Below are 88,869 nucleotides of genomic sequence, written 5' to 3'. Positions count from 1 at the left end.
GGCGGCCATAGCGACAGGGAAACACCCGGCTCCATCCCGAACCCGGAAGTTAAGCCTGCCAGCGCCGATGGTACTGCAACCGAGAGGCTGTGGGAGAGTAGGACGCCGCCGGACATACTTTGACCAACGGGCTATCAGTTATCTGATAGCCCGTTGGTGCTTTTTCGGTGTTTCCGAGCGGTCGCGGTAGAGCCGCTCTCCGTCCACAGGTGGACAGAGCGGGTCGCTCGTCCACAGGCGACACCACGTGCCTGCCTCCATCGTCGGCGTCCGGCCGTTTCGTGTCCGGCGAAGGAGGTGCCGGATGAGCACGAAGAGCAAGGATGGCAAGGTGGAGCCGCCCAACGAGGTGCGGTTGGTCGGCGCGGTGTCGGGGGAGCCCGAGGTGCGGGTGCTTCCCAGCGGGGACGAGCTGTGCGTCTTCCGGGTCGTGGTGCCGCGGGTGCCGGTGCGGGCGCGGACCGACGGTCGTCGAGGGCCGAGCGTCGACGTCGTCGACTGCTGCGCCTGGGACGCGCGCACCAGGAGGTCGGTGGCCACGTGGCGGCCCGGCGACGAGGTGTCCGTGCGCGGAGCGTTGCGACGCAGGTTCTTCCAGGCGGGCGGGGCGACGGCGTCCCGGGTCGAGGTGGAGGTCAGCTCGGCGCGTCTGCTTCGTCGCGCAGCGACCGGATGAGCACCCCGAGGCTGGGCTTGGGCTGGAAGGAGGTGGCCTTCTCGGGCAGGAGCCGATCGTCCTCGGCGATGCGCTGCACCAGCTCGACCGCCGGCGCCGGCATGAGCACGGCGATCGCGGTGCCGGGCTGGGCGTGCCCGAGCGCTTCGTCGACCGTGTGGTGGTACCCGGTGCTGGAGGGCCCGTGGGGCAGCGCCGGCACGAGCTGTCGGTGGAGGACCTCGACCGCTGCCTGGTCGGCCGGCACGTCGAGCTGCACGCTCACCCAGTCGCGCCCGTCGGTGGCGGCGAGGGTGCTCGGCCCCAGCGCAGAGACCGCGTCGGCCTGCGACCGTGGGGCGCAGACCATGCCCAGGCTCTCCGCTGCGTTGCGGAGGTCGTCGAGCGAGGTGCCGACGAGGCTGCGGTGGATGGGGCCGAGGAAGAGCGGCGTCGTGGTCTGGTCGACCAGCATCGCCAGGCCGAAGTCGCACGGCCCGCCCGGGTCGCGGCGCTGCAGCCGGAGGTAGGCGGCGTAGCGGTGGTGTCCGTCGGCGATGAGTGCCCGCGCGTCGCGCAGCTCGGCTGCGATGTCGGCCAGGGCGCCCTCGTCGCGGATCGCCCAGATCCGGTGCTGCTGCTCGGAGCGGTCGGTGAACTCGTGATCGGGGCGGCGGCGCACCACGTCCGCGACCAGCTCGCCCAGACGGCGGGTGCCGTTGTGGACGAGGAGGATCGGGGCCGGGTTGAGGCCCATCTCGGCCATCCGGTCCGCGAGGTCGTCGGCCTGGGCGGGATGGATGCCCTCGTGCGGCAGCACGGCTCTGTCCTGGGCTCGGGTCGCCCGGAGCGACACGTCGAGAGCGCCGACGAGGCCGCGGATGGTGATGCCGGCGGTCGTGTACTCGTGGAGGTAGAGGGCGGGCGCGTCGTCGCGCCGGACGAGTCCACGGCTCTGCCACCGGAGGAGCCGGGCGGCGACGCCGCGGTAGGGGCGGGCGAAGGCCCGCCCGGTCGAGGGGTCACCCACGCGGTGGGGCGCCAGCATGAGCCCGCAGAAGGGGAGGAGCCTGAGCGGGCCGGCGACGTACGGCGGCGTCACCACCTGTCCTGCGTCCATCAGGGCATCGTACGGAGCACCGGGTCGTGGACCTGAGAGGCTGGGCCGGTGTTGAGCGCATCCACCGACCCGCTGACCTCGTGCTACGACCTCGCGATGCTCGACCTCGACGGGGTGGTGTACATCGGCGGCGACGCCGTGCCAGGGGCAGCCGACCACCTCCGGGCGACCCGAGCGGCGGGGCTACGCGTCGCCTTCATCACCAACAACGCCGCGCGTCCGCCGGAGGAGGTCGCCGCCCACCTGGTCGACCTGGGCGTGGAGGCGCACACGGGCGACGTGGTGACCTCGGCACAGGCGGCCGCCCAGGTGCTCCTGGAGCGTCATGGTCGCGGTGCGCGGGTGGTCCGGCTCGGTGGGCCCGGGCTCGAGGCGGCACTGTCTGCAGCGGGCCTGGAGCCGGTCGGGCCGGACGACGAGGCGGTCGCGGTGGTGACCGGCTACGGGCCGGAGGTGCTCTGGCGCGACATCATGCGGGTCGCCGTACGGGTGCGGGACGGACTGCCGTGGGTCGCCAGCAACGCCGACGCGACCATCCCCACGCAGTTCGGGGCGGCTCCCGGGCACGGGGTGCTGGTCGAGACCATCGCACGGTTCGCGGACGTCACACCGGTGATCGCCGGCAAGCCCGAGCGCCCGCTCCTCGACGAGACGGTCCGGCGGGTCGGCGGGCGGCGCCCGCTGATGGTCGGCGACCGGCTCGACACCGACATCGAGGGAGCGCGCAACGCGGGGGTCGACTCGCTGCTCGTCATGACCGGCGTCACCGGGCTCCCCGAGCTCGCGGCGGCGGCCCCCGAGCAGCGGCCGTCGTACGTCTCGGCGGACCTCGGCGGTCTCCTCGCCAGCCACGCCGTGCCGACCCGGGAGGGTGCCGACCACGCGTTGGGCGGGTGGCGGGCACGGGTGGCCGAGGGGGCGTTGCAGGTCGAGGGCGACGGAGCGGCCGACGACTGGTGGCGGGTGGTGGCACAGGTCTGCTGGGCGCACCTCGACGAGGAGGGGACGGCGGTCGACGTCGACGGGGTAGGCGTCCCCGAAGTGCAGCGGTCGGGGCGGTAGCCTCGGGGCATGAGCGAGGAACCCGTGGTCGCGGCCGTGTCGGGCGAGGTCCCGGCACCGACCGGCATCGCCTCCATCGACAGCGTGCTCGATCTCGTCGCCGGCCTCGGGTCGCGGCCGCTCGACGAGCACGCCGAGGTCTTCGAGACCGCTCACGCCACCTTGCGTCGGGCGCTCGACGAGCCTGCCGACGACCCGTCGGCCTGACGGTGCCGCCGCGCCGACTGCGGCTCGACGCGGAGCTGGTCCGTCGCGGGCTGGCGTCCTCGCGTGAGCGGGCCGCGCAGCTGATCGCGGACGGCAGGGTGAAGGTGTCGGGCGCCGTCGCCACCAAAGCCGCCACCGGCGTCACGACCGACGTCGCGATCGTCGTGCTGGAGGGCGAGCACGGGCCCGACTACGTCTCCCGCGGGGCGCACAAGCTCCAGGGGGCGCTGGCCGCGTTCGGTCCGCTCGGGCTGGAGGTCGCCGGGCGGCGCTGCCTGGACGCGGGCGCCTCGACCGGAGGGTTCACCGACGTGCTGCTGCGCGCGGGCGCGGCCCAGGTCGTCGCGGTCGACGTCGGCTACGGCCAGCTCGACTGGTCGTTGCAGCAGGACCCCCGCGTCGTCGTGCACGACCGGCAGAACGTGCGGGCCCTGACCACCGAGGTCATCGGCGATCCGGTCGACCTCGTGGTCGGCGACCTCTCCTTCATCTCGCTCGCGCTCGTGCTCGACGCCCTCCTCGGCGTCACGCGTGACGACGGCGACCTGGCCCTGATGGTGAAGCCGCAGTTCGAGGTCGGCAAGGACCGTGTGGGCAAGGGCGGAGTGGTGCGCGACCCCGAGCTCCGTGCGGAGGCCGTGCTCGCTGTCGCCGGTGCGGCGGAGGAGCGGGGCTGGGGCGTCCACGGCGTCACTGTCAGCCCGCTGCCGGGACCCTCGGGCAACGTGGAGTTCTTCCTGTGGCTGCGCCGCGGGACCTCGGTCGTCGGCGCCGACGAGATCGCGGCCGTCGTGCGCCGCGGCACCGGTGCTGAGCCGAAGTGACGGCGGCATAGGACACACTGAACCCCGTGACCACCCACGACGCCGACCGCCGCCGGGTGCTGGTGCTCGCCCACACGCGCCGGGGCGACGCCCGGGACGTCGCACGGGCGTTCGTGAAGGAGCTGAGCGCGCACGGCATCGTCGTACGGCTGCTCCGGTCGGAGGCGGCCGACCTCGGCGTCGACGCCGAGGCCTACGACCCGGCCGTCGAGCTGACCGACTCCGAGACCGATGCGAGTCGTGGGTGCGAGCTGACCGTCGTCCTCGGCGGCGACGGCAGCATCCTGCGGGCGGCCGAGGTCACGCACAAGCGCCTCACGCCCGTGCTCGGCGTCAACCTCGGTCACGTCGGCTTCCTCGCCGAGGCCGAGCACGAGGACGTCGCGGCCACCATCGAGGCGATCGTGGCCCAGCGCTACACCACCGAGGACCGGCTCACCCTCGACGTGCGGGCCTTCCACGACGGCAAGCTGGTCTACTCGACCTTCGCCGTCAACGAGGCCAGCGTCGAGAAGGCTGCTCGCGAGCGCATGCTCGAGGTGGTCGTCGAGATCGACGACCGCCCGTTGTCGCGCTGGGGCTGTGACGGGGTCGTCTGTGCGACTCCGACCGGCTCAACGGCCTACAACTTCAGTGCCGGCGGCCCGATCGTGTGGCCGCAGGTCGAGGCGCTCTGCATCGTCCCGCTCAGCGCGCACGCGCTCTTCGCGCGCCCGATGGTCGTCGCCCCCTCCTCGGTGATCGCGATCGAGGTGCTGGCCGGCAACCAGGGCGCCGGTGTGCTGTGGTGCGACGGCCGGCGCAGCGTCGACCTGCCGCCGGGCGCACGCATCGAGGTGAGCCGCGGGCTGCGCCCGGTGCGCCTCGTGCGACTGCACCAGGCGCCGTTCACCGACCGCCTGGTCGCGAAGTTCGGGCTCTCGGTCGAGGGCTGGCGCGGCGGCGCGGAGAAGCGGATGCGTGAGCGCGAGGCCCGCGACGGGGTCGCTGTCGGTCTCGACGAGGACAGGGAAGAGCGTTGATCGAAGAGCTTCGGATCAGCTCGCTCGGCGTCATCGACGCCTCCACGCTCGAGCTGGGGCCAGGCTTCACCGCAGTCACAGGTGAGACCGGGGCGGGCAAGACGATGGTCGTGACCGCGCTGAGCCTGCTGCTCGGCGGCCGTGCCGACAGCGGGGCGGTGCGGGTCGGCGCCAAGCAGGCGAGGGTCGAGGGCGTCATCCGCGCCGACCGGGTCGCCGGCCTCGCCGCCGCGGTCGAGGAGGCCGGCGGAGAGGTCGAGGACGACCTGGTCGTGCTGGCCCGCAACGTCAGCGCGGAGGGCCGTTCCCGCGCGTACGTCGGCGGTGCCGGCGTGCCCGTCGCGACCTTGACCCGCGTGGCCGAGCCGTTGGTCGCGGTGCACGGACAGTCCGACCAGCACCGGCTGCTGAAGGCCGCGACGCAGCGCTCGGCGCTCGACGTCTACGGCGGCGAGGCGGTGGCTGGGCCGCTGGCGCGCTACACGGCCCTGCACGAGCGGCTCGTCGCCACCGAGCGAGCGCTCGCCGAGGTCGTCGCGACGGCGCGCGAGCGGGCTCGCGAAGCCGACCTGCTGCGCTTCGGTGTCGAGGAGGTCGAGGCGGTCGCGCCGCAACCCGGTGAGGACCGCGAGCTGGCCGGGGAGGAGGCCCGACTCGGTCACGCCGACACCCTCCGCACGGCCGCCGAGCAGGCCCGCGAGGCCCTGTCGAGCGACCAGGGCGCCCCCGACGCGCTGACCGTCGTCGCGGCCGCGCGCGGACTCCTCGAGGGCGTCCGGGAGCACGACGCGGCGGCGGGAGAGCTCGCCGACCGCGTCGCCGAGGTGACCTACCTGCTGTCCGACCTCGCGGCCGACGTGGCCTCCTACGCCGCGGGCATCGACACCGACCCGGCGCGACTCGCGGGCGTCTCCGAGCGCCGTGCCGCGCTCGTCGCCCTCACCAGGAAGTACGGCGACAGCATCGACGAGGTGCTCGCCTGGGCCGCGCGAGCGTCGGAGCGCCTGCTCGAGCTCGACGGCACCGACGAGACGATCGGGCGACTCTCCACCGAGCGCACCGCGCTGCGCGCCGAGCTCGCCGAGGTGGGCGCCGCGCTGACCTCCGCGCGCCGCGCGGCCGCCGTACGACTCGGGACGGCGGTCAGCGACGAGCTCACGCTCCTGGCGATGCCGGACGCGGTGGTCACCGTCGACGTACGCACCAAGTCGGTCGATCCGCCCGTGGACGCCGACCACCCTCCGGCCGACGCACTCCTGGTCGACGGTGCCTGGCTGCGCATGCACGGGCAGGGCCTCGACGAGGTCGAGCTGCTGCTCGCCGCCAACACCGGCTCCGAGCCCCGACCGCTCCACAAGGGCGCCTCGGGAGGCGAGCTCTCCCGGGTGATGCTCGCGGTGGAGGTCTGCCTCGCCGACACCCATCCGGTGCCGACGTTCGTCTTCGACGAGGTCGACGCCGGGGTCGGGGGAGCGGCCGCCGTGGAGATCGGTCGCCGTCTCGCGGCACTCGCCGAGCACGCCCAGGTGCTCGTCGTGACCCACCTGCCCCAGGTGGCCGCGTTCGCCGACCGCCACGTCGTGGTGCGCAAGTCCTCCGACGGCTCGGTGACCAGCTCCGGACTCACCACCCTCGACGACGCCGGCCGTGAGCAGGAGCTCTCGCGCATGCTCGCCGGGCTCGCCGGATCCGACTCGGCACTCGCCCACGCGCGCGAGTTGCTCGAGATGGCGCGGACTGACTAGCGGGACTGATAGGCTCGAATCCCGTGAAGATGGCGCCACCGAGTGGGACGACGAAGCACCTGTTCGTGACCGGAGGCGTCGCCTCCTCGCTCGGGAAGGGACTCACGGCCTCGAGCCTCGGTCGGCTGCTGCGCAGCCGTGGTCTGCGCGTCACCATGCAGAAGCTCGACCCCTACCTCAACGTCGACCCCGGGACGATGAACCCCTTCCAGCACGGAGAGGTGTTCGTCACCAACGACGGCGCGGAGACCGACCTCGACATCGGGCACTACGAGCGGTTCCTCGACACCGACCTGAGCCAGATCGCCAACGTGACGACGGGGCAGGTCTACTCCCAGGTGATCGCCAAGGAGCGCAAGGGGGAGTACCTCGGCGACACCGTCCAGGTGATCCCGCACATCACCAACGAGATCAAGGACCGGATCCTCGCGATGGGGCGCGGCGAGGAGGCCGTCGACATCGTCATCACCGAGATCGGCGGCACGGTCGGCGACATCGAGTCGCTGCCGTTCCTCGAGGCGGCCCGGCAGGTGCGTCACGACATCGGGCGTGACAACTGCTTCTTCCTGCACGTCTCGCTGGTGCCCTACATCGGCCCGTCGGGCGAGCTGAAGACCAAGCCCACCCAGCACTCCGTGGCGGCGCTGCGCCAGGTCGGCATCCAGCCCGACGCCGTGGTGTGCCGCGCCGACCGCGAGCTGCCCGACTCCATCAAGCGCAAGATCTCGCTGATGTGCGACGTGGACCAGGAGGCCGTCGTCACGGCCGCCGACGCGCCGTCGATCTACGACATCCCGAAGGTGCTGCACAGCGAGGGGCTTGACGCCTACGTCGTACGACGTCTCAACCTGCCGTTCCGCGACGTCGACTGGACGGTCTGGGACGACCTGCTCCGCCGGGTGCACCACCCGAAGGAGGAGGTCTCGGTCGCGCTGGTCGGCAAGTACGTCGACCTCCACGACGCCTACCTCTCGGTCGCCGAGGCGCTGCGGGCCGGCGGCTTCGCCCACGAGACGAAGATCGACCTGCGCTGGATCCCCTCCGACGAGTGCGAGACGCCGTCCGGGGCGGCGAAGCACCTGCACGACGTCGACGCGATCTGCGTCCCGGGCGGCTTCGGGGTGCGCGGCCTCGAGGGCAAGCTCGGCGCGCTGACCTACGCCCGCACCCACGGCATCCCCACCCTCGGCCTGTGCCTCGGCCTGCAGTGCATGGTCATCGAGTACAGCCGCAACGTGCTCGGCCTGGAGAAGGCCGGCTCGACGGAGTTCGAGCCGGACACGCCCGAGCCGGTGATCGCCACGATGGAGGAGCAGAAGAACATCGTGGACGGCGCGGGCGACCTCGGGGGCACGATGCGCCTCGGTCTCTACCCCGCCCGGCTCAGCGAGGGCTCGATCGTGGCCGAGGTGTACGACGCCGCGGAGATCCAGGAGCGCCACCGGCACCGCTACGAGGTCAACAACGCCTACCGCGACCAGCTGGAGGAGGCGGGCCTGGTGTTCAGCGGTCGCAACCCGGAGCTCGACCTCGTCGAGTTCGTGGAGCTGCCGCGCGAGGTGCACCCCTACTACGTCGCGACCCAGGCGCACCCCGAGCTCCGGTCGCGACCGACCCGGCCGCACCCGCTCTTCGCCGGGTTGATCGGCGCGGCCCTCGAGCGGCAGCGCGAGCTGCGGATCCCGATCGAAGAATGACCGAACCGCTCGCGGACTCCCCGGGCTCGTGGCCCGTCGTCTCCAGCGACGACCTCCACCACGACGACTGGGTCGTCGGCCTGCGCCGCGACCACATCCGCCCGCCGGGTGACGACGACGCCGAGCCGTTCGGCCGGCTGGTGGTGGAGCACCCCGGTGCGGCGCTGGTGCTGGCGCTGGAGGAACGCGACGGCGTGGAGCACGTCTGCCTGATCCGGCAGTACCGCCACGCCGGCGCCGGCACCTTCGTCGAGCTCCCGGCCGGCATCTGCGACGTGCCGGGGGAGGACCCGGTCGAGACCGCCAAGCGCGAGCTGCGCGAGGAGGTCGCGCTCGAGGCCGGCGAGTGGGAGCACCTGTTGACGTCGTACCCCTCGGTCGGGATCAGCAGCGAGGTCCACCACCTCTACCTCGCGCGCGACCTCAGACCCATCGACCCCGACTACGTCGCCGAGCACGAGGAAGCCCACATCGAGATCGTCTGGGCGCCGTTCGACGACCTGGTCGCCGCCGTCCTCGACGGGCGGGTGCAGGAGGGGCCGGTCGCGCTCGCCGCTCTCGCTTACGTCGTTACCCGGGGGTATCGATTAGGGTCGCGAGCGTGAAGATCGGCGTACCGAAGGAAGTCAAGAACCACGAGTACCGGGTGGCCATCACCCCGATCGGCGTGCACGAGCTGGTCGCCCACGGGCACGACGTGGTCGTGCAGGAGGGCGCGGGTCTGGGCTCGCAGATCCCCGACGAGGAGTACGTCGGCGCCGGTGCCACGATCGTCTCCACTCCCGAGGAGGCGTGGGGCACCGATGGTGGTGTCGACATGGTGCTCAAGGTCAAGGAGCCCGTGGCCGAGGAGTACGACCGGATGCGTGAGGGGCTGACCCTCTTCACCTACCTGCACCTGGCCGCGGACAAGCCGCTGACCGAGGAGCTGATCAAGCGCAACGTCACCGGCATCGCCTACGAGACGGTGCAGCTGCCCTCGGGCGGGCTGCCGCTGCTCTACCCGATGTCGGAGGTCGCCGGGTGCCTGGCGCCGCAGGTCGGGGCCTACTCGCTCATGAAGGCCCAGGGCGGCCGCGGCGTCCTGATGGGCGGCGTCGGCGGCGTGGCCAACGCCAAGGTCGTCATCATCGGCGCGGGCGTCTCGGGACAGAACGCGGCCAACATCGCGCTCGGCATGGGCGCCGACGTGACCCTGCTCGACACCGACCTGGACAAGCTGCGGATGTCGTTCTGGCGCTACAACAACCGGGTGCACGGGCTCGCCTCCTCCAAGCTGGCCATCGAGCAGCAGGTGATGGAGGCCGACCTGGTCATCGGCGCGGTGCTGATCCCCGGCGCGGCGGCGCCCAAGCTGGTCACCAACGACCTGGTCTCGCGGATGAAGCCGGGCTCGGTGCTCGTCGACATCGCGATCGACCAGGGCGGTTGCTTCGAGGACAGCCACGCCACCACGCACGCCGACCCGACCTACGAGGTCCACAACTCGATCTTCTACTGCGTGGCCAACATGCCGGGCGCGGTGCCCAACACCAGCACGTACGCCCTGACCAACGCCACCATGCCCTACGCGGTCGCCCTGGCCGACAAGGGCTGGCAGCAGGCCTGCCGCGACGACGCCTCGCTCGCCCTCGGGCTCAACACCCACGCGGGCCGGCTCACCAACGGTCCCGTGGGCGAGGCCGTCGGCATCGAGGCCGTGGCACTCTCCGAGGCGCTGGCCTGACCAGCGCGCCGCCGAGCCCCTCCGGTGCGCCCGTGACGACCGGGCAGGTCGACCGGGCGATCCGGACCTACCTCGACCACCTCGGCATCGAGAAGGGGCTGGCGGCCAACACGCTGTCGTCCTACCGGCGCGACCTTCGTCGCTACCGCGAGTTCCTCGGGCAGCGCGGGATCGACGACCTGGGCAACATCGCCGAGGCGACCGTCACCGACTTCCTCGTCCGGCTCCGGGAGGGCGACGACGCGCACCCACCGTTGAGCGCCGCGTCCGCGGCGCGCACCGTGGTCGCCGTCCGCGGGTTCCACAAGTTCGCCGTGGCAGACGGCCTGGCCGGTGCCGATCCCGCGGCCGCGGTGAAGCCGCCCAGCCCGGCGAAGCGGTTGCCCAAGGCGCTGCCGCTCAGCGACGTCGAGGCGATCCTCGAGGCGGCGGGCGCGCCCGGCACCCCGTTGGCGCTCCGCGACCGTGCCCTGCTGGAGGTCCTCTACGGCACCGGTGCCCGGATCAGCGAGGCGGTCGGCCTCGACGTCGACGACGTCGACACCGAGGAGGGCGCCGACGCGACCGTGCTGTTGCGCGGCAAGGGCAGCAAGGAGCGGATCGTGCCGATCGGCTCCTACGCGCTGGAGGCCGTCTCGGCCTACCTCGTGCGGGGTCGGCCGGTGCTCGCCGCCGACGGCGCCGGCACGCCCGCCCTCTTCCTCAACGCGCGCGGCGGCCGGCTGTCGCGGCAGTCCGCGTGGGCGGTGCTGGTGAAGGCTGCCGAGCGCGCGGGCGTCACCAAGGACGTCTCGCCGCACACGCTGCGTCACTCGTTCGCGACCCACCTGCTCGACGGCGGCGCGGACGTGCGTGTCGTGCAGGAGCTGCTGGGGCACGCCTCCGTCACGACGACCCAGGTCTACACGCTGGTCACCGTCGACAACCTCCGCGAGGTCTTCGCGACCGCGCACCCCCGGGCGCGCGATGCCTGAGCCGTCGGAGATCGCCTACGACCGGCTGATGGCGCTGGTCGCCGACCGCGGGCTCGAGCTCTACCCGCACCAGGAGGAGGCGGTCCTGGAGCTGCTGGCGGGCAACAACGTCATCCTGGCGACGCCCACGGGGTCCGGGAAGTCGCTGGTGGCCCTCGCTGCGCACATGGCGGCCCTCGCCGACGACCGGGTGAGCTTCTACACCGCGCCGATCAAGGCCCTGGTCAGCGAGAAGTTCTTCGAGCTGTGCGCCGTCTTCGGCGCCGACGACGTCGGCATGCTCACCGGCGACGTCGCCGTCAACGCCGATGCGCCGATCATCTGCTGCACCGCGGAGGTGCTGGCCAACATCGCGCTGCGCGAGGGCGAGCGGGCCGACGTCGGCCTGGTGGTGATGGACGAGTTCCACTTCTACGGCGAGCCCGGGCGCGGCTGGGCCTGGCAGGTGCCGCTGATCGAGCTGCCCCAGGCACAGCACCTGCTGATGTCGGCCACGCTCGGCGACGTCACCGACCTCGCTGCGGACATCACCCGGCGCAACGGCCGCGAGACCGCGGTGGTCGACGACGCCGTACGGCCGGTGCCGTTGTCGTTCCGCTGGTCGCTCGACCCGGTGGAGGAGACCCTCGAGGAGCTCGTCACGACGGGTCAGGGTCCGGTGTACGTCGTGCACTTCACCCAGGCCGCCGCGGTCGAGCACGCGACCGGTCTGCTCAACAAGACGATCCACGACGCCACCAAGGAGGCCCGGGCGGAGATCGCCGCGCGGCTCGAGGACGTCCGGTTCGCGGCCGGCTTCGGGAAGACGCTCTCCAAGCTGCTGCGCCGCGGCATCGGCGTGCACCACGCCGGGATGCTGCCCCGCTACCGGCGGCTGGTCGAGCAGCTCGCCCAGGCGGGCCTGCTGACGGTGATCTGCGGCACCGACACGCTCGGGGTCGGTATCAACGTGCCCATCCGCACGGTGCTGTTCACCGGCCTCGCCAAGTACGACGGCCAGCGGCAGCGCGTGCTGAAGTCGCGCGAGTTCCTGCAGATCGCGGGCCGAGCAGGGCGGGCGGGCTTCGACACGGCGGGATACGTGGTCGTCCAGGCGCCCGAGCACGTCATCGACAACGAGAAGGCCAAGGCCAAGGCCGCGGCGAAGAACGCCGCGATGAGCGAGGAGAAGCGCGCCAAGCGGGGGTCGAAGGCGCAGCTGAAGAAGCCGCCGCCGGGCACGGTCGTGTGGACCGAGCAGACCTTCGACAAGCTCGTCGAGGGCCGGCCGGAGCCGTTGCGGTCCCAGATGAAGGTCGACAACGCGATGCTCGTCAACGTGGTGTCCCGCGAGGAGGACGCCTTCGCGGTCATGCGCCGGTTGATGATGGACAACCACGAGGACCGGCGCAGCCAGCTGCGCCTCGCGAAGAGGGCGGTGCGCCTGACGCGGAGCCTGGTCGCCTCCGAGGTACTCACCCGGCTCGACGAGCCGGACCAGCACGGGCGGCGCTACGTGCTGACCGAGGCGCTCCCCGCGGACTTCGCGCTCAACCAGCCGCTGTCGCACTTCGCGCTGGCGGTGCTCGACGTGCTCGACCCGGACTCCGACTCCTTCACCCTCGACGTGGTGTCCGTGGTGGAGGCGGTCCTCGAGGCGCCGCGTCCGTTGCTGATGGCCCAGCAGCACGCCGCGCGCGGCGAGGCGATCGCGGCGCTGAAGGCGGAGGGGGTCGACTACGACGAGCGGATGGTGCTCATCGAGGGCGTCACCTGGCCGCAGCCGCTGGCTGACCTGCTCGAGCCGCTCTACGAGACCTACCGCGAGCGACACCCCTGGCTCTCGCCCGACGCGCTCGCCCCCAAGTCGGTGGTGCGTGAGATGTGGGAGCAGGGGATGGGGTTCACCGACCTCGTCGGGCGCTACCAGGTCGCGCGCTCCGAGGGACTGGTGCTGCGCTACCTCACCGACGCCTACCGAGCGGTGCGCCAGACGGTGCCCGCTGCGTTGCGGACCGAGGAGCTCGACCTGCTGGTGGACTGGCTCGGCGAGACGATCCGCCAGGTCGACTCGTCCCTGCTCGACGAATGGGAGGCGCTCACCGATCCGGACCACGCGTCGCGCGAGGTGAAGGACCACGCCCCGCCGCCCCCTCCCCGGCCGCTGTCCCAGCAGGGGCGGGTCTTCGAGGTGATGGTGCGCAACGCGATGTGGCGCCGCGTCGACCTCGTGGCCAGGGACGACCTCGACGCCCTGGCGGCGCTCGAGGACGGAGTGCCCGGTGCGGACTTCTCGCGAGCCGACTGGGACGCGGCCATCGAGGACTACTACGCCGAGCACGACCGGGTGCTCACCGACGGTGACGCCCGCGGCCCCGACCTGCTCTCGGCGGAGCGCGGCGCCTCCTCGTGGCGGGTCACCCAGACCCTCCACGACCCGGCCGGCCACCACGACTGGGTGATCGAGGCCGAGGTCGACCTCGCCGCTTCGGACGACGCGGGGGAGGCCGTCGTACGCACCCTCGCGATGCGACGGCTCTAGGTCTGGGGACCGTCGCTGGAGCGACTACCTCGACCAGCGATCATCCGTGCGGAGTGTCTGCGCAATGTCGCCGTGTCGACAATGTTGACTGGAGCCACGATCAGTTCAGGGCGGTGGGGAAGCTGCCCGTGACGGCTTCGAGGTGACATTCCATGATGGGTGGGTTCTCCAGTGGTTCGAGTGCTCCGGACATGCCGCCTCGGGCGAGGATTCCTGAGAGGAGCCCCGACGTGGATCCCGTGTCCGACCTGCTTCCCTTCGCCCGGCCCGAGATGACGCCGGCCGACGCCGAGGTGCTCGCCGGCGCCCCGGCGCCCGAGGCCGAGGCGGTCCCCGAGGCCGAGCTGGTCCCCGAGGCGGACGACCGTCCGCTCGGTCCGACCGGACGGCCGATGCCGGTCCTGCCCGACCCCCGGCCGGTGACCGAGCACGGTCCGGCGCGGGTGATCTCGATGTGCAACCAGAAGGGCGGCGTCGGCAAGACGACGACCACGATCAACCTGGGCGCCGCCCTCGCGGAGTTCGGGCGCAAGGTGCTCCTGGTCGACTTCGACCCGCAGGGCTCGCTGTCCGTCGGCCTCGGGCTCAACCCGCACGAGATGGACCACACGGTCTACAACCTCCTGATGGACCGCCAGACGCGGCTCGACGAGGTCGTCGTGCCGTCCGGCGTGCCCGGGATGGACCTGCTGCCCTCCAACATCGACCTGTCGGCCGCCGAGGTGCAGCTGGTGCACGAGGTCGCTCGCGAGCAGACCCTGCAGCGCGTGCTCGCGCCCGCGATCGAGCAGTACGACGTCATCCTCATCGACTGCCAGCCCTCGCTCGGCCTCCTGACGGTCAACGCGCTCACGGCCTCCGACGGGGTGATCGTGCCCCTGGAGTGCGAGTACTTCGCGCTGCGGGGTGTCGCGCTGCTCAAGAACACCATCGACAAGGTGCAGGAGCGACTCAACCCCAAGCTCGAGATCGACGGCGTGCTCGGCACCATGTTCGACGGCCGCACCCTGCACGGGCGCGAGGTGCTCGAGCGGCTCGTGCAGGCCTGGGAGGACAAGGTCTTCCACACCGTCATCCGGCGCACCGTGAAGTTCAGCGACTCGACCGTGGCCGGTGAGCCCATCACGTCGTACGCCTCGGGCTCCTCGGGCGCCGAGGCCTACCGCCAGCTCGCGAAGGAGGTGGCGCTCCGGTGCCTCGACGCGTGAGCCTGCCGACCGCCGACGACCTCTTCCGCCCCACCGCAGACCCCGACGAGCCGGTCGACGCACCTGCTCCGAAGCGGGCGTCGGTGCGTGCGGTGCCCGACGCGCCCGCCGAGCAGGCCGAGACCCCGGGGGAGAAGCGACCCTCGGGCCGGATCCGGCACGACGAGAAGATGACGGTCTACGTCACCTCCGAGGAGCTCATGGAGATCGAGCAGGTGCGCCTGCACCTGCGCGGCAAGCACGCGCTCGCGGTCGACCGCGGACGGCTCGTGCGCGAGGCGCTCGGCCTCGTGCTGGCCGACTTCGAGGCTCACGGGGAGGACTCCGCGCTGGTCAGGCGACTGCGTGAGCAATGATGCATCGGTGACGGCAGACACCGAGACGGGCGACCCGCGCGCCTTCGCGGTGCGCCTCGACAACTTCGAGGGTCCGTTCGACCTGTTGCTGAGCCTGATCTCCAAGCACAAGCTCGACGTCACCGAGATCGCGTTGTCGCAGGTCACCGACGAGTTCATCGCGCACGTCAAGCACCTCGGCGACGCCGACCTCGAGGAGACGACGTCCTTCCTCCTCGTCGCGGCGACCCTGCTCGACCTCAAGGCCGCGCGGCTGCTGCCGCAGGGCGACGTGGAGGACGAGGAGGACCTCGCGCTGCTCGAGGCGCGCGACCTGCTCTTCGCCCGACTGCTGCAGTACAAGGCCTACAAGCAGATCGCCGGCGTCCTCGAGACCCGCCTCGCCGAGGAGGCGCGGCGCTACCCGCGGGCCGTCGGCCTCGAGGAACGGTTCGCCAACCTGCTGCCCGAGGTGCTGATCGGCATCGGGTTGGAGCAGTTCGCCGGCCTGGCCGCGAAGGCGCTCGAACCGAAGCCGGAGCTGCAGCTGACCCTGCACCACATCCACGCTCCGGCCGTCAGCGTCCGCGAGCAGGCCGCAGTGGTGATGGAGCGGCTCCGCCGGTCCGGCACGATGACCTTCCGGGCGTTGTGCGGCGACTCGCCCGACACCCTGACCACGGTCGCCCGCTTCCTCTCCCTGCTCGAGCTCTTCCGCGAGGGAGCGGTCGCGTTCGAGCAGGTGACCGCGCTCGGCGAGCTCACGGTCCGCTGGACCGGCGAGGACGACGCCGACGTCGACGACCTGATCACCGACGAGTTCGACGGCGCACCGCCGGCCGAGGACCCCGAGAAGGAGAAGCCCGATGACCAGTGACGAGGTCCTCGCCGTACCCGTCGCCGAGCTGCGTCCCGCCCTCGAGGCGGTGCTGATGGTCGCCGACGAACCGCTCGACCAGCGCGCCCTCGCCTCTGCCGTGGGCTATCCGGAGGGCGAGGTGGCCGACGCGCTCGCTGCGCTCGCCGGGGAGTACGACGACCAGGGCCGCGGCTTCGAGCTGCGCAACGTCGCGGGCGGCTGGCGGTTCTACACGCGCGAGGAGTACGCCCAGGTCGTGGAGTCCTTCGTCCTCGACGGGCAGCAGGCCCGGTTGACCCAGGCCGCGCTCGAGACGCTCGCGGTGGTCGCCTACCAGCAGCCGGTGTCGCGGGCGCGGGTCTCGGCGATCCGTGGTGTCAACGTCGATGGCGTGATGCGCACGCTGGTCAACCGCGGCCTGGTCGAGGAGGCCGGCCAGGACGGCGAGCACGGCGCGACGCTCTACCGCACGACGTCGTACTTCCTCGAGCGGATCGGGGTCGTCTCCCTCGACGAGCTGCCGGAGCTGGCGCCCTACCTTCCCGACCTCGAGGACATGGAGGACGAGCTCGCGTCCCGGGCGGAGACGCCCGAGGTCGAGCCGGCGCCCGAGGTCGAGCCGGCGCCCGACGCCCAGCCGGCGCCTGAAGGCGACGCGTGACCCGCGAGATCGAGACCGACGACGGGGGCCTCGTCCGGCTGCAGAAGCTGCTGGCCCAGTCCGGCGTCGCCTCGCGCCGCAAGTGCGAGGAGCTGATGCTCGACGGTGAGGTCGAGGTCGACGGCGAGGTCGTCACCCGGCTCGGCACGAAGGTCGACCCTCGCGTGGCCGTCATCAAGGTGTCCGGCCAGCGGCTGCCCCCGATCAGCGACCACGTCTATCTCGTGCTCAACAAGCCGACGGGCGTGGTGTCGACGATGGCCGACCCCGAGGGACGGCGCACGATCACCGACGTGGTGGCCGAGCGGCTCGCGGCCGACCCGGCGCTGCGGCTCTTCCACGTGGGCCGGCTCGACACCGACACCTCGGGTCTCCTGCTGCTGACCAACGACGGCGACTTCGCGCACCGGATGGCCCACCCGTCCTACGAGGTCGAGAAGACCTACGTCGCCGAGGTGGCCGGTCGCATCGCGCGGGGCACGATCGCCGACCTGCTCGCCGGCGTCACGCTGGACGACGGCCCCGTGGAGGTGCGCCGAGCGCGGATCGTCGACGCGGCGGCGGGCAAGTCGATCGTGGAGCTGGTGATCCACGAGGGCCGCAACCGCATCGTGCGGCGGCTGCTCGACCACGTCGGTCATCCCGTGCGCAAGCTGACCCGGGTCAGGTTCGGCCCGGTCGAGCTGGGGTCGCTCAGGGCGGGCGAGACCCGTGAGCTGACCAACGACGAGCTCGGTCAGCTGCTGGAGTCCGTCGGCCTCTAGCGGGATCCCGGTCAGGCCTGGACGTCGCCGCGCCAGGCGCCGCTCTCGTGCCCGCGCGACTCGATGAAGGTCTTGAACCGCTCGAGGTCGCCCTTCACGCGGTGCTCGTCGAGGTTCACGGCGGAGCCGACCTTCTCCACGATGCCGCTGGGCTCCCAGTCGATCTGCACCATCACCCGGGACTTGTCCTCGTCGAGCTTGTGGAAGGTCACGACGCCCGCGTGCTTCGCCTCGCCGCTGGTGCTGGCCCAGGCCACCCGCTCGTCGGGGTGCTGCTCGGTGATCTCGGCGTCGAACTCGCGCTCCACACCGGCGATGTCGGTCACCCAGTGCAGCCGGGTGTCGTCGAGCTGCGTGATCGACTCCACCCCGGACATGAACTCGGGGAACGACTCGAACTGGGTCCACTGGTTGTAGGCCGTGCTCACGGGGACGTCGACGTCGATGGACTGCTGGATCTGGGTCATTCTTCCGCCTCTCATCATCGGGTTGCCCCTCGGAGGTACCCGATCGGCCGCACCGGCAGACGGACGTACAGTCCAGTCATGACCGCACCAGGCCAGGACCTCCAGGTGCCACCGGCCCCGGGGCTGCCGTCGGGGGCGACGATCCCGGCGGCGGAGCTGGTCGAGCGGTTCTCGCGGTCCTCGGGTCCGGGCGGGCAGTCGGTCAACACCAGCGACACGCGGGTCGAGCTGCTCTTCGCGCCGGGGACGTCCGCCGCGTTCACCGAGCCCCAGCGGGCGCGACTGGTCCGCAACCTGAGCGCGGAGCTGACGCAGGGTCAGGTCTCGGTCGTGGCGTCCGAGCATCGTTCGCAGCTGCGCAACCGGGTCGCGGCACGCGAGCGCCTGGTCGCCCTGCTGCGGGAGGCCGTCGCCCCGCCACCTCCACCACGCCGGCCGACGAAGCCGAGTCGCGCCTCGCAGCGCCGGCGGGTGGAGGCCAAGAAGCAGCTGGGCCGCACCAAGGCGCTGCGTGGGCGCGTCCGGGACGAGTGATCCCTCCCGATAGCCTGCCGGGGTGAATGCGGACCTGGGACCGGTGGAGGTCGTCGGCGCCGGACTGATCGGCACGTCGATCGCCCTGGCCTGTCGCCGGGCAGGTCTCGACGTGCTCCTGAACGACACCTCGCCCGAGCACCTGCGGACGGCGTCGGGCCTCGGCGCCGGGCGGGCGAAGGAGGACGGCGACGTCCCCGCGCTGGTCGTGGTCGCCGTGCCTCCCGACCACCTGGGTCGCGCGATCGCCGCTGCGCTCGACGCGGCGGGCGAGGGCACCGTGGTCACCGACGTCGGGAGCGTGAAGGCGGCTCCGCTCGCCACGCTGGCCGGGCACCCGGCACTGGCGCGCTACGTCGGCAGCCACCCCATGGCGGGCAGCGAGCGCTCGGGACCGCTCACCGCGTCGGCGGACCTCTTCTCGGGCCGGCCCTGGGCCATCACGCCCCACCCCGGCTCCGCCGCCGACGCCGTCCAGACCGTCGCCCGCCTGGTCCAGGTGTGCGGGGCGGTCGCCGTGCGCCTCTCGCCCTCCGAGCACGACCTCGCGGTCGCCCGCACGTCCCACGTGCCGCACCTGGTGTCCTCGCTGGTCGCCGGGACCCTTGCGGGCGCGGCGCCGGAGCACCTCGCGCTGACCGGCCAGGGCGTCCGCGACGTCACCCGGGTGGCCGGCGGGGACCCCACGCTCTACAGCCAGATCATCGGCGGCAACAGCGAGGCCGTGGCGGGCCTGCTGCGCGAGGTCCGCGACCGCCTCGACCTCGCCCTCGAGGCGGTCGCCGACGGGGATCGTGCGAGCCTGGAGTCGCTGCTCGCCCACGGGGTCGCCGGCACCCGCGCCATCCCGGGCAAGCACGGCGGTCCGGTGCAGACGCTCGCGGCGGTCCACGTCGCCGTACCCGACCATCCGGGCGAGCTCGCCCGGCTGTTCGCCGACGTCGGGTCGAGCGGCGTCAACATCGAGGACGTGCGCATCGACCACGACCCGGGCCGCCCCGTCGGTCTCGTGGAGCTCGACGTCGCCGAGGGCCGCGCCGAGGAGCTGCTGGTCGCGCTCGAATCCAAGGGTTGGGTGACTCACCGGTAGCATGGTCGCCCGTGGATGCAGGTGATCGGAGCGCTGCGCTGGGCTCGCTCGTGGTAGCCGTCGACGGGACGTCGGGCTCGGGCAAGTCGAGCACCTGTCGCGCTGTCGCCGACCGGCTCGGCCTGCGCTACCTCGACACCGGCGCGATGTACCGGGCCGTGGCCTGGTGGATGCTGCAGCACGACGTCGACGTGCACGATCCGGAGGCCGTCGCGGCCCGGGCCGATGCGCCCCGGCTGGTGTCCGGCACCGACCCGCTGGCCCCGACGATCACCCTCGACGACGTCGACGTCTCGACCGAGATCCGCAGCGACGCGGTCAACGCTGCGGTCTCGCCGGTGAGCGCGGTGCCGGCCGTGCGGAGCCGCTTGGTCGACCTGCAGCGCTCGATCATCGACGGCGGCGGCATCGTGGTCGAGGGCCGCGACATCGGTTCGGTCGTCTGGCCGGATGCCGGCCTCAAGGTCTACCTGACCGCCGACCCCGCCGCCCGCGCCGCGCGCCGCGCGGCCGAGGCGGGCTCGAGCGACGTGACGGCGACCCGGGAGTCGCTGCTCAACCGCGATCGCATCGACTCCTCGCGCGCCGTGGCGCCACTGACCATGCCCGACGGCGCGGTCCACGTCGACTCCACCGACCTGACCCTCGACGAGGTCGTCGACCTGGTCGTCGGCCTCGCGACGGCACCGGCGGACGCATGAACCGCGCCGCTCACGGGGAGCGGCCGCGCAGCGACGTCGTCCGGCACCCGCACCGCTGGCTGCTCCACGGCGGCCGCCCGCTGTCGCGGTGGATCATCCGGCGGCGGTACGACGTCCGGGTGCTCCACCCCGAACGGTTCCCCCGCACCGGGCCGGCGGTGGTGGCCGCCAACCACGTCGGCGTGATCGACGGTCCGCTGATGGCGATCTTCGCGCCGCGACCCGTGCACGCGCTGACGAAGATCGAGATGTTCGAGGGCCGGCTGGGGGGCTTCCTCCGCCAGACGGGTCAGATCCCGCTCGACCGCTACCGCACCGACACGCGCGCGATCCGGCTGAGCCTGCGGGTCCTGCGTGACGGCGGGGCCGTCGGCGTCTTCCCGGAGGGCACCCGCGGCAGCGGTGAGCTCGACCGGTTCCAGCACGGCGCCGCCTACCTCGCGCTGGTGACGGGTGCCCCGGTGGTGCCGTTGACGTTCCTCGGCACCCGCGAGCCGGGCGGCGGGATGAACTCGCTGCCCGCGCGGAAGACCCGGATCGACATCGTTGTTGGAGAACCGGTGCCGGTTGCCGCCGTACCGTGGCCGCGACAGCGTGCCCTGGTCGCCGCGACGGCCGATGACTTGCGCCAGCGGATGCTGGCCGGCCTGAAGGAGGCGCTGGCCGAGAACGGCCGTAGCCTGCCGGGCCCGATCATGAAGGAAGAGCTGTGAGTGAAGAAGTGGTGCCGGTCCTGGCCGTCGTCGGCCGGCCCAACGTCGGGAAGTCCACGCTGGTCAACCGGATCCTGGGCCGCCGCGAGGCGGTCGTGGAGGACATCCCCGGTGTGACCCGCGACCGGGTGTCCTACGACGCCGAGTGGAACGGCCGTGCGTTCACGGTGGTCGACACCGGCGGCTGGGACCCCGACGCGCGCGGGCTCGCCGAACGGATCGCCGCCCAGGCCGAGATCGCCGTCTCCCTGGCGGACGCGACGCTCTTCGTGGTCGACGCGACCGTCGGCATCACCGATGCCGACGAGGAGGTCGTGAAGATCCTCCGCAAGTCGGGCAAGCCCGTCGTGCTGGCCGCCAACAAGGTCGACGACGAGCGCGCCGAGGCCGAGGCGTACGCGCTGTGGAACCTGGGGCTCGGGGAGCCCTACGTGGTCTCCGCGCTGCACGGTCGCGGCTCGGGCGACCTGCTCGACGCCGTGCTCGCGGTGCTGCCGGAGCCGCCGCCGGTCACCGAGAAGGAGCTGGGCGGCCCGCGTCGCGTCGCGATCGTCGGCCGGCCCAACGTCGGCAAGTCGTCGCTGCTCAACAAGCTGGCGGGGGAGGAGCGCGTGGTCGTGGACAACGTCGCCGGCACCACCGTCGACCCGGTCGACGAGCTCGTCGAGCTGGGCGGACGGCAGTGGCGCTTCGTCGACACCGCGGGCATCCGGAAGCGGGTCAAGGAGGCCTCGGGCCACGAGTACTACGCCTGGCTCCGCACCTCTACCGCGATCGAGCGCGCTGAGGTGTGCGTGCTCGTCCTGGACGGCCAGGAGTCGATCGCCGAGCAGGACGTGCGGATCCTGCAGGCGGTGCGCGAGTCGGGCCGTGCCCTCGTGATCGCGTTCAACAAGTGGGACCTGGTCGACGAGGAGCGTCGCTACTACCTCGACCGCGAGATCGAGCGCGACCTCGTGCAGGTGCAGTGGGCGCCGCGCATCAACATCACCGCGCGCACGGGGTGGCACATCGACCGGTTGGTGCCGGCCATCGACAAGGCGCTCGAGGGCTGGGAGACGCGGGTCTCGACCGGCGCGCTCAACGCGTTCCTGGGGCGGCTCGTGGCTGAGCACCCGCACCCGGTGCGCAGCGGCAAGCAGCCGAAGGTGCTGTTCGGCACCCAGGCCACCACGTCCCCGCCGACCTTCGTGCTCTTCACCTCCGGCAAGCTCGACGCGGGCTACGAGCGCTACATCGAGCGGAGGCTGCGCGAGGAGTTCGGCTTCGTGGGCACGCCGATCCAGCTGCAGGTGCGGCCGCGGGAGAAGCGCAAGCGTTGAGACGCTCTTGATTTGTTCGAACAGATGTTCGAACATGGGTGAGTGAGTGCGCAACCGCTTGAGGTCGTCCGGCCGTCCCCGTCAGGGGCGCCGGACGACGTCGTGGCAGCGCTGCAGCGGAGGATCGAGTCCCTCCAGGGCGGTCCGACCCGGCTGACGGTGCCGGTGCACCCCTCGCTCGAGGGGCTGGTGCAGCTGCGCACGGGCACGAGCTACGCCGTCGACTCCGCCACCCTCGCCCTCGGTCTCGCCTCCGGTGCGTCGCGTGCAGGGGAGTGGGTCGGGTTCGCCGGCTGGGGCGACTTCGGGGCCGAGGCCGCCGCGCAGTGGGGCATCGACCTGCGCCGGACCGTCCTGGTGCCCGAGCCGGGCGAGCTCTGGCTCGAGGTGGTCGCCGCGCTCGTCGACGTGCTCAAGGTCGTCGTGCTCAAGCCCAACGGGAGGGTCGACGCGAAGTCGGCGTCGGTGCTCGACGCCCGGCTCCGGGCGCGGTCCTCGGTGCTGGTCGTCTGGGGCGAGTGGCCCCGCGTCGAGGCGCGGGTGAGCGCCGAGCAGGCGCACTGGACGGGGGTGGATCGTGGCCGCGGTCGTCTCGACCGGCGTGAGCTGCGGGTCGCGGTCACCCGCGGCGCCCGGAGGTCGGCCCACGACCTCGTCCTCCCATGAGCACGCCATGAGGGTGCTCGTTGCCTGGTGCCCCGACTGGTCGGTCACGGCCGGGCTGTTCGAGCTGGCCGAGGCGGCCGACTCCCCGGTGCGCGCGGGCGACGAGCCGGCCGCGGTGCTGAGCAACAACGTGGTCGAGGTGTGCAACGCCGCTGCGCGCGCCGAGGGCGTACGACGCGGGCACCGCCGTCGTGACGCCCAGTCGCGCTGCCCGGAGCTCGTGCTCCTCCCCGCCAACCCCGAGCGCGACGTCCGCTACTTCGAGCCGGTGCTCGCCACCGTCGAGGACCTGCGGCCCGGGGTGGCTCCGATCCGGCCGGGCCTCCTCGCCGTGCCGGCTCCGGGGCGCTACTTCGGCGGCGAGCGCCACGCGGCGGCACTCCTCGCCCAGCACCTCGTCGACGCCGGGGTGTGGGACTGCCGGTTCGGCGTCGCCGACGACCTCTTCACCGCCGAGCAGGCAGCGCGGCAGGCCGAGGTGCAGGACTGCGTGGTCGTGCCGACCGGCGGCTCGGCCGCTTTCGTGCAGGCGCTCCCGGTGCGGGTCCTCGCCGATGCCGTGGACGGTGGCGAGGACGGCCGGGAGCTGGCCGACCTCCTCCGGCGGCTCGGGCTGCCCACGCTCGGCGACTTCGCCCAGCTGTCCCGCTCGGAGGTGAGCAACCGGTTCGGAGGGTTCGGGCTGAGCGTCTGGCAGCGCGCCAGGGGTGGGGTGGCGACCACCCTCGGCTCCCGCCAGCCACCGCCGGAGCTGGCCTGCGAGATCGGTTTCGAGCCGCCGCTGGAGTCGGCAGAGGCGGTGTGCTTCAGCGTCCGCACCACCGCGGAGAGGTTCGTGCAGGGATTGGCCGAGCGGCAGCTGGTGGCGGTCGCCGTACGCATCGAGGCGGAGGCCGACGGTGTCGTCACGTCGGCGCGCACCTGGATGCACCCGCGCTGCTTCACCTCGCGCGACCTCGTCGACCGGGTGCACTGGCAGCTGCAGGCGGGACTGGCGACATCGGGGCTGCGCAGCCGGCGCGACCCAGGATCGGTGCGGGCGCCGGTCGAGCGGGTGCGCTTCCTCCCCGAGACCGTCGAGCCGGCCGAGGACCACGCGGAGGGGCTGTGGGGCGGCGGCGCCGACGAGCAGGTGACGCGGGGCGTGGCACGGGTCCAGGCGATGATCGGCTTCGACGCAGTGCGCACGCCGGTGCTGCAGGGCGGGCGGAGCGTCGCCGACCGGCAGGCGAGCGTCGCCTGGGGCGAGCGCCCCGTCGGCCTGCGGCCGCTGGACCGCCCCTGGCCCGGGCAGATCCCCGGCCCGGCGCCGTCGCGGGTCTTCCCGACCCCGTTGGGCGCGGAGGTCGTCGACGAGTCGGGGCGGACCGTGGCGGTCACCGAGCGCGGAGCCGTGACCGGCGAGCCGTGGCGCTACCGGATCCTCGCGTCCTCCGACGTCGCCGGTCACGAGGGACACCGGTGGACGCCGGTGGCCAGCTGGGCCGGACCCTGGCCGGTCGACGAGGCGTGGTGGCTGGCCGAGGGAGGTGCTGGCCGGTCGGCGCGGTTCCAGGTCGTCGGCGTCGACGGACGTGCCTGGCTGCTGGTCTGGCGGGCGAGCGGCTGGGAAGCGGAGGCGGGCTACGACTGAGGGCGGGCACGACTACTGTGCGAGCCATGCAGCTGAGGCGTCACGCGATCGTCTGGCCGATCCACGACTGGCCAGAGATGGCACGGACCTGGCGGCGCACCGAGGAGCTCGGCTTCGAGGGCGCCTGGATCTACGACCACCTGGCCTGGCGCGGCCACACCCCGTGGGACGACGCCTACGCCTCCCTGGCTGCTGCCGCGGCCGTCACCTCGCGTGTCCGGCTCGGCACGCTGGTCACCTCCCCGAACTTCCGCACCCCCGTCCCGACCGCGTCGGCGATCCGCACGATCGACCGGATCTCCGGCGGACGACTCACCCTCGGCATCGGCGCCGGCGGCACCGAGCACACCTCCGACGGCGACGTGCTCGACCGCGAGTGGAGCCCCCGCGAGCGTGCCGACCGGTTCGAGGAGTGGGTCGACCAGCTCGACCTGCTGCTCACCGGCGCGGCGGTGTCGGCCACCGGGCAGCACTGGTCGATGCGCGGCGTCACCGTCTCGCCCGGCCTGGTGCAGCACCGACCACCCTTCTGGATCGCCGGCAACGGACCGCGCGGCCTGCGCCTGGCGGCGCGGCACGGCCAGGGCTGGATCGCCAACCCGATCAGCGAGACGCCGTACGCCGAGGTGCGCGAGCGGCTCGCGCGCCTGGCCGACGCGTGCGCCGACGCGGGCCGCGACGTCGCCACGATGCCGCGACTGCTGCTGACCGGCTTCACCGACGAGCCGTGGCTGGCCTCGCGGCAGGCGTACGACGACCTGGCCGGTCGCTACGCCGAGATCGGCATCACCGACGTCGCGCTCCACTGGCCCCGGCCGGGCTCGGAGTGGGACGCCGACCCGGCGGTCTTCGAGGAGATCGCGGCGGGCTGATGCCGGTGCGGGTCAGGCGGTCGGTTCGGACTCCGCCTCCGAGGTCTCGCCCTCCTGGGTCGCCTCGGTTTCGGTGTCCTCGCCCTCCTTCGTCTCGTCGGGCAGCTGGTCGTCGGTCGCCGGGTTGAGATCGGGGTCGAGGTCGCGCGGCACCCGCGAGTAGGGCCCGTCCCCGCCCACGCCGGGGATGGCGTTGGGGCCGCCGGGTGAGGGGTCGGGAGGCTCGGCGACGGGCGTAGGGCGGCGATGCGACGGTTGGTCGGTCATTCTCGTCTCCTCGGGTCGAGCGCTCCGGAGAGGAGGTATCCCTCGGACGGTGGTTCATCCGTCGCAGTGCTCAACCGGCCCTGTCACCTGTTGTCGAACCACACCACGGACATCTCCACGTCCGGGTGGGCGTGCGGACCGCGGACCTCGGTGACGGCTGAGAAGCCCCAGGCTCGGAGGTCGTCGGCGATCGCCGACCGGCCGCGGTCCTCGTTGTTCTTGCCGACGACGAGCCGGCCACCGGGGGTGACGACGTGGTCGAGAAGATGCCGGACGTAGGCCTCGCGCCGGGTGGACGGGACGTACTCGAGCCCGGTCCGCACGTAGTCGAACCGCATCGGCGGCTGCCAGTGCGCGGCGTTGGCCGTCCAGATGCGGTCGTGCCACTGCGGGTAGCGCGCCCGGGCGAGCGCGGCGATGGGCGGGGAGATCTCGACGCCGTAGGGCTCGATGCTCAGGCCGCGCTCGCCCGACCAGGTCGCGACCGACGCCATGAGGAGGCCGTTGGCGCACCCGACGTCCAGGAAGCTGCCCGGTCGGTCGACGGCGTGGAGGACCATGCCGCGGGAGGCGCGCCACTCCTCGGCGGTGCCGGCATGGCCCGAGCCCATCTGCTCGGTCTCGGCGTCGAGGTAGACGGGCTCGACGACCGCCCGCACCTCGTCGTGCCACTGGCCCTGGGTGATCTCACCGCGTTGGAAGGCGAGGTCGATGCGACGGAACCGGTCGAAGCCGTGCTCCTTGGCGCGCTCACGGTCGAGGTCCGAGGTCACCGGGCCAGGATTCCACAGGGTGCGGCTCCGGGCTTGTGTTCGAACACGTGTTCGATAGAATGGGTGCATGGCAACCACCCAGCTCACCGCGGACCAGGTCGGCGACCTGACCTCCGCGCTGCTCAGTGGCGGGTTGCCGCAGGATCCCGCTGCGCTGGTCGACCTCGTCGACGGTCTCGAGCGGATGAAGTCGGCGCTGTGCGCGATCCAGGGTGAGGCCACCGTGGCCCACGACGCCGCTCGGCGCAAGGTCGAGTCGGAGCAGGGCGTCTCGTCCCGACGGCAGGGCAGGGGAGTGGCGCGCGAGATCGCGTTGGCCCGACGAGAGTCGCCGCACCGCGGGCAGACCCTCCTCGGCCTTGCGAAGGTGCTGCACCACGAGATGCCCCACACCCGCGCCCGGCTGTCGGACGGCACGCTCAACGAGTTCCGCGCGATCCTCCTGGTCCGCGAGACCGCCTGCCTGACGGCCGAGGAGCGGGCGTTCGTCGACGAGGAGCTGTGCGCCGACCCGGCAGCGCTCGTCGGGCTCGGCACCCGGCATCTCGTGGCGCGGGCGAAGAAGCTCGCCTACGAGCTCGACCCGGCCGCCGTCGCACGACGCGCGAGCAACGCCGAGAAGGACCGTCACGTGAGCGTGCGACCGGCGCCCGACACGATGACCTACCTGACCGGGCTGCTCCCCGTCGCCCAGGGCGTCTCGGTCCACGCCGCTCTGGTTCGTGACGCCGACGCCCTCCGGGCGAAGGGCGACCCTCGCAGCCGCGGTCAGCTGATGGCCGACCTGCTTGTCGCCCGGGTCACCGGTGCCGACCTGGTCGACGATGCGCCGCCACCGATGCCGGTGCTGGTCAACCTCACGATGTCGGACGCCACCTTGCTCGGCGGTCACCGGCCGGCAGAGGTCGGCGCCGACGGAGTGGCGCCGGAGCTGGTGCCCGCCGAGATCGCGCGGTTGCTGCTGGGGCGCGCCCTGACCTCGCAGGTCGACGCGCTGGTCCGCCGGCTCTACGTCGACCACGGCGGCCGGCTGGTGGCGATGACCAGCAAGCAGCGGTTCTACGCCGACGGCCTGGCCGAGCTCGTCGCCCAGCGCGACCTCGGCATCTGCCGCACGCCCTACTGCAGCGCCCCGGTCCGGCACCGCGACCACGTGGTGCCGGTGTCCGCCGGGGGCGCGACGGACGCCGACAACGGGCAAGGGCTCTGCGAGGCGTGCAACCTCGCGAAGGAGGTGCCGGGCTGGCGGCATGAAGCCGTCGACGACCTGCGCCACGCGGTGGAGACGATCACTCCCACCGGCCACCGCTACCGGAGCACGGCCTCGCCACCGATGGGCTGGCGCGAACCACGCTGGGTGAGAGAACGGCCCGGCGTCTACACCCTGGTCGCCTGAGACCGCCATGGGATGGAGCAACCCGCCGGTCCCGTGGCGGGAGATCGAGCGTCGGCTGTCCGGGCGCAGGCCAGGCATCGAGGACGCGCCGGTGTCGCGCCGCAAGCGACCCACCATCGAGGTCCACGACGTCGAGCGCCCCGAGACCGTGGTGCCCTACGCCGAGCTGCACTGCCACAGCCACTTCAGCTTCCTCGACGGGGCGAGCAGCCCCGCCGACCTGGTCGCCGAGGGGAGCCGTCTCGGTCTGAACGCGTTGGCCATCACCGACCACGACAACTTCGCGGGGGCGCCGCTCTTCGCCGAGGCGAGTGCGGCCTACGGGATGCCGACCGTCTACGGCGCCGAGCTCTCCCTCGGCCTCACCGGCCCGCAGAACGGCGTGCCCGACCCCGAGGGCCGCCACCTCCTGGTGCTGGCCAGGGGGGTGGAGGGCTACCACCGCCTGGCCGGGGCGATGACCGAGGCACACCTGCGCGGCGACGAGAAGGGGCGGCCGTCGTACGACCTCGACGAGCTGACCGATCTCGGACGCGACCACTGGGTCGTGCTCACGGGGTGCCGCAAGGGGCAGCGCACGGCGGAGGAGGTCGACGACCTGGTCGCCCGGTTCGGTCGCGACCACGTGGTCGTCGAGCTCAACGGGCACGGCAAGCCCGGCGACGACCTCACGCACGACGCGCTGGCCTCCCTCGCCCGCTCACGTGGTCTCCAGCTCGTCGCGACCGGCAACATCCACCACGCCACCCCGGCCAAACGCCGCCTGGCTGCCGCGATGGCGGCGATCCGGGCCAGGCGCAGCATCGCCGAGCTCGACGGCTGGCTCGACCTCTCGGGCTCCGCCCACCTGCGCAGCGGTGCCGAGATGATGCAGCTCTACGGTCGCTTCCCCGGGGCGGTCTCCCACACCGTCACGCTCGCCCAGGAGCTGGCCTTCGACCTCCGCAAGGCCTCGCCACGTCTGCCCAAGCGGGGGATCCCCGAGGGGCACACGCCGGGCTCGTGGCTGCGGGTCCTGACCGAGCGCGGCTTCGAGGAGAGGTACGCCGGCACCGACCTCGAGCACCAGGCGCGAGCACGCATCGAGGCCGAGCTCGACGTGATCCTGCGCAAGGACTTCGCCGGCTACTTCGTGATCGTCCACGACATCGTGCGGTTCGCCCGCGACCGGGGGATCCTCTGCCAGGGCAGGGGCTCCGCCGCGAGCTCCGCGGTCTGCTACGCGCTCGGCATCACCGCGATCGACTCGGTCTACTTCCGGCTCCCCTTCGAGCGGTTCATCTCCGAGCACCGCGAGGAGGAGCCCGACATCGACGTCGACTTCGACTCCGACCGACGCGAGGAGGTCATCCAGTGGGTCTACGAGACCTACGGGAGGCGCAACGCGGCGCAGGTGTGCAACATCGTCAGCTACCGGCCACGGATGGCGGTCCGCGACGCAGCCAAGGCGCTCGGTTTCTCCACCGGGCAGCAGGACGCGTGGTCGAAGTCCGTCGACGGGTGGTCGAGCGCGGTGGAGACGGAGTCGCAGATCCCGCCGCCCGTGGTCGCGCTCGCCGAGGAGCTGCTCTCGGCGCCGCGCCACCTCGGCATCCACTCCGGCGGCATGGTCCTCACCGAGCGGCCGATCGGCGAGGTCTGCCCGATCGAGCGCGCCCGGATGCCCGGTCGCACCGTGCTGCAGTGGGACAAGGACGGCTGCGAGTCGATGGGGCTGGTGAAGTTCGACCTGCTCGGGCTCGGCATGCTCGGCGCGCTCGACCACATGATGCGGCTCATCGAGCAGCACCTCGGCACGCGGTGGGCGCTGGAGACCATCCCGAAGGAGGAGCCGGCGGTCTACGACATGCTCTGCCGTGCCGACTCCATCGGCGTCTTCCAGGTGGAGAGCCGCGCGCAGATCGGCACCCTGCCCCGGCTCAAGCCGCGCAGCTTCTACGACCTCGCCATCGAGATCGCCCTGATCCGTCCGGGGCCGATCCAGGGTGGTGCCGTCCACCCCTACATCCGCCGGGCGATGGGCAAGGAACCGGTCACCTACGACCATCCCTCGCTCGAGCCGGTGCTCGGCCGCACCCTGGGTGTGCCTCTCTTCCAGGAGCAGCTGATGGCGATGGCGGTCACCCTCGGCGACTGCACCCGCGACGACGCGGACCTGCTGCGCCGCGCGATGGGCTCCAAGCGCGGTGTCGAGCGCATCGAGAAGGTCAAGGAGAAGCTCTACGCCGGGATGGCCCGCAGGGGCATCACCGGCGACAAGGCCGACGGGATCTACGTGAAGATCCTGTCCTTCGCCAACTTCGGCTTCGCCGAGTCGCACGCCCTCAGCTTCGCGCTGCTGGTCTACGCCTCGTCGTGGTTCAAGCTGCACTATCCCGCGGCGTTCCTCGCCGGGTTGCTGCGCAACCAGCCGATGGGCTTCTACTCGCCGCAGTCGCTGACCGCAGACGCCCGCCGCCACGGGGTGAGCGTGCTGAGACCCGACATCCACCTGTCGCAGGCCAAGGCCGACCTGGAGGCCTGCGACCCGGTCGACGACAAGCACCGCTACGACGGCAGCCTTGCCGTGCGTCTCGGGCTCGACTCGGTGCGGGGGATCGGCAAGGACCTGGCCGAGCGCATCGTCGCGGTGCGGGCGGAGGCGCCGTACGCCGACATCACCGACCTCTCCCGCCGTGCGGGACTGACCTCCGCCCAGCTCGAGGCACTGGCGACGGCGGGGGCGTTCGACGGTTTCGGGCTCGACCGGCGGCAGGCGCTGTGGATGTCGGGCTACGCCGAGTCCGACTCCCAGCTGCCCGGCAGCACGCCTGCCCCGCCGCCGCCGACGCTGCCGGGGATGAGCGACGAGGAGCTGACCCTGGCCGACCTGTGGGCCACGCGGATCTCGCCGGAGCGGCACCCGATCGAGCACCTGCGCGCCGACCTCGACGCTGCGGGCATCTTGCCGATCACCACCCTGTGGCGCACCGAGCCCGGCCGCCGGGTCCACGTCGCCGGCCTCATCACCCATCGCCAGCGACCGGGCACGGCGATGGGCATCACGTTCCTCAACCTCGAGGACGAGACCGGAATGCTCAACGTGGTCTGCTCGGTCGGCGTGATGAAGGCGCACCGCCAGGCGGCCCGCAACCGGGTCGCGGTGATCATCCGCGGCAAGGTCGAGCGCACTGACGGCGTGGTCAACCTGGTGGCCGACAAGGTCGAGCCGCTCGACGTGCTGGTGCCCGGCGCCGGCTCGGCGCTCCAGGCACGGCAGTCGTCACGAGACTTCAGGTGACTAGCTTGCCGGTGACTGGGCCTCGAGGTCGTCGCAGGTGAAGTCGTCGCAGCTGACCTTCCAGGTGCCGTCGACGTCGGTGAGCCGGTAGGTCGTGGTGATGTTGATGTACCGCGACCCCACGACCGCCGTCGCGGTGTCGCCGGTGACCTGGACGTTCGACACGAGGATGTCGTCCTTGGTGAACTGCGGCTGGACCCACCCGGTCTTCCGCTGGTCGCACGCCTCCTCGGACGTCGCGTCGCTGAAGAGCGAGAGCTTCACCAGGTAGTCGTCGGTCAACAGCGTGCAGTCGGGGTCGAGCAACGACTGCACCAGCACGTCCTCGACCGCCTGCTGCTCGGCCGAGAGCGTCGAGCTGGGGGAGGCCTCGGGCGTCGTGCCCGCGTCGTCGGAGCCGTCGTCCCCGCCGCACGCTCCGAGGAGGAGAAGAGGAGCGAGTGCGGCGGCGACGAGTGCAGGCTTCATGGGGCCGAGTAAAGAGCATCGGCCCCTGCCCGTGGGCGGAAGTGCGGAAGTCAGGCGGACTCGAACCAGGGACGGTGCAGGTCGTAGAAGGTGGCGCCGGCCATCGCGTACTCCAGCTCCTCGCGCATCGACTCCGGCGCGCCTTCCGCTTCGCCGGCACGCGCGGCGTCCTCACTCGTGAAGGCCACGGTCTCGGTGAACGTGCCGTCGGCCTCGAGCGCGAGCGTCGCGCCGAGGATGTCGGGGCGCATCCGGTGGATCGTGTCGGTCTCGGCGAACATCGCCTTCAACCGCGCGGGGTCGTCGACCCTGCCACGGATGACCTGGACGAAACCGGCCCGGTCCGAGCCGCCGTCCATGAGCAGCATGACGTCGTCGCAGTCGTGGAACTCCATAGGTCCGTCCATCACGGCCATCAGCTTCGCCGCCCACGCTCCCTGCTCGGGGCGTTCGGAGTTGGACGCGGCTGCTTCGCGTGACTCGAATCGGACGACACCGACGAACATGTCGTCGTCGGTGAAGCCGTAGGTGCCGCCGAGCCAGCCTGTCGCGCCGCCCGAGATGTCGCGGCGCCATTCATCGGCGAGGGCGTGGAGATCGTCCTGCCGTGTGCACTTTCCTTGGATTATCTGGATGAACACGGTTGCCTCCTCAGGGCCGGTTCGACGCTACGCCGGAGCACCTCGGCGTGCCATAGCGAATCCGGGTGAGGCGGCGACTAGCGAGTGAGTGCGAGTGCCTCGATCGCTCCGACGACGTCCATGCCGACGCCCTTCTCCAGGAACCGGGTCGCGCCCGCGGCGATCGCCTTGTCCTCCAGCAGCGACGAGGCGAAACCCGAGAGCACGATGACCGTGGCACCCGGAGCGACCTCGCGGATCTCCGGCAGTGCTTGGAGCCCGTCCATGACCGGCATCGCCAGGTCCATCACGATCACGTCGGGAGCGAGCTCGCGTGCTCGGGCGACCGTCTCGGCTCCGTCGCCCGCCTCGCCCACCACGTCGACGCCGGCGCGCTCGAGCTGGATGCGCAGCAGGCGCCGCATGTCGGAGTAGTCGTCGGCGATCAGCACGCGCATCCCCACGATCGAGGGTGTGGCCACCGTGGGATCGTCGGCATCGGCCGAGGCGGAGGCGGCTGCGCTGCGCACCAGGAGGCCGGGCCGCGGGTCGTCGTCGGCCCGGTCCAGCAGGAGGTCGCCCATCATCTGGCGCGCAGCCTGCAAGGTGCGCTCGAGGTAGGACTCCGCACCCGGCTGGTCGTCGAGCTGGAGCGCCAGCACGGCGGCGCTGATGCCCTGCACGACGTTGTCGTTGATCTCGAAGGCCTGGCGACGCCGTACCTGCCACTCCCGCAGGCTCGCGGCCAGGTCCTCGCTCTCCTTCTCCGCCCGGACCCGGTCGGTGATGTCGACGCAGGTGCCGCGCATCCGCACGGGGTTGTCGTTGTCGTCGGTGACCACCACCCCGTTGGTCGCCAGATGGCGCACCTCCCCGTCGGGGCGGACGATGCGCTCGGTCATCTGCCAGGACCCGCCGGACTGGTAGGCCTGTCGGTGCATGGCGGTGACCGCGTCCCGGTCATCGGGGTGGATCATCGCCAGGAACCGGTCGTAGGACGCGTTGAACGACTGCGGCTCGTGCCCGTAGATGCGGTAGAGCTGGTCGGACCACGAGTTCGTGTCGTTGACGATGTGCCAGTCGTAGTCGCCCATGTTGGCCAGGCGCTGCGCGTCGTCGACCCGCGCACGGAGCTCGGCGAGCGCCTCCCGGCAGTCCGCCAGCTCGATGCGCAGGTGTTCGGCTTCCAGACGCTCGGCCTCCGCAGCCGGGGTGTCGTGGTGGTCCATGGTGCTACCTCGTTCCCATCAGGTCGAACTCGATGACGGCACCGGGGCCGTCGGGTCGGGAGAGCGCGCGGATCCTGCCGCCGTGGCGCTCGACGATGCGTCGGCAGGTGCTCAGGCCCAGGCCGGTGCCCGGGACGTCGCCGTGGTGAGCCCGGCGGAAGGGCTCGAAGATCCAGTCGTGCGCGCCGTCGGGGATGCCGATGCCGCGGTCGGCGACGGTCACGAGCACCCGGCCGCCGTGGGTGTGGCAGGCGCTCACGGTGACCTCGGGGCACTCGCCCGGGCGGCTGTACTTGAGGGCGTTGCCGACCAGGTTCTCGACGAGCTGCCGGATCAGCACCGGGTCGCCGCGGACGGCGCCGAGGGTCGAGGCGTGCACCGACTGCTCCGCGTAGTGGTCCCGGGCGACCTGCGCGACGACCTCGCCGAGGTCCACCTCCTCGGGAGCGGCCTGGCGCTCACGCGCGATCGCGTCCGCGAGCAGGTCGTCCACGAGGTTGCGCATCCGCAACGAGGCGCGGGCGATGCCCTCGAGCACGTCGGCCGATCCCTGCGGCGGCCCGAGAGGTGCGGCGTCCAGCGAGAGCGCGAGCTCGTCGGTCCAGGCGTCGATCACGGTCAGCGGCGTCCGCAGGTCGTGGGCGACGCGGTGGGCGAAGGTGAGCAGCTCCTGCCTCTGGTCGCGCTCCTGCTCGAGCAGATCGGCCTGGAGCACGGCCGTGCGCTCGCGCATCGCGACGAGGACCAGGCCGACGACCAACGTCACGCCGACGAACAGCTGGGCCAGCAGCACGCCGGTGCGCACGTCGCCGACGTCCGAGAACGGTCCGCGTCCGAGGACGGTGAGCCCTAGCGTCGACCCGCCCGACGCCAGGGTGTGGAAGGCCACCGTCAACGGGGTGAAGCGCATCCCGGCCCACACGGTCATCGCGGGCATCAGGAAGGTCATCGGCCACGGCGTTGCGAAGTCGAGCCCGACGAGCAGCGCCGTCGTGGCGAGCAGCGCGCCCAGCTCGACCACCCCGGCGCCCTCGAGCGGAGGATGGTCCGCCGTCCGTCGCTGCGGGCGCCCGTACTTGTCGATCAGGAGGAGCGTCACGATGCCGGCCCCGGCCACGCCGCCGAGGTTGCGTCCCCACCATGCCATCGCGACCACGACGGGCAGCGGCTCGCCGATGACCGCCAGCGTGACGGCGCCGAACGCGACCCCGGCCAGGCAGCCGACCGCGGTCGCGCTGAGGAACCCGAAGAGCGCGCGCGGGCTGTCGAGGGGCGCGGGGCTCCGCTCGCCGGTGCCGGGGGACCACCGATCGAGCAGGAGTACGACGGCGAGCATGCCGGTCAGCTGCGAGGCGACCAGCACCACGGCGACCCCCGGACTGGCGCCGACGGCGAGGCCGACCAGGGCGCCGATGCTGCAGAGCACGAACAGGCCGATGCCGCGGGTGACCTCCGAGCGCTCGGTGACGAACCATGCCAGGGCGACGCCGGCGGCGGGCCAGATGAGGGCGATCGGCCGGTCGTCGACGATCGAGAGGCGGCCGACGACCGTGGACAGCAGGTAGACCGCCAGGAGCCAGCCGCGGGTGACGGCTGCGGGAGTCGGCCTGGTGCCCATCGTCAGAACACCCCGATCGCCTGCACCGTGCGGACCGCGTGCTCGGCGGGCACGCCGGGACTGTAGAGGTAGCCCTGGGCCTCGTCGCAGTCGCGCGCCCGCAGGTACTCCTCCTGGTCGCGCGACTCGACCCCCTCGGCCACGATCGTCACCCCGAGCGCGTGGCCCATCACGATGATGGCGTCGACGATGGGGGCGTGGCTGTCGGCGTCGATCTCGCGGATGAACGACCGGTCGATCTTGAGCTTGTCGACGGGGAAGCGGGTCAGGTAGGCGAGGCTGGAGTAGCCGCGGCCGAAGTCGTCGACGGCGATGCTCACGCCGAGCGCACGCAGCTCGCTGAGCAGGTCGAGCACCTCCCAGCGGTCGTCCATCAGGATGCCCTCGGTGATCTCGAGCTCGAGCTGGCTCGCCGCGAGCCCCGAGTCGTTGAGGGCGCCGACGACCTCGCCGAACCAGCTCGTCGTGCGGAACTGTCGTGGGGAGACGTTGACCGCCAGCTTGAGCGGTCGGCCGAGGACCTCCTGGAAGGACGCGACGTCGCGGCACGCGCGGCGCAGGACCCAGCCGCCGAGCTGGACGATCATGCCGCTGTCCTCGGCGACCGGGATGAACTGGTCGGGCGAGACCGGCCCGTAGTCCCGGCTGCGCCAGCGCGCGAGCGCCTCGAAGCCCTCGACCCGGCCGGTGCGGAGGTCGACCTGGGGCTGGTAGGCGATCGACAGCTCGCGCGAGCCGATGGCGTGCCGCAGAGCCGACGCCATGCTCATCCGGTCGTTGGTCTCGTCGAGCATGGCGGGGCGGAACCACTGGAACGCGTTGCGACCGGACGCCTTCGCCTGGTACATCGCCGTGTCGGCATGCTTGAGCAGCGCCGTGGGGTCGGTGCCGTGGCGCGGGTAGACCGCACCGCCGATGCTCACGGTGAGGGCGAGCTCGTGGCCGGCCACGACCACGGGGCGCATGAGGTCCTCGAGCAGCGCCTCGACGCGGGCGTCCAGGACCTCCGCGTCGACCAGGCCGTCGACGACGATCACGAACTCGTCGCCGCCGAAGCGGGCGACGAGCTCGCCGGGCATGGTCCAGCGCTGCAGCCGTTCGCCCACGCGGAGGAGCAGCTCGTCACCGGTGTGGTGCCCGAGTGAGTCGTTCACCCGCTTGAAGTGGTCGAGGTCGAGCAGGAGGAGGGCGATCTCGGTGCCGTCGCGATCGGCGTCAGTGATGGCTTCGCGGAGGTGCTGCACCAGCTTGGTGCGGTTGGGCATCCGCGTGAGGCCGTCGTGGGTGGCGAGGAAGACGACCTCGGCCTGCGCCTCCCTGCGGTTGGTGATGTCGTAGGCGACGGCGAGGTAGCCGGTGGTCGCGCCCGTGTCGTCGGTCAACGGCGTGATCGCCTCGTTGACCGGCACGCACTCGCCGTCGCGACGGCGATAGGTCCGCTCCCTCTCGTCGCCGGCCGCGGCGGCGAGCGACGACGCGCCGTCCATCGGCAGTGGGGTGTCCGCGTGGAGGTCGGTCAGGCGCGCACCGACGAGCGCGTCCTGGCTGAAGCCGAGCAGCCGCTCGGCCGACGGGTTGGCAGTGAGGATGACGCCGTCGGCGTCCGTGGCGAGCACGCTGAAGGGGATGCTGTCGAGGATCGACCTGCGCAGGGCGCCCTGGCGGGCCTCGTCCTGGGCGGCCTGGACCTCCAGACGCTCGCTGATGTCGATGACCGAGGCGAGCACGAAGTGCTCGGAGCCGATGTCGATCGGGTTGAGGCCGATCTCGATCGGCACCTCCGAGCCGTCGCTGCGGAGTCCGTAGAGCTCCCGGCCGGCCCCCATCTCGCGCCGGTCGGGCCGCTGGAAGAAGTCGCCACGGAACGTCCGGTGCCGGCCCCGGAAACGCTCGGGGAGCAGCTGCTCGACCTCCATCGACAGCAGCTCGTCACGCGAGTACCCGAAGGACCGCTCGGCCTGGCTGTTGACGAGCACGATGCGACCGCGGTCGTTGACCATGATCATCGCGTTCGGGGCAGCCTCGACCACGTGCAGCAGGCGCTGCTGCGCGAGGGGGTCCGCGTCGGCGCGCGTCCCCGTCCCCATGTGCTCCATCGCTCGTCCCCTTGTGCTCCCCTCCTGTGACGGTAGGTGCGGACGGCGGCCTGCGCGGCGCATTGGCCGCACGCGCGGCGAGATCGAACCGATCGGGAGGCGCGACCCGACCCGAAAGGACTAGGTCGGACGTGGACGATCGGCCGGTTTCGGCCCGACTCGGCCCTAGGAGCGCCACGAGCGACCTACCGTCGGGCGCGGAGGGTGTGGATGAGCGAGAGATTCAGCCGGGTCACGGGGGTGGCTGTGCTCGGGGCGGCAGTCGTGGGCGCCGGCGCAGTGGCGTGGCTGGGAGCGAGGGTGAGCCTCCTCCTGGCGATCGCCTGCGCCCTCCTGTCGGTCGGCGCGGCCGTCGCCCTCGAGGGCTGGCTGGTCACCAGGTCGCGGCGCAGCGAGCGGGTGGCGACCATGCCGCTCGCGCCTCGGGTCGTGATGGCGCAGACCAGGGGAGTGTTCGCCGGACCGGTCACGGTCACGGTGCTCATCCCGGCCCACAACGAGGAGACCCGGATCCGGGCGACCCTCGCCGCGCTCCACGCGCAGACCCGCATGCCCGAGAAGGTCGTCGTCGTCGCCGACAGCTGCACGGACTACACCGCGAGCATCGCGCGGGCCTGGGGTGTCGAGGTCTTCCGGACCGTCGGCAACGAGCACGCCAAGGCCGGTGCGCTGAACCAGGCGCTCGGGGAGGTGCTGCCCGAGCTCGGCGACAACGACGTCGTACTCGTCATGGATGCCGACACCGTGCTCGACCGCGGCTTCGTCGAGGCGGCCGTGCGCCGGATGACCGACGACCGGGCGCTCATGGCGATCGGCGGACAGTTCTTCGGTGAGCCCGGTGGCGGGTGGTTGGGCCTGCTCCAGCGCAACGAGTACCTCCGCGTCAGCCGCGACGAGCGGCGCCGCAACGGCGGGATCGTCGTGTTGAGCGGTACGGCGTCCGTCTTCCGCCCACGCGCCCTGCGCGCGATCGCCGCGGCCCGTGGCACGCTGCTGCCCGGCCGGGCCGGCGACGTCTTCGACACCGTGGCGCTCACCGAGGACGACGAGCTGACCCTGGCGCTGCGCTCCCTGGGCGCGCTGATGATCTCCCCACCCCAGTGCGCGGTGGTGACGGAGGTGATGCCGTCCTGGGCGGCCCTGTGGAACGAACGCCTGCGCTCTCGCCGCGGCGCGCTGGAGAACCTGGCGGCGTACGGCGTCCACCTCCACACCTACCGCCTGTGGGCGCGCCAGCTCGGCATCGGGTACGGCGTCGTCGCCATCGCGTCCTTCGCACTGCTCCTGGCGACGATCGCGGTGTCCATGGAGTCGTCTACATGGGCTCCACTCCTCGTCAGCGCTCTCTCCGTCTTCGCGATCGAGCGGGTGGTCACCGTGTGGCGTGGCGGCTGGGCCTCGCGCGGGATCGCGGCCCTGGTGCTGCCGGAGCTGGCCTACGCCTGCTTCCTCGGTGCGGTGTACGTGAAGGGCGTCATCGACATCGCCCTCAAGAAGCAGCCGACCTGGCAGCCGATGATCCCCGATTCCGGCCGCCTGGGTGCGCTGCGGTAGTGTTCCACCCGCTCCGGACGGCGATCCCGGACGGGGCTTTCGGGCTGTGGCGCAGCTTGGTAGCGCACTTGACTGGGGGTCAAGGGGTCGCAGGTTCAAATCCTGTCAGCCCGACCGAAGAATGAGCAGGTCGGAGGCGGTGTCGAAGACATTCGGCACCGTCTTCTGTCATCTGTAGCGAGCCGAGCAACACACTTCCAACACGCTTCGATTTTGGGATTCTTGGGTTATCTGGCAACTCTGACGCCTTGCAACACACCTCCTGTGTGCCTGTTGGGCTTCCGTGACTTCCCGGACGGGCTCGGGCGCGCGCGTCGCGTCTAATACCGCTTCAGGCATGCGATTGGTGCGGCGACACGCTGAGGTTGGCTCCCAAAGATTTGGCCGCTAGGTGCAACCCTTGACGTAGCGACTCAGACCGAACTGGGTCACTCAGCGAGAGAGGGGGTGAGCAGCATGGCGAAGTCCAAGCCTCCGCAGGTACCGAAGCCTGGAGGCGGCACGCGTGAGCGTGACCGCAACAAGGACGGCCGCTGGCGTGACAAGCGCAGCGATGCCAAGCCGAAGTAACCCGATGCAGGACGGGGAAGTCCTGTAGAAGAGTCCCCGAGGCACTGAAATTGCCTCGGGGACTCTCGCGTTGCAGCGTAGAGCGTAGTTCTGCCCGTTGCTAGGCGCGGCTCCACCTGAGACCAGTGCGTACGACTCCTGTCGAGCACCATCCATCACGCGTCAACTAGAACCCGTTCTACTCTGCATAGGTTATCGCTGACTCTGCGCAGTCTTTTCGAGTCGAGTGCTCGCCTTGCGGCGAGGTGAGCGTTTGGTCAGCGGGGCTGGCCTGGGGCTGAGAACATTCCGACGTGGCCTCGTACCCAACAGACGTTGTCCTGGCAGCGCTCGACTTCGAGCCAACCCGCGAGCAGATGCGTCTGTTCTGGAACTCTAAGGAGGAGGACGACCTTCTGGCCGACCCCGCTGTGGGCGAGCGTTGCTGGCTCGGCACAACCGACGCTGGCAAGGACGTCCAACCGGGGCCTGCTGGCGCCGTCGGCACGCTCCTGTTCCTGATGGGGACGCTCCCTGACTACAAGGCCCCGCGCCTCACGTCCGAACTTGAGAGTCTGATTCTGTGGGCGTATGACCGCGCTGTCGGCGACGGCTGGCCATGCGTTCAGCCAGAGACGCTGCGCGCGTTCTTAGAAGACCACCTCGGCTGCTACCTCGTGACCGAAGGTTGTCCTTCGCAAAGGCGGCTCGGCCGCGCGGCGGGCTCCAAACCTCCTGACACCACAAATGCATAAATCTGTCGGAGACGCATGAGCCCCGTTCTGACCGTGTTGTTCGAAAACGGATAATGCGCCCGTGAACTTGGGTGTTCGGCCACGCCTGAAACAGCCGACGCGTAGTGAGCCACCATCGGGAACCCGCGCAGGAGAAGATGCGTCACATGAAGGTGGCGAGAGTGCGACAGTGCATCGCGGTGCTTGCCTGCGGAGTGCTCGGTGCTTGCGCAGGCGAGGGCGGCTCGTCTAGTAGTGGCGGGGACTGCGTGAGTCACTACGACAACGAAGTCAGCGCGCCGACCTGGCCTCGGTTAAAGGCCGAACTTCGCGACTACGGCGAACAGGGTCGTGTTGCCTCACTTCGGGTTCAGGAACGAGGCAAAGACGTCGACAGTCCAGGGGATGAGGAAGTGCTTCGCGTCGTGGTGGTGCTGAACCGTCATGATCGTCGCCTCGGCCACTTCGACGTGTGGCGCGATGATTCCGGACGCTGGCGTGCCGGCACGTGGAACCAATGCATCGACTAGCGCCGCTCGGCGTGCGCGGTCGTGTTTGGCGGCATTTCCCGGCAGGATCTCTTCATGGGTTACTCGGTGCGACTTATCAAGGGCGAGGTCATCATCCCGGCATCGAAGGCGGAGGCCGCCTTGGCAGCGGTACATGAACTGGACCGCCGCGATGACCTAAAGTCCGGGTGGACCCGCGACGATGACGGGGTGGAGCGCCGTTACTGGGCGTTCGCCAGCCTTGCTGACGTTCGGGCTGCCCGCACGTTGAGTGACGTGCTGAAAGCCTTTCGCTTCGAGCCAATGCTTGAGCCAGACGGCGAGTTGTACGGTGTGGAGTTCGGTGGCCAGAACAGGGGCGACGAGGTCCACCTCTGGACTGCCCTTGCACCTTTCGTCGAGCCGGGTGGCGAGATGGTCTGGTTGAGTGAGGACGAGGACGACGCCCTGACCCGGTGGACCTTCGATGGCAGCTCGCTGGCGGTGAGCGCCGGGAGGATGGTGTTCGACTGAGGTTGGCGCGCAACGCAGACCTAACCCTCTGAGGCCCAAATGCATAAATCGGTCTGAGGCGCATGAACCCGATTCTGACCGTGCAGTTCGGATTAGGATAGTGCGCACAGAGTCAGTCGGGCAGCGAGTCGGGAGGCTCCTCGTTGTGACCTGTCGTCGTTGCCTGGGTCGCCCTTAATCGCTCCTTCACCCAATCGACCTGGCGATGGGTAGCAATCGACTGAGACACCTGGTGGTCGTAGCCGCACTCTCGCAACAGTGCGAGCACCAGCACGAAGTACAGGGACTCGCTGAGGTAGTGGACTCGCTCTGAACTCACCGGAGTGTTGCGAGCCGGCTCATGCACGAACCCGTTCCGCACGTCTCGCACTTCTTCGGACCACGCTTTCGCATCGCCCACGAGTGCCACCGCCTCGTCGCCGCCGAAGGCAACCAGGTCACGCAACCGCTGCAGTAAGCGAGGCTCGTTGCTGTACTGGAGTTGGGAGTGCAGCCACTCTTGATGCTCTGAGGGCACGTGCTTCACCAGCATCCGCTTGAAAGCGCGGTACTCCTCGCGCGGCCTCAACTCATTCGGGAACCTCACGCGGTGCAGTGCCTCTGCCGCTCCAACCACGTTCTGGAAGCGGCTTTCGAGGTAGCCCACCCGGCCATAGCGGACCGTCATGAGTGCGTCCACGGGATGCCGTAGTTCGTCGCGCACGACGACCCATCGCGCGACGGCAGCCAGTCCGCCCAACTGTTCGTAGGTGAAGAGTAGGTCTGTTGAACGTGTTCGAACCGAAGGGTCCGCGCCCTCGCGGTTGTTGATGAGTAGGTCGAGGCGCTTCAGTGGCGCGTCCGAGGAGTCGTCGCGCGTAGCGCCGGGGTGCGTGACAACCAATGAGTGCATCCGACGTTGGCGATTCGCAGCAATCGTCACCAGGTCCTGCACCGCGCTGGCGCGCCTCAGCAACTGGTCGAGAGGCTGGAGGTGGTCAAACTGCAACTCGAACCGCCGCATTTGGTGAATGCTGTCCTGGCTCGCGTCGTCGCCACCGTCGGTTCGCCATCCGTAGCGAAGCGAGACCGAGCCGAACGGCGCGCCCACCGTCTCGGGAGGTATCGGGTTGAGCGTGAGCGAGTAATGCATGGCGTCGGCTGGCTCGTGCCTCCAGTCGCGCTCAACCGCAGTTCGCCCAATCCACTCGGGCGCTCCATCGACCTCGAACGAGATGGAGTTGAACTCAAGGTCGCCGTCGTCGTCAAAGCACGCACCCTTGACCACAACTCCAACGGAGAGACGTTGGGTGCCGCCGAAGAACTGCGTGTGAACAGGGAAGCATCTGTCCAGAGTCACGTAGTCGTCCTCCAGCATCCCGACAACGCGTCGGGACGGGCTTGACGCGTCGACAAGGTTGTCGTGAACGTCAGGATTCGCATGGAGGGTCAGTTCGCCGCCTCCATCCGTCGAGAATCGCAGCGTGCCTGGGAAGCGACGGGATTCGTTCGAAGGCAGCCAGAACCAGCCGAACTCAGTCAGTTCATCCATCGCTTAATCGTCCAGGTCGTCGCTGTAGTTGTCCCAGGTCACGTAGTCCTCCCAACCTGGCGGGATTAGCCGGCCATCGCGTCGCGCCTCTACCCACTCCCGCCAGTAGCGAACGCCGTCGCCGAATCCGAAGTCCATGTGCAGTGGCTTAGGTTCCAGAGCATCGAACTCGTCCGCCGACAGGCCAAGCACTCCAGCCGCTTCCTCGGCGGTGATGTAGCAACGGAGCCATTCGCGCTCGCTAACCTCGCCAGCCGCCTTGCGTGCTCGCTTCAAGTCCTTAACGAGCCGGCGCACCTTGACGCCCGAGATGAGCGTCAGTCGGTTGCCCTCCGAGCCGAGCGACAGCCCAGGCTCCTCTTCGCCTGAGACCTCCAACCACTCTTGCCCTGCCTTCGACTTCTTGCCCCTGGCCTCGTCGTCCCAGTGCTCCAAGAAGTTCCGCCACGCGAGAACCTGCTCGAACTGCCGAACGTGCGGCATCTGCTCGCCGCGCTGCTCCAAGACCCAGGCGGCCTTCGCGGCTTGGCGGGCAGTCAGGATGAAGTAGTAGAGGTGGTCTTGAAACCGTGCTTCGAGGTCGGTCCACGATTTCGGCATGGGGCGAGGCAACTGACCATCAGCCTGAATCAGTCGCTCCGTCTCGGCCTCCTGCTTGCGGAAGGCCTTCTGCAGTCGCTTGTGCTGACGCAACGCGCGGTCGATGCGCTCAATGCACACGTTGGCCCACATCAGGTGCGTTGCCATGGTCTCGTTGCTCATCGCCGTGACCGTAGAACGCGGAGGCTCCCACAGCAAAGGGCGTACCTCAGTTGGGCACCTCGGGGTTGGCCGTGGTGCTCAAAGGTTCTTGCCCGACGCGACTCCGTGCCAGTACTCCGCAACCTGGCTGCCCCGAACCGTCACCTCGTCGGGCGCTTGGGGCGCTGGCCATATCTGCAACAAGTAGCGGTCGGGCGCGGACTCGTCCTCGTCTGGTGTATCTAGTTCGCGACCCTCGTCCATCCCGGTTGCGCAGTAGCGTGCGCGATACCACCCGGTCGCGGGCAACTCGATGCCAACGAACTCCTCAAAACTGGAGAGGAGCGCGTCGGACTCGGTGAACTCAACGGACGCCTCGACAACGTCCTGCCACGAAGCGTCGACGTCAGGTTGGTCGGGGTGCCATTCAATCTCGAACGGCACTTCTCCGGTGTGCAGCCCGGTCATCATCGACAGTTGGTGCGATGCCTGCGCGCCCAGCAATCCGTTTCGTTGGCCGGCTCGTGTCCCGTTCAGGTCATCACTTGGCTCGCTGCCCGCACTGAGGAACATGAAGCCGTAGTGCACAGGCATGAAATCGTCATAGAGGACCTTCGGGCCCTTAGGAGGTGCGCTGCTGACCTGCCGAGCGATGGCCGGCACCGGCTCTAGTCCGAGGGAGATGGCTTCGTTCGCGACCGTCTTGCGTCCCTGGAGGTAGGTGACCTCAATCTCCGTCGTCCCGTTCAACTCAGGTGCGAAGTTCATCGAATATTGCCGCGAGCCACCACCACCACCCTGGCGACCGTGGCCCAATTTTCCGTCTACGCCCTTGACGCGGAGCCGGCTTTCAAGGTCTTCATACAGCCGGAAACTACGGTCGTCCCCGGACGCCACCGGCGCTTCTCTGGTGAAGACGAAGGTCACCCACATCTGTCCTGCGGCTACCCCGATGGGCATTCGTTCCACTAACCAACCGTCATCGAACATTACTCTGAACTGGTCGGTTCGCGGTGTCGCCATGTTCGGACCCTATGGCCCGTCAGCACAATGTTGCAGCGACTTGAACAGAGGGGGTAACGCACGCAGCGCCCCGCGCCCTCGTGGTCAGCGGGTATGCAGTGCTGACGTCGCAGCCTGGAGAGTCGAACCGGCGGAACGTCGAACCTCCAGAGTCTCTGCGACTACCTCCGCAACGCGTTCCTTCGCCAGCACGACGTGATGTTGCAGGGCATCGAAGCGGGATGCGTCGTGATACGGATGCACTCGGTTCTGTATCTCCAGCGCGGCGACCGCCTCGCTGTCGGTAACCGAGCCAGCCCACAAGACGTCGCTCAGTCCTTTGCTGTAGAGCCGATGACCGCTGATGGCCTCGTCGTTAGGGGACGACAGAGAAGCCGAGGAGGTCCCGGTCCAGACGATGACGACACAGCGCTGGTCCCCGTCGTCGCGGTGGGCCCGCAAGGCGAGAGCCGTCCCTCCTCCGTTATTAGTGACGAGGACGGCTGCAGGCGCGTTTGGTTCCCAGGTGACGCCCAAGTCGAGCGGAATCACGTGCTCAGCCATCGGGCGACCCTATCGATACTTGCGTGCCATGAGCGTTGTCGGCGCGTGCCCTCGCCAGGACCGACCCCTGATGCTGAGCACGTAAGTCTCGACGCCCTGCTGTCGTAGTTCGCGACGGAAGGGACGGCTAGCGAGGGGATGCATGAAGCAGAGGGCTCGCACCCAGACGAACGGGTGCGATGAAGACGACTGCTCCTGGCGTTCCCGCTCTGCTGCTTCCCGGAGCGCTGATTCGGGCGTCGAACGGTTTTGCAGGGTCCAGCCCATCTCGTTAGAGCGAACGAGTTCGTCCAAGACGTCTGGCGGCATGCTCGGGTTGCCGGACGCCCACAAGCGGACGGGAGGGATGGGGTCCCAGGCGAGTTCGCGTAGACGGTCGGGACTCGTACCAAGGCTCCTGGCTTCGAGCACGCGGAGGTAACCCTCGTATCGCTCGCGCGGAGTACGCGAGTAGCGGTCGCTCACCGAACCATCCTGCCGCCTTCGCCTTCGTGAGCCCATCGCTTTAGCGCCGACACTCGAAGCCGGCTCCCAAAGTTCAGAGCGTTGGAGGTGTTCTGCCAGCGTCCTGGGAGGCCTCTCACTGCCGAGCCACCCTGTAGGGGGAAAGTCCGTCAGACTCAACCTGACGACATTCCACGACGACGAAGCCTGGCCTAGTACGCGTTGGGGCTGACAATGACTCCATGCCATCACCCCTCGTCGATGACGCGACATTGAATCGCCTTGCTCGACTGTCTGAACGGGCCGACCCTCCACCGTGGCGCTCTATGGTCGAGGGTCGCGACCACGAATCCGGCGACGACTTCATCATGGTGGGCGAGGAAGAAGACAGGCGCGAGGACATCTACGTGTCTCGAGACACCGGCCCTGCGGATGCCGCGACCCAAGACCTCATCGTCGAGGCCCGGACATGGTTGCCACTTCTGGTCGCTGAGATTCAACGGCTCGGGCTGACCACCACTAGGCCAGCACGTCTCAGACCTCAGCCAGTCGACGTTCCACGACTACTAGGCCGGCCATCTGCTCGGAAGGGTCGTCAATCTCGTCAGGGTCATAGCCCCAGACGGTCTCTCCGCTTCGCCAGTCTGTGTAGACGAAGGCGTCGACCACCCATGAGTCGGGTCAGTCTTCGAGGTCTCTGTAGCCGACAACGTTCTCCACGACCAACCGAGCCCCATCGGCTTGCCTGTTAAGGGCATCGGCCATGAACTCGTCTCGTGACTGTCCATCTTCCCAAGGCTGGGGCACGTTCTCAGTCGTTGACCTCATGAGGCATCACTCCTGATGGCGATGCCAAAGGCGACCAGCCACTTGCCTGGAGCCACCTCCAACAATGGCAGACCCCTGCTCTCCACCAGGTGCTTAGCGGTGGTCCCAGCGTTCTCGGACCACTCGCTCATGTCTCCTGGGTGGAACAACATGCACACGTCGATCAGCGACCTGGCGTCGTTTCTTCTGCAGTCAGCAGCCTCTGACGTCGACCTGACCCTCGATTGCGACGGGAATCAGAGGGGAGCAGGCACCTTCGACTACGCCCCGCCCAGCACCCGTGCCGACGCGATACGGCAGGACTGGCCGCAAACACCGCTCGAAGCGCTGGGAGGCATGGCCGACCCAGACTCCCGACGTGGAGAACGACTGGGCGTCGAAAGGCTCAGCGATGGTGTCCGCTCGGACCAGCGAGGGCGCGTGACCGTCCAGTTCGCAGCACTCGATGCCGAGGGCGACACCGTCGCGGTGTACACCGTCGACCGGTTGTTCCGTGGCGTTTGGTCAGTCGGCCAGATGCAGGAATGCGCCTAGATCGAGGCTCGCGCGGGTGGTGGCACGCGGCGACCCCAACGGCGGCAGCGCCGCTCAGTGGGTGGCGAGCTGTCCGGTGAGTCGACGGTGGCGTTCTGCGCTGGAGTCGTTCAAGCCGATGATCTCGACGGACTTGCCCTTGCGCTGGTACTTGGTCGTGATGGCGTCCAGGGAAGCGACGGTGGAGGCGTCCCAGATGTGGGAGTCGGTGAGGTCGATGACGACCAGGTCGGGGTCCTCGGCGTACTCGAACTGGGTGTAGAGGTCGTTGCTGGAGGCGAAGAAGAGCTCGCCGGTCACCCGGTAGACGGCCGTGGGCTTGCCGTGCTCGTCGTCGACCACCTGCCGGTGGGTCTCGGTGAGGTGGGCGACTCGGCGGGCGAACAGCGTCATCGCCACCAAGACTCCGACGACAACACCGATGGCGAGGTTGTGGCTGGCAACGGTCACGGCGACCGTCGAGAGCATCACGAGGGTTTCCGACTTCGGCATCCGCCGCAGGGTGGCGGGCTGGATCGAGTGCCAGTCGAAGGTGCCGACGGCGACCATGACCATCACCGCGACCAGGGCGGCCATCGGGATCACGGCGACGACGTCGCCGAACCCGACGACCAGGATGAGGAGGAAGGTGCCGGCGAGGAAGGTGGAGATGCGCGTGCGGGCGCCGGACGCCTTCACGTTGATCATGGTCTGGCCGATCATGGCGCAGCCTCCCATGCCGCCGAAGAAGCCGGTGATGACGTTGGCGGCGCCCTGGCCCCATGCTTCGCGGGTCTTGTTGGAGTGCGTGTCGGTGATGTCGTCGACCAGCTTCGCGGTCAGCAGCGACTCCAGCAGTCCGACCAGCGCCATCGCCAGCGCGTAGGGGGCGATGACCTTCAGGGTGTGCAGCTCCAGCGGGACGTCGGGGATCAACAGCGAGGGGAGGCTGTCGGGCAGCTCGCCCTCGTCGCCGACGTTCGGCACGGTGAGTGCTGCCAGGACGGTGAACCCGGTCAGCGCGACGATGGCGACGAGTGGAGCAGGGATGACCGTGGTGATGCGGGGGAAGCCGACGATGACGGCGATGCCGACGAGGATCATCGGGTAGACCAGCCACGGCACGTCGATCATGTGGGGGATCTGGGCGAGGAAGATCAAGATGGCCAGAGCGTTGACGAATCCGACCATGACGGAGCGGGGAATGAATCGCATCAGGCGGGCCACCCCCGAGAGTCCGAGGACGACTTGGAAGACGCCGGCCAGCAGGACGGTGGCGATGAAGTAGTCCATGCCGTAGTTCTCGGCCACCGGCGCGATGACGAGCGCGACGGCGCCGGTCGCGGCGGAGATCATCGCCGGCCGGCCGCCGAGGAAGGCGATCGAGACGGCCATCGTGAACGAGGCGAACAGCCCGACCCGCGGGTCGACTCCGGCGATGATCGAGAACGAGATGGCCTCGGGGATGAGTGCGAGGGCGACCACCAGTCCGGCAAGCACCTCGGTGCGCAGCATCGCCGGCGAGCGGAGCGCGGTGCGGACCGTGGGCTCAATGGCGGGCAGTGCCAGGCGCTGGGTGCCGGGCGCATGCTCGCGCGTGGGGCGGGTCAAGGGTGCTCCGATCGGGATTCAGTGGTCGCCCGGCGCGGCTGAGCCGTAGGGCCGGGAGATGGCGTGCGTTCGGACGCGTGCGGGCCCGGTGGCTGGCAGAAGTCCTTGAGTGCCAAACCTACCGTTACGTGAGGGTAGGGTTGGAATCGTGCAGCAGTACGAGGAGGAGTCGTGACCGGCGACCTACCGTCGGTCGAAGCGCCAGCTGCGGCGACCGCCGTGCACATCGGGGAAGTCGCTGCTCGGACCGAGCTCTCTCTGCGCACCCTTCGCCACTACGACGAGGTCGGCCTCGTCCGGCCATCGGGGCGCACCGAGGGCGGTTTCCGGCTCTACACCGAGGCCGACATCGAGAAGGTGCTGCTCATCCGCCGGATGAAGCCCCTCGGCTTCACGCTCGAGGAGATGGCCGCGACGCTGACCGACATCGAGTCGATCGGCAGTCCCCGGCGCCAGCACCAGCGCGGCTCCGCCGCCCACGAGCGGCTCGCGGATCTCCTCGAAGAGACAGCGGGCCGCCGGGCGAAGCTGGTCCGGCAGCTCGCCATGGCCGACGAGTTCATCGACCTCCTGCGCTCCAGGCTCGCCTGACCGACAGCAGCGCGGACGTCGGGTCAGGAACCAGCCGGTGGGGCGAAGTGCATCCGGGCATCCCGGACGACGGCGGTGGCGTCGGCGTCGCTGATCGAGCGCGCGGCGCGCGCCTGGGCGAGCCTGGGAGCGGTCACGTAGTCGATGACGCTGACCCGGAAGCCGTCGTCGCGCACCAGGCTCGTCATGAAGAGCCACTCGCCGGTGGTCTGGAGGCGGGACACCTGGGTCGACAGGGTCCCGCCGGGCACGCTCTGCTCGTGGCACGTGGGGCAGTCGGTGGACTCGCCGGGCTTGGGGTATCCCATCAGCACGAGCGCGCGCTCCCCGTCGGCGACCGGGTACGCCGCCTGCCAGTCGGTCGCGGCGGCGAAGTAGGCATCGGGGATGGGGCCGTTGGTCGACCAGTCGCTCGGGTAGACGTCGTCGGGGGCGCCCAGCATCGTGAGGTGGGACGCCACGACGTCCTGCACGGTGTCGTCGACGTCGGTGCCGGCCACGAAGTCGACCGCGCCGGCAGCGGAGTCCGCGGGACCCGCGGCCGGGTCGGCGCCGCGCGCGGGATCGGACCCGGTGGTCGTCGTACTGCCGCCGAGGACCGACGCCGTGGCGACGGCCGCGACCGCGACGGCAGCGAGCCCCGCGCCCACGCCTCCGGCGACGCGGGTACGGCGGCGACGTCGTCCGCGGTCGAGGACGGCCGAGAGGTCGGGGCCACCCAGCATCTCGGCGGCGTCGTCGCGGTAGTGGTCACGCAACTGGTCTTCGACGTTCATCCTGAGTTCCTCTCACAGAGGTCGGGGGCCGGGCTGGACTCGGCCAGGAGCTGTTCCAAGCGGGTGAGAGCACGCGACGTCTGGCTCTTGACGGTCCCGACCGGAAGCTCCAGCACCTCCGCGACCGCGGCGACCGGGAGGTCGTCGAGGAAGCGGAGGGCCAGCACGGCCCGGTCGCGCGCGGACAGCCGCCGCAGCGCGGCCGTCAGGTCGAGCCGCTGCTCGGTCGCAACCGCCGCATCCGTGTCCGTCCGATCGGGCACCTCGTCGGCCAGCACCTCATGGCGCCCCTTGCGGAGCGAGGAGAAGCAGGCGTTGACGAGGACCCGACGGGCATAGGAGTCGACGGAGGTGCGTTGGATGCGCGGCCAGTACACGTACAGCTGCACGAACGTCTGCTGGGTGACGTCCTCGGCCGCCGTCCAGCTCCCGAGGATGGCGTGCGCCGTCCGCATCAACGGCCGGCGCCGCGCGGTGAAGTAGTCGCAGTACTCCTGCTCCCACGGCCGTGCTCCCATCGGCGCCCCTGTCCTCGCGTGCTCTCACCCAGTCAAGAGCCTGGCGGGCCCTGTGCGGTTCCCTTCCCGGGGAAAATTTCCGCCGCGCCCGCGCTCACCGTTGCGAGGAGTAGGTTGGCGAGCACGGTTCGGCGCCCCGCCGGCTGATCTCACGCACGGGAGACGCCATGGAGACCGACCTCGCGACGCTCATGGCGCGGCTGGCGACCGAGCTGCACGACGAGCCGGACGCGCAGGCCACCGTCGAGGCGATCGTGGCCCTGGCCGTCGAGGTGCTGCACGACGCGACGAGTGCGAGCATCACGATCCGGACCCGGGGCCACCACCACGCGACGTTGGCCGCGTCCTCCGACATCGCGCAGAAGGCGGACGGACTGCAGTACGAGCTCGACGAGGGTCCGTGCGTCGCCAGCGCCGACTCCGCGGACTGGATGCGGAGCCCGCACGTGGCGGACGACCCCCGGTGGGCCTCGTGGGGACCTGCGGCGGCATCGCTGGGGGTCGGGTCCCTGCTGAGCGTCCCCCTCCTCGCACATGGTGAGCGGATCGGCGCCCTGAACCTCTACGCCGAGGAGGCCGGGTGCTTCCTCGACGACGACGACGTCGACCTCGCCCTGCTCTTCACGGTCCATGCGGCCCACGCGCTCGCGGCCGCCCGCCAGGTCGAGGGCCTGTCCGTGGCCGTGTCCTCCCGCCACCTGATCGGCATCGCCCAGGGCATCCTCGTCGAGCGCTTCGACCTCACCATCGACCAGGCCTTCGCGGTGCTGCGCAGGATCTCATCGACCACGAACGCCAAGCTCGCCGAGGTCGCGCGGCAGATCGCGACGACCCGGCACGTGCCCACCGTGGGTGAGGACCACGAGGTCGACGACGAGGACCGCGGCGGCGACGACTAGTCCGAAAGGATGGTCCTGCCCGACGGTCGGCCCGAACTGGCGGCACAGCCTGTCGCGGGAGCCACACCGGGTGCAGCATGGGGGAGTGGCGAACCAGATCGTGGCCGTGTGGGGCGTGCTGCTGCCCGAGAGCACCCTGGACCAGCAGTGGTTCCGCGTGCTCGCAGCGTTCGTCGCGGTCAACATGCTCGTGTTCGTGACGATCTCGATCGCCCGGTCGATCACGCCGCCGACGCCGAGCCGCCGGGCCCGCCGGCACATCCGCGGTGAGACCCGCAGCATCCACCCCGACGGACCCCGGTGAGCCGGTCGTGAACCGGGCCGTCGCGCTGCTGCTCGCTGCGGGCCTCGCGGCGTGCACGGCCGCTGGTCGCGACACCTCGTCGTCGGCCGCCGCGCCCCCGCGCGCACCGGTCAGCGGCTGCCAGGTGTTCCCTGCCGACAACTGGTGGCATGCCGACGTCTCCGATCTTCCGCAGCACCTGCTGAGCGACCGGTGGCTGCGCCACATGTCCAGCGGTGTCGACCTGCACCCCGACTTCGGGCCGTCGTACGGCGACGGGCCGGCCTACGGGATCCCGGTGACCGTGGTGGGCGGCGACCACCGAAGGGTGCGGGTGCGCTTCGACTACGCCGACGAGAGCGACCACGTCCGCTACCCTCTCGGCCGCGACACCCGGATCGAGGGCGGCCGGCACAGCGACGGAGACCGGCACGCGATCGTCGTCGACAAGGACCGCTGTCGGCTCTACGAGACCTGGGCGACCCGGTCGCGGCCCGGCCACTGGCGCGCGGGGTCGGGCGCGACGTGGGACCTGGGCAGCAACGCCCTCCGTCCCGACGGCTGGACCTCGGCCGATGCGGCCGGCCTCCCCGTCCTTCCCGGGCTGCTGCGGTGGAAGGAGGTCCACGACGACACGATCGACCACGCGATCCGCTTCACGACCGACGAGACGAGCCGGTGGCACCTGTGGCCGGCCCGGCACGACGCGGGCAGCCACGGCAGTCACGACTACCCGCCGATGGGTGCCCGCTTCCGCCTGGCGCCGGACTTCGACACGAGCGGCTTCGGCACCTACGCCAAGAGGGTCGTGGCCGCGATGCAGACCTACGGCCTGGTGCTCGCCGACAACGGCAGCCCCTGGTTCTTCCAGGGCGAGCAGAACAGCCGGTGGCCCGGTCGGCTGATCGAGGACCTCAAGCAGATCCCGGCCGACCGGTTCGAGGCGGTGGACACCTCGTCGCTGCAAGGTGACCCCGACAGCGGCCAGGTGCACTGAGCCGCGATCGAGTCGGCCCGATATCGCCCGAACGGCGGTGGTGAGGGACAGACTGGAGCCCTAGCATGACGAGGGCCGTCCGGGCGGCCGCTCGGATCCCTCACGCCCCAGGAGGCGGTAGCGATGGGCCTTCCCGGATTCTTCGACGCCCTCTCCGAGGAGCACCGGGAGACGGTCGCGAAGCTGCTGACCGAGGTCGAGTTCGCGCCGGGCACCACGATCTTCACCGAGGGCGACGAGGGCGACGCGGCGTACTTCATCGACGAGGGCGAGGTGCGCATCGAGCTCGAGCTGCCCGAGGTCGACACCGAGTCGGTGCTCCGCTACGAGGGCCCTGGGGCGACCTTGGGCGAGGTCGCGCTGCTCGACCGGTTGCCACGCTCGGCGACCGCGGTGGCCGACACCCACGTGCGCGCCCGGACGATCACCACGGCGAGCATCGACGAGCTCAGCAGCCGGGAGCCGGCGGCCGCGCTCGCGCTCACCCTCGAGCTCGCGCGCGATGCGACGGCCAAGCTCCGCGCGCTCACCGACCAGGTCTCCGACCTGATGTTCGCCGTTGCGCCGGACCCCGTCGTCGACGAGCTGGTGTCGCGGTCGGTGGCCGCCCAGGCGGAGTTCGCGGACTGGCCGGAGGACCGCGTCGACGCGCTGCTCGGCAAGCTCACGGCGGTCTTCCTGGAGCACGCCGCGCCCCTGGCCGCGGCGACCGTGGAGGAGACCCACATCGGCAACGTCGACGACAAGACGCTGAAGAACATGGTCGCGGCGCAAGGCGTCTACGACTCGCTGGTCGGACAGGTCGGCGCCGGGACGATCAGCACCGACGACCGCACCCAGGTCACCGAGATCGCCGCCGCGGCGGGCGTCGTGTTCGGGCTGGTGCCCGTGACGAACCCGGTCGCGACGGCGTACTTCAAGACGTTGGTCTGCCTGAAGTCGCGCAACTCCGTCATCCTCAGCTTCCACCACGCCGTGCTGGGCGTCGGCAACCGGGTCGGCGAGCTCATCCAGGGTGTCCTCGAGGCCGAGGGCGCTCCGCGGGACCTGGTGCTGTGGGTGCAGAAGCGGGGGAGCCGCAAGCTCACGCAGCAGTTCATGAGCCACCCCGGCGTCTCGTTGATCCTCGCGACCGGTGGGGCGGCGATGGTGCAGGCCGCCTACAGCTCCGGTACGCCGGCGCTCGGCGTCGGCCCGGGCAACGCGCCCACGTGGATCGCCCCGGACGCCGACCTGAGCGGGGCGGCCGCCGCGGTGGTGATGTCGAAGTCCTTCGACAACGGCGTGATCTGCGGGGCCGAGCACAACCTGGTGGTCGACAGGGGTGTCCGCGAGGAGTTCGTCGCGCGACTGGAGGAGAACGGCGCGGCAGTGCTCTCCCCGGACGAGGCAGAGCGGTTCCTGGCCGCGGCGATCGACCCGGCGACCAACCGGTTCCAGGGCGTCACGGTCGGGCAGTCGGCCGCGACGATCGCGGGGTTCACCGGCATCGAGCGACCCTACGAGATCAAGGTGATCGTGGTGCCGGCGACCTGGGACGGCGAGGACAGCGCCCTGGCGGCCGAGAAGATGACGCCGGTGCTCTCGCTCTTCGACGTGGACGGGGACGACGAGGCCATCGCGCTCTCGTTGCGCCTGCTCGGGTTCATGGGCACCGGGCACACCTCGATCGTGCACTCCCAGGACCCGGAGCGGGTGGCCCGGTTCGGGGCGTTGATGCCGACGAGCAGGATCCTTGCGAACTCACCCGGCGCCCACGGCGTCTTCGGCGTCACGACCGGGCTCACGCCCTCGCTGACGCTCGGCTGCGGCACGTTCGGCGGCAACTCCACGACCGACAACGTGACCTTCAAGAACCTCCGCAACATCAAGCGACTCGCACGACTGGTCCAGCCCGGGGCAGGCGATGCGGACCATCCGGGCTGAGCCGCGCCACGCGGCCGGGGCGCTCGCCGGCTGCGCGGTGTTCCGGGGCATGTCCGAGGCGCGCCTGGAGGAGCTGGCGCGCTCGATGGAGTGGACCGTGCTCGACCGCGGCGAGGTGCTGATGCGCGCGGGCGATCCCGGCGACGACCTCTACGTCGTCGCCGGTGGCCGCCTCAACGTCGCGGTCCTCGGCGCCGACGGCACCGAGACCATCGTGCGCGAGATCGGTCGCGGATCGACGGTGGGCGAGGTCGCGCTCCTCACCGGATCGAGGCGTACGGCGACCGTGCGCGCCGTTCGCGACACGCTGGTGGGGCGGCTGTCGCGTGCCCGTTTCGAGAGGCTGATGGAGGAGGACCCGCGCAGCGCGCTCCAGCTCACCCGCGTCGTCGCGGGCTGGCTGCTCCCGGGCAGCCCCCCGCGGCGTACCAGTGCACCCGCGACGGTCGCGCTCGTCCCGGTCGCCGGCACCGACGCGCACGAGGTCGCCACCCGCCTCGGCGCCGCCACCCCGCTCCGAGCGCTCGACGCGGCGACCGTCGACGCGACGGTCGGGGCCGGCGCCGCCCGGTCGCCGGCGGGGTCGGCCGAGGAGCGCGGGCTCGCCGACTACCTCGACAACGCCGAGGTCGAGCACCCGCTGGTGCTCCTCGTCGCCGACCCCGAGCCGGACTCGCCGTGGACCGAGCGGGCCCTCCGTCGCGCCGACCGGGTCGTCGTCGCCGCGCCGGCGGGAGTCCGTCCCGACCGGGAGGCCCGACGGCTGCTCGCCCGGATCACCGCGGTCGCCCCCGGCGTGCCCCGGGAGCTGCTCCTCGTGCGCCCGTCGGGCCGTCCCACGCCGGGCATCGCCCAGCTGTGGCGTGAGAGCGGAGGCTTCGCCCGGCAGTCCCACGTGGTCGCCGGCTCCGACGCCGACTGGCGCCGCCTCGGCCGTCACCTCACCGGCACGGCGACCGGTCTCGTGCTCGGCGGGGGTGGAGCGCGGGGCTTCGCCCACATCGGCGTGCTGCGCGCCCTGACCGATTCGGGGATCGAGATCGACCGGATCGGCGGCAGCAGCATGGGCGCGCTGGTCGGAGGCCTCTGGTCGACCGGGCTCGACGCCGACGGCATCGTCGAGGGCAACCGCCGGATCTGGCACGAGATCCGTCCGCTGAAGGGCTTCACCTTCCCCTTCGTCGCGCTGCACGGATCGCACCGCAGCCGGACGGCGATGGCCGGTGCCTTCGGCGACCGCCGGATCGAGGACCAGGCCCGTGAGTTCTTCTGCACCTCGACCAACCTCACCCGCAACCGCAGCCAGATCCACACCAGCGGCCCGCTCGCGCGCTACGTGCTCGCGAGCATGTCGATCCCCGGCATCGTCGCCCCCGTGATCGACCACGGCGAGCTGCTCGTCGACGGCGGGGTCCTCGACAACCTGCCGGTCGACCCGATGAGCAGCACCGGCGCCGGCACGATCTACGCCAGCGACGTCTCCCCGCCGCGCAGCTTCTCCGTCGGCATGCAGTGGGAGCACCCGCCCGGGCTCGTCGACGTGATCCGCCACCGGGTGCGCCGGTCCGCCGGCACCGCCTTCCCGAGCATCGTGCGGATCCTCGAGCGCACGGCGACCCTGGCGAGCGACCGCGCCGCCTCCGCCCAACGGCTCCGCGGCGACGTGCGGTTCATCGCACCGCCGGTCGCGGACTACGACACGCTGGACATGCGACACCTGGACCAGATCGTCGAGGTCGGCTACCGCTCGACCATGGAGACGATCGCCCGATGGAACGAGGAGAGCTGATGGCGGCGTTGCGCGTGGTGTGCCTGGGCGGCGGCTGGTCGGCGATCTACCTGTCGCGGTCGCTGAAGAAGGCGATCAACCGGGGCGACGTCGAGCTGACCATCGTCAGCCGCGACAACTTCCACACGTTCCACGGCTTCATCGCCGAGATGCTGACCGGCAAGGTGTCGCCCACCAACATCACCAGCCCGTCGCGGCGGCTCTTCCCGCCCGCGCGCTTCCACAACGCCGAGATCAAGTCGGTCGACGTCGAGAAGAAGACCGTCACCACCTCGCGGCTCCTCGACGGCAAGGAGCAGGTGCTCGACTACGACCACCTCGTGGTGGCGCTCGGCTCCATCGACGACCTCTCGCGCTACCCCGGCATCGCCCAGCACGCGCTGCAGCTGAAGACCTACTCCGACAACTTCAAGGTGCGCAGCCACCTGCTGGCCATGCTCGAGATGGCCGAGGTCGAGCCGGACCCCGTCGAGCGACAACGGCTGCTCACCTTCGTCGTCGTCGGCGCCGGGTTCGGCGGCGTCGAGGTCGCGACCGAGCTGATGGAGTACTTCCAGCGCCTCGCGAAGAAGGAGTACGCCGGCCTCGACCCGTCCGAGATCCGGGTCGTCATGGTGCACTCCGGCGCGCGGATCCTGCCGGAGCTGGGGGAGCGGCAGCCCAAGCTCATCGGCTACGCGGAGAAGACCATCGCCAAGGCCGGCATCGAGGTGCTCACCGGCACCCGGATCTCCGCGGCGACGCGCGACGAGGCCATCCTCAGCGACGGCACCGTCGTGCCGACCCGCTCGATCATCAGCTCGTCGGGCACCGCCCTGTCGCCGCTGCTCGACCTGATGCCCTACGAGCGCGACGAGCGCGGCCGGGTGATCACCGACGAGTTCGTGCGGGTGCCGGGGACCGACGACGTCTGGGCAGCCGGTGACTGCGCCGCCGTACCCCATCCGCAGGGCGGCACCTGTCCCGCCGTCGCGATCTACGCGATGTACGGCGGCCGGCAGATCGGCAGGAACATCGTGCGCCAGCTCGAGGGGAAGCCGCTGAAGAGGTTCACCTTCCCCGGGCTCGGCGACGCCTGCTCGCTGGGCCGGCACAAGGCCGTGTCCCACCTGAAGGGGTTCCGGTTCTACGGCACGCCCGCGTGGATCGTGTGGCGCGCGTTCTTCTGGTGGTACGTGCCGTCGCGCGAGCGCAAGGCCGACATCGCCTTCGACTGGCTGTGCGCCCCGTTCTTCGGCCGCGACATCGTGGGCGTCGGGGTCGCGACGCCCTACGGCCTGAGACGCGAGCACTACGAGACCGGGCAGGCGGTGGTCCGCCAGGGCGAGGTCGGCCAGGCGATCTACGTGATCACGAGCGGGACCGCCGACATCGTCCGCGAGACGCCCGAGGGCGAGGTGGTCGTCACCGCCCTCGGTCCCGGCGACCACTTCGGCGAGAAGGCGGTCTTCGAGAAGACGCGTCGTACGGCGACGGTGCGGGCCACCTCGCCGCTGGAGGTGCTGAGCCTCGGCGAGGCGGAGGCGCGGGCGCTGGCCGAGACGATCTCGGTCTTCGGCGCGGCCGTGCGCGAGCTGCCGAACGAGCCCGAGCACAACCCGGCGCCGCTGCCCGGTGCTCCGGTCACGCCGGCTGGGTGAAGGTGAAGCGGGTCGAGCCGACGACGAGCTCGTCGCCGTCGACCAGGAGCCGCGCCGTCGTGACCTGCTCGCCGTTGACGGTGGTGCCGTGCGTGGACTGCAGGTCGGTCAGCACGAAGCCGGCCGGGGTGCCGGTGATCGCGCAGTGGTACCTGCTGACGAGGGTGTCGGTGAGCACCAGGTCGTTGTCGGGCATCCGGCCGATCCGCAGGCCGTGCTCGTTGACCACGAGCATCCGACCGTCGTCCATCATCAGCTCGGCCGTGGCCACCGCGGCCGGCCGGTAGAGCGTGCGGGCGATGACGGCGGCCGCCGCGCCCGACGTGCCGAGCGACTTGATCCGCGGGAACGACGACAGCATCCCCTCGGCGTGGATCTGGAAGAGCCGCTCCTCCTCCGCCAGGTCCTTCAGCGGGTGCCGCCCGAGGTCGGTGAACTCGATCCCGTCGGGCTTCGTCGCGAAGGCGGCGATCACCGCCTGCGACGCCACGACCTGCCCCCCGTTGGCCGTGCCCATGATGCGCGCGGCGCGGTGCACGTCGTAGCCGACGTAGCTGCCGTCGTACGACGACACCAGACCCACGTGGAGGCCCATCCGGCTGCGGATCGGGCGGCCTCCCGGCCAGGTCGCGGCGGTCAGCTCGCGCTGCGCCTGGATCGCCGCGTCGACCGCGTCGGGCACCGCGCCGAAGACGACGAAGAAGCCGTCACCCGCCGTGTCGACCTCGTGCCCCTGGTGCGCGGACCACGCCCGCCGGCACGTCTCGCGGTGCAGCCGGATGACGTCCTTCCACCGGTCACCGAGCCGTTGCGCGTGCAGCGTCGACTCCTCGATGTCGGAGAACAGCATCGCCAGGCGCTGCTGTGACAGCTCGCTCACCCGGCCACTCTAGAGTTCTCGTGAGACGGGTCACGCGAACTTCGCTCAGGGAGGGCATGAGGACAGATGGACAAGGTGGTGGCGAGCGCTGCAGAGGCGGTCGCGGACATTCCGGACGGGGCGACCGTGTCGGTGGGGGGCTTCGGGTTGTGCGGCATCCCGTCGGTCCTGATCGACGCTCTCCTCGAGCAGGGCGCGACCGACCTGGAGGCGGTCTCCAACAACTGCGGTGTGGACGAGTGGGGGCTCGGGCGGCTGCTGTTCGCCCGCCGGCTCCGCCGGATGGTGTCGTCCTACGTGGGGGAGAACAAGGAGTTCGCGCGTCAGTACCTCTCCGGTGAGCTCGAGGTGGAGCTGACGCCGCAGGGGACCCTGGCCGAGCGGATGCGTGCCGGAGGATCCGGCATCCCGGCCTTCTACACCGCGACCGGCGTCGGCACCCAGGTCGCCGACGGCGGCCTGCCCTGGCGCTACGACGACGCGGGCGCGGTCGTGGTCGCCTCGCCTCCCAAGGAGGTGCGCTCCTTCGGCGGCCGCGACTTCGTGCTCGAGGAGGCGATCGTCGCCGACTTCGGGCTGGTGCGGGCCTGGAGGGGCGACCGGCACGGCAACCTCGTCTACCGCGACTCCGCGCGCAACTTCAATCCGCTCGCGGCGATGTGCGGTCGCATCACGATCGCGGAGGTCGAGGAGCTCGTCGAGCCGGGCGAGCTGGACCCCAACAACATCCACACGCCGGGCGTCTTCGTGCACCGCGTCGTGGCGCTCACCCCCGAGCAGGCCGAGGACAAGAGGATCGAGAAGAGGACCGTTCGGGACGCCTCGTCCCTCGGCTCCTCAGGACAGGCGGTGACCGCATGAGCTGGACCCGCGAGCAGATGGCCGCACGTGCGGCAGCCGAGCTGAGCGACGGTTCCTACGTCAACCTCGGGATCGGGCTTCCGACGCTCGTGCCCAACTACGTCCCAGAGGGGGTCGAGCTGATCCTCCAGTCGGAGAACGGCATCCTCGGCGTCGGCCCCTACCCGACCGAGGACAAGGTCCACCCCGACCTGATCAACGCCGGCAAGGAGACCGTCACGGTCAACCGCGGCGCCTCGTTCTTCGACTCGGCGACGTCGTTCGGGATGATCCGCGGCGGCAAGATCGACGCGGCCATCCTCGGCGCGATGCAGGTCTCGGTGAAGGGCGACATCGCGAACTGGATGATCCCCGGGAAGATGGTCAAGGGCATGGGCGGCGCGATGGACCTGGTCCACGGCGCCAAGCGGGTGATCGTGCTGATGGAGCACACCGCCCGCGACGGCGGCTACAAGATCGTCGAGGAGTGCTCCCTGCCCTACACCGGGCTGGGCGTGGTCGAGCGGATCATCACCGACCTCTGCGTGATCGACATCGAGGCCGACGGTCTGCACCTGGTCGAGCTCGCGCCCGGTGTGACGGTCGACCAGGTCCGCGCGGCGACCGAGCCGCCGGTGATCTCCGACCTGCACGCGTCGGCGGGCTGACCGTGGTCGCTACGATTCATCGACCATGACAGCACAGCCAGCTGGTCGACATCCGGGCGCGCCCCCGATGACTCCGCGATGACAACAGCCCTGCTCCTGCTCCTGCTCGCGGTGCTCCTCGTGCTGCTGTGCGGCATGTTCGTCGCGGCGGAGTTCGCGTTCGTCACGGTCGACCGCAGCCAGGTCGAGAAGGCCGCCGCCGGGGGTGACGCGACGGCGGTCGGCGTGCAGCACGCCCTCCGGTCGCTGTCGACGCAGCTCTCGGGCGCGCAGGTCGGCATCACCGCGACCAACCTCGGCATCGGCTTCCTCGCCGAGCCCGCGGTCTCCGAGCTGCTCCGCGGCCCGTTGGAGGCCGTCGGGCTCGCCGAGGGCGCGGTCGACCCCGTGGCGCTCACCGCGGCGCTGGTGCTCAGCACCGTGCTCACGATGCTCGTCGGCGAGCTGGTGCCCAAGAACGTCGCCCTCGCGCTGCCGATGGCGACCGCGCGGGCCACGCAGGGGCCGATGCGCGCGTTCACGGGGGCAATCAGGCTGCCGATCCGGGTGCTCAACGGCGCCGCCAACGCCATCGTGCGGTGGTTCGGCATCGAGCCCCAGGAGGAGCTGCGCTCGGCGCGCAGCTCGACCGAGCTGGCCTCGCTCATCCAGCGCAGCGCCGACGTCGGCACCCTCGACGCCGACACCGCCGAGCTGATGGAGAAGTCCGTGGAGTTCGGCACCCGGACCGCGGCCGAGATCATGACGCCTCGCGTGCGCACCCGGTCGCTGGAGGAGAACGACCGGGCGAGCGCGGTCATCGACCTCGCCCGCGAGACCGGCCACTCGCGCTTCCCGGTGCTCGACGAGCAGGACATGGTCGTCGGCACGGTCCACGTCAAGAACGCGGTCGCGCTGCCCGTCCTCGAACGGTCGACGACCAAGGTCAAGCACCTGATGGCCAAGCCGATCGTCGTGCCCGACAGCCTGCGCCTCGACCCGCTGATGGCGCTGTTGCGCAAGGACGGCTTCCAGATGGCCGTCGTCCTCGACGAGTACGGCGGCCACGCCGGCATCGTGACCCTGGAGGACGTGGTCGAGGAGATCGTCGGCGACATCTCCGACGAGCACGACCGGCTGGGAAGCCGCGGACGCCTGCGCCGCGACGGCACCTGGTCGCTCTCCGGGCTCCTGCGGCCCGACGAGGTCGAGGACCTCACCGAGCTCGAGCTGCCCGAGGGCGAGGACTACGACACGATCGCCGGCCTGGTCCTCAAGCACCTCGGCCGGATCCCCAGCACGGGGGACCAGGTCGTCGTACCCCTGGTGGACCAGCACGACGAGGACGAGCCGGTCGAGCGCCAGGTGGTGCTGACGGTCGAGCACATGGACGGCCTGCGGATCGACCGCCTGTCGATGCGCCTGGTCGAGCGGGAGGGGAGCGCCGATGAGTGACGTCACCGCCCTGCTCGTCACCGTGCTGCTGCTCGCGGGCAACGCGTTCTTCGTCGCGACCGAGTTCGCCCTGGTCTCCGCGCGGCGCAGCCAGATCGAGCCGCGCGCGCAGGCGGGCTCGAGGCTGGCGCGCACGACCCTGCACGCGCTGGGCCGGATGCCGCACATGATCGCGGGCATCCAGCTCGGCGTGACCGTCTGCTCGCTCCTCCTCGGCGCGATCGCGGAGCCCGCGATCTCGCACATGATCGAGCCGGCGTTCGAGGCGGCCCACCTGCCCCACGAGCTCCTCCATCCCGTCGGGTTCGCGGTCGCCCTCGGGCTCGTGGCGTTTCTCCACGTGGTGCTGGGCGAGATGGTGCCGAAGAACATCACCCTCGCCGGCCCGGACCGCGCGGCGCTGCTGCTCGCGCCGCCGATGCTCGGCCTGGTGACCGTGCTCCGGCCGGTGATCGTGCTGCTCGACGCGATGGCGAAGGCCATCCTGCGCGTGCTCCGGATCGAGCCGAAGGACGAGCTCAGCTCGACCTTCACCCGTGAGGAGGTCGCCGCCCTCGTCGAGGAGTCGCGCGGTGAGGGGCTGCTGGCCAAGGACGAGTACGACCGGCTGGCCGGCGCCCTCGGCTTCACCGAGAAGACGGTGGCAGGCGTGATGATGCGTCCGGAGTCGCTCACGACCGTCGCGCGGGGCTCCACCGGTGCCGACGTGGAGGCGGTGTGCGCGGCCACCGGGTTCAGCCGGTTCCCGGTGGTGGACCACGGCCCGCAGGGCGCGACCGAGCTGATCGGCTACCTGCACATCAAGGACGTGCTCGAGCCGGACGAGGCCCGGCGCCAGCGGCCGGTCGCCGACCGGTGGGTGCGGCCCTTCGCGACGGTGGGGCAGGACGCCCTGCTCCACGACGTGCTGGAGAACCTGCAACGGCGCGGCGCGCACATGGCGCGCGTCGTCGACGAGGACGGCACGACGCTCGGTGTGGCGGCGCTCGAGGACGTCATCGAGGAGCTCGTCGGCGAGATCCGCGACGCGGCCCACTCCGACGAATCGGGCTGAGGCCGAACTAGGGTGTCCTCCGTGGCTCCGACGACGCGTGACGAGGGAACCTCGGGAGCCGTCCTCACCCTTCCCAACCTGTTGAGCTTCCTGCGGCTCCTGGGTGTGCCGCTCTTCCTGTGGCTGGTGCTCGGACCGGAGGAGGACGCCTGGGCCCTGCTGGTGCTGGCGCTGTCGGGCATCACCGACTTCCTCGACGGCTGGCTGGCCCGCAAGCTCGACCAGACCTCGACGCTCGGCCAGGTGCTCGACCCGGTCGCCGACCGGCTCTACATCCTGGCGGTGGTCGTCGGCCTCGGGCTGCGCGACATCGTGCCGTGGTGGCTCGCGCTGTCGCTGCCGCTGCGCGACCTGCTCCTGTGGGGACTGGTGCCGCTGCTGCGGACCCGCGGCTACAGCGCGCTCCCGGTGCACTTCGTCGGCAAGGCCGCGACCTTCAACCTGCTCTACGCCTTCCCGCTCCTCCTCCTCGGCGACGGCGACGGCACGGTCGCCGAGCTCGCCCAGCCCTTCGGCTGGGCGCTGGCGCTGTGGGGGATCGGTCTCTACTGGTGGGCCGGCATCCTCTACGCGTGGCAGGTCCGCAAGCTGCTCGCCACCACCGAGCGCCGGCACGCCCGCTCGTCGGGAGCGTGATGACCGACTCCCGCGCCGACACGAAGGACGACACGCGAGCCGACGCGACCGCTCGCACGCGCACGCCGCTGCTGACCCTCCTCACGGAGGAGGCGCTGGAGCGCGACTACCAGATGGTGGCCCGCCGGCGAGCGCAGCGGGGCCTTCCTCCCCGCACGGGACACGGCTGGCGCAGGGGCGGCCTCGGCGTGATCGCGGTCGTGCTGGTCTTCGGGTTCCTCGTCACGATCGCGGCCGTCCAGACCTCCCGCAACGCCGACGTCACCAACGCGAGCCGGGCCTCGCTCATCGACCGGATCGACACCCGCCGCGCGTCGGTACGCCAGCTGCAGCAGCAGATCTCCGACCTGCGCGCCGCCAACGCCGCGGCCGAGGCCGACGAGCTCGACCTCAACGGCGTGGTCAACGACGTCGAGGGCAACGCGACCGACCTCGGCGCGATGGCGGGTTACACCCCGGTGGTGGGGGAGGGCATCCGGATCCAGCTCGACAACGCGGTCAACTCCGACCCCGACACCGAGCACATCCGCGACTCCGACCTCGCCCTCCTGGCCAACGCGTTGTGGGAGGCCGGCGCGGAGGCGATCGCGATCAACGGGCAGCGGATCGCGTCGCGCACCGCCATCCGCAACTCCGGCACGGCGATCGAGGTGAACAGCATCGGCATCGCCCCGCCGTACGTCGTCCAGGTGATCGGCAACGAGAACACGCTGTCGTCGCGGCTGGTCGACACGGGCAGCGGTCAGCAGTTCGCCCTGCTGGCCGCCGACTACGGCTGGTCCTACGACGTGGACAATGTGGACGACCTGCGACTACCGGCTGCGCCGGCGCGGATGCGCCAGCTACGGTCGGCCCAGCAGGCGCCCAAGGACGATCGACCGCCGGAAGGAGACGGGTAGCACGTGATCGCAGTTCTCGGCCTGCTGGTCGGTGTCGTGCTCGGGTTCGTGTTCCAGCCCGACGTGCCGCTCGGCCTCGAGCCCTACCTCCCGATCGCGGTCGTCGCGGCGCTCGATGCGGTGTTCGGCGCGCTCCGGGCCTACCTCGACGGGATCTTCGACGACAAGGTCTTCGTGGTCTCGTTCATCAGCAACGTGGTGATCGCCTCGGGCATCGTCTACCTCGGCGACCGGCTCGGTGTCGGCGGCCAGCTCTCGACCGGCGTCATCGTCGTGCTCGGCATCCGGATCTTCACCAACGTCGCGGCCATCCGGAGGCACGTCTTCCATGCCTGACCCCGCTCCGCCGGAGGAGGACGGCCCGGCGACGGACGGCCCGGCGACGGACGGCCCGGCTGCGGACGGCCCGCGGCAGCGTCTGGCGGCGGGCCTCGCCCGGCCCTCGCGCAGCCAGCTGGTCGTCGGGCTGCTCCTGGCGGTGCTCGGCTTCGCGGCGGTCACCCAGGTCCGCGCCAACGACTCCGACGACAACTACTCGGGCCAGCGCGAGCAGGAGCTGATCGACATCCTCTCGGCGCTCGCCGGCACCCGGCAGCGCGCCGAGGACCAGATCGCGGAGCTGGAGAAGGTGCGCGACCAGCTGCAGGACGACACCAGCAAGCGGCGCACCGCTCTGGAGCAGGCGCAGAAGGAGGTCGAGGACCTCAACATCCTCGCCGGCCTGGTGCCGGTGACCGGGCCCGGCATCCGGATCACGATCCAGGAGGAGACCGGGCACGTCACCCTGTCCTCGCTGCTCGACACGATCGAGGAGCTGCGCACCGCGCAGGCCGAGGCGATGCAGCTCAACGGCACGACCCGCATCGTCGCGCAGACGTCGTTCGAGGAGACCTCGGGCGGCTTCCTGGTCGACGGAAAGCTGGTCCAGGCGCCGTACGTCCTCGACGTCATCGGCGACCCCTCGCTGCTCGCGTCGTCCCTGGAGTTCCTGCTCGGCCCCCGCAAGCAGCTGGAGGAGGACGGCGCGACCCTCGACGTCGACCAGCTGTCCTCCATCGACATCGAGTCGGTGCGCGAGGTCGACCAACCGGACTTCGCCGACCCTGATGCCGGCTGACCGCCGGAGTGAGTAGCCTTGGCGCCCATGACCCCAGAGGACCTCAGGTACACCGTCGAGCACGAGTGGCTGCGCACTCCGGGCGAGCAGCCCGACTCGGTGCGGGTCGGCATCACCGACTACGCGCAGGACGCTCTCGGCGACATCGTCTACGTGTCGCTGCCCGACGTGGGCGCCTCGCTCACTGCCGGCACCCCGTGCGGTGAGCTCGAGTCGACGAAGTCGGTGAGCGACGTCTACGCCCCGGTCGGTGGCGAGGTGGTCGCCCGCAACGAGGCGCTCGACGCCACGCCCGAGCTGGTCAACAGCGACCCGTACGGCGACGGCTGGCTCTTCGAGATCGTGCCGACCGACGCCGGCGAGGTCGACCAGCTGCTCGACGCGGCGGGCTACGAGGGTCACATCGGCGGGTAGCCCCCCGACGCCCTGCCCGGTCGAGCTTGCTGGTGTAGGTTCGAACCATCGCCCTCAACCTCACCTTGAGGGAAGGATCGAGGAGAGACCTGATGCCTTTCTGCACCGCTTGCGGTCGCCAGAACCCGGACGATGCCCGGTTCTGCTCCCAGTGCGGCACGCGACTCGTCGCGCCCGAACCGACGATCGAGCCCGGCGACGCCACGGCCACGATCAGCTTCGGCGGCGCCGACAAGGTCGAGACCTCCGACCGGCAGCTGAGCGCCATCGACGCCGCGGCCGTCGATGCCCTGCCGCGGGGCTCCGCGCTGCTCGTCGTCCAGAAGGGTCCGGGTGCGGGCAGCCGGTTCCTGCTCGACCAAGAGGTGGTCAACGCCGGTCGCCACCCGGAGAGCGAGATCTTCCTCGACGACGTGACCGTCTCGCGCCGCCACGCGGTGTTTAACCGCGCGGGTGACGGTTACACGGTCAGCGACGTCGGCAGCCTCAACGGCACCTACGTCAACCGCGACCGCATCGAGACCATCGCACTCAAGGACAGCGACGAGGTCCAGATCGGCAAGTACCGGCTGGTGTTCTTCGCAGGGCACGAGGACGTCTGACGCTCGTGGGGATCTCGTCCGCCGAGCGCCACGACGCGCTCCTCAACATCGGTCAGGTCCTCGACCTGCTGCGCCCGGACTTCCCGGACATCACGATCCCCAAGATCCGGTTCTGGGAGGAGAAGGGGCTCATCAAGCCCCAACGCACCCCGGCCGGCTACCGCAAGTTCTCCGACGTCGACGTCGAACGGCTGCGCTACGTCCTGCGGATGAAGCGCGACCACTACCTCCCGCTCGACGTCATCCGCGAGCACCTCGACGCGATCGACCGGGGGCTCGAGCCGCCGCAGATCGACCCGGTCGTGCCCACGGTGCCGAGGGTCGCGCTCTCCGAGGACGGTCTGCCGGCCGCGGAGTCCTTCCGGCGCACCGACAAGTTCCGTCTCTCGCGCAAGGAGCTGGTGAAGATCGCGGAGATCGACGAGGCGCTGCTCGGCCAGCTCGAGGACTACGGACTGATCTCGTCGGGGCCCACGGGCCACTACGACACCGACGCCCTGGTGATCGCCCAGGCGGCGCGCGACCTGGCCGCGTTCGGCCTCGAGCCGCGGCACCTGCGCGCGTTCAAGACGGCCGCGGACCGCGAGGTCGGACTCGTCGAGCAGGTCGTCGCCCCGGTCCGCCGGAGCCGCGACGCGACCGCCTCGGCCCGCGCCGAGGAGGCGATCAGCGAGATCGCCGCGCTGTCCGTGCGGTTGCACGCCACCTTGGTCAAAGCCGGTCTGCGCCGGCTCTGACGGGCCCGCTCCGAGGCCTACGGTCCCGGAGTAGGGTGGTGCCATGCGCGAGGTCGACGTGATGGGTGTGCGGGTCGAGATGCCCTCCAACCAGCCGATCGTCCTGCTACGGGAGGTGTCTGGTGACCGCTACCTGCCGATCTGGATCGGCGCGGTGGAGGCCACGGCGATCGCCTTCGCCCAGCAGGGGGTCGTGCCGCCCCGGCCGCTCACGCACGACCTCATGAAGGACATCCTGTCGGCCACGGAGAACGAGCTGACCCAGGTGCGCATCACCGACGTCAAGGACGGCGTCTTCTACGCCACGCTCGTCTTCGGCTCCGGCGTCGAGGTGAGCGCACGACCGTCGGACTCGATCGCGCTCGCGCTGCGCACCGGCACCACGATCTTCTGTGCCGACGAGGTGCTCGACGAGGCCGGTCTCGCCGTCCCGGCCGAGCAGGAGGACGAGGTCGAACGCTTCCGTGAGTTCCTCGACCACGTCTCGCCGGAGGACTTCGAAGCCCACTGAACGGGGCTAACCCTCAACTTAAGGGTGAGAGTTGCGACACGCCGGGCCGCGGTCTTTGACCGACCCTCACACCGCGCCGTACCTTGATGTGTCGGCTCCTTCGCGGGGCCGACGCCAGACCCCCACCGAGCGGAGGACCGCGTGAACGAGCACCAGCCCGACGCAGGCAGCCAGGCTGCCGACGTCGCCGCCGGCGTCGCCGAGGAGCAGGGACTGCTCTTCACCGACGACGTGTCGCCGCTCCCGAGCGACCTCGGTTACCGCGGGCCGACCGCCTGCAACGCCGCCGGCATCACCTACCGCCAGCTCGACTACTGGGCCCGCACGGGCCTGATCGAGCCCAGCGTGCGGGGTGCCAAGGGCAGCGGCTCGCAGCGGCTCTACAGCTTCCGCGACATCTTGATCCTCAAGGTCATCAAGCGGCTGCTCGACGCGGGCATCTCGCTGCAGCAGATCCGCACGGCCGTCACCCACCTGCGCGAGCGCGGGACCGACGACCTGACGCAGGTCACGCTGATGAGCGACGGCGCCTCGGTCTACTACTGCACGAGCAACGACGAGGTCATCGACCTGCTCCAGGGCGGGCAGGGCGTCTTCGGCATCGCGATCGGCGGTGTCTGGCGCGAGATCGAGGGCACGCTGGCCCAGCTGCCGAGCGAGCACGCCGCCCAGGAGACGACCGAGTCGGGCGAGACGCTCGCCGGCGACGAGCTCGCCGCTCGCCGCGCCGCCCGCAACGCGGGCTGAGCCTCGAGCCGACCGCACCCGGGCTGATACTGTCGGCCCTGCTGATCCCGCGCGGGAGAGTCTGGGCCTGGCCCAGCGCCGAAGGGGCAAATCCTCCCCGGAACCTCTCAGGCACCCTGGACCGCGCGGCCGGGCAACTCTGGAACCTCATCGTCGCGGTGACAGAGGGGGAGGGCGACCAGATCGAACGATCCCTGAGGTGTCTCCCTTGTCCGACGTCCCCACCCTGCCCGAGCTCGACGCCGCGCTGCCGTTTCTCAGCCGCCACCTCGGCCCCGACGACGCCGGCGTCGCCTCGATGCTCGACCGGCTCGGCTACTCCTCGCTCGAGGAGCTCATGTCGGCCGCGGTGCCCAAGGCCATCCGCACGACCGCGCCGCTCGACCTGCCCGCAGCGCTGAGCGAGGCCGCGGTCGCGGCCGAGCTCCGGGCGATGGCCGGTGCGAACAGTCCTCTGGAGAGCATGATCGGGCTGGGTTACCACGCGACGATCACGCCTCCCGTCGTGCGCCGCAACGTGCTCGAGGACCCGAGCTGGTACACCGCCTACACGCCCTACCAGCCCGAGATCTCCCAGGGCCGGCTCGAGGCGTTGCTGAACTTCCAGACGATGATCAGCGACCTGACCGGTCTGCCGACGTCGGGCTCCTCGCTGCTCGACGAGGGCACCGCCGCCGCCGAGGCGCTGGCCCTGGTCCACCGTGCCCGGCGCTCCATCAGCGGACCGTTCGTGCTCGACGCCGACGCGCTCCCGCAGACCATCGACGTGGTGCGCACCCGGGCCGAGGCGATCGGCATGGAGGTCGTGGTGGCCGACCTGACCCAGGGGCTCCCCGAGGGCGACCTCGCGGGCGTGCTGATCCAGTATCCCGGTGCCTCCGGCCGGATCCTGGACCCCCGCCCGCTGGTCGAGGCCGTGCACGAGCGCGGCGGTCTCGCCGTCGTCGCGGCGGACCTGCTCGCCCTCACCCTGCTCGAGGCTCCCGGCGCCTTCGGCGTCGACGTCGTGATCGGATCGAGCCAGCGCTTCGGCGTGCCGCTCTTCTACGGCGGGCCCCACGCCGGCTTCATGAGCGTCGCCGCGGGCCTGGAGCGCCAGCTGCCGGGCCGGCTCGTGGGTGTCTCGCTCGACGCGGAGGGCCGGCCGGCGTACCGCCTCGCCCTCCAGACGCGCGAGCAGCACATCCGTCGCGACAAGGCGACCTCCAACATCTGCACGGCCCAGGTGCTGCTGGCCGTGACCGCGTCGATGTACGCCGTCTACCACGGCCCCGAGGGCCTGGAGCAGATCGCGACCCGGACCCACCGCTACGCCGCGGTGCTGGCCCGCGCGCTCTCCGAAGGCGGGTTCGCACCGGCCAACGAGACGTTCTTCGACACCCTCACCGTGGCCGTCCCTGGTCGCGCAGGGGCAGTGGTGGCCGCGGCGCGCAGCCTCGGTGTCCACCTGCGTCAGGTCGACGCCGACCACGTCGCGCTCTCGACCTCGGAGTGCACGACGCGGGCGACGGTCTCGACGGTGCTCAAGGCGTTCGGGCTGGAGCCGGTCGACCTCGACGACGTCGACCGCAGCACCTCCGACGCGCTGCCCGGCGGGCTGCGCCGCGCGACGGACTTCCTGACCCACCCGGTCTTCAACACCCACCACAGCGAGACGTCGATGCTGCGCTACCTCGCGCGGCTGTCCAACCGCGACTACGCGCTCGACCGCGGCATGATCCCGCTCGGCTCCTGCACGATGAAGCTCAACGCCACCACCGAGATGGAGCCGATCTCGCTGCCGGGCTTCGCCGACCTGCACCCCTTCGTGCCGGCGTCGGACGCCTCCGGCTACCTGGAGCTGGTGGCCCAGCTCGAGAGCTGGCTGGCGGAGGTCACCGGCTACGACAAGGTATCGATCCAGCCCAACGCCGGCGCCCAGGGCGAGTTCGCCGGCATGCTTGCGATCCGGGCGTTCCACGACGCGAACGGTGACCACGACCGCCGGGTGTGCCTGATCCCGTCGTCGGCCCACGGCACCAACCCGGCGTCCGCGGTGATGGCCGGCATGTCGGTCGTCGTGGTCAAGGCCAACGACGACGGCACGGTCGATCTCGACGACCTGCGCGCCAAGTGCGCGCAGCACTCGGCCACGCTCGCCGCGATCATGGTGACCTACCCCTCGACGCACGGCGTCTACGAGGAGACCATCACCGAGCTCTGCGAGATCGTGCACGAGCACGGCGGTCAGGTCTACATCGACGGTGCCAACTTCAACGCCCTGCTCGGCTACGCCAAGCCGGGGCAGTTCGGCGGCGACGTCTCCCACCTCAACCTGCACAAGACGTTCTGCATCCCCCACGGTGGTGGCGGTCCGGGTGTCGGCCCGGTCGCCGTGCGCGAGCACCTGGCGCCGTACCTCCCCTCGCACCCGCTGCACCCGGAGGAGTCCAAGAGGGAGGGCGTGGGTGCGATCAGCGCTGCGCCCTACGGCTCGACCGGCATCCTGCCGATCTCGTGGGCCTACGTGCGGATGATGGGCGCCGAGGGGCTCGCGCAGGCGACGGCCGTCGCGGTGCTGTCGGCCAACTACGTCGCCGCCCGGCTGGGTGAGCACTACCCGGTGCTCTACCGCGGCGACTCGGGCCTGGTCGCCCACGAGTGCATCCTCGACCTGCGGGAGATCACCAAGGAGACCGGCGTCAGCGTCGACGACGTCGCCAAGCGCCTCATCGACTACGGCTTCCACGCCCCGACGATGTCGTTCCCGGTCGCCGGCACGCTGATGGTCGAGCCGACGGAGTCGGAGGACCTCAGCGAGCTCGACCGGTTCTGCGACGCGATGATCGCGATCAAGGCCGAGATCGACCGGGTGGCTGCGGGCGAGATCGCGGTCGACGACTCGCCGCTGCGGCACGCGCCGCACACGGCGCGCGCGCTCGTGGGGGAGTGGGACCACCCCTACTCCCGCGAGGAGGCGGTCTTCCCGGCCGGGATCAGCCCCGACAAGTACTGGCCGCCGGTCGCGCGCATCGACCAGGCGTACGGCGACCGCAACCTCGTGTGCGCCTGCCCGCCGATGGACGCCTACGCCGAGTAGCGGTCCATCTCCCGGCGCCAGTCGAGCCGGAGCAGGTCGGTCACCGCGTCCTCGACGCGGAGCGCACCGGCCTGCTCGAGCTCGGCCTTGCCGAACCCGCCGGTGCGCAGGGTGACACAGCCGATCCCGGCGCGGCCGGCGGCCTCGACGTCGTAGACGGTGTCGCCGACGAAGACCGCGGCCTCGACCGGTCCGACGCGCTCCAAGGTCTGCTGGATGAGGTCGGGGTCGGGCTTGGAGCTGTCGACGTCGTCGGAGGTCAGCAGTGCTGCGACGTCGGACCCGATGCCGAGCAGGTCGACCGCCTCCTGGCTGAACTCGGGGTCGCCCGACGATGCGAGGGCGATGACGAAGCCCTCACCGGCCAGCTTGCGCACCAGGTCTGCCGCGCCGTCGAGGGGACGCACCTCGGCCTTGAGCTCGAGGTACTCCTCCCGCCAGGCGTCGCGGAGGTCGTCGCCGTGCTTCTCCTCGGTGCGGTCGTCGGCGACCGCGGCGACCAGGCGGTCACCGCCCATGCCGATCGCCCGGTGCAGGCGCCACATCGGGGGCACGTCGGTGATCCGGCTGAAGGCGCGCTGCCATGCGACCGCGTGATGGTAGGTCGAGTCGATCAGCGTGCCGTCGATGTCCAGAAGAACGGCGGCGCTCATGCGGGCGCCGCCGCCCGGAGCTTCTCCAGGAGGGGACCGGCGGCCTCCTCGAGGAAGCGGTCCTGGCCCTCGTCGCCGACCTGCACCACGGCGATGTCGGTGAAACCCGCCTTCCAGTAGGCGCTGACGGCCTCCACGACGGCATCGAGGTCGGGGCCGCACGGGATCGAGTCCGCGACGTCCTCGGGACGGACGAACTGGGAGGCTGCGGCGAACCCGGCCGGCGTGGGCAGGTCCGCGTTGACCGACCAGCCGCCGCCGAACCAGCGGAACTGCTCGTGGGCCCGCTTCACCGCGGTGTCCTCGTCGGGGTCCCAGCAGATCGGGATCTGGCCGATGGCGCGCGCGCCGTCGCCGATCCGCTTCGCGCCGTCGACGGCGTTCCAGTCCTCGACGAGCGCGGCATCCGGCTCGACCCCGATGAGGTGGTCGCCGTACGGCGCCAGCGCCTCGATCGCGCGCCGACCGCCCACCGCGACACCGATCTCGACGCCCTCGTCGGGGACGTCCCAGACCCGGGCGGAGTCGACCTGGTAGTACTCCCCGCGGTAGTCGACGAGCTCACCGGTGTGCAACGCGCGGATGATGTCGATGGCCTCCGCGAGCATCTCCTGGCGGTCCTGGATCGCGGGCCAGCCCTCGCCGACCACGTGCTCGTTGAGGCTCTCGCCGCTGCCGACACCGAGCCGGAAGCGGCCCTCGGCGAGGATCTGCAGGGTCGCCGCCTTCTGCGCGACGACCGCCGGGTGGTACCGCATCGTCGGGCAGGTCACGTAGGTCATCAGGTCGACCCGCGACGTCGCCTGCGCCACCGCGCCCAGCACGGTCCAGGCGTACGGCGCGTGCCCCTGCTCGGTGAGCCAGGGGGAGAAGTGGTCGCTGGAGACCTCGAAGTCGAAGCCGACCTCTTCCGCGGCGACGGCGTAGCGCACCAGCTCGCGGGGTCCGCTCTGCTCGGTCATCAGGGTGTAGCCGAACCTCGTCATGGGTGCCGCGGTACCCGCTACATGGCCTGGGACACGCTCGACATGTTGAAGTCGGGGATCCGCAGCGCGGGGGTGGCGGTGCGCGGGAAGTAGTCGGCGCCCCACTCGCGGCTGAAGCTGCGGGTGGTCGCGGAGGCGTGTGAGAAGCGGTCGAGCAGGTCGACCGGGCTCTCGTTCCAGCGGAAGTTGTTGACCGCCCCGGTGATCTCGCCGCCCTCGACGAGGTAGACCCCGTCGCGGGTGAGGCCGGTCAGCAGCAGGCTCTGGGGGTCGACCAGCCGGATGTACCACAGCGAGGTGACCAGGAGGCCGCGCTCGGTGCCGGCGACGAGATCGTCGAGCGTGCCCGAGCCACCGTCCACCTCCAGGACCAGGTTGTCGACGTACGGCGTCGCCGGCTGCTGCGTCAGGTCCGCCGTCTGCCGCGTCTGCACCAGGGAGGCGAGCTCGCCGTCGCGGATCCAGTCGGTGCGACCGAGGGCCAGCCCGTTGTCGAAGACCGAGTTGTCGGAGTCTGACGCCCCCACCACGGCGAACGGCAGGCACTCCAGTCCGGCGGCCGCCGGGTCGGAGCGGAGGTGCACACCGGGGGCCGCGATCCGCTCGCCGATGCGGGTGCCGGTCGGGCGGCGGCTGTAGACGGACTGCCCTTCCCAGGCGTCGCGTGCGCCGGCGTACCAGTAGGTGTCGACCATGAGGTCGGCGACCGCGGTCGGCGGGAGGATCGTGTCGTAGCGACCCGCCGGCAGGTCCACCCGGCGCCGGGCCCACTGCAGGCGCTGGGCGAGCTCGAGGTCGAGGGCCAGCGGGTCGATGTCGCTGAAGTCGGTCGTCGCCGCGCCCAGCCAGGCGCTGGCGGTGAGGTCCTTGTCCTTGGCGGTGCAGGCGAAGTGACCGGTCGGCTGGACGTGGCGCAGACGCAGGCCCGTGGACGAACCGAGGTAGGTCGTCGTCAGGTCGTGGTCGACGAACCCGTAGAGGATCCGTCCCTCGCCCGCGGCCCGGCCGAAGGCCTCCCCGAGCGCGGGCGCGACCCGGTCGTAGACCGTGATGTCGGTCGGGACCGGGGCTGCGTCCCACTCCTCGGAGGTCCGGCCGCCGAGGAGCGGCCGCGCGTCGTCGGCCGGATCGGCCGCCCGGGCGGCGGCATCCGCCGCGTTGACCAGTGCGGTGACCTCGTCGACCGTGGTCGCGCTCCCGCTGGCCGAGGCGGCCGCGGTGCCGGCGCCCGACGCGGTGAAGGAGACGACGGTCGCCCGGCGCGCACTCATCTGGCCGTTGGTCGTCAGCGTGTTGTTGGCCCAGCGCAGGTTCGCGCTGGTCGAGTCGCGGACGATCACGACGCAGTCGTCGGCGGTCGACGCGGCCAGGGCGCGCTCGACGAGCTCCTGCGGGGTCGGTACGGCGCTCACTTGCCGGCCTCCTCGGTGGTGTTGAGGATCCGCACGTCGCGGAACAACGCTGACGGGCAGCCGTGGCTCACGGCCGCGACCTGCCCGGGTTGCGCCTTCCCGCAGTTGAAGGCACCGCCCAGCTCCCAGGTCTGCGGCCCGCCGACCGCCTCCATCGCACCCCAGAAGTCGGTCGTCGTCGCCTGGTAGGCCACGTCGCGCACCTGACCCGCGAGCTGCCCGTCGACGATCCGGAAGAAGCGCTGGCCGGTGAACTGGAAGTTGAACCGCTGCATGTCGATCGACCACGACTTGTCGCCGACGACGTAGAGCCCGCGCTCCACGCGGCCGATGAGGTCGTCGGTGCCGGGTCCGTCGGCGGCGGGCTGGAGCGACACGTTGGCCATCCGCTGGATGGGGATGTGCCCGGGGGAGTCGGCGTAGGCGCAGCCGTTGGACCGCCCCGACCCGGGCTCGGCGCTCAGCTCGGGCATCAGGGCCGCCATCGGGCGGTCGAGCTGGAACCCGACCAGGACGCCGTCGCGGACGATGTCCCACTGCTGGGTGGCGACCCCGTCGTCGTCGTAGCCGATCGTCGCGAGGCCGTGCTCGACGGTGCGGTCACCGGTGACGTGCATGACCTCGCTCCCGTAGCGGAGGCTGCCCACATGGTCGGGGGTCGCGAAGCTGGTGCCGGCGTAGTTGGCCTCGTAGCCGAGTGCACGGTCGAGCTCGGTCGCGTGGCCGATCGACTCGTGGATGGTGAGCCAGAGGTTCGAGGGATGGATGACCAGGTCGTAGCGACCCGCTTCGACGCTCGGTGCCTTCAGCTTCTCGGCCAGCAGCTCGGGCACCTCGTCGAGCTCGGCGTCCCAGTCCCACGCCGCACCTCCGTCCGAGAGGCGGGACCCGCCGACGACGTACTCCCAGCCGCGGCCCACCGGCGGCGCGATGCTCGCCATCGCGTCGAAGACGTCCGACGTGCCGCCCATGGCCTCGAACCCCGGCTGGAGCCGCACCCGCTGCTGGGTGGTGCGCGTGCCGGCGAGGTCGGCGTAGTACTTGTTCTCCTGCACCGCGTAGAGCGACGCGGTGGCATGGTCGACGGCGGCGCCGCGGCACAGCCGGGCCGTCCAGTCGATCAGCACGTCGGCCTTGTCGGCGGTGCTGACGGCGAAGGGGTCGATCTCGTAGGCCGACACCCACGTGACGTCGTCGTGGACCGGCTCGGGTGCGAGCCGGACCGGCGTGGTCGTCATCGCGGCGGCGACCTTGGCGACCGAGACCGCCGTGTCGGCGACCCGGAGGGCCTCCGCCTCGCTCAGCACCACCCCGGCGGCGAACCCCCAGGCCCCGCCGTGGACGACCCGCACCGCGAAGCCGACGGTGTCGGCGTCGGCCGCGCCCTGGAGCGCCTCGTCACGGACCAGGATCCGTTGCGAGCGGATCCGCTCGAAGCGGAAGTCGGCGTGCTCGGCGCCGAGCTCGGCGGCGCGAGCGAGGGCGACCTCCCCGAGGCTGCGGTAGGGGAGTGAGAGGAACGTGCTGTCCAGCTCGGGCATGCCCTGAAACTACCTCGGCGCGGTCAGCCGGCGTCGCGGTCGTCCTCGACGATCTCGGCGTCGACCGCCTCGACGTCGAAGTCGAAGGTCAGCTCGTCACGGTCGAGGTCGGCGATCGCCTCGAGGTCGGGACTCGTCATGGACCGCGGCGCCTCCTCGATCGGCGCCGGGGCGGGCAGCTGGGTGGCGAGCGGCTCGGCCGCGTTGAGCTTGCGCGCCGCGGGGAGCACCGAGCGCTCGAGCGAGCCCGTGAAGGCGTTGTAGTCGCGGACGCTGCGCTGGATCGACCGGCCGAGCTTGTCGACGTGCTCGGCGAGCTTGACGATGCGCCGGTAGAGCACCTGCCCGAGCTCGAAGAGCGCCTGGGCGTCCTCGGTGAGCGCCTCCTGCTTCCAGGTGAACGCGACCGTCTTGAGCATGCTCCAGAGGTTGGTCGGTGTGGCGAGCACGACGCCCTGCTGGAAGGCGTGCTCCATCAGCGAGGGGTCGACGTCGAGCGCGCTGTTGAGCAGCTGCTCGTTGGGGATGAACGCGACCGTGAACTCAGGGCTCACCGGGAGCCCGGTCCAGTAGCCCTTGCGGGCGAGCACGTCGACGTGACCGCGCACCTTGCGGGCGTGGTCGAGCAGCAGCCGCTCCCGGACCTCCGGTTCGATGCCGTCGCGGTGGGCGTCCATGAAGGAGTTGTAGGGCGCCTTGGCGTCGATCGCCATCTGCTTGCCACCCGGCAGGTTGATCACCATGTCGGGCCGGCGCGCGCCGGAGTCGGCGTCGACGGACGCCTGCAGCTCGAAGTCGACCCGGTTGAGCAGGCCGGCGGTCTCGACCAGCGTGCGCAGCTGGGTCTCGCCCCAGGCGCCGCGCACGGCGTTGTTCTTGAGCACCGACGCCAGCGTGTCGGCGGCCTTGCGCGACTCCTCGACGGACTTCTGCGTGTGCCGGATCTGGGTGGCGAGCTCGGCGTGCTGGGCCACCCGCGACTTCTCGAGGTCGTCCACCTTGCGCTGCATCGAGCGGAGGTGCTCGACGACCGGGGTGAGGGTCTTGAGGACCTGGGTCTGGCCGTTCTCCGCGCGCTCGCGCACCTGCTGGGCGGACCGGTGCTGGGCGAGCAGCTCCTGGTGCTGCTGCCGCGCCGCCGCGAGCGCGTCGCGGAGCTCGTCGACGCTGGCCTGCGCGGACGCGAGGTCGGCCTGGATCTCCGCCCGGGCCTCGGCCTCCTGGCGGCGCAGCTGCTCCACCACCGCCTGGTGGCGGGCCGCGACGACCTCCGGCGCCTCGCCCGGGTCGACCGGCTCCACGACCGGCGGAGCAGGCGTCGTCCGGGTGCGGACCACCCATCCGACGACGACGCCGACGACCAGACCGAGGAGCAGCAGAGCGATGGATTCCATGATGCAGCCAGTCAATCAGCAGGGTCCGGCGAAACCCGGGAGGCGGCGCCCGGGGCGGCTACTACCGGGGCGGCTACCGCGGGAAGGCGGCGCGCACCGCGCAGCGCCGGGCGAGCTCGTCCACGCAGTCACGCAGCCGCCGGAGGGCGGCCGCCGGCAGGTCGAGCTCCAGGGCCGACCGGGCCTGCGAGAGCGTGGTCTCGTCGACGTGGGTGATCGGGAAGAACGCCTCCACCGCATCGGGCTGCACCCACCCCTGGTGGTGCGCGACCACGGTCGGCAGGCTCTCGAAGTAGCTGCCGACGTACTGCTGGGTGAGGTGTTGCTGGCCGGGCCGCCACAGCCCGTGACCGGCCGCCTGGATCTCGTAGAGCGGCACCGACTCCTCGCCCACGAGGCGCGCCCAGGCGAACTCCTTGCCCTCCTGCGTCGGCAGCGACGCGACCGCGCGGGTGTGCTCCACCTGGGCGTGACCGGTCGGACCGGCGGCGAGCGCCGCGTCGAGGTCCGCGCGGCTGACCTGGCCCAGCTCGGCGCGCCGCACGAGCACCCGCCACGTCAGGTCGGCGTCGGCCTCGATGCCGTCGGGGACGCCGGCGCCCTCCGTCCACCGGGCGAGGGCCTCCGCGTCGGTGGCGGTCGCGACGACGGCGCGGAAGGCGGAGAGGCGGAGCTCGGGATCGGACCCCGCGCGCTCCACCGCGGCGCGCAGGCCGGCGTGGACGCGGTCGAGGGTGCCGTCGGGCGCGAGCGGCAGCACCGTGCCCAGCACCCAGGGCATGAGGTGCCGCGCGCTGTCCGCCGTGTCCTCGACCGGCGGTGCGACCGCCAGGAGGTCGGCCACGGCGGCCGGGTCGATGAGCGCGTCGGCCAGCCCGAGCCGCACGCTGTTCCACATCGTCGCCCGCAGCTGGGGATCGAGCGTGTGCAGCAGCCGCGGCAGCGCGGCCATCGTGACCGGGTCGGGCGGCGTGACCGCCCAGGTGGTCTCGTCGGCGTCGAGGAGGACCGGCACCTCCGGTGCCACGGAGTACGGCGTCGTGCCTCCCGTGACCTCGAACGGCTCGCGCCGCCACCCCTCGGGCCCGCGGGTCGCCACGAGCAGCCGGTGGTGGCGCTCGGCGGGGTAGGCGGCCGGCGGGGTGCGGACGACCACCCCGGCCGCCCGGTCGAGGGTGAGCACGTCGGGACCCGGGGTGAGCAGCCAGTCGCGGACGAAGCCGTCGAGGTCGCCGGCCCCCGCCCTCGTCCAGCTCTCGAAGAGGTCGTGCATGGTGGCGTTGCCGAAGCGGTGCCGGTCGAAGTGGTCGCGCACGCCGCCGAAGAACACGTCGTCGCCGACCCGCACGGCCAGCTGCCGCAACACGTTGGAACCGCGGGCGTAGGAGATGCCGTCGAAGTCCTGGAGCGCGGCGAGCGCGTCCACGGCCCCGTTGCCGGCGACGGGGTGCGTCGTCGGCCGCTGGTCGGCGGTGAGCCCCCACACACGGCGGGAGTAGGACTGGTCGACCCACGCGTCGTCGTACTCGGTGGCGTCGGCGGCGACCCGGTAGCCGACGTACTCGGCGAAGGACTCGTTGAGCCACAGGTCGTCCCACCACTGCGGCGTCACCAGGTTGCCGAACCACTGGTGCGCCATCTCGTGCGCGATGAGGGCTGCTCGGTAGGAGCGCTCCGCCCGTGTGCTCGGCCCGTCGAAGAGGAACGGGTCGCGGATCGTGACGCAACCGGGGTTCTCCATGGCCCCCGCGTTGAATTCGGGCACGAACGCCTGGTGGTAGTCACCGAACGCGTAGCGCACCCCGAAGAGCCGGTGCAGCTCGTCGAAGCTCTGCCGCGTCACGGTGAACAGCTCCTCGGCCTGGGCCTCGAGCGGGCCCGCCAGGCTCGCGCGGGCGCTCAGCGACAGCCGGATGCCGTCGTGCTCGGCGTCGGCACGCACGTAGGGCCCCGCGACGACGGTGACGAAGTAGGTGGAGAGCGGGGGAGTGGGGCCGATGCGCCACTCGCGCGCGCCGTCGCCCGCGCCGACCTCCTCCGCCCGAGCGTTGCCGACCACCAGCCAGTCGTCGGGCGCCGTCACGTGGAGCGTGTACGGCGCCTTCAGGTCGGGCTGGTCGAAGCAGGCGAAGATCGTGGCGGCGGCGTCCATGAAGCACATGCCGTAGAGGTAGGCGCGGCCGTCGACCGGATCGACGCTGCGGTGCAGTCCCTCGCCGTCGTTGCGGTAGGGCATCGTCGCCTCGACGACGAGCTCGTGGGCTCCCGGTGACAGGTGGAGCGGCAGGCGGCCCTCGACCAGCGAGCCCGGGTCGAGGTCGGCGCCGTCGAGGGTCGCGCGGTGGAGCGCGACGGGTCGGACGTCGGCGAACGTCTCCCCGCCGCGCGAGTCGAACCGGATCGTCGTGACCGACCGGAAGACGGTGTCGTCCCCGGTGAGGTCGAGCCGGACGTCGTAGTGCTGGATCGCGAGGAGCGACCTCCGCGCGGTCGCCTCGTCACGGGTCAGACTTCGCCACCTGGTCACGGTAAAGCACCCTAGTGTTCGGTCCATGCGACCGTGGACTGCCGTGCCTGCGCAACAGGGCCGACGCTTCGTGATCACCGGCGCCAACAGCGGCGTGGGCTTCCAGGCGGCGCGGGTCCTCGGCTCGCGTGGCGCCGAGGTCGTGCTGGCGTGCCGCAACCTCGACAAGGGGGAGGCGGCCGCACGGCAGGTCCCGGGCCACGACCAGGGGCGGGTCGTCGTACGCGAGCTCGACGTCTCGGACCTGGACTCGGTGCGGTCGTTCGCCGCTGCGCTCCAGGAGGAGTACGACGGCATCGACGTCCTGGTCAACAACGCCGGCGTCCTCGGGGCACCCTTCGGGCTCACGCCGCAGGGCGTCGAGATGCACTTCGCCACCAACCACCTGGGGCACTTCGCGCTCGCCAACCTGCTGCTCCCGCGGATCCGCGACCGGGTGGTCGTGACCAGCTCGCGCGAGCACCGTCGGGCGAAGGGGATCGACCTCGACGACCTCGCCTGGGAGAAGAGGCCCTACCGCGCCTACACCGCCTACGCGCAGTCGAAGCTCGCCGACCTGTTGTTCATGGCCGAGCTCCAGCGACGCCTCTCCGCCGTCGGCTCGTCGGTCCGCGCGGTCGGTGCGCACCCGGGCGCGTCATCGACGAACATCACCAGCGGGTCGGGCAACCCGGTGCTCACCTGGATCGGGTTCCACGGCCAGCGGCTGGTGAGCATGCCGGCCTGGCGGGGTGCGCTCAACACCGTCTACGCCGCGACGATGGACGTGCCCGGCGACACCTACATCGGGCCGCACGGGCGTTTCGAGTTCCACGGGTGGCCGGCGGCTGCGCGCCGGAGCAAGGTCGCTGAGGACACCGACCTCGCCCGGCGGCTGTGGGACGTCTCGGAGGAGCTGACGGGGGTCCGCTTCCCCCTCTGACGTCCCCGCGAGGTCAGCCGATGCTGACCGAGTCGATCTTCACCTCGGTCTTGGGCGCGCCGTCGCCCTGGCCGTTGGAGTTGTCGGAGCCGGCCTTCGCGACGTCGGTCACGATGTCGACGGACGCCTGGTCCACCTTGCCGAAGACCGTGTAGGCGGGCGGGAGCGGGCTGTCGTCGTACACGATGAAGAACTGCGAACCGTTGGTGTTGGGGCCGGCGTTCGCCATCGCGAGGGTGCCGGCGCCGTAGGTCTCGGTGCCGTCGAGCTCGTCGCCGAACGAGTAGCCCGGGCCGCCGGCGCCGGTGCCGGTCGGGTCGCCGCACTGCAGGACGTAGATCCCGGAGGTGGTGAGCCGGTGGCAGTGGGTGCCGTCGAAGTAGCCCTGCTGGGCCAGCGAGACGAACGAGTTGACGGTGCACGGGGTGCGGTCGGCGTCGAGGTCGAAGGTCAGGTCGCCGACCGACGTGGTGACGGTCGCGGTCACCGTGCCGCTGACCGAGGGCGCGGCCGGGGGCGCGCTCACGTCGGAGGACGAGCCGTCGGACGGGTAGTCGCAGGAGCCCTGCGCCGCGGTCGTCTCCGTCGCGGTGGTCGTGGTGGTCGTCGCGTCGGAGGGCTGGGAGCTCGACGGGGTGGTGTCGTCGCTGGCCTTAGTGTCCGGGTCGGCCCCGCCGCAGGCGGCGAGGCTGAGGGCGACGGTCAGGGAAGCGGCCACCAGGGCCGGGCGGGTGAACGAGCGTGCGCGCATGGAAGGGAATCGTAGACACCTCGCGGTTGCGGCGGTGCGTACGGTGGCCCTGTGGAACTCGGCGTTCACTATGCGAACTTCTCCTACCCCTCGTGGGAGACCCGGCTGACCGACCATCTGGTCGCGACCGCCCAGGCGGCCGAGGCCGGGGGAGCCGAGCTCTTCACGGTCATGGACCACTGGTTCCAGATGGAGAACCTCGGCGGGCCACCGGAGCCGATGCTCGAGGCGTACGCCACGCTGGCCCACCTCGCAGCGGTCACCGACCGGATCCGACTCAGCGCGCTCGTGACGGGCGGCACCTACCGCCACCCCGGGCTGCTCGCGAAGACGGTCACGACGCTCGACCGGCTCTCCGGCGGGCGCGCGCTGCTCGGGCTCGGCGCCGGGTGGTACGAGCGTGAGCACCTCGGCCTCGGCGTGCCCTTCCCCGCGATGGCCGAGCGGTTCGAGCGGCTCGAGGAGATCCTGCAGATCTGCCTGCAGATGTGGAGCGACGAGGACGGTCCCTACGACGGCCGCCACTTCCAGCTCGCCGAGACCGTCTGCGTGCCGCCGCCCCTCGCCGAGCCCCACCCGCCGGTGATGATCGGCGGTGCGGGGGAGCGCAAGACGCTGCGGATGGTCGCCGACTACGCGCAGTGGTGCAACATCTTCGGCGAGTCGCCGGAGGTGATGGAGCACAAGCTCTCGGTGCTCCGCGGTCATTGCGAGACGGCCGGCACCGACTACGACGCGATCCGCAAGACCATGATCACTGCCGTCGATCCGCTGGAGGACCCCGACGGGTTCGTCGCGCTGATGGGGGAGTACGCCGCCCTCGGCATCACCCTCGTGACGCTGACGCCGCACGGCAACGACCCGGTGGTGTGGACCGAGCGGGTCTGCGCCGAGGTGCTGCCCGCGCTGCAGGAGCTCGGCGCCTGATCATCCGGGTGCCGGTGTCGGCCCCGGTGCCGGCCGGCGGGTGACCAGGCGCACGACGAGACCCGCGACCAGCGCCCAGAACGCCGCGCCGATCCCGAGCGCGGTCATGCCGGAGGCGGCCACGACGAGGCAGACCGCGGCGGGCACGCGCTCGTCGTCGTCGGCGAGCGCCTCCCGGAGGGACGCCGCCAGCGTGCCGAGCAGCGCGAGGCCCGCCGCTGACTGGACGACGCCGTCGGGCGCTGCGGCGACGAGGGCGGTCAGCCCTCCGCACCCCGCGGCGAGGAGGAGGTAGGTGCCGGCCGCGCCCACGGGAGCGAGCCAGCGCCGCCGGGTGTCCGGTCCCGCCTCCGGGCCGGCGGTCAGGGCGGCCGTGATCGCGGCCAGGTTGACCGCGTGGCCGCCCAGCGGCGCGGCGACCAGCGTGCCGATGCCGGTGACCGCCATCGACTCCCGCCACGGCACCTGGTAGCCGAGCCCCTTCATGACGGCGACGCCCGGGACGTTCTGCGAGGCCATCGTCACGATGTAGAGCGGGAGCGCGAGGCCGATCACGGCGGCGCCGCTCCACGCGGGCGCGGTGAACGCGAGCGACGGTGCGAGGTCCCCGAGCGCGACCCGGTCGCCCGCGGTGACCCCGACGACGACGAGCGCGACCGCCAGCGAGGCAGGCACCGCCCAGCGTGGCGCCAGACGCAGCACCAGCAGCCAGGTGAGGACGACGGGCGCGACAACGGTGGGCGAGTCCGTGAGCGCCACGACCGGCTCGACGCAGAGCGGGAGGAGCACGCCGGCGAGCATCGCGCGGGCGAGCGGCACCGGGATCGATGCCACGAGGTCGCCCAGTCGCGGGACCAGCCCGGTCAGGACGATGAGGGCTCCGCAGACCAGGAACGCGCCGACGGCGGCGGACCAGCCGCCGGCCACCGCTCCGGTCGAGACGAGCAGCGCCGCGCCCGGGGTCGACCACGCCAGGGAGACGGGGATCCGGTGCCGCACGCTGAGCCAGATCATGCCGATCGCCTGCGTGGCGCAGAGGGCCGCCAACCCGGACGCGGCCTGCCCGGCGGTCGCGCCGACCGCGGTGAGGCCGGCGAGCACGACGACGAGCGAGCTGCTGGCTCCCACGACGGCCGCCACCACGCCGGCGACGACAGGGGTGAGGGTGCTTCCGTAGCGGGTCATGGGCGGAGTACGCTCGACTCTCGTTCGGTTTGCGGAACGTTCGGTTCACCGAACACTAGGGGACGGGGCGCGATGAGCACCACCGGAGCGTCGACGGGAGCCCGGATCCGGGCCGTGCGGAGCGAGCGCGGGCTCTCGCTGAGCGCGCTCGCTGCCGAGGCCGGCATCGGGAAGGCCACGCTCTCCGAGCTGGAGACCGGCCGGCGGAACCCGACGCTCGACACCCTCTACGCCCTGGCGGGCCCGCTCGGCGTGCCGTTGGCGGCGCTGGTCGACCCGGGGGAGCAGGAGGTCGGGGACGAGGCACTCACGTCGCTGCGGCTGCACGTGCGGCAGGACGAGCACAGCACGACGGAGGTCTACCTGATCCGGGTGCGCCCGGGCGCCACCCGTCCCTCACCCGCCCACGCCCGTGGCGTGACCGAGCAGGTGATCGTGCTGGCGGGGGAGGGCACCATCGAGGTCGCCGGCACCGTCCACGAGCTGGTCGCCGGCACCCACCACGGCTGGGCTGCCGACGTGCCCCATGCCTACAGCTGTACGTCGGAGACCGAGCTGGTCGCGGTCGACGTGATCGTCACGCCTCGGGCCGCCGGCCGGTGAGCTCCGCGCCGACCAGGGCGCGGAGCCGGGGATCGGCGGCGAGGCGCCCGCGCGCCCGGTGCAGCCGCACGCGCGCCGTGCCGGGCTTGATGCCGATGGTCAGGGCGGCCTCGCTGGCGCTGAGGCCCTCCCACTCGGTGAGCTGGATCAGCTCGCGATCGCTCTCGCTGAGCGCAGCGAGCGCCTCCCGCACGATGGCCGCCCGCCCCTCGGCCCTCTCGCCGTCGTCGTCGACCGGGGGAGCGACGGACCGCTCGGCCTCGGCAGTGCGGGCGACGCCACGGTGATGACTCAGCAGCAGGCGGCGCGCGACGCCGTACAGCCAGGCTCGCCGTAGGTCCTCGCCCGGCAGGTCGCCGCGCCGCCTCCAGGCCACGACATAGACCTCGGAGAGCAGGTCGGCGGCGTCGTCGCCGACGCGGCGTCGGAGGTAGCCGTGCACCTCGCCCGCCGTGGCGCGATAGAGCTGCTCGAACTCCGCCGCCGAGATCTGTACGCGTGTCATCAGGGACGCATCTCGGCGGGGATCGCCTGGGGGAGATCGGGGACCAGGCCGGGGATGCAGCGGACGTTGAGGGCGAGCGCGTCGCCCATCGCCGGGATCGAGCGGCCGTCCGCCGCGTCCTGGACCAGCGTCAGGTAGGCGAACCTCGTGTCGTCGTCGGCGACGACCCGCTGGCGCTTGCCGTCGATGACGACGGTGACGTGCGGGCGACGGATCTCCAGCTTGGTGTCGAGATCGCTCACGGCCGGCCAGGTGCCCGCCTCCATGAGCACGGCGGCCGCAGCCTCCCGCGCGTCGTCGTCGCCGCTGCGGACGGCGCCCGCCCAGGCGTTGGCCCAGGAGCAGATCGCGTCGTCGGCGGTGAATCCGCGGATCGCCCCGGTCGAGGCCGACTCGTCGGGAGCGTTCGTCCGCAGCTCGACGTACTGGGTGTGGTTGGAGATCCGGCGGGCCCGGTCGGAGGGGAACGGGACGTCCTGGGTGACGTCGACGATGATCTGCGCGAGGTCGTCCCCCGACAGGTCGATCCGCTCGCCGGGACCGCCGAGCCGGCGGTCCTCCCGGTCGACCGGACCCTGGCCGGTGTGTCCGGTGTGCCAGTCGAGCACGCCTGCCGCGGCCGACCCGGCGACGCCCACCGCCGCGACCGTCACGACCCCGGCGGTGACGAGCCGGCGGCGCCGGCGTGGCGTCGTACTCGATCCCATCGCGCCGGCGACCTGCGCCCAGCTCGCCTCCAGCTGGCGGTCGTCGAGCTCGTCGACGGGGGGAGCCGCGTCGGCGACCGCCGCGCCGTGCGCGTCGGTCCAGGTGTCGTCCGTCGTCATCGTTCCTCCTGGGAGAAGTGTGTCCTCGACCAAGAAGTGCGCGGGCGTTACAGGCGGAGGGCGCTGGTTAGCCTTGCGCGTGCTCATCCGACCTGCCGCAGTCAGCGACGCCGAGGCCCTGACCGATCTGCACCTCGATGTCTGGGAGGAGGCGTACGGTCACCTCATCACGGAGGACATCCTGCAGGAGAGGCGCCAGAGCCGTTCGGAACGCGTCGTCCGCTGGTCCCAGAACATCCCTCGTCCTGAGAGCGAGACGCTTCTCGCATGGGACGACGCCGACGGCCGCCTCCTGGGCTTCGTCAGCACCGGGCCGCGACGCGACGAGGAGGAACCGGAGCTCCCGGACCTGGAGGTCTGGGCTCTCTACGCTCGCGCCGACGTGTACGGCCGCGGCGTCGGTCACGCCCTGCTGACCGAGGCGATCGAGACTGCGGCGGCGTATCTCTGGGTGCTCGACGGGAACGATCGCGCGATCGCCTTCTACGAGCGGCAAGGCTTCCGGTTCGACGGAGCGTCGAAGACGGAACCGGTGGGGGTGGGGCGCCGCATGGTCCGCCGGTAGGGGCGGCTAAGCAACGTGAACTGACATAATGTCACTTATCGGCGATTCCCACCCAGGAGGGGCGTACACCGCCAGATGCAGGTGCGGAGTCCCCCGACGCTGCCACTCAACCACCCAGTGCCACCGCAGCAGACCGGCCTCTCGGAACGCCCGATGGAGTCGAGCTACTAGCGCGGCCCACTCGATATGCGTCTCCGGTGTGTTCCGCAGCGTCAGCGTCACGCCGTAGCCGTCGCCGCTCAGATCGTCCACGATCACCGACCACAGCCAGTGCTTGTGACGCCGCACCGATGCGGCCGACCAGCCGTCCACCTTGCCTCTCGCGCCGCCTGTCGGAGCGCCGTTGCCACGGCCAGCCGAGCAGCCGTTTTCGTAGACTGTCAGTGTCGCCACTGGACCTCATCCGTCCTGGTGATCTGACCCCCGGAGGCTGCAACCTCGCGGGGGTCGTTTGCGTTTTCAGTTAGCACCGACGAAGGGCCGTCGGGGTGCTCTCGTCGGGATATGTAACAACTAATCAAGGAGCCGTCCCCCAGGCGCGCCGACCACGACTCCCCCGAGTTCACTTTGCTAACTACAGTTAGCGCGTTATCGAATGGCGAAAACCGACGTTTACGCCCACCAGACGACCACCCAGCCGGCCACGCGGAATATCGGTTTACGCTCCCGCGATCAGCACCCCCGCCGGCACCTACGCCCGCTGGTGGACCGGACGAACCATCGACACCCTGGCCGCGACCCGACAAGGCCCCCAGCGCCCCCTGGAGCACCTCGAGCGGCTCCGACACGCCCGAGACACCCTCGACACCGCAACAAACTTCCTCATCGACGCAGCCCGCACCGACGGAGCCACCTGGGCCGACATCGGCAGAGCACTCGGCATCACCCGCCAAGCCGCCCGACAAGCCAACCTGCGACGAGAAGCACTCGACCAGGCCCGCGCCGAGGCCAGCCAATGGCACCTGCCCCTGCCCGTGCGACGACCTCGGCTCAGGTGGCTGCGACGACGAGCAGCCTGAGCGACAGAGCCAGGACAGACGAGTGGCGAACAACGAGACCTCGCAGGGCGCGTACGGATAGTCAGTACGCAGCCCCCGCCTGGCCGCAGATCTCCTCACAGACCTGTTCAGAGATACGGGTTCGTCAGCTGACGCCAGGTCTCGATCGTTGAGGTGCACCCATGCTGACACCCAACGCCGACACCCCGACCCAAATCGCGCCAAAGACCGCAGACGCGCCACGGACAGATCCGTCCCGACCGGGGAGCGCCTGCGGCCAGGTCAACCAGTCCTGACGAGCACTCTCATTCCGTCGAACCTTTGGCCACACACTCCCGAGGACCGTTCAGACGGCTCAGCCCTCGTGGCCCCCGGGACGCAACATCAACAACCGGGACGATCTATCCACGTGCTCGCAACCGAGGCTAGAACACACCACCGACACCGGGGCCAAGACCGAATGAATCGGTACGGCGGCGTGCCCACCCCCACCCCGGCTCGTACCTCGCCGACGCGGGGCCCCTGGGCACCCGAGAGCCGCCGCCCCGTACCCAAGACCGCCACGAGAACCGCGCACACCACGCGGCAGTAGCGTGCGACACCGCGCACGCCGAGCGGCAGTAGCGTGCACCTGCGTCGGCGGTCCTAACTGATCGAGAGTGCCGTGGCACCGGGTAGCGCCTTGACCTCGCCGTTCTCGCCCGTCTGCACACCGATCAGGCACTCTTGCCCGGACTCTGCGTCGACGGTGATGTTCATGGCGCGAACCGTGAAGTCTGGGGTCGGGCTGCCTGGCGGCACGAGGTGTCCGGTTGTCACTGTGTTCGGGAATGTGCCGATCAATCTGATCAGAAGTTCGCGACCTGACGCGCAGACGTGGCCGGTGTTCGAGCTTTCGATCTTCCCCTGGCGCCCGATGACGGAGGCGCTCGACACGGAGGCCCCTTGCTCGGCGATGACGCGGCGGGCGACTGCCTCGGCTTTGGCGATCTCGTCCTGGCTCAACGTTGTCCCTGCGCCGCTCCTGCTCGGGTCCGGCGTGTGATCTGAGGAGCACGCGGCGAGCGTCGACACCACCAGCAGGATGGCGATGACGAACGAGGTTCTCACAGTCATGCGACGGCGCGCCATGCCAAATGGTTGCATGCGCACAGATGAAATGCCCGGTCAGTGTGTGCCGACCAGCGGTCCAAAGCGCACGCCGAGCGGCAGTAGCGCGCCGTCGTGCACATTCGACGTCAGGTTCTCACTCTGCATTCGGTCCGCTTGCGTCGAACGTGTCTCGCCAACGGCTTCGTCCGCCAATCGGAACCTTCCTCTGAAGACTGCGCAACAGGCGCACCGAGGTCTCATCCGAGAAACCCGTCGTAATGGACCAGTCCCAACCCGATCCGACGACATTGCTCGCGAAGACGATCTCGGTTGCTAGGAGGCTCCGAACCCAATCGTGTCGCGACATGGGTTCGTGACGACCTAGCCGTTCCCAGATCAGGTGGCCCTCTTCATGGAGGTTGGTCACGTCGCGGAACCCCATCGCGAACGCAAGCGCGTCTGTGCAGCGCGCTGGACCGCCCCATTCGCTAAGGCCGCATCTGAGAAAGCGCCGCTCTTCGTCAGTAAGCGCTACATCGATCAGGTGCCCAGGCTTCATCGCCACATCATGACCGTGCCCGACACGGTGACGCGATTCGCAACTCGGCTGCTTGTTTCATTGACCGCACGATCGGGGCTGACGAGGCTCGGTCGAGGTGTCCGGGGTTGTCGCTCTCAATTCGGCTGCCCACCTTCGGGGTGTGGCTCTCAATTGGCCTGCGCTAC

85 protein-coding genes, 1 tRNA gene, 1 rRNA gene and 1 riboswitch are annotated in these 88,869 nt (G+C 70.9%); of the genes, 58 read left to right on the top strand and 29 right to left on the bottom strand.

The features are described 5' to 3' along the window. Positions 1-114, top strand: a 5S ribosomal RNA gene (gene rrf, locus ACAX67_RS21365); the annotation flags it as partial. 190 nt (positions 115-304) lie between these two features. Continuing rightward, on the top strand, positions 305-676 hold the full coding sequence (locus tag ACAX67_RS21360; protein WP_370705927.1) for a single-stranded DNA-binding protein: 372 nt from the start codon (positions 305-307) through the stop codon (positions 674-676). On the opposite strand, the gene ACAX67_RS21355 is transcribed toward ACAX67_RS21360, so the two are convergent. Continuing rightward, on the bottom strand, positions 636-1,775 hold the full coding sequence (locus tag ACAX67_RS21355; protein WP_370705926.1) for a DUF1015 family protein: 1,140 nt from the start codon (positions 1,773-1,775) through the stop codon (positions 636-638). The genes ACAX67_RS21360 and ACAX67_RS21355 overlap by 41 nt on opposite strands. Positions 1,776-1,823: 48 nt before the next feature. Here ACAX67_RS21355 and ACAX67_RS21350 point away from each other — a divergent pair, with 48 nt between their 5' ends. The 15 genes from ACAX67_RS21350 (at position 1,824) to ACAX67_RS21280 (ending at position 17,380) form a co-directional block, all read left to right on the top strand. Next, positions 1,824-2,837 (top strand): HAD-IIA family hydrolase, encoded by a 1,014-nt coding sequence (locus ACAX67_RS21350; RefSeq protein WP_370705925.1) that lies wholly within the window; start codon positions 1,824-1,826, stop codon positions 2,835-2,837. Positions 2,838-2,846: 9 nt separating this feature from the next. After that, positions 2,847-3,044 carry a hypothetical protein gene (locus ACAX67_RS21345; RefSeq protein WP_370705924.1) on the top strand — a complete coding sequence of 66 codons (198 nt, stop codon included), beginning with the start codon at positions 2,847-2,849 and terminating at the stop codon, positions 3,042-3,044. Positions 3,045-3,046: 2 nt separating this feature from the next. Next, entirely contained in the window at positions 3,047-3,868 is an 822-nt protein-coding gene (locus ACAX67_RS21340) for a TlyA family RNA methyltransferase (protein ID WP_370705923.1), read from the top strand. Positions 3,869-3,894: 26 nt separating this feature from the next. Next, positions 3,895-4,890 (top strand): NAD kinase, encoded by a 996-nt coding sequence (locus ACAX67_RS21335; protein ID WP_370705922.1) that lies wholly within the window; start codon positions 3,895-3,897, stop codon positions 4,888-4,890. After that, a complete protein-coding gene (gene recN, locus ACAX67_RS21330) occupies positions 4,887-6,635 on the top strand; it encodes a DNA repair protein RecN (RefSeq protein WP_370705921.1) in 1,749 nt (582 codons plus the stop codon). The genes ACAX67_RS21335 and recN overlap by 4 nt, the downstream gene beginning before the upstream one ends. 29 nt (positions 6,636-6,664) lie before the next feature. Beyond that, positions 6,665-8,332 carry a CTP synthase gene (gene pyrG / locus ACAX67_RS21325; RefSeq protein ID WP_370705929.1) on the top strand — a complete coding sequence of 556 codons (1,668 nt, stop codon included), beginning with the start codon at positions 6,665-6,667 and terminating at the stop codon, positions 8,330-8,332. Further along, on the top strand, positions 8,329-8,937 hold the full coding sequence (locus tag ACAX67_RS21320) for an NUDIX domain-containing protein (protein ID WP_370705920.1): 609 nt from the start codon (positions 8,329-8,331) through the stop codon (positions 8,935-8,937). The genes pyrG and ACAX67_RS21320 overlap by 4 nt, the downstream gene beginning before the upstream one ends. After that, positions 8,934-10,058 carry an alanine dehydrogenase gene (ald, locus tag ACAX67_RS21315; RefSeq protein ID WP_370705918.1) on the top strand — a complete coding sequence of 375 codons (1,125 nt, stop codon included), beginning with the start codon at positions 8,934-8,936 and terminating at the stop codon, positions 10,056-10,058. The genes ACAX67_RS21320 and ald overlap by 4 nt, the downstream gene beginning before the upstream one ends. A gap of 32 nt (positions 10,059-10,090) precedes the next feature. Beyond that, positions 10,091-11,032 (top strand): site-specific tyrosine recombinase XerD, encoded by a 942-nt coding sequence (xerD, locus tag ACAX67_RS21310; RefSeq protein WP_370705917.1) that lies wholly within the window; start codon positions 10,091-10,093, stop codon positions 11,030-11,032. Then, on the top strand, positions 11,025-13,553 hold the full coding sequence (locus ACAX67_RS21305) for a DEAD/DEAH box helicase (RefSeq protein WP_370705916.1): 2,529 nt from the start codon (positions 11,025-11,027) through the stop codon (positions 13,551-13,553). Before xerD ends, ACAX67_RS21305 begins: the two co-directional genes overlap by 8 nt. Positions 13,554-13,825: 272 nt before the next feature. Continuing rightward, complete coding sequence (locus tag ACAX67_RS21300; protein ID WP_370705928.1) at positions 13,826-14,761, top strand: ParA family protein; 936 nt, start codon at positions 13,826-13,828, stop codon at positions 14,759-14,761. Next, complete coding sequence (locus ACAX67_RS21295; protein WP_370705915.1) at positions 14,758-15,117, top strand: hypothetical protein; 360 nt, start codon at positions 14,758-14,760, stop codon at positions 15,115-15,117. The genes ACAX67_RS21300 and ACAX67_RS21295 overlap by 4 nt, the downstream gene beginning before the upstream one ends. 7 nt (positions 15,118-15,124) lie before the next feature. After that, a complete protein-coding gene (locus ACAX67_RS21290; protein ID WP_370705914.1) occupies positions 15,125-15,973 on the top strand; it encodes a segregation and condensation protein A in 849 nt (282 codons plus the stop codon). After that, positions 15,963-16,616: an SMC-Scp complex subunit ScpB gene (gene scpB, locus ACAX67_RS21285; RefSeq protein ID WP_370705913.1), complete on the top strand. Its 654-nt coding sequence runs from the start codon at positions 15,963-15,965 to the stop codon at positions 16,614-16,616. Before ACAX67_RS21290 ends, scpB begins: the two co-directional genes overlap by 11 nt. Next, positions 16,613-17,380, top strand: coding sequence for a pseudouridine synthase (locus ACAX67_RS21280; RefSeq protein WP_370705912.1), 768 nt, complete (start codon positions 16,613-16,615; stop codon positions 17,378-17,380). Before scpB ends, ACAX67_RS21280 begins: the two co-directional genes overlap by 4 nt. Positions 17,381-17,391: 11 nt before the next feature. On the opposite strand, the gene ACAX67_RS21275 is transcribed toward ACAX67_RS21280, so the two are convergent. After that, positions 17,392-17,847 (bottom strand): SRPBCC family protein, encoded by a 456-nt coding sequence (locus tag ACAX67_RS21275; RefSeq protein ID WP_370705911.1) that lies wholly within the window; start codon positions 17,845-17,847, stop codon positions 17,392-17,394. Positions 17,848-17,925: 78 nt separating this feature from the next. Here ACAX67_RS21275 and arfB point away from each other — a divergent pair, with 78 nt between their 5' ends. The 8 genes from arfB to ACAX67_RS21235 are packed head-to-tail and all read left to right on the top strand — an operon-like array spanning position 17,926 to position 25,378. After that, positions 17,926-18,381 (top strand): alternative ribosome rescue aminoacyl-tRNA hydrolase ArfB, encoded by a 456-nt coding sequence (gene arfB, locus ACAX67_RS21270; protein ID WP_370705910.1) that lies wholly within the window; start codon positions 17,926-17,928, stop codon positions 18,379-18,381. Positions 18,382-18,403: 22 nt separating this feature from the next. Further along, complete coding sequence (locus ACAX67_RS21265; protein WP_370705909.1) at positions 18,404-19,471, top strand: prephenate dehydrogenase; 1,068 nt, start codon at positions 18,404-18,406, stop codon at positions 19,469-19,471. Between the two features lie 11 nt (positions 19,472-19,482). Continuing rightward, positions 19,483-20,172, top strand: a complete 690-nt coding sequence (gene cmk, locus ACAX67_RS21260) for a (d)CMP kinase (protein WP_370705908.1) — start codon at positions 19,483-19,485, stop codon at positions 20,170-20,172. Continuing rightward, positions 20,169-20,885 (top strand): lysophospholipid acyltransferase family protein, encoded by a 717-nt coding sequence (locus ACAX67_RS21255; RefSeq protein ID WP_370705907.1) that lies wholly within the window; start codon positions 20,169-20,171, stop codon positions 20,883-20,885. Before cmk ends, ACAX67_RS21255 begins: the two co-directional genes overlap by 4 nt. Then, the gene (gene der, locus ACAX67_RS21250) at positions 20,882-22,207 is read left to right on the top strand and encodes a ribosome biogenesis GTPase Der (RefSeq protein WP_370705906.1); all 1,326 of its coding nucleotides are present in this window, start codon (positions 20,882-20,884) and stop codon (positions 22,205-22,207) included. The genes ACAX67_RS21255 and der overlap by 4 nt, the downstream gene beginning before the upstream one ends. Positions 22,208-22,249: 42 nt before the next feature. Beyond that, the gene (gene imuA' / locus ACAX67_RS21245; RefSeq protein ID WP_370705905.1) at positions 22,250-22,873 is read left to right on the top strand and encodes a DnaE2-dependent mutagenesis accessory factor ImuA'; all 624 of its coding nucleotides are present in this window, start codon (positions 22,250-22,252) and stop codon (positions 22,871-22,873) included. Positions 22,874-22,880: 7 nt separating this feature from the next. Beyond that, positions 22,881-24,506 carry a DNA polymerase Y family protein gene (locus ACAX67_RS21240; protein WP_370705904.1) on the top strand — a complete coding sequence of 542 codons (1,626 nt, stop codon included), beginning with the start codon at positions 22,881-22,883 and terminating at the stop codon, positions 24,504-24,506. Between the two features lie 26 nt (positions 24,507-24,532). Next, positions 24,533-25,378, top strand: coding sequence for an LLM class flavin-dependent oxidoreductase (locus ACAX67_RS21235; RefSeq protein ID WP_370705903.1), 846 nt, complete (start codon positions 24,533-24,535; stop codon positions 25,376-25,378). Positions 25,379-25,390: 12 nt separating this feature from the next. Here the strand turns inward: ACAX67_RS21235 and ACAX67_RS21230 are convergent, their stop codons facing one another. Together ACAX67_RS21230 and ACAX67_RS21225 are read right to left on the bottom strand one after the other, a co-directional pair. Next, a complete protein-coding gene (locus ACAX67_RS21230; RefSeq protein ID WP_370705902.1) occupies positions 25,391-25,645 on the bottom strand; it encodes a hypothetical protein in 255 nt (84 codons plus the stop codon). Positions 25,646-25,728: 83 nt separating this feature from the next. Beyond that, positions 25,729-26,418, bottom strand: a complete 690-nt coding sequence (locus ACAX67_RS21225; RefSeq protein WP_370705901.1) for a class I SAM-dependent methyltransferase — start codon at positions 26,416-26,418, stop codon at positions 25,729-25,731. A gap of 67 nt (positions 26,419-26,485) precedes the next feature. Here ACAX67_RS21225 and ACAX67_RS21220 point away from each other — a divergent pair, with 67 nt between their 5' ends. Next, positions 26,486-27,814: an HNH endonuclease gene (locus tag ACAX67_RS21220; protein ID WP_370705900.1), complete on the top strand. Its 1,329-nt coding sequence runs from the start codon at positions 26,486-26,488 to the stop codon at positions 27,812-27,814. Positions 27,815-27,821: 7 nt separating this feature from the next. Further along, positions 27,822-31,094 carry an error-prone DNA polymerase gene (locus ACAX67_RS21215; RefSeq protein ID WP_370705899.1) on the top strand — a complete coding sequence of 1,091 codons (3,273 nt, stop codon included), beginning with the start codon at positions 27,822-27,824 and terminating at the stop codon, positions 31,092-31,094. Here the strand turns inward: ACAX67_RS21215 and ACAX67_RS21210 are convergent, their stop codons facing one another. The 5 genes from ACAX67_RS21210 to ACAX67_RS21190 form a co-directional block, all read right to left on the bottom strand. Next, positions 31,095-31,562 (bottom strand): hypothetical protein, encoded by a 468-nt coding sequence (locus ACAX67_RS21210; RefSeq protein ID WP_370705898.1) that lies wholly within the window; start codon positions 31,560-31,562, stop codon positions 31,095-31,097. Positions 31,563-31,612: 50 nt separating this feature from the next. Beyond that, positions 31,613-32,203, bottom strand: coding sequence for a hypothetical protein (locus ACAX67_RS21205; RefSeq protein ID WP_370705897.1), 591 nt, complete (start codon positions 32,201-32,203; stop codon positions 31,613-31,615). Between the two features lie 77 nt (positions 32,204-32,280). Next, positions 32,281-33,411, bottom strand: coding sequence for a response regulator (locus ACAX67_RS21200; RefSeq protein ID WP_370705896.1), 1,131 nt, complete (start codon positions 33,409-33,411; stop codon positions 32,281-32,283). A gap of 4 nt (positions 33,412-33,415) precedes the next feature. After that, positions 33,416-35,029, bottom strand: a complete 1,614-nt coding sequence (locus ACAX67_RS21195; protein ID WP_370705895.1) for a sensor histidine kinase — start codon at positions 35,027-35,029, stop codon at positions 33,416-33,418. 2 nt (positions 35,030-35,031) lie between these two features. Beyond that, entirely contained in the window at positions 35,032-37,125 is a 2,094-nt protein-coding gene (locus ACAX67_RS21190; protein ID WP_370705894.1) for a putative bifunctional diguanylate cyclase/phosphodiesterase, read from the bottom strand. Between the two features lie 210 nt (positions 37,126-37,335). Between ACAX67_RS21190 and ACAX67_RS21185 the strand changes: the two genes are divergently transcribed. The 5 genes from ACAX67_RS21185 (at position 37,336) to ACAX67_RS21165 (ending at position 40,984) form a co-directional block, all read left to right on the top strand. Next, complete coding sequence (locus ACAX67_RS21185) at positions 37,336-38,679, top strand: glycosyltransferase family 2 protein (RefSeq protein ID WP_370705893.1); 1,344 nt, start codon at positions 37,336-37,338, stop codon at positions 38,677-38,679. A gap of 40 nt (positions 38,680-38,719) precedes the next feature. After that, a tRNA-Pro gene (locus tag ACAX67_RS21180) sits at positions 38,720-38,793 on the top strand. 749 nt (positions 38,794-39,542) lie between these two features. Further along, positions 39,543-39,983 (top strand): hypothetical protein, encoded by a 441-nt coding sequence (locus ACAX67_RS21175; protein ID WP_370705892.1) that lies wholly within the window; start codon positions 39,543-39,545, stop codon positions 39,981-39,983. 248 nt (positions 39,984-40,231) lie between these two features. Beyond that, entirely contained in the window at positions 40,232-40,492 is a 261-nt protein-coding gene (locus ACAX67_RS21170) for a hypothetical protein (protein WP_370705891.1), read from the top strand. Positions 40,493-40,546: 54 nt separating this feature from the next. Then, positions 40,547-40,984, top strand: coding sequence for a hypothetical protein (locus tag ACAX67_RS21165; protein ID WP_370705890.1), 438 nt, complete (start codon positions 40,547-40,549; stop codon positions 40,982-40,984). 112 nt (positions 40,985-41,096) lie between these two features. Here ACAX67_RS21165 and ACAX67_RS21160 read toward each other — a convergent pair whose 3' ends face one another. The 4 genes from ACAX67_RS21160 to ACAX67_RS21145 form a co-directional block, all read right to left on the bottom strand. Next, on the bottom strand, positions 41,097-42,515 hold the full coding sequence (locus tag ACAX67_RS21160) for an ApeA N-terminal domain 1-containing protein (RefSeq protein ID WP_370705889.1): 1,419 nt from the start codon (positions 42,513-42,515) through the stop codon (positions 41,097-41,099). 3 nt (positions 42,516-42,518) lie between these two features. After that, positions 42,519-43,277 (bottom strand): hypothetical protein, encoded by a 759-nt coding sequence (locus ACAX67_RS21155; protein ID WP_370705888.1) that lies wholly within the window; start codon positions 43,275-43,277, stop codon positions 42,519-42,521. Positions 43,278-43,355: 78 nt separating this feature from the next. Next, positions 43,356-44,183: a hypothetical protein gene (locus tag ACAX67_RS21150; RefSeq protein ID WP_370705887.1), complete on the bottom strand. Its 828-nt coding sequence runs from the start codon at positions 44,181-44,183 to the stop codon at positions 43,356-43,358. 180 nt (positions 44,184-44,363) lie between these two features. Continuing rightward, positions 44,364-44,822 (bottom strand): hypothetical protein, encoded by a 459-nt coding sequence (locus ACAX67_RS21145; RefSeq protein WP_370705886.1) that lies wholly within the window; start codon positions 44,820-44,822, stop codon positions 44,364-44,366. A gap of 1,422 nt (positions 44,823-46,244) precedes the next feature. On the opposite strand from ACAX67_RS21145, the gene ACAX67_RS21140 reads away from it, so the two are divergent. Beyond that, positions 46,245-46,628, top strand: coding sequence for a hypothetical protein (locus tag ACAX67_RS21140; RefSeq protein ID WP_370705885.1), 384 nt, complete (start codon positions 46,245-46,247; stop codon positions 46,626-46,628). A 54-nt stretch (positions 46,629-46,682) separates the two neighbouring features. Here ACAX67_RS21140 and ACAX67_RS21135 read toward each other — a convergent pair whose 3' ends face one another. Continuing rightward, complete coding sequence (locus ACAX67_RS21135) at positions 46,683-48,218, bottom strand: SulP family inorganic anion transporter (protein ID WP_370705884.1); 1,536 nt, start codon at positions 48,216-48,218, stop codon at positions 46,683-46,685. 171 nt (positions 48,219-48,389) lie between these two features. Here ACAX67_RS21135 and ACAX67_RS21130 point away from each other — a divergent pair, with 171 nt between their 5' ends. Next, the gene (locus ACAX67_RS21130) at positions 48,390-48,809 is read left to right on the top strand and encodes a MerR family transcriptional regulator (RefSeq protein WP_370705883.1); all 420 of its coding nucleotides are present in this window, start codon (positions 48,390-48,392) and stop codon (positions 48,807-48,809) included. A 23-nt stretch (positions 48,810-48,832) separates the two neighbouring features. On the opposite strand, the gene ACAX67_RS21125 is transcribed toward ACAX67_RS21130, so the two are convergent. Both ACAX67_RS21125 and ACAX67_RS21120 read right to left on the bottom strand, forming a co-directional pair. Continuing rightward, complete coding sequence (locus ACAX67_RS21125; RefSeq protein WP_370705882.1) at positions 48,833-49,585, bottom strand: hypothetical protein; 753 nt, start codon at positions 49,583-49,585, stop codon at positions 48,833-48,835. Further along, positions 49,582-50,103 (bottom strand): SigE family RNA polymerase sigma factor, encoded by a 522-nt coding sequence (locus ACAX67_RS21120; protein ID WP_370705881.1) that lies wholly within the window; start codon positions 50,101-50,103, stop codon positions 49,582-49,584. Before ACAX67_RS21120 ends, ACAX67_RS21125 begins: the two co-directional genes overlap by 4 nt. 167 nt (positions 50,104-50,270) lie before the next feature. Here ACAX67_RS21120 and ACAX67_RS21115 point away from each other — a divergent pair, with 167 nt between their 5' ends. The 6 genes from ACAX67_RS21115 to ACAX67_RS21090 all read left to right on the top strand — a co-directional run bounded on the left by ACAX67_RS21115 (position 50,271) and on the right by ACAX67_RS21090 (position 57,637). Next, positions 50,271-51,002: a GAF and ANTAR domain-containing protein gene (locus tag ACAX67_RS21115; protein WP_370705880.1), complete on the top strand. Its 732-nt coding sequence runs from the start codon at positions 50,271-50,273 to the stop codon at positions 51,000-51,002. Between the two features lie 85 nt (positions 51,003-51,087). After that, complete coding sequence (locus ACAX67_RS21110) at positions 51,088-51,306, top strand: hypothetical protein (RefSeq protein WP_370705879.1); 219 nt, start codon at positions 51,088-51,090, stop codon at positions 51,304-51,306. A 7-nt stretch (positions 51,307-51,313) separates the two neighbouring features. After that, complete coding sequence (locus ACAX67_RS21105; protein WP_370705878.1) at positions 51,314-52,282, top strand: hypothetical protein; 969 nt, start codon at positions 51,314-51,316, stop codon at positions 52,280-52,282. 123 nt (positions 52,283-52,405) lie between these two features. Then, entirely contained in the window at positions 52,406-54,208 is a 1,803-nt protein-coding gene (locus ACAX67_RS21100; RefSeq protein ID WP_370705877.1) for an aldehyde dehydrogenase family protein, read from the top strand. Next, positions 54,189-55,997 (top strand): patatin-like phospholipase family protein, encoded by a 1,809-nt coding sequence (locus tag ACAX67_RS21095; protein WP_370705876.1) that lies wholly within the window; start codon positions 54,189-54,191, stop codon positions 55,995-55,997. The genes ACAX67_RS21100 and ACAX67_RS21095 overlap by 20 nt, the downstream gene beginning before the upstream one ends. After that, a complete protein-coding gene (locus ACAX67_RS21090) occupies positions 55,979-57,637 on the top strand; it encodes an FAD-dependent oxidoreductase (protein ID WP_370705875.1) in 1,659 nt (552 codons plus the stop codon). Before ACAX67_RS21095 ends, ACAX67_RS21090 begins: the two co-directional genes overlap by 19 nt. On the opposite strand, the gene ACAX67_RS21085 is transcribed toward ACAX67_RS21090, so the two are convergent. After that, complete coding sequence (locus ACAX67_RS21085) at positions 57,621-58,517, bottom strand: FHA domain-containing protein (RefSeq protein ID WP_370705874.1); 897 nt, start codon at positions 58,515-58,517, stop codon at positions 57,621-57,623. The genes ACAX67_RS21090 and ACAX67_RS21085 overlap by 17 nt on opposite strands. 66 nt (positions 58,518-58,583) lie before the next feature. Here ACAX67_RS21085 and ACAX67_RS21080 point away from each other — a divergent pair, with 66 nt between their 5' ends. The 14 genes from ACAX67_RS21080 (at position 58,584) to gcvP (ending at position 71,255) form a co-directional block, all read left to right on the top strand. Then, positions 58,584-59,378 carry a CoA transferase subunit A gene (locus tag ACAX67_RS21080; RefSeq protein WP_370705873.1) on the top strand — a complete coding sequence of 265 codons (795 nt, stop codon included), beginning with the start codon at positions 58,584-58,586 and terminating at the stop codon, positions 59,376-59,378. Continuing rightward, positions 59,375-60,025: a CoA transferase subunit B gene (locus ACAX67_RS21075; protein WP_370705872.1), complete on the top strand. Its 651-nt coding sequence runs from the start codon at positions 59,375-59,377 to the stop codon at positions 60,023-60,025. The genes ACAX67_RS21080 and ACAX67_RS21075 overlap by 4 nt, the downstream gene beginning before the upstream one ends. A 78-nt stretch (positions 60,026-60,103) precedes the next feature. Then, positions 60,104-61,459 carry a hemolysin family protein gene (locus ACAX67_RS21070; protein WP_370705871.1) on the top strand — a complete coding sequence of 452 codons (1,356 nt, stop codon included), beginning with the start codon at positions 60,104-60,106 and terminating at the stop codon, positions 61,457-61,459. Beyond that, positions 61,452-62,513 carry a hemolysin family protein gene (locus tag ACAX67_RS21065; RefSeq protein WP_370705870.1) on the top strand — a complete coding sequence of 354 codons (1,062 nt, stop codon included), beginning with the start codon at positions 61,452-61,454 and terminating at the stop codon, positions 62,511-62,513. Before ACAX67_RS21070 ends, ACAX67_RS21065 begins: the two co-directional genes overlap by 8 nt. A 21-nt stretch (positions 62,514-62,534) precedes the next feature. Beyond that, a complete protein-coding gene (clsA, locus tag ACAX67_RS21060) occupies positions 62,535-63,149 on the top strand; it encodes a cardiolipin synthase ClsA (RefSeq protein WP_370705869.1) in 615 nt (204 codons plus the stop codon). Next, positions 63,149-64,048, top strand: coding sequence for a DUF881 domain-containing protein (locus ACAX67_RS21055; protein WP_370705868.1), 900 nt, complete (start codon positions 63,149-63,151; stop codon positions 64,046-64,048). The genes clsA and ACAX67_RS21055 overlap by 1 nt, the downstream gene beginning before the upstream one ends. A 3-nt stretch (positions 64,049-64,051) precedes the next feature. Further along, positions 64,052-64,384, top strand: a complete 333-nt coding sequence (locus ACAX67_RS21050; protein WP_370705867.1) for a small basic family protein — start codon at positions 64,052-64,054, stop codon at positions 64,382-64,384. Further along, the gene (locus ACAX67_RS21045; RefSeq protein WP_370705866.1) at positions 64,377-65,165 is read left to right on the top strand and encodes a DUF881 domain-containing protein; all 789 of its coding nucleotides are present in this window, start codon (positions 64,377-64,379) and stop codon (positions 65,163-65,165) included. Before ACAX67_RS21050 ends, ACAX67_RS21045 begins: the two co-directional genes overlap by 8 nt. Before the next feature lie 27 nt (positions 65,166-65,192). Further along, positions 65,193-65,579, top strand: coding sequence for a glycine cleavage system protein GcvH (gene gcvH, locus ACAX67_RS21040; RefSeq protein ID WP_370705865.1), 387 nt, complete (start codon positions 65,193-65,195; stop codon positions 65,577-65,579). 92 nt (positions 65,580-65,671) lie between these two features. Beyond that, a complete protein-coding gene (locus tag ACAX67_RS21035; RefSeq protein WP_370705864.1) occupies positions 65,672-66,181 on the top strand; it encodes a zinc-ribbon and FHA domain-containing protein in 510 nt (169 codons plus the stop codon). 5 nt (positions 66,182-66,186) lie between these two features. Further along, positions 66,187-66,918: a transcriptional regulator FtsR gene (gene ftsR / locus ACAX67_RS21030; protein ID WP_370705863.1), complete on the top strand. Its 732-nt coding sequence runs from the start codon at positions 66,187-66,189 to the stop codon at positions 66,916-66,918. A 43-nt stretch (positions 66,919-66,961) separates the two neighbouring features. Further along, positions 66,962-67,429, top strand: a complete 468-nt coding sequence (locus tag ACAX67_RS21025; protein ID WP_370705862.1) for a bifunctional nuclease family protein — start codon at positions 66,962-66,964, stop codon at positions 67,427-67,429. Positions 67,430-67,570: 141 nt separating this feature from the next. Further along, positions 67,571-68,176, top strand: coding sequence for a MerR family transcriptional regulator (locus tag ACAX67_RS21020; protein ID WP_370705861.1), 606 nt, complete (start codon positions 67,571-67,573; stop codon positions 68,174-68,176). 42 nt (positions 68,177-68,218) lie between these two features. Then, positions 68,219-68,310: riboswitch (glycine riboswitch) on the top strand. Between the two features lie 74 nt (positions 68,311-68,384). After that, on the top strand, positions 68,385-71,255 hold the full coding sequence (gene gcvP, locus ACAX67_RS21015) for an aminomethyl-transferring glycine dehydrogenase (protein WP_370705860.1): 2,871 nt from the start codon (positions 68,385-68,387) through the stop codon (positions 71,253-71,255). Here gcvP and ACAX67_RS21010 read toward each other — a convergent pair. The 6 genes from ACAX67_RS21010 to pepN form a co-directional block, all read right to left on the bottom strand. Beyond that, the gene (locus ACAX67_RS21010; protein ID WP_370705859.1) at positions 71,243-71,908 is read right to left on the bottom strand and encodes an HAD family hydrolase; all 666 of its coding nucleotides are present in this window, start codon (positions 71,906-71,908) and stop codon (positions 71,243-71,245) included. The two genes, gcvP and ACAX67_RS21010, sit on opposite strands and share 13 nt — an antisense overlap. After that, positions 71,905-72,894, bottom strand: a complete 990-nt coding sequence (locus tag ACAX67_RS21005) for an LLM class F420-dependent oxidoreductase (protein WP_370705858.1) — start codon at positions 72,892-72,894, stop codon at positions 71,905-71,907. Before ACAX67_RS21005 ends, ACAX67_RS21010 begins: the two co-directional genes overlap by 4 nt. Positions 72,895-72,911: 17 nt before the next feature. Beyond that, on the bottom strand, positions 72,912-74,306 hold the full coding sequence (locus ACAX67_RS21000) for a metallopeptidase TldD-related protein (protein ID WP_370705857.1): 1,395 nt from the start codon (positions 74,304-74,306) through the stop codon (positions 72,912-72,914). Then, positions 74,303-75,847: a TldD/PmbA family protein gene (locus tag ACAX67_RS20995; RefSeq protein WP_370705856.1), complete on the bottom strand. Its 1,545-nt coding sequence runs from the start codon at positions 75,845-75,847 to the stop codon at positions 74,303-74,305. The genes ACAX67_RS21000 and ACAX67_RS20995 overlap by 4 nt, the downstream gene beginning before the upstream one ends. A gap of 23 nt (positions 75,848-75,870) precedes the next feature. After that, positions 75,871-77,241 carry a DNA recombination protein RmuC gene (locus ACAX67_RS20990; RefSeq protein WP_370705855.1) on the bottom strand — a complete coding sequence of 457 codons (1,371 nt, stop codon included), beginning with the start codon at positions 77,239-77,241 and terminating at the stop codon, positions 75,871-75,873. Positions 77,242-77,314: 73 nt separating this feature from the next. Beyond that, positions 77,315-79,768, bottom strand: a complete 2,454-nt coding sequence (gene pepN / locus ACAX67_RS20985) for an aminopeptidase N (RefSeq protein ID WP_370705854.1) — start codon at positions 79,766-79,768, stop codon at positions 77,315-77,317. 25 nt (positions 79,769-79,793) lie between these two features. Between pepN and ACAX67_RS20980 the strand changes: the two genes are divergently transcribed. Then, complete coding sequence (locus ACAX67_RS20980; RefSeq protein WP_370705853.1) at positions 79,794-80,690, top strand: oxidoreductase; 897 nt, start codon at positions 79,794-79,796, stop codon at positions 80,688-80,690. 13 nt (positions 80,691-80,703) lie between these two features. Here ACAX67_RS20980 and ACAX67_RS20975 read toward each other — a convergent pair whose 3' ends face one another. After that, complete coding sequence (locus ACAX67_RS20975; RefSeq protein WP_370705852.1) at positions 80,704-81,441, bottom strand: peptidylprolyl isomerase; 738 nt, start codon at positions 81,439-81,441, stop codon at positions 80,704-80,706. A gap of 51 nt (positions 81,442-81,492) precedes the next feature. On the opposite strand from ACAX67_RS20975, the gene ACAX67_RS20970 reads away from it, so the two are divergent. Then, positions 81,493-82,368: an LLM class F420-dependent oxidoreductase gene (locus ACAX67_RS20970; RefSeq protein WP_370705851.1), complete on the top strand. Its 876-nt coding sequence runs from the start codon at positions 81,493-81,495 to the stop codon at positions 82,366-82,368. On the opposite strand, the gene ACAX67_RS20965 is transcribed toward ACAX67_RS20970, so the two are convergent. Then, a complete protein-coding gene (locus ACAX67_RS20965) occupies positions 82,369-83,553 on the bottom strand; it encodes a benzoate/H(+) symporter BenE family transporter (protein ID WP_370705850.1) in 1,185 nt (394 codons plus the stop codon). Positions 83,554-83,625: 72 nt separating this feature from the next. Here ACAX67_RS20965 and ACAX67_RS20960 point away from each other — a divergent pair, with 72 nt between their 5' ends. Further along, a complete protein-coding gene (locus ACAX67_RS20960; RefSeq protein ID WP_370705849.1) occupies positions 83,626-84,156 on the top strand; it encodes a helix-turn-helix domain-containing protein in 531 nt (176 codons plus the stop codon). On the opposite strand, the gene ACAX67_RS20955 is transcribed toward ACAX67_RS20960, so the two are convergent. Both ACAX67_RS20955 and ACAX67_RS20950 read right to left on the bottom strand, forming a co-directional pair. After that, entirely contained in the window at positions 84,131-84,661 is a 531-nt protein-coding gene (locus tag ACAX67_RS20955; protein ID WP_370705848.1) for an RNA polymerase sigma factor, read from the bottom strand. The genes ACAX67_RS20960 and ACAX67_RS20955 overlap by 26 nt on opposite strands. Beyond that, positions 84,661-85,488 (bottom strand): hypothetical protein, encoded by an 828-nt coding sequence (locus ACAX67_RS20950; RefSeq protein WP_370705847.1) that lies wholly within the window; start codon positions 85,486-85,488, stop codon positions 84,661-84,663. Before ACAX67_RS20950 ends, ACAX67_RS20955 begins: the two co-directional genes overlap by 1 nt. Positions 85,489-85,567: 79 nt before the next feature. Here ACAX67_RS20950 and ACAX67_RS20945 point away from each other — a divergent pair, with 79 nt between their 5' ends. Beyond that, entirely contained in the window at positions 85,568-86,053 is a 486-nt protein-coding gene (locus tag ACAX67_RS20945) for a GNAT family N-acetyltransferase (protein ID WP_370705846.1), read from the top strand. Between the two features lie 6 nt (positions 86,054-86,059). On the opposite strand, the gene ACAX67_RS21685 is transcribed toward ACAX67_RS20945, so the two are convergent. Both ACAX67_RS21685 and ACAX67_RS20940 read right to left on the bottom strand, forming a co-directional pair. Further along, entirely contained in the window at positions 86,060-86,275 is a 216-nt protein-coding gene (locus ACAX67_RS21685) for a rolling circle replication-associated protein (protein ID WP_527891050.1), read from the bottom strand. 1,421 nt (positions 86,276-87,696) lie between these two features. After that, on the bottom strand, positions 87,697-88,182 hold the full coding sequence (locus ACAX67_RS20940; protein WP_370705845.1) for a hypothetical protein: 486 nt from the start codon (positions 88,180-88,182) through the stop codon (positions 87,697-87,699). Positions 88,183-88,869: the final 687 nt, after the last annotated feature.

Origin of the sequence: Nocardioides candidus (assembly GCF_041321175.1) — a bacterium.
GTDB lineage: Bacteria > Actinomycetota > Actinomycetes > Propionibacteriales > Nocardioidaceae > Nocardioides.
Note: the sequence above shows the minus strand (reverse complement) of the source record. Positions and strands in the feature narration are given on the sequence as shown.

Bases quoted from the DNA above. Each gene is read 5' to 3' on its own strand.
- ACAX67_RS21360 (WP_370705927.1), top strand. From the start codon at position 305: ATGAGCACGAAGAGCAAGGATGGCAAGGTGGAGCCGCCCAACGAGGTG.
- ACAX67_RS21355 (WP_370705926.1), bottom strand. From the start codon at position 1,775: ATGGACGCAGGACAGGTGGTGACGCCGCCGTACGTCGCCGGCCCGCTC.
- ACAX67_RS21345 (WP_370705924.1), top strand. From the start codon at position 2,847: ATGAGCGAGGAACCCGTGGTCGCGGCCGTGTCGGGCGAGGTCCCGGCA.
- pyrG (WP_370705929.1), top strand. From the start codon at position 6,665: ATGGCGCCACCGAGTGGGACGACGAAGCACCTGTTCGTGACCGGAGGC.
- ACAX67_RS21320 (WP_370705920.1), top strand. From the start codon at position 8,329: ATGACCGAACCGCTCGCGGACTCCCCGGGCTCGTGGCCCGTCGTCTCC.
- ACAX67_RS21305 (WP_370705916.1), top strand. From the start codon at position 11,025: ATGCCTGAGCCGTCGGAGATCGCCTACGACCGGCTGATGGCGCTGGTC.
- ACAX67_RS21300 (WP_370705928.1), top strand. From the start codon at position 13,826: ATGACGCCGGCCGACGCCGAGGTGCTCGCCGGCGCCCCGGCGCCCGAG.
- scpB (WP_370705913.1), top strand. From the start codon at position 15,963: ATGACCAGTGACGAGGTCCTCGCCGTACCCGTCGCCGAGCTGCGTCCC.
- ACAX67_RS21275 (WP_370705911.1), bottom strand. From the start codon at position 17,847: ATGACCCAGATCCAGCAGTCCATCGACGTCGACGTCCCCGTGAGCACG.
- arfB (WP_370705910.1), top strand. From the start codon at position 17,926: ATGACCGCACCAGGCCAGGACCTCCAGGTGCCACCGGCCCCGGGGCTG.
- ACAX67_RS21255 (WP_370705907.1), top strand. From the start codon at position 20,169: ATGAACCGCGCCGCTCACGGGGAGCGGCCGCGCAGCGACGTCGTCCGG.
- ACAX67_RS21240 (WP_370705904.1), top strand. From the start codon at position 22,881: ATGAGGGTGCTCGTTGCCTGGTGCCCCGACTGGTCGGTCACGGCCGGG.
- ACAX67_RS21235 (WP_370705903.1), top strand. From the start codon at position 24,533: ATGCAGCTGAGGCGTCACGCGATCGTCTGGCCGATCCACGACTGGCCA.
- ACAX67_RS21230 (WP_370705902.1), bottom strand. From the start codon at position 25,645: ATGACCGACCAACCGTCGCATCGCCGCCCTACGCCCGTCGCCGAGCCT.
- ACAX67_RS21220 (WP_370705900.1), top strand. From the start codon at position 26,486: ATGGCAACCACCCAGCTCACCGCGGACCAGGTCGGCGACCTGACCTCC.
- ACAX67_RS21215 (WP_370705899.1), top strand. From the start codon at position 27,822: ATGGGATGGAGCAACCCGCCGGTCCCGTGGCGGGAGATCGAGCGTCGG.
- ACAX67_RS21210 (WP_370705898.1), bottom strand. From the start codon at position 31,562: ATGAAGCCTGCACTCGTCGCCGCCGCACTCGCTCCTCTTCTCCTCCTC.
- ACAX67_RS21200 (WP_370705896.1), bottom strand. From the start codon at position 33,411: ATGGACCACCACGACACCCCGGCTGCGGAGGCCGAGCGTCTGGAAGCC.
- ACAX67_RS21195 (WP_370705895.1), bottom strand. From the start codon at position 35,029: ATGGGCACCAGGCCGACTCCCGCAGCCGTCACCCGCGGCTGGCTCCTG.
- ACAX67_RS21190 (WP_370705894.1), bottom strand. From the start codon at position 37,125: ATGGAGCACATGGGGACGGGGACGCGCGCCGACGCGGACCCCCTCGCG.
- ACAX67_RS21185 (WP_370705893.1), top strand. From the start codon at position 37,336: ATGAGCGAGAGATTCAGCCGGGTCACGGGGGTGGCTGTGCTCGGGGCG.
- ACAX67_RS21165 (WP_370705890.1), top strand. From the start codon at position 40,547: ATGGGTTACTCGGTGCGACTTATCAAGGGCGAGGTCATCATCCCGGCA.
- ACAX67_RS21160 (WP_370705889.1), bottom strand. From the start codon at position 42,515: ATGGATGAACTGACTGAGTTCGGCTGGTTCTGGCTGCCTTCGAACGAA.
- ACAX67_RS21155 (WP_370705888.1), bottom strand. From the start codon at position 43,277: ATGAGCAACGAGACCATGGCAACGCACCTGATGTGGGCCAACGTGTGC.
- ACAX67_RS21145 (WP_370705886.1), bottom strand. From the start codon at position 44,822: ATGGCTGAGCACGTGATTCCGCTCGACTTGGGCGTCACCTGGGAACCA.
- ACAX67_RS21140 (WP_370705885.1), top strand. From the start codon at position 46,245: ATGCACACGTCGATCAGCGACCTGGCGTCGTTTCTTCTGCAGTCAGCA.
- ACAX67_RS21125 (WP_370705882.1), bottom strand. From the start codon at position 49,585: ATGAACGTCGAAGACCAGTTGCGTGACCACTACCGCGACGACGCCGCC.
- ACAX67_RS21120 (WP_370705881.1), bottom strand. From the start codon at position 50,103: ATGGGAGCACGGCCGTGGGAGCAGGAGTACTGCGACTACTTCACCGCG.
- ACAX67_RS21115 (WP_370705880.1), top strand. From the start codon at position 50,271: ATGGAGACCGACCTCGCGACGCTCATGGCGCGGCTGGCGACCGAGCTG.
- ACAX67_RS21100 (WP_370705877.1), top strand. From the start codon at position 52,406: ATGGGCCTTCCCGGATTCTTCGACGCCCTCTCCGAGGAGCACCGGGAG.
- ACAX67_RS21095 (WP_370705876.1), top strand. From the start codon at position 54,189: ATGCGGACCATCCGGGCTGAGCCGCGCCACGCGGCCGGGGCGCTCGCC.
- ACAX67_RS21090 (WP_370705875.1), top strand. From the start codon at position 55,979: ATGGAACGAGGAGAGCTGATGGCGGCGTTGCGCGTGGTGTGCCTGGGC.
- ACAX67_RS21080 (WP_370705873.1), top strand. From the start codon at position 58,584: ATGGACAAGGTGGTGGCGAGCGCTGCAGAGGCGGTCGCGGACATTCCG.
- ACAX67_RS21075 (WP_370705872.1), top strand. From the start codon at position 59,375: ATGAGCTGGACCCGCGAGCAGATGGCCGCACGTGCGGCAGCCGAGCTG.
- ACAX67_RS21070 (WP_370705871.1), top strand. From the start codon at position 60,104: ATGACAACAGCCCTGCTCCTGCTCCTGCTCGCGGTGCTCCTCGTGCTG.
- ACAX67_RS21065 (WP_370705870.1), top strand. From the start codon at position 61,452: ATGAGTGACGTCACCGCCCTGCTCGTCACCGTGCTGCTGCTCGCGGGC.
- ACAX67_RS21055 (WP_370705868.1), top strand. From the start codon at position 63,149: ATGACCGACTCCCGCGCCGACACGAAGGACGACACGCGAGCCGACGCG.
- ACAX67_RS21045 (WP_370705866.1), top strand. From the start codon at position 64,377: ATGCCTGACCCCGCTCCGCCGGAGGAGGACGGCCCGGCGACGGACGGC.
- gcvH (WP_370705865.1), top strand. From the start codon at position 65,193: ATGACCCCAGAGGACCTCAGGTACACCGTCGAGCACGAGTGGCTGCGC.
- ACAX67_RS21035 (WP_370705864.1), top strand. From the start codon at position 65,672: ATGCCTTTCTGCACCGCTTGCGGTCGCCAGAACCCGGACGATGCCCGG.
- ACAX67_RS21025 (WP_370705862.1), top strand. From the start codon at position 66,962: ATGCGCGAGGTCGACGTGATGGGTGTGCGGGTCGAGATGCCCTCCAAC.
- ACAX67_RS21010 (WP_370705859.1), bottom strand. From the start codon at position 71,908: ATGAGCGCCGCCGTTCTTCTGGACATCGACGGCACGCTGATCGACTCG.
- ACAX67_RS21005 (WP_370705858.1), bottom strand. From the start codon at position 72,894: ATGACGAGGTTCGGCTACACCCTGATGACCGAGCAGAGCGGACCCCGC.
- ACAX67_RS20995 (WP_370705856.1), bottom strand. From the start codon at position 75,847: ATGCCCGAGCTGGACAGCACGTTCCTCTCACTCCCCTACCGCAGCCTC.
- ACAX67_RS20990 (WP_370705855.1), bottom strand. From the start codon at position 77,241: ATGGAATCCATCGCTCTGCTGCTCCTCGGTCTGGTCGTCGGCGTCGTC.
- ACAX67_RS20980 (WP_370705853.1), top strand. From the start codon at position 79,794: ATGCGACCGTGGACTGCCGTGCCTGCGCAACAGGGCCGACGCTTCGTG.
- ACAX67_RS20975 (WP_370705852.1), bottom strand. From the start codon at position 81,441: ATGCGCGCACGCTCGTTCACCCGCCCGGCCCTGGTGGCCGCTTCCCTG.
- ACAX67_RS20965 (WP_370705850.1), bottom strand. From the start codon at position 83,553: ATGACCCGCTACGGAAGCACCCTCACCCCTGTCGTCGCCGGCGTGGTG.
- ACAX67_RS20960 (WP_370705849.1), top strand. From the start codon at position 83,626: ATGAGCACCACCGGAGCGTCGACGGGAGCCCGGATCCGGGCCGTGCGG.
- ACAX67_RS20955 (WP_370705848.1), bottom strand. From the start codon at position 84,661: ATGACACGCGTACAGATCTCGGCGGCGGAGTTCGAGCAGCTCTATCGC.
- ACAX67_RS20950 (WP_370705847.1), bottom strand. From the start codon at position 85,488: ATGACGACGGACGACACCTGGACCGACGCGCACGGCGCGGCGGTCGCC.
- ACAX67_RS20940 (WP_370705845.1), bottom strand. From the start codon at position 88,182: ATGGCGCGCCGTCGCATGACTGTGAGAACCTCGTTCGTCATCGCCATC.